This is a genomic window from Streptomyces polyrhachis, assembly GCF_042663125.1.
Lineage (GTDB): Bacteria > Actinomycetota > Actinomycetes > Streptomycetales > Streptomycetaceae > Streptomyces > Streptomyces polyrhachii.
Genome location: NZ_JBHSZO010000004.1, coordinates 75,454 through 186,602 on the forward strand (window position 1 = coordinate 75,454; position 111,149 = coordinate 186,602).

Genomic DNA, 111,149 nt, shown 5'->3' on the forward strand with positions numbered 1-111,149 from the left:
GCGGCTGTACTCGTAGCCGCCGCGCAGTCCGCCCACGCCGTCCTGCTTGTAGGTGGAGACCTGGTAGATCGGGGGGACGACGGCGCCGGTCAGCGGATCCGGCTCCTGGCCGGCGTGGATGGCGATCGTTTCGAAGTGCGGCTCGGTGCTCTGCTCGTTCATGGGGACTGAGGGTAGTCGCCGGGCGGTGGGGGCGGTCTGCTTTGCTGGGGGTGACGCCCGTGTCAAGAAAGACCCGTATCCGACCAGCCGGGACAAGCCGTGGAAATCATCGTCACCCTCATCCTCCTCGCCCTGGCAGCCGTGCTGTGCGTGCGGCTGGTGCGCCACTCGCGTGCCCGCGCGGGGCAGGGCGTCCTCGGCAGCGGGCGGGTGGTGGACCCCGCCGTGGAGCTGGGCTTCGCACCGGCCGCCGAGCTGGACGTACGGCTGCCCGGCGCGGACCCGGAGCTGGCCGAGGTGCTGGAGAGCGTCATGGGCTCCGGGGACTGGACGCCGGCGGCGCGGCTGCTGGCGTTCACCGGCGACGAGTGGGAGCTGCGCTGGCAGCGGGTGCAGACGCTGGCCGGCGCGGCGGCGTACCAGCTCGCGCAGCAGCCCGGCGAGGGCGGGGCGTGGCTGCGGCGCTGGCGGGCGGAGGCGCCCAAGGACGCCGGGGGCGCGGAGGTGATGGCCGAGTTCCTGGTCCGGCGGGCGTGGGCGGCCGGCTCGGCGGCCGACGACTACCGGATCATCCTGGAGGAGGCCCGCACGGTCGCCGAGGAGGCCCGGCTGCTCACCCCCGGCAGCCCCGTCCCGGGCATCATCGAGCTGGCCGTCGCGCGCGGACTGGCCTACCGGCGGCCGGACTTCGAGCAGCTGTGGGCACGCACCGAGGCGCTGGCCCCCGACCACCTGGGCGCCCACCTCGCCGCGCTCAGCTACGCCGGCGCCAAGTGGCACGGCACGCGCGAGGACGCCTACGACTTCGCCGAGCGGGCCGCGGCCTCCGCGCCGGAGGGCAGCCTGCTGCCCGCGCTGCCGCTCTTCGCGGTCTACGACCACCTGCCCGAGGCGAACATGGTCGAGGGTCTCTACCGCAGCGCGGTCGTCACCCAGGCCGTCGCGGGCGCGCTCTACGCGGTGGCGCACGCGCACCCCGGCCACCCGATGCTGCCGCACGTGCGGCACCTGCTGGTGTGGTTCCTGGTCCGGGCCGAGCGCTACGAGGAGGCGCTGGAGCAACTGGCGCACGTCGACGGCCACGTGGGCGCGGTCCCGTGGTCGTACAGCGAGAACCCGGCCGCGGAGTACGCCGTCTACCGGGCGCTGGCGATCGCGGGGGCGGGGGGCGGGCGCAAGGTCCAGGGCGCCTGATCCGCGGCGCCTGATCCGCGGCGCCTGATCCACTGGGGCTGGCAGCACGCCTGACCTGCCCGTAGGCTCCCCCCGTTCTTCGATGAATCCGGGGGGATTCCCATGGGTACAGGACGTGCGCTGCGGACGCTGGCGCTGCTTGCCGGCATCTATCTGATCGGGGTCGTGCTGCTCGCCGCCGTCGGCCTCGCCGACTGGCTCGTCATCCTCGCGCTGCCCGCGCTGGGCGTCGACGGGGTCAAACTGCTCCTCGCCTCCCTGGTGCTGGTCGCGGCCGTGCTCGGCGGGGCGGCGCAGCTGCGGGTCGCTCGCGGGTCCGACGGGCGCGGGGTGCCGGTGACGCCCGAGCAGCAGCCCGAGCTGTGGCAGGCGGTGCGGGCGACGGCGCAGCTGGCGGGCAGCCGCGCGCCGGACGTGATCGTCCTCACCGGCGGGGTGGAGGCCGTCGTCTCCGAGGACTGCCGGCTGCTGGGGCTGCTGCCCGCCACCCGGCGGCTGCGGCTGGGGCTGCCGCTGCTCCTGGGGCTGGACCGGGCGCGGCTCGGCGCCGTACTGGCGGCGGAGTTCGCCCGCTACGGGGCCGGGCCGGCGCAGGCCGCCGTGCGGGGGCGGGACGGCATGGTCCGTATCGCCGCGGCTCTGGAGGAGAACGCCGCGGCGGCCGACAGCAGTTGGAGCCGGGTGCTGCGCACCCACGCCGGGCCCTACCGCCGCTACGCCCGTTTCTGCCTGCGCGCCACCTTCGCCGCCGTACGCGGCCAGGAGGTCGCCGCCGATCTGGCGGCGGTGCGGATCGCGGGCCGGGACACCACCGCCGCCGCCCTGCGAGAGGTCGCCGCCCTGCGCGCGGCCCACGCCCACTACCACGCCGCCTACGCCCTGCGCGCCGCGTCCGTACGGCTGCTGCCGCCGCCCGGTGAGATCCTCGGCGGGCTGCGGCGCTTCCTCGCGGAGGAGGGCAGGCAGGCCGAACTCGCGCTCCTGCGGCAGCAGCCGGCCTGGGAGGAGGTCCGCTCGCCGGACGGGCGCGCCACCTCGGCCGAGCGGGTGTGGCTGGTGGAGTCGCTGGCGGACGACGGCCGCGGGCTGCCCGCCGCCGAGCCGGCCGCGGGGCTGCTGCGTTGCGTCGATCGGCTGCTGCCCTCCGTCGAACGGGCGGTGCTGGAGGACCGGTTGACGCGGCTGGCGCGCGTCAGCTGGGAGGAGCTGGCGGCGGCCGTGATGGAGGAGGAGGCCAAGAGCGGCACGTACGCGCTGCGGAGCGCGGTCGCGGACATCACCGGCCGGCCGACCACGATGGGCGCGGTACTCGACGCCCTTGACGGCGGTGCGCTGGCGGCGCGCTTCTCCCGGGAGGAGTTGCACAGGTCCCTGCTGCTGTACGTGGCCGGCGCGCTGGTCGCGGCGGGAAGGGCCTCGTGGGAGCTGTCGTGGGCGTACTCGGACGCCCAGGCGCCGTGGGTGCGGCTGCCGGCGGGCTGGGATTCCCTGCCGGCGGCGCTGGAGGCGGCGACGTTGCCGGAGGGGGGGACGGGGGCGTTGCGGGGGCTGCTGGTGGGGGCGGTACGGGACACGGCGGACGCGGCGGACGCGGTGGGGGCCGAGGCGGGCGGTGTCTGAGGCCGGTGGCTGCGTCGCCGCCGTGGAATGGAGTGCGCGCGGCGTACGTTCGTACCGATGTCCGCCCTCTCGCCACGTATCGGAGCCACCGGCATGTTCACGAACCGTTCGAAGAGCCACCAGGTGACCGCCGCCGAGGCCCTCCCCGGCCGGCCCGACCCCGCGTTCGAGCTGCCGGAGCGCCACACGGTCCTCGGCAACGCGCTGGCGGGCCCGTATCCGGCGGGGCTGGAGGTCGCGGACTTCGGCATGGGGTGCTTCTGGGGCGCCGAGCGGGTGTTCTGGGAGGCGCCGGGGGTGTGGACGACGCTGGTGGGCTACCAGGGCGGGCACACGCCCAACCCGACGTACGACGAGGTCTGCTCGGGCCGCACGGGGCACACGGAGGCGGTGCGGGTGGTCTACGACCCGGCCGTGACCTCGTACGAGAAGCTGCTGAAGCTCTTCTGGGAGTCGCACGACCCCACCCAGGGCCACCGCCAGGGCAACGACGTGGGCACGCAGTACCGCTCGGCGGTCTACACGCACGGCGAGGCGCAGGCCGCCGCGGCGGCGGCCTCGCGCGAGGCGTACCAGCGGGTCCTGCACGAGGCGGGCCTCGGCGACATCACCACGGAGATCGCCCCGGCCCCCACGCACCCGTTCTGGCCGGCGGAGCCCTACCACCAGCAGTACCTCTCCCCGGCGAAGAACCCGAACGGCTACTGCGGAATCGGCGGCACGGGGGTGTCGTGCCCGGTGGGCATCGCGCCCGCGGGCGACTGATGCGCACGACCCCCTACCGGGTCCTCGGACCCGGCTGGGGGATCGCCATCGACCTCACCGCGGAGGCGGCCCTGACGCCCGCGCCTTCGCTCAACGGCGACAGGCTCGGCGCCAGGATCCGGCTGGACGTGACCCCGATCCGCGACCACCGACCCGCCGACCGCTCGGGGAGGTGTCTCACGCCTGCGGAACTGGGCTGGCTGCGCTACGGGTTGGAGCTGATGTCCACCGACATCGAAGCCACCCTCCCCCCGGACCACCACCTCCTCCTGACGGCCCACCGAGTCCTCTTCCCCGAAACGGACTTCCAACCCAAGGGCCTGGCGGGAGCGATGGCGAAGTGGTGCCAAGAGGAGTTCACCCTCACCCACGACCCCACCACACCCGTCATGTACGCCCCCGACGACCACGAATTCGTCTACGCCTGGGAACCACCCCACCCCGACCGCCGCCTGACAGCGACCCGCCTGACCCACCGGGAGCGCGCTCAACGCGGCGCGCCCGTACGCCTCTTGGGTTCCCCGTAACCGGTCCCACCAAAGACTGCGAGTCGCCCGCCGGCACACCACCGTTTCCGAGAGGGCGGCGGACGCGGGCGGCCTCCGGGGAAAACCGGTGGTCGTGAAGGCGGCGGTTCGCGCACGCTGGGGTGTATGGAGATTCCCCAACGCCAGATCCGGGCCGTCCACAGCGCGGACACCGTCACCGTCTATCAGGCGTACTCCCCCGCGATCGGGCTGGCCGCCGTCCGTGACGGGCGGTTCTCCGACGGGTGGAAGCGGGAGCGGATGACGTGGGTGAAGCCGTCGTTCCTGTGGATGATGTACCGCTGCGGCTGGGGGACCAAGGCCGGGCAGGAGACCGTGCTCGCCGTGGAGATCAGCCGGGGCGGCTTCGAGTGGGCGGTCCGCAACGCCTGCCTGTCGGGTTACGAACCCGGCGTCCACCCCGACCGCGCCACCTGGCAGCGGCAGTTGAAGCGCTCCCCCACCCGCGTCCAGTGGGACCCCGAGCGCGACCTGCACCTGCGTCCGCTCCCCCACCGCTCCCTGCAGCTCGGCCTCTCCGGCGAGGCGGTACGCCGTTACGCCGACGAGTGGACGGTGTCCATCCGCGACGTGACGCCGCTCGCCCACGAGATCCACGCCCTGGTCAAAGCCGGGGAGTTGGACGCCGCGAGCCGCCTACTGCCGCCCGAGCGCCCATACCCGATGCCGGAGGACGGGCAGTCCCCGTAACGGTGGGCCCACGGGCCGCCCTCTTTCTCATCCCCCTCTTACCCGCACCTCACGGAGTCATCAAGATCCGTTCCTAGCGTCATGCCCATGTTCTTCACCTACCTACGGCGCGAGCTGCGCCGTCGCCGGAAAGCCGCCGCCGTCATCGCCTCCGGGCTGGCGCTCGGGATCGGGCTGGTCATCGTCGTGTCCTCCGTGTCCGCCGGGATGCGCGAGGCCCAGGACCAGGTGCTGCACTCCCTCTACGGGGTCGGCACCGACATCACCGTCACCAAGGAGCAGGCCGAGGAGGGCGGCGGCGGACCCCGGCGGTTCACCATCGGGGGCGGAAAGGACGGGGGTACGACGACCCGTACCGACGACAATCTGATGCCCGTCGGCGGCTTCGACAAGCTCGACGCCGACGTGGTGGACGCCATCCGCGGCCAGGACGGCGTCGCCACCGCCGTGGGGGCGCTCGCGCTCAACGACGTGACGTTCAAGGGCGAGTTCAAGCCCGGCGAGATCCAGGGAGTGCCCCAGGGCAAGCCCGGCGAGAAGCCGCAGGGGCGGCAGTTCGTCCAGGGCGGCGGCGCGGACGTGGACGTGGACTCCTTCACCGTGACGGGCGTCGACACCGGCGAGCAGAGCGTCGGCCCCCTCTCCTCCTCCAAGGTCACCGCCGGTACGGGCTTCACAGCCGGCGACACGGACGCCCTCAAGGCAATCGTCGACAGCGCCTACGCCAAGGACAAGGGCCTGAAGGTCGGCGAGACGCTCACCATCAAGGGCAAGAAGTTCGAGGTCACCGGCATCGCCACCGCCGACACCGGCGCCGCCACCTCCCAGGTCTACATCCCCCTCAAGCGCGCCCAGACCCTCGCCGACGTCGACATGAAGGACAAGGTCTCCACCGTCTACGTCAAGGCCGACAGCTCCGAGCAGATCGGCGCCGTGAAGAAGGCCATCGACGCCAGCATCGACGGCGCCACCGTCACCTCCTCCGCCGACCTCGCCGAGCAGGTCTCCGGCAACCTCTCCACCGCCTCCAACCTGGCCGACAACATCGGCCGCTGGCTCTCCGTCGCCGTACTGGCCGCCGCCTTCCTCGTCGCCGGCCTGCTGACGATGTCCGCGGTCTCACGCCGGGTACGCGAGTTCGGCACGCTCAAGGCCGTCGGCTGGCGCAGTGGCCGGGTCGTACGCCAGGTGATGGGCGAGGCGCTGGTCAACGGCCTGATCGGCGGCGCGCTGGGCATCGCACTGGGAGTCGGCGGCGCGTACCTGGTCACGGCACTGGCGCCAAAACTCACCGCAGGCGTGGCAGCGACCGAACGCGGCCCCGGCGGCCCCGCCGCCCGCGCACTGGAGTCAGCGGGCGACCAGATCGAGATCGCCCTACGCGCCCCCGTCACCCTGAACGTCATCGTCCTGGCGGTAGCCCTGGCAGCCGCCGGCGGCCTCATCGCAGGCTGCTTCGGCGGCTGGCGCGCAGCCCGCCTACGCCCAGCAGACGCACTGCGACGCATCGCGTAAGGAACCCAGAGCAAGAACGCCCCCCAAGCGCAACAGGAAGCCGCCCTACCCATGTGAGGGGCCCGGAGCGACGACTCCGAAAAGACGCACCGCAACGCAGGCCCCCGACAGAGCAGCAAATCGACCGATGGCAAGTCAATCCCTATGGCTTTTCGGAGTTGTCGCGGAGAGGCCCCGCCCCAGCGACGCGAAGAAGCCCCGCCCCCACAACGCGAAGAACCCCGCCCACCCCAAGGAGCACCCCGCCATGTACACCCTGACCAGCGTCAGCAAACGCTACCGACGCGGCAAGCAGACCATCAACGCCCTGGACAGCATCGACCTCACCATCGACAGAGGCGACCAACTGGTCGTCCAAGGCCCCACCGGCGGCGGCAAGTCCACCCTGCTGCAACTCCTAGGCGGCCTGGACCGCCCCACCACGGGCTCGATCGTGCTGGACGGCACGGACCTGGCGAAACTCTCGGAGGCGAAGCTGACCAAGGTCCGCGCGACGACCGTAGGCTTCGTCTTCCAGTCCTGGAACCTCATCCCCACCCTCAACGCCCGCGAGAACGTGGAGACCGCGCTGGTCCCCCTGGGCGTACGACCGGGAGAGCGCCGCCGCCGCGCGGCGCAGGCGCTGGAGTCGGTGGGCCTGGGCGAGCGCCTGACGCACCTGCCCGGCGAACTGTCGGGCGGCCAGCAGCAGCGCGTCGCGATCGCGCGGGCGATCGTCAAGGAGCCGAAGGTGCTCCTGGCGGACGAGCCGACGGGCAACCTGGACGAGGACATGCGCGACGAGGTGATGTCCGTACTGGAGTCGCTGTGGCGCGAACGCGGCCTGACGTTCGTGATGGTGACGCACGACAGCGCGATCGCGCGCAGAGCGCCGCGACTGGCGGTGATCCGCAAGGGCCGCATCAAGGTGAGCGAGAACGCGGCGGCCTGAGCCACGCGCCGGCTCCGGGCGGCGGTACGCACCGGAGCCCGCGACCGGTCTCAGCCCAGCTTCGCGGCCTGGGCCGTGATCACCTCGGTCGGCTGGGGGTACGCCTCGCCACGGGTGACCGCCGCGATGTTGAACGACACGAAGGTCGCCAGTGTCGGGCCCTGGCGCAGGACGGTGAGCTTCGTGTCGGCTTCGGTGCCGTCCAGTTTCGTGCTCACCGTCCAGGAGAGGGCGTCCCCACCCGCGGCGGATTTCTCCTCGACGATCTTCGTGACCTGCTGCTTCTCGCCGCCGTCCGACATGGTGAAGCCGCCGGCACACGTGCCGCGCGCCTCGCGCAGGGTGGCGAGGGCCTTCTCGGCGGCGTCGGCGTCGTAGGACGAGAGCGACAGCATCGTCTTGGTGATGTCCATCGAGTCGAGCGTCGCGTCCTCGATCTCCTTCTCCGACATGTCCATCAGGTCCTCCGTCTTCGGCATGCCCTTCTTCGCCTTCGCGGACTCCCAGGTGGCGATCCGATGCACGCTCGCCGCCGGCTTGCCCATCGGCAGCGCGCCCAGCGCCCGGGCGACCGGCTCGCACCCGGGCTTGTCGACGGTGAGGGCGTCGCTGTCGGGGAGGTCGTCCTTGCCCGGCTTCTCGACCTTGTGGTCCTTCACGTCGCCGGCGGCCAGCACGCGCTTCTCCAGCTCGGCGGCGCTGAGCGCCTTCGCGGCCGGCTTGTCGGCCTTCGCCTCCGCGGCGCCTCCCTTCTCCTCGCCGCCGCAGGCGGTGGCCAGCAGGGCGAGGGAGACCGCGGAGGCGGTCAGGACGGTACGGCGGATGGCGGCGGATCGCATGGTGTGTCTCTCCCGGGTGTACGCCCGCGCGCGCTGACATGGCACGAGGGTCGCGGAATGCAGACCTCCGCAACGGTGGCGGGGTTGTACGGAACGATCCTTTCGTGATCTTGTCGTCACCTAAGGCCCCCGAGCCGACGGCAGGGTTTTTCGCTGATGGCAGAGCGCCGGGGCGGGGCGTGTCCCGGGCCTGGAACCTACGCTTGGGGGATGACGAGTCGAGCGCGTGAGCAGGGCCGTGTGGTGCCGATCCGGCCGGTGGGTTCCCCGGGCCCGGCGCGGGAGCCGCTGTGGCGGGACCTCGTGGGCGACGTGCTGCGGCGTGAACGCCTCGACCAGGGGCGGACGTTGAAGGACGTCGCGGACTGCGCGCGGATCTCGATGCCGTACCTCTCCGAGGTCGAGCGCGGCCGCAAGGAGGCGTCCTCCGAGGTGCTGGCCGCCGCCGCCCGCGCCCTCGGCCTGGGGCTCGGCGACGTACTGGCCCGCACCCAGGGCGAGTTGATCCGCCTCACGTCCGCCGCCTCGCAGCCCCGCACCCTCTCCCAGCGCCGCACGGGCGGCTCGGGCACGGTGTGCCTCGCGGCGTGAGGGGCCGCGTCTGTCCACAGGGCGGCCGATCCGGTCCTGACGGCAAGAACGGCGAGAACGGCGAGAACGGCGAGAACGGCGAGCTGACCATCCGGGTCCTCGCGGTCGGCGACCACCGGGACATCTACCGCTAGACCCCGCCCACCGGCGCCCGCCGTGTCAGGACCGTGTCCGCCAGGCCGTAGGCCACCGCCTCCTCCGCCGTGAAGACGCGGTCGCGGTCCATGTCCGTACGCAGGGTCGCCGCGTCGTGGCCGGTGTGGGCGGCGAGGACCTCCTCCACCTGGCTGCGCACCCGCATCAACTCCCGGGCCTGGAGGGCCAGATCGGAGACCGTGCCCTGGCTGCCGCCGCTCGCCGGCTGGCCCAGCAGGACGCGGGCGTGCGAGAGGACCGCGCGCCGGCCCTTGTCGCCGCCGGCCAGCAGGACCGCCGCCGTGGAGGCGGCCTGGCCGACGCACAGGGTGGCGATGGGGGCGCTGACGTAGGTCATGGTGTCGTAGATCGCCATCAGTGACGTGAACGAGCCGCCCGGGGAGTTGATGTAGAAGGAGATCTCCCGCTCCGGGTTCTCCGACTCCAGGTGCAGCAGCTGCGCGATGATCACGTTCGCCACGCCGTCGTCCAGCTCCGTACCGAGGAAGATGATCCGCTCGGAGAGCAGCCGGCTGTAGATGTCGTACGCGCGCTCGCCCTGCGCCGTGCGCTCCACGACCGTCGGGATCGTGTACTGGCCCATGCGGCTCACACCCCCATCCGGCGCCGCGGACCGGCCGGGCGCACCTCGTCGAAGGAGGTGGCCACGTGGTCCACCATCCCGTACTCCAGGGCCTGTTGGGCCGTGAACCACCGGTCGCGGTCGCTGTCGCGGGAGATCGTCCGCTCGCTCTGGCCGGTGTGCTCGGCGATGAGGCGCTCCATCGTCTTCTTGACGTGCGCCAGGTTCTCCGCCTGGATCTCGATGTCCGCCGCGCTGCCGCCGATGCCGCCGCTGGGCTGGTGCATCATGATCCGCGCGTGCGGCAGGGCGTAGCGCTTGCCGGCCGTGCCGACCGTGACCAGGAACTGCCCCATGCTGGCGGCGAAGCCCATGGCGAGGGTGGAGACGTCGTTGGGGATCATCCGCATCGTGTCGTAGATCGCCAGTCCGGCGGTCACCGAGCCGCCGGGGCTGTTGACGACCAGGGTGATGTCGGTGCGCGGGTCCTCGGCGGCCAGCAGCAGGAGCTGGGAGCAGACGCGGTTGGCGGAGACCTCGTCGACCTGGGTGCCGAGCAGGATCATGCGCTGCAGGAGCAGGCGCTCGGCGAGGTGGTCGTCGAGGCGGGTGGCGGGACTGTCGTCGTCCTGCGCTCTCGGGGTGCGGGTGGCGGGCATCGGGCCTCCAGACGGACCGGCGGGGGGCGGCCGGGACCGGCCGCCTGCTCCCACCTTCGGTCCGCCGGGCGGCCCGCGGAAGCGATCTCTGCCGGGGGCAGATTCGCCCACGGCAGAGCGCCCCGGCCCGGGCTACAGCGCGCTGCCCGCCGTCCAGGCCGCCCAGTCCATCGACCAGCCGTTGATCCCGTTGTCCGGGGAGATCGTCCGGTCCGGGGAGTTCTTCACCACGACCAGGTCTCCGATCAGCGAGTTCTCGTAGAACCAGGCGCCCGGCGTGGAGGCGTCGCCCGCGCCCTGCACGTCCCGCAGGCCCACGCAGCCATGGCTGGTGTTGACGTTGCCGAAGACGTCCTTGCCGCCCCAGTAGTTGCCGTGGATGAAGGTGCCCGAGGTGGACAGGCGCATGGCGTGCGGCACGTCGGCGATGTCGTAGTCGCTCTCGCCCTTGTCGTCGACGAAGCCGACGGTCGAGCCGTCCATGCGGGTCTCCTTGAACTTCTCGGAGATCGTCATGGTCCCGTTGTACGTGGGGTTCTCCGCCGAACCGGCGGATATCGGCACGGTCTTGACGACCACCCCGTCCCGTACGACCGTCATCGTCCTCGCCGCGACGTCCACGGTCGAGACCTGCGTGCGGCCCACGGTGTAGCTCACCCAGCGGTCCTGCACGCCCACCACGCCGGGCGAGGCCTCGACGCCGTCGAGGTCCAGGTGGAAGGTGACGCGGGTGCCGGGCGCGAAGTACGTCTGCGGGCGCAGGTCCAGCCGCCGGTCGCCGAACCAGTGCCCGACCAGGCGCTGCCCGCTGCTCGCGCTCGCGGTGATCCTCGACTCGACGAGCGCCTTGTTGACGACCGGCTTGTCGAAGGTGATCGAGGGGTACATGCCGCCGCCGACCGTGGCGCCCTCGATGTCGGACTGGAAGTGGCCGATGAAGCTGCCGGCCGCCGAGACGGTGGAGAAGTCGGAGTGCGAGGTGGATATCCGGCCCCGGCCGTCCTTCGCCTTCGCGACGAGGCTGTAGTCGGTGCCGCGCCGCAGCGCGCTGTCGGGCGCCCAGCTGCGGCCGTCGGCGGCGACCGTGCCGGGCACCTCGGTGCCGGCGGCGTCCTTCAGCACGACCCCGGTGAGGGTGCCCTTGGCGACGGTGACCTTCGTGCCCCGGTTGATGCCCACGTTGCGGGCGCCGTCCTCGGGCGTGACGGTGATGACGGAGTCCGGCGCGCTCTCGGGCTCGGCGGGCTTCCCCGCTTTCCCGCCCTCCTCGCTCTTCCCGCCGGCGAGCTGCTGGTGCGCGGAGCCGGCCGCCTCGTCGGTGCCGCCGCAGGCGCTCAGGAGCAGGGCGCTCCCGGCGGCCAGCGCCACGGCGGCGAGGAGGGACCTGCGGGGGGTGCGGTGCGTGCGGGGGGTGTTCAACTCGGTCTCCGAACTTTCCAGGGGCAGCTAAGTGTACGTACGTCCCATTAGCCGCCTTACGTTCCTGGATGTGCTCAACTATGCATTACCTCACTGCGAGTTGAGATGTTTTGACCGCTATAGACCGAATTCTCCACCCGGTACGCTCAGTCCCTCGGACCCGGCAGACAGGAGGGAAGCGCCGATGTTCCACCGCGTCATCGTCATCGGGGGAAGCGTCGCGGGGCTGCTGGCCGCCCGCGCGCTGCGCGACCACGCGGAGCACGTGACCGTACTGGAGCGCGACCGCTATCCGGGCGGACCGGACGCCCGGCGCGGAGTGCCCCAGGGCCGGCACGTCCACATCTTCGTCACCGGCGGGCAGCGCGCGCTGGAGACCCTGCTGCCCGGCAGCGCGGAGGCGCTGGCCGCCGCCGGAGCCGTACGCCTGGAGCTGCCGCGCGACCTCCTCAGCTGCGCCCGCAACGGCTGGGAGCGCCGCTACCCCGACGACCGCCACCACCTCCTCAGCTGCACGAGGCCCCTGCTGGAACAGGTGGTCCGCCGGCAGGTGCTCGCCGCCTGCCCCGCCCTGGAGGTGCGCGAGGACTGCGCCGCCACCGGCCTGATCGGCGACGGCACCGCGGTCACCGGCGTGCGCACCGCGGCGGGCGACCTCACCGCCGACCTGGTCGTGGACGCCTCGGGCCGCGGCTCGCGCTCCCCGCAGTGGCTGGCCGAGCTGGGCCTGGCAGTCCCGCGCGAGGAGCGGATCGACGCCGGCCTGGCCTACGCCACCCGCCTCTTCCGGCTGCCCGCCGGCACCGCCCCCGACCACGGCGTGTACGTCCAGCACACCCCCGCCTCCCCGCGCGGCGGCGCCTTGCTGCCCGTGGAGGGCGGCCACCACCTGGTGACGCTGATCGGCGTCGGCGGCGACCGGCCCACCACCGACGCCGCGGACTTCCTCCCCTTCGCCCGCTCCCTGCGCGACCCCTACCTCGCCCGCCTTCTCGCAGACGCCGAACCGCTGACCCCGGTCCACGGCTCCCGCAGCACCGTCAACATCCGCCGCCGCTACGAGGAGACCCCCGCCCCCGGCTTCCTCGCCGCCGGGGACGCGCTGTGCGCGTACAACCCGGTCTACGGGCACGGCGTCTCCATCGCGGCCCTGGGCGCGGCGGCCCTGCGCCAAGCCCTGGACGCGGGCGCGCCCTCCGGCGCGCGGCTGCAGGGCGCCCTCGCCGGCACCGCCGACCGGGCCTGGCTGCTCGCCTCCGGCGCCGACCTGCCCTACGACCCCCAGGCCCCCGCCCCGGGCCGGCGCGAGCGCCTCGGCTCCTGGTACGCGCAGCGCTTCCTCGACCGCGCCGCCCACGACCCGGCCCTGGGCGCCGCCTACCGCGACGTGTTCTGCCTCACCGCCCCGCTGGAGCGGCTGGCCGCCCCGAGGCTGGCCCTGCGCACCCTGCTGCTCCCGCGCCGGGCCGGCGGCGAGGCACCCCCGCTGGAGGTGGGGACCCCCGGCTGAGCGCCCCGTCAGCGCAGTGCGCTGCCCGCCGTCCAGGTCGCCCAGTCCGTGTTCCAGCCGTTGAGGCCGTTGTCCGCGGCGATCGTCTTGACGGTGGCGCCGCCCTTGACGACCACCACGTCGCCGACGAGGGAGTTGTCGTAGAACCAGGCACCGTCCGCCTGCGCGTCCGCACCGCCCTTGGTGTCGAAGAGGCCGACGCAGCCGTGGCTGGTGTTGAGGCTGCCGAAGGTGCTCCTGGGGCGCCAGTAGTTGCCGTGGATGAAGGTGCCGGAGTCCGACAGGCGCATGGCGTGCGGGACGTCGGGGATGTCGTAGTCGGCGGTGCCCTTCTTGTCGACCAGGCCGACGGTGGAGCCGTCCATGTGCATCGAGGTGTGCTTCTCGGTGATCGTCATGGCGCCGTTGTACGTGGGGTGCTCGGCGGAGCCGGCGGAGATCGGGATCGTCCGCACCACCCGGCCGTCGCGTACGACGGTCATCGTCTTGGCCTCGGTGTCCACGGTGGAGACCTGGGTACGGGCCACGGTGTAGCTGACGACACGGTCGGCGGTGCCGTGGACGCCCGGCGCGGACTCGACACCGCGCAGGTCCATGCGGACGGTGACCGTGGTGCCGGGCGCGAAGTAGGTACGGGGGCGCAGGTCCAGGCGGCGGTCGCCGAACCAGTGGCCCACGACCTGCTGCCCGTCGCTCGCGGTGACCTTGACCGCGGCCTCGACGGCGGCCTTGTTCCGTACCGGCTTGTCGAAGCTGACCGAGGGGTACATGCCGCCGCCGACCGTCGCGCCGGCGAGGTTGCCCTGCAGGTCGGCCAGGAGGACGTGCGCGGCGACGGTCGTGAAGGCGGCGGACTCGGTGACCACCGCGCCGTTCGCGGCGCGGGCGGTCGCGGACAGGCGGTAGGCCGTGCCGGGCTTCAGCACCTTCTTGGGCGTCCACCGCGCGCCGTTGGCCGATATCTCGCCGGGGACCTCGCTGCCGTCGGCGGCGGTGAGGGTCACCTCGGTCAGGGCGGCGTCCTTGGCGGTGGCCTGGAGGGCGCCGGAGGTGCGGACGTCGCGGGCGCCGTCGCGGGGGGAGAGGGTGATTCGGGGGGTGGCGGCGGGCTTGGCGGGGGCGGGCTTCTCCGCCGCGCCGCCGGCCGCGGGCTGCTGGGCCGTCGCGGTGGGCTGGGGCGCGGTGGGCTGGGGCGCGTCGGCCGCCAGGGCCGCCGTACCGCCGCACAGGCAGAGGATCAGAGCGCCTCCGGCGGCGGCGGTGCTCATCGCCAGGAGGTGCTTGCGTCGGTTTGCGTGGGCGGTCACGGCGTCTCCGTCTTCGTTATCGGCCAGTTACTTAACTGTACGTACGTCCGAATACGAGAAAAGACCTATCTTCTGCCCGATTCTGTGCGCTTTGCCACCTTGTGACCCGGAGCACGTCCGGACCTGCGAAGGGTCGGCCGCCGGGGGCAACTCCCCGGTGGCCGACCCTTGCTCGGACAATCAGGCGCTCAGGCGCTCAAGTGCTCAAGTGCTCAGGCCAGCGGCCCCGTCACCGACTCCGCCGCCGCCACCAGCGCGCCGGTCCGTACGAACGCGTCCGCCGCCGCCAGGTCCGGCGCCAGGAAGCGGTCCCCGCCCGGACCCTCGACGCCCGCCTCGCGCACCGCCGCGATGACGGCCGCGGACGCCGGGGCGGGGACCAGGCCGCTGCGCAGCTCCAGGGCACGCGTGGCCGCGTACAGCTCGATGGCGATGACGCGCGTGAGGTTGTCCACGGCGGTGCGCAGCTTGCGCGCGGCCGACCAGCCCATCGAGACGTGGTCCTCCTGCATCGCGGAGGAGGGGATGGAGTCCGCCGAGGCCGGGACCGCCAGGCGCTTGAGGTCGGAGACCAGCGCCGCCTGCGTGTACTGGGCGATCATCAGCCCGGAGTCCACGCCGGGGTCGGCGGCCAGGAAGGCGGGCAGGCCGTGGCTGCGGTTCTTGTCCAGCAGCCGGTCGGTGCGGCGCTCGGAGATGGAGGCCAGGTCGGCCGCCGCGATGGCCAGGAAGTCCAGCACGTAGGCGACGGGGGCCCCGTGGAAGTTGCCGTTGGACTCCACCCGGCCGTCGCGCAGCACGATCGGGTTGTCGACGGCCGCCGCCAGCTCGCGCTCCGCGACCGTACGGGCGTGGGCCGCCGTGTCGCGGCCGGCGCCGGCGACCTGGGGGGCGCAGCGCACGGAGTAGGCGTCCTGGACCCGGGGGGCGTCATCCTGGTGGTGGCCGGTCAGGCCCGAGCCCTCCAGGACCTTCAGCATGTTCGCGGCGGAGGCCGCCTGGCCCGGGTGCGGACGCACGGCCTGAAGCTCGGGGGCCAGCACCTTGGCGCTGCCCAGCAGGGCCTCCAGCGTCAGCGCGGCGGTGATGTCGGCGGAGGTCTGCAGCCGGGCGAGGTCCGCGAGGGCCATGACCAGCATGCCGAGCATGCCGTCGGTGCCGTTGAGCAGCGCCAGTCCCTCCTTCTCGCGCAGCTCCACCGGCTTGATCCCGGCGGCGGCGAGCAGCTCGCCGGCCGGGCGCACGGTCCCGTCGGGGCCCTCCGCCTCGCCCTCGCCCATCAGCGTCAGCGCGCAGTGGGAGAGCGGGGCGAGGTCGCCGGAGCAGCCCAGGGAGCCGTACTCGTGGACGACGGGCACGATGCCGGCATTGAGGACGTCCGCCATGGTCTGCGCGACCTCCGGGCGTACGCCCGTGTGGCCCGAGGCGACCGTCTTCAGCCGCAGGAACTGCAGCGCCCGCACCACCTCGCGCTCCACCCGCGGCCCCATGCCGGCCGCGTGGCTGCGGACGATGTTGCGCTGCAGCTGGGCGCGCAGCTCAGGGCCGATGTGGCGGGTGGCGAGGGCGCCGAAGCCGGTGGAGACGCCGTAGACCGGCTCGGGGCGCGCGGCGAGGTCGTCGACGATCTTCCGCCCGGCGGCCAGCGCCTCGACGGCCTGCTCGGACAGCTCCACCCGGGCGTTGCCCCGGGCGACGGCGATGACGTCGTCGGCGCTCGCGCCGGTGGTGCCGAGGACGACGGTGGGAAGGGTCTGCATATCCATATTCAGAGACTGTAGAGACTGAATCGATAAGTGTCACCAGTGGGTGGCGCCGGTTACCTCTCCAGGCTACCGGGGGCGGTGTGACGCCGGTCACCCCCTCCGTTCGCCGGCGCTCACACGCCCGGCGCCCACCCTCCCCGACGTGCGCGGAAGCGCCGGCGCTCCCCGGTCGGCCTCGGCGGCGCGGCGCCCTCCTCGTCCACCAGCCGCACCACCGCCTCGTCGCGCCCCGCCACCACCGGCCGGCCCGCCAGCGCCGCCTTCGCCCGGTACTGCGCCGCGTCCGCCAGCCGGAAGAGCCGCAGCGCGGTCCGTACGGGCCCGATCGGATCCCCCGTCGAGGCGATCCCGCAGCTCACGCCCCGGCCCAGGTCCCACTCCCCGGCGCGTACGCACAGCTCCTCGGCCGCCTTGACGAACTCGTCCGCCGCCGGGCCCACCGCCAGCAGGCAGAACTCGTCGCCGCCCAGGCGCGCGGCCAGGGCGCCGGGGAGGCCGGCGCCGTAGAGGGAGAGCAGGTTGCCGAAACGTTCCAGCAGGTGGTCTCCGCTGGCGTGCCCGAGGGAGTCGTTGACCTGTTTGAGGCCGTTGAGGTCGCAGACCGCGAGGCTGACGACCGTGCCCCTGGCCCGGTGCTCGTGCAGCGCCTCCTCCAGGCGCAGGTCCACCGCGCGGCGGTTGGCCAGCCCGGTGAGCGGGTCGGTGAACGCCAGGCGGCGGGCCTCCTCCAGGCGCTCGTTCTGCGCCACCCCCGCCGCGATCACCGAGGCCAGCGCGGTGGCGTACGCCGTCTCCGCGCGGTCGAAGACCGGGGCGCCGGGCGGCCTGGCCACGTACAGCTGCCCCCAGGCCCGCTCGTGCACGACGATCGGCGCGACCACGCAGCAGCCGCGGCGCCTGCGCCGCAGCGCGGCGCCCCGTGCCAGGGGGTCGGCGGCCACCGCCACCCAGGCGGGGTGCTCCGGATGCGGGTCGGAGCCCAGGAACTCGGCGATCTGGGGGAAGTCGTGCACCGGGTACGACTCGTCGCCCGGGTACTCCTCCTCCCCCGGCGCCAGCTCCCCCGTGTTCACCAGCACCCGCAGCCGCCCGCGCTCGCGCTCCCACACCGACACCGCGGCGAAACCGCCGTCCAGCGCGAGCCGCGCACCCTCGGCCGCGGCGCGCACGGTGTCCTGCGGGCCGTTCGCGGCGGCCATCGACTGGGCCATCTCGGCCATGCGGCGAAGCCGCGCTTCCGGTTGCACGGGGTCCAGCGTAGGGAGGACGGGGCTTTCCGCGCCTGAGCGATGCTCTCGATCCGGCCAGCTGGCGGTAGATGCTGTCCGGCGCGACAGCGCTTCTTGTACGGATCCCGCTCTGGTCATCCGGGGGGCCGCGGGTTACGTTAGCGGTCGTTAACTTTATGGTGTGGAGGCACTCTGATGAGCGATGAGATCCGCTACGGCGACCACGTGGCCGTCCTCCGGCACGAGGACGGGCACGTCGCCGAGCTGCGGCTCGACCGGCCGGGCGCGATGAACGCCGTCTCCACGGAGATGGCCCGCTCCCTGCGCGCCGCCACCGACGCCCTCGCGGCCGACTCCGGTGTGCGCGTCGTGGTGCTGACCTCCAGCGCCGAGCGGGCGTTCTGCGTCGGCGCGGACCTCAAGGAGCGCAACTCCTTCAGCGATGACGACCTGCGCCGCCAGCGGCCCCAGACGCGCGCCGCGTACACCGGCGTGCTGGAGCTGCCGATGCCGGTGGTCGCCGCGGTGCACGGCTTCGCGTTGGGCGGGGGGTTCGAGATCGCGCTCTCCTGCGATCTGATCGTGGCCGACGCCACCGCCGTGGTCGGCCTTCCTGAGGTCACCGTCGGCGTCATCCCCGGTGGGGGTGGTACGCAGCTGCTGCCTCGGCGGGTGGGGGCTGCTCGCGCCGCGGAGCTGGTCTTTACCGGGCGGCGGGTTGAGGCCGCGGAGGCGCTGGCGCTGGGGCTCGTCGACGAGGTGGTGCCCGCGGGGCAGGATCGGGAGGCCGCGCTTGCGTTGGGGCGGCGGATCGCCGCCAACTCGCCGGTGGGGGTGCGGGCTGCGAAGCGGGCTATGCGGGTGGGGTTCGGGCTTGAGCTCTCTGCGGGGCTGGAGGTGGAGGACGCGGCTTGGCGGACTGTGGCCTTTTCCGGGGATCGGGCTGAGGGGGTTGCTGCGTTCAACGAGAAGCGGGCGGCTCGGTGGCCGGGGGTGTGAGGGTTCGCGTTCGCTTGGGGGCGGGGCTTCTTCGCGTCGCTGGGGCGGGGCCTCTCCGCGACAACTCCGAAAAGCCATAGGGATTTACTTGCCATCGGTCGATTTGCTGCTCTGTCGGGGGCCTGCGTTGCGGTGCGTCTTTTCGGAGTCGTCGCTCCGGGCCCCTCACACGGGCTGCCGGGTGCGGGTGCGCTTCGGAGACTCCTCTCCTTACGCCCTTACGCCCTTACGCCCTTACGCCCTTACGGCTGTTGGTCCGTTGGGCGGCGGGAGAGCATCCAGGGGGTGACTGTGCCCAGGCCCCTTACCGAGCGTTGCCACATGGGTTGGAGGCCGAAGCGGTACGTGGGGGGTTCTCGGCCCTCGTCGTGGGCGGTTTTTGCCGCTACCGAGGCCTCTGCTTCCGAGGTGGGGGCGTCGCCCTCGCGGATCAGCTCCTCGGCGAAGTCGCCGTCCACCAGTACGGCGTCCTTGGGGGCTATCGAGGTGAGACGGGAGGCCAGGTTCACCGTGGTGCCGAAGACGTCGCCCATGCGGGTGGTGACCGCGCCGAAGGCGATGCCCACGCGCAGCTCGGGCATCGTGGGGTCGTTGGCCAGGGTCTCGATGAGGCGCAGGCCGATCTCGGCCGCTGTGCCGGCGTCCTCGGCGGCGAAGAGGATCTCGTCGCCGAGGGTCTTGATCAGGCGGCCCCCGTTGGCGGCGACCAGGTCGGCGCAGGTGGTCTCGAACGCCTCGACCAGCTCGCCCAGCTCCTCTTCCTCCAGCCGCCGGGTCAGGCGGGTGAAGCCCACGAGGTCCGCGAAGCCGACCGCCCAGCGCCGGTCGACCATGTCCTTGTCCTCGGAGGCGCTGATCACCCGGCCGGTGGCGGCGGCGAGCTGGCGGCGCCAGACGTAGACGATGAACTCCTCCAGCTCCGGCAGCAGCAGCTCCACCAGCGGATACGTCATGTCCATCCGGGTCATGCCCGGCTCCTGGGGCTCGGTCAGGCCCTCCAGGAAGGAGTCGATCTGCCAGTCGGCGAGGCGGGCGGTGGTCTGGCCGGTGGAACGGGCGACCTGCACGGCCATCGACTCGCTCAGCAGCCCTGCCTCGACGAGGCCGGAAAGGCGGCGCAGGGCGAGCACGTCGCCCTCGGTGAGCGCCTTGGCCTGGCCGATGTCGGGGAAGCCCATCGCGCGCCAGAAACGGGAGGCCAGCTCCATCGGGACGCCGGCGGCGCGGGCGGCCTGGAAGGGGGTGTAGCGGCGCTCGGAGCCGAGGATCAGCTTCTCCAGCCGCTCGGCGTCCGCAGGGATGTCCGTCGGGGCTTCCCCGGTGACGGCGTCCGCGCCGGAGACGTGGTCGTCGACGCTCACCGCCTCACCCCTGTCCGTTCGCCGTGCACAGCCCTTCCGTCCCTCGGTCCCACCGCCCACACGGGTCGGCGGACCCCACGATACGGGAAGTGTGGGACACCTCACGTCGGGGCGGGAGGTCGGCCTCACGGGGGACTTCGCGGAGGACTTCGCGGGGATGATGATCACTGTCAGTGGTCGCCGGCAGCTTTCCCCACCTCCAGCCCACCCGGCGCTTGAGACGCAAACCCGCACACCCCGGGGGCCCCACCCCCACACCCAGCCCGTCCGGCGTTTGAGGACTCCGGACGAAGTCCGGAGCGCGTCAGCCGGCGCGGCTGGACCTGCTGCTCGCCGGGGAGCCACCCGCCGCGCGCCGCGCTAGCGCAGGTGGACGATGTCGCCCGCGCCCACCGGCTGCTGGACCCCGCTCGCGGTAGCGAGCACGAGGCGGCCGTCGCCGTCCACCGCCACCGCCTCGCCCAACAGCGCCGCGCCGCCGGGGAGTTCGGCGCGCACCTCGCGGCCGAGCGTCGCGCAGCCCGCCGCGTACGCCTCCAGCAGTCCGCTCGCCGCCGCGTCGCCGTCCGCCGCGCGCCAGTCTCCGTACCACTGCTCCAGCGAACGCAGCACGGCCCGCAGGACGGGGTCGCGGTCGGTGACGGGGGCGCCGGCGAGCGCGAGGGAGCCCGCGGTGGGGACGGGCAGCTCGTCCGCGCGCAGGGTGACGTTGATGCCCATGCCGAGGACGACCGCCGGACCGTCCCCGGGCCCTTCGGACGGGGAGGGCCGCGTCGCCGCCCGTTCGGCGAGGATGCCGCCGGTCTTGCGCTCCTCGCCGTCGACCGTGACGAGGAGGTCGTTGGGCCACTTCAGCGCGGTGTCGACCCCGGCGCTGCGGGCGAGCGCGCTCGCGGCGGCAACGCCCGCGAGCAGCGGCAGCCACCCCCAGCGCTCCACGGGCACGCGGTCGCCGGGCCGCAGCAGCACCGAGAAGAACAGCCCCGACCGCGCGGGCGCCGTCCAGCTCCGCTCCAGCCGCCCCCGCCCGGCCCGCTGCTCCTCGGCGACGAGCACAGTCCCCTCCGGCGCCCCCTCGAGAGCACGGAGCACGAGGTCGGAGTTGGTGGACCCGGTCCGCGCCACGACATCGAGGGAGGTCCACAGCCCCCCCGGCCGCACAAGCGCCTTACGCAGCGCACCGGCGTTGAGCGGCGGACGGTCGAGATCGGACCAGGGGCTGGCAGTCATGGGGTCCAGCGTAGGCCGGTGGACGGCTGCAAGGGCGAGCGGAAGTCCCCTGCGCGCGAGCATGCCCTCCAGTGCGGCACGGCCTTGCTGCCACTTCATGCGCTGCTCCCCCTTTCGAAGGTGCCGAGTGGGACCGTGGGCCGACTGCGGACAGAGGCGAGGAACGGGTCCGCACCCGGCTCGCGCCAGCGGTCGGACGGCACCCGATGGATGTTGACCTCCCGGCCCAGCAGGCGCTCGGCCTTGCGCGCGGCCTCGTACAGTTCGTCGGCGTCGACATCTCCCACGACGAGGACATCCACATCGTTGGGCACTCCGCCTCGCTCTCCCGAGTAACGGGCTGCCCAGGAGCCGTAGATGTGGGCTTCCTCCACACCGGTCAGTGGCAGCAGCAGATCACCGAGCACTGCGATGGGGCCGTAGGTGAGGGCGAACAGCTCGGTCAGCGGGCCGGCCAGCCGACCGGCGGTGTTGGCGCGTAGGAGACGGAGGTTTCCGTGGCGGCGCGCAGTGATCAGATCCGCCTCGGCCAGTCGGTCCGCCTCGCGGCTGGCGGTAGCGCCCGAGACGCTGAAGCGCGCGGCCAACTCAGCGAGCGACGCTTCCTCCTGCGGGTGCAGGTACAGCCAGGCCAGCAACTCCCCCTGGAAGGGAGTACGGAGGAGCGGCAGCAGCGCCGGTGGGGGTCCTCTGTACGTCACCGGCCCGGTGTGGTCAGCGATCTCTCGGTGAGGGATAGCCCGCGGACGGTCTCGCAGAGTTCCGCGAAACGGGGGCCCGACTGGCGTAGGGGGGTGAGGGGCCAGTAGGGGCGGCCTTCGATGAAGGGGACCACCAGGGGGTCGCCCTCGGCGTCCTGGTCGAGCCAGCCGTGTAGTTCCGCGGTGCCGGTGGGGGCGGGGAGGTTGGCGGGGACCCGGATTCTGGTGAGGAGGCCGGGGTCCGGTTCGCGGCTGCGGGTGGTGCCGGTGGGGGCGAGGGGGAGGACGGCGATCGGCTCGTCTTCGAGGGTGCCGTGAGGGTGGTAGAGGACCAGGTACGCCTCAGGCTGCGGGCCGGTGCGACTGTGCAGGAGTACGTAGCGGAACGAGCGGCCGACGGGGGCCTGTGAGGCGCGCGAGAACAGCCGTACGGCGACGACGCCGGCGGGGACGTGGAACAGGAGAAGACGGAGAGCGGTGAAGCCGTTGAGTGCGGCGATGATCGCGAGTACCAGCCTCGATTCCCCACTCGCGAAGAAAACGACGGCTCCCATGACGGCGATGGCTCCGCTGACTGCGGTGTTCAGAACGGACGACACCCTCAGCAGCGGTCCTATCCGCCACCAGGGGGCCGTACGGGCCGCGCCCTTCGCGGAGGGCGGACGGCGGATCGCCCCCTGGCGTTCGGCGGCGGCGGCCAGGACGGCGTAGCTCCGGGAGGCGGAACCGCGGAAGGCGTACCGGACACTCGCACGGGAGAGCAGTTCCTCGTGGCGCGCCTGCTCCCGACGGCGCCGGGCGCGGATGCGGCGGACCGTGCCACCGACCACCGCGACGGCCACCAGGCCGAGGCCCGTCATCCCGACCACGTCGTAGACGGTGTGGGCGGGAGTGCCCTCGCCCTCGCTGTTGTAGAGGTCGCCCTTCCAGGGGCCGTCCGCGACCATCCGGCCCACGCCGAAGCCCTCGACCGAGGGGTTGACGTCGCAGGCGAAGTCAGTGGTGCGGCGGACGTACTCACCCGGCGCGGTCCAGCTGCCCCGGCAGTGGCCGTGGCCGTCGTCCGAGGTGATCGCCACACCGATCATGGGATCGTGGTCGGCGGCCTCCCAGGCCACGATGCTCAGGCCCATGAGGACGACCCCCACCAGCGCTACCCACCGGAACACCCAGCGGGGGCGCGGGGCCTTGGCAGCCGGCGCCGACTGATCGGCGGGCGGCGGCAGTACGGGGGCCCGCTCTTCTTCCCCCGGGACGGCGTCCCGTATGTCCTCAGTCACTGCATCCCCCGTCCCGGGACAGGCCGCGGACCCTCTCGCGGAGGCCGGCGAAGTGCGGGCTGTGTGACTGGCGCAGGGGGGTGCGGGGCCAGCAGGGGCGGTTCTCGATGAAGGGGACCACGAAGGGATCGCCCTCGTGGTCGTGGTCCAGCCAGCCGCGCAGTTCCACGGTGCCGGTGGGGGCGGAGGTGCCGGCGATGTTGAGGGGCAGGATCGCAACGGGTTCGTCGTCGGGGGCGCCGTGGAGGTCGTACAGGACCAGGTACGTCCCGGGGCCGTGCAGGAGGACATAGCGGTACGCCGGACCGGCGGGGGCCTGCGCGGCGCGGGAGAACCGCCGCGCGGCGGCGACTTCGCCGGGGAAGCGGATCAGGGCAGCCCCAAAGGGGCCGAGACCGAAACACATACCCATGAATACTGATCTCACATCAAAGCCGAACCCTGCGAAAGACGCGATCGCGCTGATGAGCCCCCCGAGGGCAGCGCCGACAACGGCCAGCAGGATGCCTACGGTAACCGCCTGCCACAGCATGGGGGTGCGCCACCAGGGGGCTGTACGGAGCGCCCTCCCCGGCGAGGCGGGAGGACTGGCCGCACTCCGGCTTTCGGCCGCGGCCGCCAGGGCGGCGTAGTCAAGCGGCGTACGGGCGCGGAGGGTGTCCGGGAAGGAGGGGAGCGAGCGGAGTTCCTCGCGGCGGTCCACCCCCGCGGGCCCCGGGCACCCGGTCAGGCCCGCCTGCTCGGCCACCCGCAGCACCTGTCGACGCTGGCCGCGCATCCGGCTGGGACCCGCCCACACGAAGGGAGCACCACCGGGGGCCGCCACCACCCCGCCCGGCCGGCGGGGGTGCGGGCGCCACCACACAGTTCCCCCGGCGGCGATCTCGGCTATCCGCTCGGCGTTCCAGCGCAGGGCGTACATGCTCAGCACCCGAAGCATGCCGTCGTACGGATCGCGCAGTACCAGCAGGCCGGCGCAACTCCCCGCGTTCGGCACCGCGGCGCAGGCCAGCCAGGGGCCGGCGTGCAGGGCGTGCTCGACGCGTCCGCCTATCACCCGCGCGGCGATCCCGAAGGGAACGAGAAGCAGCAGCGCAACGAGGAAGAGGACCCCGGCGGCCACCGCCAGTGGATTCGACCCCGTCGCGCCCGCCACCACCCCCAGGGCCAGGCCGACGCCCATCGTCGCGCCTATCGCGCTCCACCATCTGCCCACCGCCCGGCGCGAGCGCGCCAGTGCCTGCGGGACGCCCTCCACCCGGATGGCGACCCCGTGCGGGCCGCCCACCACGACGGCATCGCGTATGTCCTCGCCCACCCCATCCCCCATCCCCCATCCCCCATCCCCCATCCCCCATCCCCCATCCCCCGATAATCACAGTATTGGGGGGAGGCGGGAGAGGTGTACAGGCATCGACCGGAGGCGGTGCGGCGGGAATTCGACGCTCCGGAGAGGGGCGCCCCCCGGAGCGGAGAGGGCTTCGATGTGTCCAACGCCGCATGCCGCAGGCCGTTACTCGCAGCTACCCTACGTATGAGTAGCCCGCCCCACAGACGAGCGCACAGGAGCTGCATCCCATGTCAGAGCCGCAGGGCCGTAACGAGGTTGCCGTCGACATCCACACGACGGCCGGCAAGCTCGCCGATCTTCAGCGGCGGATCGACGAGGCGACGCACGCCGGGTCCGCGCGGGCCGTGGAGAAGCAGCACGCCAAGGGCAAGCTCACCGCGCGCGAGCGGGTGGAACTGCTCATGGACGAGGGCTCGTTCGTGGAGTTCGACGAGTTCGCCCGGCACCGCTCCACCGACTTCGGCATGGCGGCCAACCGCCCGTACGGCGACGGCGTCGTGACCGGCTACGGCACCGTCGACGGGCGGCCCGTCGCGGTCTTCTCCCAGGACTTCACCGTCCTGGGCGGCTCGCTGGGCGAGGTCTTCGGGCAGAAGATCATGAAGGTGATGGACTTCGCCCTCAAGACGGGCTGCCCGGTCGTGGGCATCAACGACTCCGGCGGCGCCCGCATCCAGGAGGGCGTGATGGCCCTGGGGATGTACGGCGAGATCTTCCGCCGCAACGTGCACGCCTCCGGGGTGATCCCGCAGATCTCCCTGGTCGTGGGCCCCTGCGCGGGCGGCGCGGTCTACTCCCCCGCGATCACCGACTTCACCGTGATGGTCGACCAGACCTCGCACATGTTCATCACCGGTCCCGAGGTCATCAAGAGCGTCACCGGCGAGGACGTGGGCTTCGAGGAGCTGGGCGGCGCGCGTACGCACAACGCCGTCTCCGGCGTGGCACACCACATGGCCGGGGACGAGAAGGACGCCGTCGAGTACGTCAAGGCACTGCTGTCCTACCTGCCGTCCAACAACCTCACCGAGGCGCCCGCCTACCCCGAGGAGGCGGACCTCGACGTCACCGACGGCGACCGGGAGCTGGACACCCTCGTCCCGGACTCCGCCAACCAGCCCTACGACATGCACACCGTGATCGAACACGTGCTGGACGAGGGCGAGTTCCTGGAGACGCAGGCGCTCTTCGCGCCCAACATCCTCACCGGCTTCGGCCGCGTCGAGGGGCACCCGGTGGGCATCGTCGCCAACCAGCCGATGCAGTTCGCCGGCTGCCTGGACATCAACGCGAGCGAGAAGGCGGCGCGCTTCGTGCGCACCTGCGACGCCTTCAACGTGCCGGTGCTGACCTTCGTCGACGTCCCGGGCTTCCTGCCCGGCACCGACCAGGAGTACGACGGCATCATCCGCCGGGGCGCCAAGCTCATCTACGCCTACGCGGAGGCCACCGTCCCGCTGATCACGGTGATCACGCGCAAGGCGTTCGGCGGCGCGTACGACGTGATGGGCTCCAAGCACCTGGGCGCCGACCTCAACCTCGCCTGGCCCACCGCCCAGATCGCGGTGATGGGCGCGCAGGGCGCGGTGAACATCCTGCACCGCCGCACGCTGGCCGCGATCGAGGACCCGGCCGCGCAGGAGGCCAAGCGCCTGGAGCTGCTCGCGGACTACGAGGACACCCTGCTCAACCCGTACACGGCGGCCGAGCGCGGCTACGTGGACGCGGTGGTCATGCCCTCCGAGACGCGCCGCCAGATCGTCCGGGGGCTGCGGGCGCTGCGCAACAAGCGCGAGTCGCTGCCGCCGAAGAAGCACGGCAACATCCCGCTGTAGGCGGGGAGTCGGGGGCAGGCGGTCGGTCGGTCGGGCCGTCCGGGAGCAGAGGGAGGCGCAGGCATGAGCAGCGAGACGTTCCGGGTGGTACGGGGCAATCCCACGCCCGAGGAGCTGGCCGCCGCACTGGCGGTGGTCCGGCTGCGGGCGGCCGCGGGCGACGGCGGCGGCGGGTCCGACGCGCGTGGTACGGACGAGTGGGCGGGGCCCCGGCGGCTGCTCAAGCGGCGGCTGCCGCAGCCGGGGCCGTCGTCGTGGCGGACGTCGTACTGGCCGGCGTGAGCTGAGCCGGTGTGAGCTGAGCCCGCGCGAGCCGAGCCCGCGCGCGCCGAGCCCGTCCCAACCGGCCCGAAGCAGACGGCTGTTGGATCACATCCCGTAAAAACCCGCACGCACGTTCCCCCGGTCGTGGATCATTCTCTGGGCCGCGCCACTCCCCCGGCGCCCGGCCGCCACCGACCGGAGGAGCGATCGTGAACGCCGTGGACCTGGGTCGACTCCAGTTCGCCGTGACGGCACTCCTGCACTTCTCGTTCGTCGTGCTCACCCTGGGCCTCGCGCCCGTACTGGCCTGGCTCACCACCCGCGCCGCCTGGGCGCGCGACGCGGACAGGCGGGCCGTCCTGGAGCGGATGGCGCGCTTCTGGGGACAGGTCTACGTCGTCAACTACGCGCTGGGCATCGTCAGCGGACTGGTGATGGAGTTCCAGTTCGGCCTGAGCTGGACCGGCCTGTCCCGCCTCACCGGCGACGTCTTCGGCCGGACGCTGGCACTGGAGACGATCCTCGCCTTCTTCCTGGAGTCCACCTTCCTCGGCGTGTGGATCCTCGGCCGCGGGCGGCTGCCCCGCTGGGCGCACGTGGGATCGTTCTACGCCGTCACGCTGACCGCGTACGCCTCCGCGTTCTGGATCATGGTCACCAACGGCTTCCTCCAGCACCCCGTCGGCTACGCCCGCCGCCCCGACGGCACCATGCGCCTCACCGACCTCACCGCGCTCCTGGGCAACGAGGGCGCGCTGCCCGCCCTGATCCACCTCGCGACGGCGGCCCTCGCGGTGGCGGGCTTCCTGATGGCGGGCGCGAGCGCCTGGCAGTTCCTGCACGGTACGAGGGACCCGGAGGTCTTCCGCCGCTCCCTGCGCACCGGCGTGGTGGTGGGCCTGGCCGGGATCTGGCTGACGGTCGGCGACGGCTTCGCCCAACTGCGGTTCGTGGAGAGCCAGTCGGGCAAGAGCGCGGCGATCCACGGGGACACGGCCGCCCTCGCCCGCATCCAGGCCGACCTGGCGGAGCGCCTGGGCCCCGGCGAGCACGCACCGCCGGCCTGGCTGGCCCACGCCTACAACGGCATGCAGTCCATCGGCTACCTGTGCTGGCTGATCGCGGTGGTCGCCGCCTGCTTCTTCTTCCGCCGCCGGATCGAGCGCAGCCGCGTGCTGCTGCGGATCCTGCTGTTCGCGGTCCCGCTGCCGTACGTGGCGGTGCTCTGCGGCTGGCTGATCCGCGAGCTGGGCCGCCAGCCGTGGGCGGTGTACGGCCAACTCACCGTCACCGACGCCCTGTCGGACGTCTCGGCCGGCTCGATGCTCTTCTCGCTGCTGCTCTTCGCCGGGGCGCTGGGGGCGCTCGCGGTGACCGACTGGCTGCTGATCGCGCGGCTCGTCCGGCGCGGAACGGACCGGATGCTCCTCTGGACGACGGAGGACGAGGAAGCGGCGCGCGTCGCCCCCAAGGACCCTGTGAAAGAAGGGACTTCGCACTCGTGGACGTCATCTGGCTGACCGTGCTGGGCTTCCTGCTCGCCGGCTGGTTCGTGCTCGACGGATACACCCTGGGCGTCGGCATGCTGCTGCGGCGGCTCGGCCCCGAGGCCGGGGAGCGCCGGCTGCTGCTGGCGGGGGTGGGTCCGTACTTCCTCGCCGGCGAGGTGTGGCTGGTGGTCTTCGCGGGCGTACTCCTGGCCGCCTTCCCGGAGTTGGAGAAGGAGCTGTTCACCTCGCTGCGGCCGGTGGTCGTGGTGCTGGTGGTGTGCTGGGTGCTGCGCAGCTCCGCGCTGTGGCTGCGCCTGCGCCGCGACGGCGCCGGGTGGCAGCGCGGCTGGGAGCGGACCCTGGCCGGGGCGAGCGCGGGTCTGGCGGCGTGCTGGGGGCTGCTGCTGGGCAACGTGGCCCAGGGGCTGCCCGGCCGGGGCGCGTTCGCCGCGCTCACCCCGCTGCCGCTCGCCTGCGCGCTGACGCTGCCCGTACTGCTGGCCGTGCACGGGGCGACGGTCGGCGCGGCCCGTACGACGGGCGCCCTGAGCCTGCGCGCGGGCGCACTGGCCGGCCGCCTCGCCCTCCCGGCGGCGGGGCTGCTGGGGTGCACCGTGCTCACGGGTGCGCTCACGGCCGTACTCCGGGAGGACGCCGTGTCCGCGCCCCTGCCGGCGCTGGTGTGCGCGCTGGCCGCGGTGGCGGCGCTGGCCTGGGCCCGCACCCCCCTCGCCGGCACCGCGCACACCGCCGCGCTGCCCGCGACGGCGCTGGCGGCGGCGGCTCCGGCGCTGACGGTAGGCATCGCCGCCCACGACTCCCTGACCGCGCTGGCGGCCCCCCGCGACGCCCTGGACTCCCTCGCCCCCGCGCTGCTCCCGGCGCTGGCGCTGGTCGTGGCGGTCCAGGCCGGGGTGCTGTGGCTCTTCCGGGGGCGGGCGGACGGGCGCTCGACGGTGTTCTTCTGAGGCGGGCGGGCAGAGGGGGCCGGCAGGGGTGCGGCCAGAGGGCGCGCCGTCCCCGTTCGGGCTAATTGAGTACGGATACTCAGGCCCCGCCCCCGTCCCACCCCGCACCATCGGACGCATGCTGTGGTCCGACCCCTCCGACGAGCCCTCCCAGGAGCTGCGCGACGCGCAGGCGATGCTGCGCCGCGCTGGCCTGGTGCTCGCCTTCGCGGCGATCGTCGTCGCGCTCGTCGCGGTGCTCGGCCTGCTCTGAGGGATCGGGCGCCGCGGCCTCCCCCGAGACGCCCGAATGACACGACCCCGCAAGCGCGAGCACCCCCGCACCGCCTACGCTCAGGCCCCATGACCGCCCGGAAACTCATCCTCGCCTCCGCCTCCCCCGCCCGCCTGGAGCTGCTGAAGCAGGCCGGCTTCGATCCGCACGTCCTCGTCAGCGGCGTCGACGAGGACGCCGTCACCGCCGCCGACCCCGGCGAGCTGGCCCGCGTCCTCGCGGAGGCCAAGGCCGCAGCCGTCGCCGGGCGGCCGGAGGCCGAGGGCGCGCTCGTCATCGGCTGCGACTCCGTACTGGAGCTGGACGGCGAGGCGCTGGGCAAGCCCGCCGACGCCGAGGAGGCCGTCGCCCGCTGGAAGGCGATGCGCGGGCGCTCCGGGGTGCTGCAGACCGGGCACTGCCTGATCGACACCGCGAGCGGGCAGCGCATCTCCGCGACCGCCTCCACCACGGTGCACTTCGGCGAGCCGAGCGACGCCGAGATCGCGGCCTACGTGGCCACCGGCGAACCCCTCCACGTGGCGGGCGCGTTCACCCTCGACGGCCGCGCGGCGCCGTTCGTCGACGGCATCGCGGGCGACCACGGCAACGTCATCGGCCTCTCGCTGCCCCTCTTCCGCCGCCTGCTGGGCGAGCTGGGCCTGTCGGTCACCGAGCTGTGGGTCTGAGGGGCCGCCTGGTCCGTTACGAAACGGCCGGCACCGCCGGCGGCGCGTCCCGTACGTCGTCCGCCGGCGCCGGCCCGTAGGCCAGGACCGTGAAGACGACCAGCCCGCCCACGACGGCGAGCAGCGCGAAGGCGCCCCAGCCCACCAGGGCGGCGACCACGACGGCGAGCAGCGCGTGCACCACCGCCACCGAGACGAGCAGCAGGCGTACGAACCGCCCCGCCGCCGCCTCCCGCAGCGCCAGCCGCAGCGCGAACACCCCGGCCACGCACAGCAGTCCGCCCGTCAGCAGGCCGCCGCCGCGCACCACGCCCGACATCAGCCCGGTCTCCAGCCCGTCCAGCGACATGTTCTGCCGGTCGAGGAAGTCGGCCATCACCCACTGCACCCCGGCGATCCCGACGCCCTCCAGCATCAGCGCCACCCCGGTCACCACAGCCATGACCCGTCTGAGCGTCACCCCGGCACCTCCCTCTCCCCGTTCCCTTACCGTCCCCCGCACCGCCCGGAACGCTACTGAGCGGTACCGCTCCCGGCAAGGCGCGGGGCACGCGAAGTCAACGGGCAAAGATTCGCCGCCCGGTTAGTAGGGGTTCCACAAAGCAACCCCGCCGAGGGGGCCCTCACAGTGGCGAGACCTTGACCACACCCGTACCGCGCACACAGTGGCCGCTCCCGGGCGTACCTTGGGAACTTGAGGTCGTGCGGCCGTGCCCGCACCCCGACTCACCCTCCGTGTGGGCAAGCTCACGCCCCGGTCCGCCTCGGCGCGGTGTGTCCTCACTACCTAAAATCACGGGTGTTCCTAGGAGGGAGCCAACGTGCGCAAGGTGCTCATCGCCAACCGAGGCGAAATCGCTGTCCGGGTCGCCCGCGCCTGCCGGGACGCCGGGATCGCGAGTGTGGCCGTCTACGCCGAGCCGGACCGGGACGCGCTGCATGTCCGCGCCGCCGACGAGGCGTTCGCACTGGGCGGTGACACCCCGGCCACCAGCTATCTGGACATGGCCAAGGTCCTGAAGGCGGCAGCCGACTCGGGTGCGGACGCCGTCCACCCCGGTTACGGCTTCCTGTCGGAGAACGCCGACTTCGCGCAGGCGGTCATCGACGCGGGCCTGACCTGGATCGGCCCGCCCCCGCAGGCCATCCGCGACCTCGGCGACAAGGTCGCCGCCCGGCACATCGCCCAGCGCGCCGGCGCCCCGCTGGTCGCCGGCACCCCGGACCCGGTCTCCGGGGCCGAGGAGGTGGTGGCGTTCGCCCGCGAGAACGGCCTGCCCATCGCCATCAAGGCGGCCTTCGGCGGCGGCGGTCGGGGGCTGAAAGTGGCCCGTACGCTCGACGAGGTGCCGGAGCTGTACGAGTCGGCGGTCCGCGAGGCGGTCGCCGCCTTCGGCCGCGGCGAGTGCTTCGTCGAGCGCTACCTCGACAAGCCGCGCCACGTCGAGACGCAGTGCCTGGCCGACTCCCACGGCAACGTGGTCGTCGTCTCCACCCGCGACTGCTCGCTGCAGCGCCGCCACCAGAAGCTCGTCGAGGAGGCGCCCGCGCCGTTCCTCACGCCCGAGCAGAACGCCGAGCTGTACGCGGCGTCCAAGGCCATCCTGAAGGAGGCCGGCTACGTCGGCGCCGGCACGGTGGAGTTCCTGGTCGGCACGGACGGCACGATCTCCTTCCTGGAGGTCAACACCCGCCTGCAGGTGGAGCACCCGGTCACCGAGGAGGTCACCGGCATCGACCTCGTGCGCGAGATGTTCCGCATCGCGGACGGCGAGGAGCTGGGCTACGGGGACCCGGCGGTGCGCGGCCACTCCTTCGAGTTCCGTATCAACGGCGAGGACCCGGGCCGCGGCTTCCTCCCGGCGCCCGGCACGGTCACCCGGTTCGCCCCGCCGTCCGGCCCGGGCGTACGCCTGGACGCCGGCGTGGAGTCGGGCTCGGTCATCGGTCCGGCCTGGGACTCCCTGCTCGCCAAACTGATCGTCACCGGCGCCACCCGCGAGCAGGCGCTGCAGCGCGCCGCCCGCGCGCTGGCGGAGTTCGAGGTGGAGGGCATGGCCACGGCCGTCCCCTTCCACCGCGCGGTGGTGGCTGATCCGGCGTTCGCCCCCGAGGTGGCAGGCGACCCCTTCACGGTGCACACCCGGTGGATCGAGACGGAGTTCGACAACACGATCGCCCCCTTCGCCGGCGCCGGGACGGACGCCGAGGAGGAGTCCGGCCGCGAGACGGTGGTCGTGGAGGTCGGCGGCAAGCGCCTGGAGGTCTCCCTCCCGGCCGGTCTGGGCATGCAGATGGCCCGCACCGCCGCGGCGGGCGGCGCGCGCCCCAAGCGCAAGGCGGTCAAGAAGGCCGGCGCCGCGGCCTCCGGCGACACCCTGGCCTCCCCGATGCAGGGCACGGTCGTGAAGGTCGCGGTCGAGGAGGGCCAGCAGGTCAGCGAGGGCGACCTCATCATCGTCCTGGAGGCGATGAAGATGGAGCAGCCCCTCAACGCCCACCGCTCCGGCACCGTCAAGGGCCTGGGCGTCGAGGTGGGCGCGGCCCTGACCTCGGGCGCGGCGATCTGCGAGATCAAGGACTGACGGCCGTACGGCAGACGAGCCCCCCGGTGCACTCGGCACCGGGGGGCTCGTCGTGTGCACAACTGTCGTACGACTACGCCACCGACCGCGAAACCCTTGCTCCACCGGCCGGTTGTACGGTACGGACCCCCGCGGCCCCCGCGCTCACCGCCGCCGGGGCGCCAGGTCCGCCACCGCCGCCGCCCGCAACTGCGGGGCCGCACCCGCCCCGTTGGGGCGGACCCGGCGCTGGCCCGGCAGCGCGACCTCGCCGCGCGCCATCCGCGCCGGGCGCGCCTGCTCACCGGGGAGCTGGGCCGAGCCCGCGACGGAGATCTGCACCCCCTGGTCGGCGAGCGCCTGCAACTCCGTGGCGGCACGCTCCTCCCCGGGGGGCGGCTCGTCCGTCACCAGGCGCGTGATCACGTCCGTGGGCACGGTCTGGAACATGGTGTCCGTCCCCAGCTTGGTGTGGTCGGCCAGGACCACCACCTCGGCCGCCGCCTGCACCAGCGCCCGGTCCACGCTCGCGGAGAGCATGTTGGACGTGGACAGCCCGCGCTCGGCCGTGAGGCCGCTGCCGGAGAGGAAGGCGCGCGAGACCCGCAGCCCCTGCAGGGACTGCTCGGCGCCGCTGCCCACCAGCGCGTAGTTCGAGCCACGCAGCGTGCCGCCGGTCATCACGACCTCGACACGGTTGGCGTGGGCCAACGCCTGCGCCACGAGCAGGGAGTTGGTGACCACGGTGAGGCCCGGCACCCGGGCGAGACGACGCGCCAGCTCCTGCGTCGTCGTCCCGGCGCCGACCACGACGGCCTCGCCCTCGGAGACGAATCCGGCCGCGATGTCGGCGATCGCCGTCTTCTCCGCGGTCGCTAGATGGGATTTCTGCGGGAAGCCGGACTCGCGGGTGAACCCACCCGGCAGCACCGCACCGCCATGCCGGCGGTCGAGGAGTCCTTCGGCCTCCAGGGCCCGTACGTCGCGACGCACGGTGACTTCGGAGGTCTGGACGACACGGGCTAGCTCCCGGAGGGATACCGCCCCGTTGGCGCGCACCATTTCCAGGATCAACTGACGACGTTCTGCAGCGAACACAAAACTGACGGTAACGCGATCGACCGACTTGTTTCAGCTCTTTGCGCCGATTAGCGAAAGCTGTCCATACCGCTTGACCGATGATGGTATACGCGCCGCAAGACCGCCCGGAAACCCGTGCGCAGTCGGCTCGGAGCTACGACTGCAGCTTGCGTCCGTGCAGTTGGCGGGCCACTTCGGCGATCGAACCCGACAGCGAGGGATAGACCGTGAAGGCGTTCGCGATCTGCTCCACGGTCAGATTGTTGTCCACCGCGATCGAGATGGGATGGATGAGTTCACTCGCACGGGGAGCGACGACCACCCCGCCCACCACGATTCCCGTCCCCGGCCGGCAGAAGAGCTTCACGAAACCGTCGCGGATGCCCTGCATCTTGGCGCGCGGGTTGCGCAGCAGCGGCAGCTTCATGCCCACCGCCTCGATCCGGCCCGCGTCGATGTCGGCCTGCTGGTAGCCGACGGTGGCGATCTCGGGGTCGGTGAAGACGTTGCCGGAGACGGCCTTGAGGTCCAGCGGGGTGACCGAGTCGCCCAGGAAGTGGTACATCGCGATCCGGCCCTGCATCGCGGCGACGGAGGCGAGCGCGAAGACGCCCGTGACGTCACCGGCGGCGTAGATGCCGGGGGCGGACGTACGCGAGACGCGGTCGGTGACGATGTGGCCGGAATCGGTCAGCCCGACACCGGCCTCGGCCAGGCCCATGCCGTCGCTGTTGGGGATGGCGCCGACGGCCATCAGGCAGTGCGTACCGGAGATGGTCCGCCCGTCGGCCAGGGTGACCTCCACCCGGTCGCCCACCCGCTTGGCGGAGGCGGCGCGCGAGCGGGCCATGACGTTCATGCCGCGGCGGCGGAAGACGTCCTCCAGCACGGCGGCGGCGTCGGGGTCCTCGCCGGGCAGCACGCGCTCGCGGCTGGAGACGAGGGTGACCTTGGAGCCGAGCGCCTGGTACGCGCCGGCGAACTCGGCGCCCGTGACGCCGGAGCCGACCACGATCAGCTCCTCGGGCAGCTCCTCCAGGTCGTAGACGTGCTTCCAGTTCAGGATGCGCTCGCCGTCGGGCAGCGCGTCGGGCAGCTCGCGCGGGGTGCCGCCGGTGGCGACGAGCACGGCGTCGGCGACCAGCTCGCGCACGGTGCCGTCCGCGGCGGTGACCGTGACCTGGCGCGAGCCGTCCGGGTTCTGGGTGGGGCCGACGCGGCCGCGGCCGCGCAGCACCTTGCCGCCGGCGCGGGTCACGGCGGCGGTGATGTCGTGCGACTGGGCCAGCGCGAGGCGCTTGACACGCCGGTTGACCTTGCCGAGGTCGACGCCGACGACCCGCGCGGACTGCTCCAGCGGCGGGGTGTCGTCGGCGACGAGGATGCCCAGCTCCTCGTGCGAGGAGTCGAAGTTCGTCATGACCTCGGCCGTGGCGATGAGCGTCTTGGACGGCACGCAGTCGGTCAGCACCGACGCGCCGCCCAGGCCGTCGCAGTCGACGACCGTCACCTCCGCGCCGAGTTGGGCCGCCACCAGGGCAGCTTCGTATCCGCCGGGTCCGCCACCGATGATCACGATCCGAGTCACGTACCCCATTGTCCCGTACGCACCCCGCCGCCTCCGCCCGGGGGGCGCCGTACGGGGGCGGGCGGCGGCGCGGCGGCGGACGCGGGGAGTCACCGTCCGTACGCCCTTCGCACCACCCGAGCCGCCAACCCACTTCTACGCGCGTAGGATCAGCGCCGTGAACGCATCAGTTTCCTCTGACCCCAAGGGCGCGGCCAAGGCCGCAGCCGAAGAGCTGCGCCGGATCACCGGCGCCGAGACCCACGACGTCGCGCTCGTCATGGGCTCCGGCTGGGTGCCGGCGGCGGAGGCGCTCGGCGTGCCCGAAGCCGAGTTCCCGGTGACCGACCTGCCCGGTTTCCCGGCGCCGTCGGTCGAGGGCCACGCGGGCACGGTCCGCAGCTACCTCGTCGGGGACAAGCGGGTGCTGGTCTTCCTGGGCCGCAGCCACTACTACGAGTCGCGCGACGTGGCCGCCGTCTCCCACGGCGTGCGCACCGCCGTCGCGGCGGGCTGCGGCACCATCGTGCTGACCAACGGCTGCGGCGGCCTGCGCGAGGGCATGCGCCCCGGCCAGCCGGTGCTGATCAGCGACCACATCAACCTGACGGCGACCTCCCCGATCGTCGGCGCGAACTTCGTGGACCTCACCGGCCTCTACTCCCCGCGCCTGCGCGAGCTGTGCAAGGAGGTGGACCCCACCCTGGAGGAGGGCGTCTACGTCCAGCTCCCCGGCCCGCACTACGAGACCCCGGCGGAGATCGAGATGATCCGCCGCCTCGGCGGCGACCTGGTCGGCATGTCCACCACGCTGGAGGCCATCGCCGCCCGCGAGGCCGGCGCGGACGTCCTGGGCATCTCCCTGGTGACGAACCTCGCCGCCGGCATGACGGGCGAACCCCTCAACCACGAGGAGGTCCTCCAGGCCGGCAAGGACTCCGCCGCGCAGATGGGCGCCCTCCTCGCCGACGTACTGCCCCGCCTCTAAGCGAAGCCCCCACCCCCACCCCGGCCGGCCCCCGGAAAGGACCACCCCCGTGGCAGAGCACGCAGACCTGAACTCCGAGGCGGCGGCCTGGCTCGCCGAGGACCCGGACCCCGAGACGCGCGCCGAGCTGGCCGCGCTGATCGAGGCCGGTGACGCGGAGGCGCTGGCGGACCGTTTCGCCGGGACGCTGCAGTTCGGCACGGCGGGACTGCGCGGCGAACTGGGCGCGGGCCCGATGCGGATGAACCGCGCGGTGGTCATCCGAGCGGCGGCGGGCCTGGCCGCGTACCTGAAGAAGCAGGGCGTGCCCCACAACACCCCAGACGCCGGACTGGTGGTCATCGGCTACGACGCCCGCCACAAGAGCGACGAGTTCGCCCGCGACACCGCCGCCGTGATGACCGGCGCCGGCCTGCGCGCCGCGCTGCTCCCCGGCCCGCTGCCCACCCCGGTGCTGGCCTTCGCGATCCGCCACCTGGGCGCGGTCGCGGGCGTCGAGGTCACCGCGAGCCACAACCCGCCGCGCGACAACGGCTACAAGGTCTACCTGGGCGACGGCTCGCAGATCGTGCCCCCCGCCGACGCGGAGATCGCGGCGGAGATCGAAGCGGTGGGCCCCCTCGCCACCGTCCCCCGCCCCCGGTCCGGTTGGGAGACCCTGGGCCAGGAGGCCCTGGAGGCGTACCTCGACCGGGCGGCCTCCGTCGTCGCCCCCGGCAGCCCCCGCGACCTGCGCGTGGTCCACACCGCCCTGCACGGCGTGGGCGCCGAGACCCTGCGCGAGGCGTTCGTACGGGCCGGCTTCGACGCCCCGATCCCGGTGGCCGAACAGGCCCTCCCCGACCCGGAGTTCCCCACCGTCGCCTTCCCCAACCCGGAAGAACCCGGCGCGATGGACCTGGCCTTCGCCACCGCCCGCGCCCACACCCCCGACCTGATCATCGCCAACGACCCCGACGCCGACCGCTGCGCCGTCGCGATCCCCGACGCCCAGGCCCCCGCCGGCTGGCGCATGCTGCGCGGCGACGAGGTGGGCGCCCTCCTGGCCACCCACCTGGTCAACAAGGGCGCCCGGGGCACCCTGGCCGCCTCGATCGTCTCCTCCTCCCTCCTCGGCAGAATCGCCGAAGAAGCAGGACTGCCCTACGAGGAGACCCTGACCGGCTTCAAGTGGCTCTCCCGCGTGGACAACCTCCGCTTCGGCTACGAGGAGGCCCTCGGCTACTGCGTGGACCCCGACGGCGTACGCGACAAGGACGGCATCACCGCGGCCCTGGAAATCGCGGAACTGGCAGCAGAGCTGAAGTCGGAGAACCGCACCCTCCAGGACCTCCTGGACGACCTGGCCCTCCGCCACGGCCTGCACGCAACCGACCAGCTCTCGGTCCGCGTGGAAGACCTCTCCCTGATCGCCACCGCGATGGACCGCCTCCGCACCCACCCCCCCACCGAACTGGCGGGCCTCCAGGTAACCACCGCAGAAGACCTGGCCAAGGGCACAGACCTCCTCCCCCCCACAGACGGCCTGCGCTACCACCTGTCAGGCGACGACACCCGAGGCATCGAAAAAGCCCGAGTGATCGTCCGCCCCAGCGGCACAGAACCCAAACTGAAGTGCTACCTGGAAACAGTGATCCCGGTCCCCACCCCCACCGACCTCCCCGCAGCCCACACCCGAGCAGCAGAAACCCTGGCAGCAATCAAAAAAGACCTGGCCCAGTCAGCGGGAATCTAAAGAAACCCACCCAAGCACAACGGAAACGGCCCGACCCCAGCGAGGGGCCCGGCTCGAGAACGCCCCCAAGCGCAACAGGAAGCCGGCCGCCGGTGTGAGGGGCCCGGAACGACGACTCCGAAAAGACCCTCCGCAACGCAGGCCCCCGACAGAGCAGCAAATCGACCGATGGCCAGTACATCCCTATGGCTTTTCGGAGTTGTCGTGGAGAGGCCCCGCCCCCACGACGAAGCAGCCCCCCGTAGAGAGGCGCAGCCTCACCGCCCCCCGAACCCCGCAGCCAACGGCATCCGCAACCCCAACGGCGGCGGCGCAGCCAACGCATCGGTCACAGGCCGACTGAAGTCCCGCTCGAAAAGACACCCCACCACGAAGTCAGCGGCCAACGCGGTGACTTCCCCCCGATGCTGAGCAAGCGCATGCCCATCGGAGTGCACCTCAAAGCGGCACACATCCCGATTCCCCTTCTTCACCCGCTCGGCAAGCCGATACGACACCTCAGGCCCGACATACGCGTCATCGGTCCCATGAACGATCAGCACCCGCCGCCCACCCAACTGCTTGACCGGCTCCTCGCCCACCGCGCCCGCAGGCAGCCACGGCGCCAGCGCCACCGCGCACACCACAGCCGAATGCCCCGCGGCCCGCAACGCAGCCCGCCCACCCATATCGACCCCGACGAGCGCCACCGGCACATCCCCGTGCCGACGCACGACCTCGTCCACGGCCCACAGCGCGTCCTGGACGGGATCGGCGTCCTCCCCGTTCCACCCGCGCATGCGGTACCGCACCACGTGCGCGGCGAGCCCGTCCTCCCCGCCCGCCCGCACCAGCCCCCGGGCCAGCGGCAGCAGCGCCGCACCGGCCCGCCACGTGGAGCGCCGTACACCCAGTGCCTCACCGGCGGGCAGCAGCAGGACAACCCCCTGCGGCGCACCCCCCGGCCCCAGGGGCCGGCCAAGCGCCGCCTTGCGGGAGCGGCCCGCGACCTCGGAACGCGTCAGCATGGCGCCACCCTGGCAGATGCCGCCACCTTGCGGTACCCGTCGGAGGGAACCTCCCTCCCGCCCTCGCACGCCCGTACCGGCGTACACCTGGACCATGCTCCCGAACCGCCCGCCGAACCCCCATCTCTACGCGCGTAGCCCTGCTGGCGCTATGGTGCGGGGATGAAGAGCGAGACCCTGGGGGTACCCACCCCCGAGCAGATCAAGCGCGCCCCCAAGGTGCTGCTGCACGACCACCTCGACGGCGGGCTGCGGCCCAGGACGATCGTGGAGCTGGCCGCCGAGGGCGGCTACACGCAACTGCCCGAGACCGACCCGGAGAAGCTCGGGACCTGGTTCCGGGAGGCCGCCGACTCCGGCTCGCTGGAGCGGTACCTGGAGACGTTCGCGCACACCTGCGCGGTGATGCAGACCCGCGAGGCGCTGGTGCGGGTGGCCGCCGAGTGCGCGCAGGACCTGGCCGCCGACGGGGTGGTGTACGCCGAGGTGCGCTACGCGCCCGAGCAGCACCTGGAGGGCGGCCTGACCCTGGAGGAGGTCGTCGAGGCGGTCAACGAGGGCTTCCGCGAGGGCGAGCGCCGCGCGAAGGAGCAGGGCCACCGCATCCGCGTCGGCGCGCTGCTCACCGCGATGCGCCACGCCGCCCGCGCGCTGGAGATCGCCGAGCTGGCCAACCGCTACCGGGGCGAGGGGGTCGTCGGCTTCGACATCGCCGGCGCGGAGGCGGGGCACCCGCCGACCCGGCACCTGGACGCCTTCGAGTACCTCAAGCGCGAGAACAACCACTTCACGATCCACGCCGGCGAGGCCTTCGGGCTGCCGTCGATCTGGCAGGCGCTGCAGTGGTGCGGCGCGGACCGGCTCGGGCACGGGGTGCGGATCATCGACGACATCGAGGTCGCGGAGGACGGCAGCGTCACCCTCGGCCCGCTGGCGGCGTACGTGCGCGACAAGCGGATCCCGCTGGAGATGTGCCCCTCGTCCAACCTGCAGACCGGGGCGGCGAGTTCGTACGACGAGCACCCGATCGGGCTGCTGCGCAAGCTGCATTTCCGCACCACGGTGAACACCGACAACCGGCTGATGAGCGGGACGAGCATGAGTCGGGAGTTCGAGCACCTGGCGGAGGCGTTCGGCTACACGCTGGACGATATGCAGTGGTTCACCGTCAACGCGATGAAGTCCGCGTTCATTCCTTTCGATGAACGACTCGCCATGATCAACGAGGTCATCAAGCCCGGTTACGCGGAGCTGAAGTCGGAATGGCTTTTCCGCTAGGGGCCGTTGACCTGCACCGCAGTGGAATCTGATCACTGATCCTATGAACACGCGATGGGGCCGTACGGGTAGAACTCCCGGCGGCCTCGGGGTGTTTGGGGCGGCGCGGCGTTTTGCAATTGACCGCGCCCCGTGCTGCTAGCTTCGGAAAAGTCCGAGGCGGAAACGGGGACTTCCGGCCCGCCTCGGCGAGACGCGCTGTTCCAGGCGACTTCCAGCCGACGAGGACGAGGATCGAATTTCCATGAAGACCCGCAGGATTCTGGGTGCCACGCTGCTCGGTGCGGCCTTCGCCGCCGTGTCGGCGGGCGCCGCCAACGCCGCGGACACCCCGGTCGCACTGCCGAAGATCGATGTCACCGGTCTCGGTACGACCATCAGCCTCCCCGACGCGCTGCTGAGCGAGACCGACGGCCTCACCGACGTCGCCGGCCTCGACGAGGGCACGCTGACCGAGGTCACCGAGCACCCCGTCCACACGGTCGCCGACCTGGGCGACGCGACGCTTGAGGACGTCGCCTACGCCGACCCGTCCATGACGGTCGACGGCCTCTACGAGAACCTGGGCGGCCTCACCCGCTGACGCACGACCGCGAGGGCCGCGCCCCCCGTCCGGGGGGCGCGGCCCTCGCGCGTGCGCGGTCACCGGGGCGGCGTCGCACCGCCCCCGCCCATGCCGCCGTCCTTGCCGCCGTCCTTGCCGAGCTGCTCCTTGACCTTGGCCTGCGCGGTGTCGACGTGCTTGCGGTACTTGCCGTGGGTCTTGCGGTCGACCAGGTCCCCGGCCTTGTCGACGGCCTGCGAGACGTGCTTCTCGTGGCCCTTCAACTTCTGCTTGAGCTTGTCGATCATGGACATGGTGGCTCCTTAGCTTCCTGCCCCCTCCAGCATCCCGACTCCACGCCGGAACTGCATCCGCATCCCCCGGACCTGCGGTTTCCCACAGCTCCCGCCCATGAGCCTGCCCACACCCGCGCCCGCTATCCCCGCTGGGGGGATCACGTACGGGTGGCCGTGCGCGCCGCCCTACGACCGCGTCGCGGTCGCGCACCCCTCGTCCGAGGCCGCGCCGCCCCCTCTGATCGAGGTGCTGCGGTCGTACGGGTCGACCTCGGGACCGTCGCTCCTGGCCGCCTGCTCCGTGCCGAACGGAGGGGTGAGGTAGCCGGTGGGTGCGCCACAGCCGCCGTTGGTCATGTCGACCTTGTACGAGACGAGGGAGAAGGTCCCCGGCTCGGTGATCACCTTCGAGGGGTCGTCCCAGTTCAGCACCACCTCGCGCCGCACGATCGTCCGGACGACCTCGTCGCCGCCCGCCGCCGGCGCGACGGGGTACACGTACGTGACGTCGCCGGCCACCTGGAGCGCGCCGCGCTCGCCCTCCCGGTACGTGAGCCGGCCCCGGGTCTTGACCACGTCCCCGACGAGGCGCGTGTGGGAGGGGTCGAACCGGCTGAAGAGCAGCAGCGGGTCGTCCTGCGCGCTCGGCGCGCGGAACGCCGCCCGGAGGTAGGACTGGACGTCCTTCTGGTGCGGGCTGATCAGCGCGGTCGCCTTTCCGGGACGTCCGCCCCGCAGCACCTCGGGATCCAGGCTGGCGGCAGCGAGGAAGTCCCGGGTCCGCCCCAGCGCCCGTGCCACCTGCGCCCGGTCCATCCAGCCGGTCGCCCTGGCCTCCGGCACTGTGATCCCGGCCGCGCCGTCCGACCAGCGGGCGGCGGGCGAGCCCCTGAACGGGTCGTCGGGCGTGGGCCGTTGATCGCTCTCCGCAGGGGGCGCCTGGCTCGGGCGCTCCGACTCCGCGGCGAGGGGCGTGCCGGCCGGGCCGCCGTCGAACCAGCCGACCACCCGCCCCGGGTCCAGCGCCACGGCCAGCAGCGCCACCGAGGCCAGCAGCCCGACCGCGTACCAGCCCCTCTTCCGGCCGGGCCGGGCCGGCGGGTGCGGGCGCCGCACCTGCGCGCCCGCGGGCTCCTCCCGCAGCCGCTGCCTCTCGCTCCTGACCCACGCGGACGGCTCCCTGGGAGCGTCCGCCGTACCGGCTGCCGCATCCCGCAGAAAGCGCTCCCATTCCTCGTCAGGCACGGACGAACCGCCCTGACCCCCACCCGTCTTCACACCGGACTCCCTGCCTAGCGAACCGCTCCCGTCCCCGCTCCGGGGCGCGTCGCATGATGGCACGGCGTCCCGCGGCGCCCACCGCCCGGCCCGGGACGGAAACCCGGTGGCGCTCCCGGGCCCGCAGCCGCGATCATGCGGTTCATGAGTGAGCAACCCGAGCGGTGGACCCAGGCGAGCGTCTACCCCGATATGTGGACCGATCCGGGCGATGATCCGCGTGAGAGCGAAGGGGCGCCGCCCGAAGGGGAGTTGGCGACGCTGCAGGACTATCTGGCGAACTACCGGATGACCCTGCTGATGAAGTGCGAGGGGCTCACGCCGGAGCAGTTGGCGATGCGGTCGGTGCCGCCGTCGACCATGTCGCTGCTCGGGCTGGTCCGGCATCTCGCCGAGGTGGAGCGGGACTGGATCGGCTGGCTCGGCCACGAGCCGCTGCCGAAGCTCTACGGCGTGCGCGACGGGGACTTCGACGGGGCCGTCGCCGACCAGGCCGTGGTCGACGCCTCCTACGCCGACCTGAAGCGCGAGCAGGCCGCGATGGACGCCGCGCTGGCCGGGTTCCAGGACCTGGGCGAGCGGGTCGGCAAGGACCGGATCTCGATCCGGGAGCTGCTCGTGCACCGCGTCGAGGAGTACGCCCGCCACTGCGGCCACGCGGACCTGCTGCGCGAGTGCGTGGACGGCCGGGTGGGGCAGTAGAGCGGGGCGGAGTCCCGTCCCAACTCCTGGGGCGGTCCTACGCGTTCAGGGTCAGCCGGAGCGCCCCCCGGACGTGCTTCCGGCGTGTGCCGCCCGCGCGGGTCCGGCGCCGCAGCGCCGCCCGTACCGCCGGGACCACCGCGAGGTGTGCCACCGCGACGCCCGCCGTGTTGAGCAGCAGCGCGTCCACGTCCCCGACCTGGCCGGGGATCGTGGTGCGCAGCAGCTCCACCGCGAGCGAGAGCATCGCGGCGGCGAAGACCGTACGGGCCAGGGAGCCGGCCGTGGAGACGTACAGCCGGCCGGCGAGCAGCGGCAGCAGCACGCCCAGCGGGGCCAGGAGCAGCAGCCCGCCGCCGAGGCCGGCGACCGCCTCCCAGCCGCCCGCCGCGAGGTCGGTGCGGATGGTGTGCAGGGGTCGCAGGTTCGTGCCGTGCACCCACGGCGGGGAGGCGGGGCGCAGCGTGAACCACCAGACAAGGGCCAGCTGGCCCGCGAGGAGCACGGCCGCCGCCGCACGGATCGCTACCGGTGCCCGCCACGCGGGCGCTTGACGCTGCACACCGTCGAAGACGCCGCGGAAAGCCGCCGCGGTTCCGCTTCCGGCGGGCGCGGCTGCCGTACGGGGAGACGAGGCCGCCGGAGGGGCCGGTCGCCCTACCCCTCCACTCCCACCGCCGACTTCGCCGCCGCGATCCGCTCCAGCGCCTCGCGCTTGTCGCAGGCGTACGCGCCCAGGTCGGTCTGGCGGGCGACGACCGCCGGCTCGGCGCGCATCAGGCGCCAGCCGCGGCGGACCAGGACGTGCGGGGCCTTGCGCCCCTCGCGCAGGTCGCGCAGGAGGCGGCGGCGGAAAGTGCGCACCGCGCCCCGGTGCAGGCAGATCGCGTCCGCCAGCAGGCCGCGCGTCGCGCAGGCGGCCGCGATCTCCGCGGCGAAGATGCCCTCCGCGACGAAGATCCGCGCCGCCCCGAGGTCGAGGACCTCGCGGCCGGTGACCGCGCTCAGCCCGAGGTCGTACACCGGGGTGTCGGTGCGGCCGGTGCGGCACAGCTCCTCGATCGCCGTGACGGCCGCCGCGGCGTTCCACGACGAGGGGGCGTCCCAGTCGACGCCCAGGTCGCCGGGGAGGCGGGGCAGCGTGGGGTCGCCGGCCTCCTTGTAGAAGTCGTCCAGGCGCAGCGCGGGAAGTCCCGCCTCGGCGGCGAGGTGGGACTTCCCGGAACCGGAGGGACCGGTGAGGAGGATGACGCGGCGGTGCGGGTCGGGCATCAGTACGCCGAGCCCCCGACGCCCAGCGAGCCCGTGGGGTGCCAGACCGTCTTGGTCTCCAGGAAGGCGGCCAGCCGGGTCAGGCCCGGGTCGGCCGCCCAGTCGTCCCGGCCGGGGCGCAGCACGCGCTTGAGGTTGTCCGCCGAGGCGACCTCCAGCTCCACCGCCAGCTCCGGCGGAGCGCCGGTGAGGTCGATGGCGTTGACGTCCTGGTGCGCGGCCAGCGTCGGGGCGAGCTCGGCGGTGCGGCCGGCGAGGATGTTGACCGTGCCGCCGGGGACGTCGGAGGTGGCCAGCACCTCGCCCAGGGAGAGCGCCGGCAGGGGGTGCTTCTCGGAGGCGACGACGACGGCCGTGTTGCCGGTGGCGATCACGGGGGCGAGGACCGAGACCAGGCCCAGCAGCGAGGAGCGCTGCGGGGCCAGGACGGCGACGACGCCGGTGGGCTCGGGGGTGGAGAGGTTGAAGAACGGGCCGGCGACCGGGTTCGTACCACCCATGACCTGCGTGAACTTGTCCGTCCACCCGGCGTACCAGACCCAGCGGTCGATTGCCGCGTCCACCTGGGCGGCGGCCTTGGCCTTCGACAGCCCCTCGGCCTCGGCGACCTCGGCGGTGTACTGCTCGCGGCGGCCCTCCAGCATCTCCGCGACGCGGTAGAGGATCTGGCCCCGGTTGTACGCGGTCGCGCCCGACCAGGCGCCGAACGCCTTGCGGGCGGCGACGACCGCGTCGCGGGCGTCCTTGCGCGAGGACTGCGGGGCGTTCGCCAGCCAGCGGTCCTTCGCGTCAGACACCTCGTACACCCGTCCGCTCTCGGAGCGGGGGAACGTACCCCCGACGAAGTTCTTGTAGGTCTTCAGGACGGGCAGCCGCCCGTTGTCCGATGCGCTCATCACTCACTCGCCTTCGACTTCGACGGGGCGGACGGGGCGGGCCGCTCGGTGGGCGCCGCGGGGGCGAGGTACGCCTCCAGGCCCTGCCGGCCGCCCTCGCGGCCGAATCCCGACTCCTTGTAGCCGCCGAACGGCGAGGTCGGGTCGAACTTGTTGAAGGTGTTGGCCCAGATCACCCCGGCCCGCAGGCCGTCGGCGACCGCCAGGATGCGCGAGCCCTTCTCCGTCCAGATGCCGGCGGAGAGCCCGTACTGGCTGTTGTTGGCCTTGGCGACCGCCTCCGCGGGGGTGCGGAAGGTCAGCACGGACAGCACCGGGCCGAAGATCTCCTCGCGGGCGATGCGGTGCGCCTGGGTGACGTCGGTGAAGAGCGTCGGCGCGAACCAGAAGCCGTCCTGGGGGATCTCGCACGGCGCGGTCCAGCGCTGCGCGCCCTCCGCTTCGCCCGATTCGGCCAGCTCGGTGATACGGGCCAGCTGCTCGGCGGAGTTGATCGCGCCGATGTCGGTGTTCTTGTCGAGCGGGTCGCCCAGGCGCAGGGTGGACAGCCGGCGCTTGAGGGAGTCGAGCAGCTCGTCGCGGATCGACTCCTGGACCAGGAGGCGCGAGCCGGCGCAGCAGACCTGGCCCTGGTTGAAGAAGATGCCGTTGACGATGCCCTCGACGGCCTGGTCGATGGGGGCGTCGTCGAAGACGATGTTGGCGCCCTTGCCGCCCAGCTCCAGGGTGAGCTTCTTGTCCGTACCGGCGACGGCGCGGACGATCGCCTTGCCGACGGCCGTGGAGCCGGTGAAGGCGACCTTGTCGACGCCCTCGTGCTCGACCAGCGCGGCGCCCGTGGCGCCGTCACCGGTGAGGATGTTGACGACGCCGCGCGGCAGTCCGGCCTGGCGGCAGATGTCGGCGAAGAACAGCGCGCTCAGCGGGGTGGTCTCGGCGGGCTTGAGGACCACGGTGTTGCCGGCGGCCAGCGCGGGGGCGATCTTCCAGGCCAGCATCAGCAGCGGGAAGTTCCACGGGATGACCTGGCCGGCCACGCCCAGCGGGCGCGGGCCCGGGCCCAGGCCCGCGTGGTCGAGCTTGTCGGCCCAGCCCGCGTAGTAGAAGAAGTGCGCGGCGACCAGGGGGAGGTCGGCGTCGCGGGTCTCGCGGATGGGCTTGCCGTTGTCGAGGGTCTCCAGGACGGCCAGCTCGCGCGAGCGCTCCTGGATGATGCGGGCGATGCGGAAGAGGTACTTCCCGCGCTCGGCGCCGGGGAGCGCGGCCCAGGCGGGGAACGCCTTGCGGGCGGCCTTCACCGCGCGGTCCACGTCCGCCTGGCCGGCCTGGGCGACCTCGGCCAGGACCTCCTCGGTCGAGGGGGAGATCGTCTTGAAGACCTTGCCGTCGGCCGCCTCGGTGAACTCGCCGTCGACGAAGAGCCCGTAGGAGGGGGCGATGTCCACGACGGACCGCGACTCGGGCGCGGGGGCGTACTCGAACGCCCGGGATGTGCTGCTTGCCATCTCGATCAGTCCACCGTCACGTAGTCGGGTCCGGAGTAACGGCCGGTGCTCAGCTTCTGGCGCTGCATGAGCAGGTCGTTGAGCAGGGAGGAGGCGCCGAAGCGGAACCACTCGTTGCTGAGCCAGTCCTCGCCGACGGTCTCGTTGACCAGCACCAGGAACTTGATCGCGTCCTTGGTGGTACGGATCCCGCCGGCCGGCTTCACCCCGACCTGCGTGCCGGTCAGCTCCCGGAAGTCGCGGACGGCCTCCAGCATGAGGAGGGTGTTGGCGGGGGTGGCGTTGACGGCGACCTTGCCGGTGGAGGTCTTGATGAAGTCCGCCCCGGCCAGCATCCCGAGCCAGGAGGCCCGGCGGATGTTGTCGTACGTGCTCAGCTCGCCGGTCTCGAAGATCACCTTCAGCCGGGCCTCGCCACTGGCCTCCTTGACCGCCCTGATCTCCTCGAAGACGTCGAGGTAGCGGCCGGTGAGGAAGGCGCCCCGGTCGATGACCATGTCGATCTCGTCGGCGCCGGCGGCGACCGCGTCGCGGGTGTCCGCGAGCTTCACCGGCAGCGCGGCGCGGCCGGCGGGGAACGCGGTGGCGACGGAGGCGACCTTCACACCGGAGCCCTTGACGGCCTCGGCGGCGACGCCGGCCATGTCGGGGTAGACGCAGATGGCGGCGACCTGGGGGGTGCTGCGGTCCAGGGGGTCGGGGTTGCGGCCCTTGGCGCACAGGGAGCGCACCTTGCCGGCGGTGTCGGCGCCCTCCAGCGTGGTCAGGTCGATCATGGAGATCGCCAGGTCGATGGCGTACTCCTTGGCCGTGGTCTTGATGGACCGGGTGCCCAGGGACGCCGCGCGCGCCTCAAGGCCGACGGGGTCCACACCGGGAAGCCCGTGCAGGAAGCGGCGGAACGCGGCGTCGGAGGAGGTGACCTCCGTGGCGAGGCGCTCGGCGGTCGTGTTGGTGGACATGCTCACCAGGGCAGCATATCTACACGCGTAGCGGCGCGTCAGCCGGTGGATCCGGTGGCGGGGGTGGTAGGGCGCGGTCGGCGGGCAGGCGGAACGCCGTAAGCGGAATGAGTGCCACCGGATCGATGCCGTACCGCGATCTGCGCACAGCGGACTCTGGGGCACAATCGAGCGCATGAGTTCGAGCAGCCCCACCCCTTCCTCCGAGTCCGCAGGCCCCGCCGAGAACGGGCCCCAGTACGCCGACCGGGTCTACCGCTCGGTATCCGGCATCGCCGGCGGCGTGCTCCTGATCGCCGCCTCCCTCGCCCTGGGCGTCGACGGTCTGGTGCGGGGCTCCGCGTACACGCGGGTCGTGGTGGGCTTCGGGCTGCTGTGGTGGCTGCCGCTGCTGTTCGCCTACACGGTCCGTCCGGCCGTCTTCGCCAGTGCGGACCGGCTGCGCGTGCGCAACCCGCTGCGGACGCTCACCGTGCCGTGGCGCACGGTCGCCGCGCTGCGGCCGGCGCTGACCAACGAGCTGTACGTGGACGACCGCAAGTACCAGCTCTGGGCCATCCCGGTGTCGCTGCGCGGGCGCAAGCGCGCGGCGCGCAGGGAGCTGCGGGGCGCCGGGCGGGCGGCGCGCGGGGGCGACCCCGGCACGGAGCCGATGCTGCACGTCGACGAGAAGGACGTCCGCTCGATGGGCGACCGCTCGATGGCCGAGCTGCAGGAGCTGCTCACCGCCGCCGCGGACCGGCCGGGCGCGCAGGGCGCGATGACGGTGCGCTGGGCGTGGGAGCTGATCGCGCCGATCGCGGTGGGCGCGGTGGCGCTCCTCGTCACGGTGCTCGTGGGCTGAGCGGCCGCGTTCGTACGGGCACGCGTTCGTACGGCACGCGTTCGTACAAGCAGAGGGCAGAGGGCAGAAAGGAGCGGGGCCGGTCCAGCCGACCGGCCCCGCTCCCGTATCCCCCCGCGCTGCCCCGCACCCGCCTCTTCCTCAACCCTTACGGACGTTCCCCCCGTCCGTAAGGGCGCGGTGCCGGGCAGTCCCCCCGACTCAGGCCACCAGCTCGCCGAAGCACTCGTGCTCGTCGCGGCCGAAGCTCAGCGACTCGTCCTCGCGCAGCCGGCGCAGGGTGCGCCAGATGCTGCTCTTGACCGTGCCGACGCTGATGTTCAGCACCTCGGCGATCTCCGGGTCGGTACGGCCCTCGTAGTAGCGCAGCACCAGCATCGTGCGCTGCAGCTCGGGCAGCCGGGCGAGCGCCTGCCAGAGCACCGCGCGCAGCTCCGTGCCGCGCATGGCGTCGGTGTCGGCGGCCGTCTCGGGCAGCTCCTCCGTCGGGTACTCGGCAAGCTTGCGGCGGCGCCAGGCGCTGATGTGCAGGTTGGTCATGGTGCGGCGCAGGTAGCCGCCGAGCGCGGCCTTGTCGCTGATGCGGTCCCAGGCGCGGTACGTGGAGAAGAGCGCCGTCTGCAGCAGGTCCTCCGCCTCGAAGCGGTCGCCGGTGAGGTGGTAGGCGGTGGCGTACAGGGAGGCGCGCCGCTCGGCCACGTAGGCGGTGAACTCCGCCTCGGCCGCCGACTCCCCCTGCGTCTCCCCGTACGCCGTTCCCCCGCTACCCCCGTCGCCCGGTGAACCCCCCGTGTCCCCAAGGGCGTTGCCCCGCAGGCCGGCGGCCGACTCGATGGCCGCCAGGTACGGCGCCCGCCGCCCGGCGGGGCGTGCGCAGCCCCGCGCCGGTCCCGACCCCTGGTGCAGCTCCAGTCCCCGCCCGTTGGTGTGCAGACGGGTACGAACGCTCGTAGTGCCTTCGCTGCTGTCGTGCAGTGCGTTCATGTATCTGCCCCCCGGATGGTGTGGAGCCGGCCCCGATCTGACTCCACCGAGCCTGCCAACCGACTTTCATCACGCGGTCCGGCGACTGTCACAGCTGTGCAACAGGGGTCGGTGGCGGGGTCCGGCGACCGGCGGTTCACCGAAGGAGGCCGGACGCGGGCCCCGCGTCGCGGGGTCGACCTCGCCCCGGACGGTCGAAGGTTGGCGTGGCATAAGCCAGAATGGCGCGCGTGGCTTCTCTCTTGCTCATCGAGGACGACGACGCGATCCGTACGGCGCTGGAGTTGTCGCTGTCACGCCAGGGGCACCGGGTGACCGCGGCGGCCTCCGGCGAGGACGGCCTCAAGCTGCTCAAGGAGCAGCGGCCCGACCTGATCGTGCTGGACGTGATGCTGCCGGGCATCGACGGCTTCGAGGTGTGCCGGCGCATCCGGCGGACCGACCAGCTGCCGATCATCCTGCTCACCGCCCGCAGCGACGACATCGACATCGTGGTCGGCCTGGAGTCCGGGGCCGACGACTACGTGGTCAAGCCGGTGCAGGGCCGGGTGCTGGACGCCCGGATCCGCGCGGTGCTGCGGCGCGGCGAGCGCGAGACGACCGACTCGGCGACCTTCGGCTCGCTGGTCATCGACCGCTCGGCGATGACCGTCACCAAGAACGGCGAGGACCTCCAACTCACGCCGACAGAGCTGCGGTTGCTGCTGGAGCTGAGCCGCCGGCCCGGTCAGGCGCTCTCCCGCCAGCAGCTCCTGCGCCTGGTCTGGGAGCACGACTACCTCGGCGACTCGCGCCTGGTCGACGCCTGCGTGCAGCGGCTGCGCGCCAAGGTGGAGGACGTGCCCTCCACGCCGACCCTGATCAAGACCGTGCGCGGAGTGGGCTACCGGCTGGACTCGCCCTCGTGAGAAAGCCCGCCGGACTGCTGCGGTGGATAAGCCTGCGGCTGCGGTTGGTGATCGTCTTCGCGCTGGTGGCGCTGGTCTCGGCGGTCTCGGTGGCCGGGATCGCGTACTGGCTGAACCGGGACTCCGTGCTCAAGCGGGCCCAGGACTCCTCGCTGAAGAGCTTCCGCGAGGGCCTCAAGCAGCACACCGACTCGCTGCCGCTGGACGCCGGCTGCGCGGAGCTGCGCCGGGCGGCGCGCGACATCGCCGACACCGAGCAGGACTACGAGGTACTGATCGTCTCCGGCGGTCGGCCGGACTGCACGGCCTCCTCCAGCGACTCCTTCACGGCGGGCGGGCTGCCGGCCGGCCTGGTCGGCGCGGTGCGCGAACCGCGTACCGACAGCGGCTCCCCCTACCACCTGTACTGGCAGCGGGTGGACCGCGACGACAGCCCCTACCTGGTCGGCGGTGCGCGGGTGGCGGGCAGCGACTGGACGGGCTACATGCTCAAGTCCCTCGACCCCGAGCGCGACGACCTCAACTCCCTGGGCTGGTCGCTGGCCATCGCCACCGCGCTGTCGCTGATCGGCTCCGCGCTGCTGGCGCAGGCCGCCGCGACCACCGTGCTGCGGCCCGTGCAGCGGCTGGGCGACGCGGCCCGCGCGCTGGGCGAGGGGCGGCTCGACACCCGGCTGCGGGTCACCGGTACGGATGAACTGGCCGCCCTGTCACGGACGTTCAACCAGACCGCCGAGCGACTGCAGGATCAGGTCGAGAAGTTGAGCGAGCGCGACAAGGCCAGCCGGCGCTTCGTCGCCGACATGTCGCACGAGCTGCGCACCCCGCTGACGGCGATCACGGCCGTGACGGAGGTGCTGGAGGAGGAGCAGGACTCCCTGGACCCGATGATCGCCCCGGCGGTGCGCCTGGTGGTGAGCGAGACGCGGCGGCTGAACAACCTGGTGGAGAACCTGATGGAGGTCACCCGCTTCGACGCGGGCACGGCCCGGCTGGTGGCCGACGAGGTGGACGTCGCGGACCAGATCACGGCCTGTGTGGACGTACGGGCCTGGCTGGACGCGGTGGAGCTGGACATCCCGCGCGGGCTGACCGCGCGGCTGGACCCGCGCCGGCTCGACGTGATCATGGCCAACCTGATCGGCAACGCCCTCAAGCACGGCGGCTCCCCGGTGCGGGTGACGGCGCGGGCGGAGGACGCCGGGGGGGCGGGGGGCTCCGAGGGGGGCGAGGGCGGCGAACTGGTGGTCCGGGTGGCCGACAACGGCCCCGGCATCCCCGAGGACGTCCTGCCGCACGTCTTCGACCGCTTCTACAAGGCGGACGCCTCCCGGGCGCGCTCCGAGGGCAGCGGACTGGGCCTGTCGATCGCGGCGGAGAACGCTCGCATCCACGGCGGCACGATCAGCGCGGCCAACAACCCGGGCGGCGGCGCGGTGTTCACGCTGCGGCTGCCCCGGTTCGCGCCGGTGCCGGACGAGCCCGCCCCAGGCTCTCCGGGCAGGGGCTACCCCGCGGGCGAGGGGCGATGAGGACGCGCCAGGCGGCGGTGGCCGCCCGCCGGTTCCTCGTCCCCGCCCTGCTGGGCGGCGTGCTGGCCGCCCTGCTCGCCGGCTGCGGGATCCGCCCCACCTCCGTGCCCGTGGACGCCGGCTCCGCGCCGAGCCGGGCGCGCTGCGGGGTCAAGCCGCCGCCGGTGCCGAGGGAGGACGCGCGGCTGCGGGACGTGTTCCTGGTCTGCGGCCCGAAGCTCGCACTGGTCCGGCGCAAACTGGAGCAGACCGCCCCGGGCGCAGGTGAACAGCGCACGGCGCACGAGGAGTTGCTCCACTACCTCACCACCGAGCTGACCCCCTCGGAGCGGGCCGACGGCTACACCACGCAGGTCGAGCGGATCGCCGTACTCCCCCCGCACCGGGGCGACCCGGCGCGGGCAGTGCGCTTCGACCACGACCCCGAGCAGCTGTCCAAGGAGGGCCTGGCCCAACTGGTGTGCACGTTCGCCGCGTTGAGCGACGACCGGAAGGCACTGCTGGGCACAGCCGGCCGACTGCGCACGTACACCTGCACGTCCGAGGTCCGAGACCTCGACCAACCCTGACGCACGCACGGCAACCCCGACGAACCCCCGCCCGCGGCCGCCCGCGTCCACTGACGTTGCCGTCGGCGTTGCCGTCAAAGGTGCAGACCACCACGAAGCAGCAGGGCGGTCCGGCAACTCCTGGGCCGACGGTGGCTGCGGACCTTACACTGAGCGCATGACCGTACGCGAGGAAGCACACCGGCTGCTCGACGCGGTGCCGGAGGACCGACTGCCCGACGCCATAGAGCTGCTGCGGCAGTGGGCGGAAGTGGAACGCGGCGAGCGTCCCCGCCGCCGGTTCCGCACGACCGGCGTCTTCGACGGCGAACCCGACCTCGCTGTCCGCTCCAAGGAGATCGTCCGCGACGCCTGGGCCAGTGAGGAGCCCCGGAGCGCGTGATCGTCATCGACACGGGCCCCGTGGTGGCGGCCGCCAACCGCAAGGACGACTACCACCTGCAGTGCGTCGACCTGCTCCAGAACTTCCCCGGCCCGCTCCTGCTGCCCGCCCCACTGCTGACCGAGATCGGTTACATGCTCGCCAGTCGTGCCGGGGCCAAGGCGGAGGCCGATTTCCTGCGCGACGTCGCGGACGGCGTCTACGAACTGGTGCCCGTGACCTCCTCCGAGGTCAGCCGGGCCGCCGACCTGGTCGAGCAGTACGCGAGCCTGCCCCTGGGCACTGCCGACGCCTTCGTCGTCGCGGTCGCCGAGAAGTACCGCGCGGTCAACATCGCCACCTTGGACCGCCGCCACTTCGGCGTGGTGCGCCCGAGTCACCTCCCGGCATTCACTCTGCTGCCGTAGCCGGGCCGCCGCGCTGACGTGCCCGGTGCTTCCCCCTGTGGCGTGGCCCGGCGGCCCGTTCGCCGGGGGGCAGGGCGTCCTCGGGCGTCGGGGCCGTGCCTGCCACAACGGGCGGCGGCTCCTCCTGCGCGGCGAGGACGGCGCCCGCGGCGAGTGGCGACTGCTGACCGCCTGCCACAACCTCCGCAAGATCTTCCGGCACACTGGAGCCAAACGCGGTGTACCCCTCACCCCGCCAGCAGCCTCCCCTTCCGGCCCAGGAGGAACGTCTTGAACGCCGCCACCGGGGCCGTGTCCGTCTGGCCCGCCGGCCAGACCAGGCCCAGTTCGCGTTCCGCGCGCGGTTCGCTGACCGCCAGTTCCACCACCCCGGGGCGGGCCACCGCGGGTGGGGGCAGCAGCGCCACGCCGAGGCCGGCGGCGACCAGGCCGCGCAGGGTCTCCGGCTCCTCGCCCTCGAAGGCCACCCGGGGCGTGAAGCCGGCCTGCTCGCACAGGGCGTCGGTGATCCGCCGCAGTCCGTAGCCCGGCTCCAGGGTGACGAAGGGCTCCTGGGCCGCCTCGCCGAGCCGCACCCGGCGCCGGCCGGCCAGCCGGTGGTCGTCGGGGACGACCAGGCGCAGCCGTTGGACGTCCAGGCGGTGCGACACCAGGTCGGGCGCCTGCGGCAGCGGTGAGGTCAGGCAGAGGTCCAGCTCTCCCGCGCGCAGCCGCTCCACCATCAACTCGCCGTAGGACTGGAAGAGTTGGAAGCGCACCCGGGGGTGGCTGCCCCGGAACTCCCGCAGCAGTTCGGGGACGGTCTCCGGCCCCATGGTGTGCAGGAAGCCGAAGGCGACCTTGCCCGCAGCGGGGTCGGCGTCGGCCCGTACCGCCTCGGCCCCGCGCCCGATGTCGCCCAGCGCCCCCTCCACCGCGCCCAGGAAGTCGCGGCCGGCCTTGGTGAGGGTGAGCGAGCGGCCGTGGCGGGCGAAGAGCGCGACGCCGAGGTCCGCCTCCAGCCGGGCGATGGCACGGCTGAGCGTCGGCTGCGGGACGCCCAGCTCCTGGGCGGCGCGCGTCACGTGCTCGTGCCGGGCGACGGCCGCGAACTGGGCGAGGCGGGGGGCGAGGAGCGCGGCCCAGGCGTCCGGATCCTCGGGGGCGGCGGGCTGCGGGGCCGGACGCACGGCAGAACGGGCGGCAGAGCGGGCGGCGGAACGCGGAACAGAGCGCGGAGCAGACCGCGTAACAGAACTGTCCCGGACGTGTCCGGACGATGACAGTGATCCCGCTGACCTCTTCTTATGCGCCACAGCATGAATACTCCCACTTCCATGCATTGGACGCATTATTTTGCCTTGCGTACCTTCGGGGACATGCCTGCCGATCCGATCACCGCCCCCGCTCCCCCTCCCGCCAAGCTCGCCCCGGGCGGTCCCGGCTACCGCAGGATGACCCTCGCGCTCTTCGCGGCGGGCGTCGCCACCTTCGCGCTCCTGTTCTCCACCCAGGCGCTGCTGCCCGCCCTGACCACCGGCCTCGACGTCTCGGCGGGCGCGGCCAGTTGGACCGTCTCGGCGCCCACGCTCGCCCTCGCGCTGGCGGTGCTGCCGCTGAGCCTGGTCTCGGAGCGGATCGGGCGGCGCGCCACCCTCTCGTACGCGCTGACGGCGGCGGTCGCGCTGGCGCTGCTGCTGCCGCTCGCCCCCGACCTGCCCTCGCTGATCGCGCTGCGCGCCCTGCAGGGCGTCGCCATCGCCGGCATCCCCGCCTCCGCCATCGCGTTCATCTCCGAGGAGGTCGAGGCCCGCGCGGTGATCGGGGCGATCGGCCTGTTCGTGGCGGGCAACAGCATCGGCGGCATGAGCGGGCGCATCCTCACCGGCTGGAGCGCGCAGTTGTGGGGCTGGCGGGCCTCGCTGCTCGCGGTGGCGCTGCTCGCGGTGCTGTGCGCGGCGCTCTACCGGGCGCTCATCCCCCGCGCCCGGCACTTCCGCGCGGGCCCGGTGGCGGCGCGCGAGCTGGCGGCGACGGTGCGCGGGCACCTGGCGGACGGGCTGCTGTGCCGGCTGTACGCGATCGGGGCGCTGTTCATGGCCGTCTTCGGCGCGGTCTACACGGTGCTCGGCCTGCGGCTGGCGGGCGAGCCCTTCGGCCTCTCGCAGGGCCTCATCGGCTCGATCTTCGTGGTCTACCTGGTCGGCACCCTCTCCTCGGCCGCCGCCGGCCGCCTCGTCGACCGCCTGGGCCGGCGCGGCACGCTCTACGCCGCCGCGCTGACCACCGCCGCCGGCCTGCTGCTCTCGCTCTCCGGTTCGCTGTACGCGGTGCTGGCCGGGCTGGTCCTGCTGACGGCGGGCTTCTTCGCCGGCCACGCGGTTGCCTCCGCCTCCGTCAGCCGCACCGCGACGACGGGGCGCGCGCAGGCCACGGCGCTCTACCAGGTCGCCTACTACGCGGGCGGCAGCGCGGGCGCGACGCTGGGCGCGGTGGCGTACCACGCGGGGGGCTGGGCGGCGGTGGTGGCCTTCGGGCTGGCGGCGCTGGTGGCGATCGCGGGGATCACGCTGTACGCGACGCGCAAGGCGCGGGCGGCGGCGCTGGCACTGGCGGCGTGAGGGCTCGGGGGACGGGCGCCGGCTCCCGTACGACCGTCAAGTTGACCGTCCCGTACGGGAGTTGAGGCGCTCAGCGCGTGGTCTCGCCGCGACCCGGATTCGGGGTGGGCTTGGCGGTCGGCGGCTCCCCGCTCGGGTCGGCCTGCGCGCAGTACGCCCCCACTCCGCGCCCGTGGGCGCGGGCCGCTCCGGTGAGGCGCTCCTGCTCGGCCGGCGTCAGCGCGCGCCCGCGGGCACGGGCCTGCTGCCAGCGCGTACACAGATCCCGCCGCTCCTTCGCGGCGCCGTCGCGCCGGTGGCCGCCGGAGGCGCCGCGCCCGTCCACCTGAGGCGGAGCCGGGCTGCGCCCCGTCACCCGCGAGCCCTGGGAGTCGGCGGCCTCGGGGGTACGGGCCTCCTCGGCCGGGGTGCGCGGCGAGGCGGCCGGCTGCGGTCCGCCCCCGCCCAGGAAGCCGGGGACCGCGACGCCGCCGGAGGCCACCGCCACACCCCCGGCGGTGAGCAGCGCGGCGAGGGTGGCGAGGGCGCCGGCGAGGACCCGGCGGCGGCCCCGGACCCGTACGGGAGGAGCGGCGGGCGCCGGCGCGGGCACCGCCCGGTACACCTCGCGGAACGCCTCCATCGCGGCCATCCGGTCGGACTCGGCCCGTACCGGATCGACCGGCAGCGGCTCACGCGCGCCGTCCAGGAACGCGCCCAGGCGCCGTACGTCCGCGCTCGCGCCGGGCACCTCGCGCCCGTCCAGCAGCCGCTCGACGGTCTCGCCGTCCAGCCCGCCCCACTCCTCGCCTGCGCGCACAGCACCTCAATCACAAGTCAGCTCCAACACCCCACCGTACGCCGCCGTACCCGTGCTTCGCATAGGTGGCAGGGCTTGGTGGGAGCCCATCGTGGCACCACCGACGTGCCTGCGGAAGAGTCCCGCCGACACATCCGTACATCTGGGTCCGTACACGCGAAACCGCCCCCGAAGCCCGCGAAAAGCGGACCTCGGGGGCGGCTCGGCGGGCGTGGGCGCCGGCTCAGGGTCAGGGTCAGGCGACGCGTCCCAGGATGAGCGGCACCGGCTCGACGAGCGTGCCCGCCGGGGCGACCTCCACCGCGTCCGCCAGCGCCGCCAGGGCGTAGGGGAACTTCTCCGGGGTGTCGGTGTGCAGCGTCATCAGGGGCTGGCCGGCCACCACGGTGTCGCCGGGCTTGGCGTGCAGTTCGATGCCCGCGCCCTCCTGCACCGGGTCCTCCTTGCGGGCGCGGCCCGCGCCCAGCCGCCAGGCCGCGACGCCCACCGCGTACGCGTCCAGCCGCGCCAGGACACCGGAGGCCGGGGCGGTGACGACCTCGCGCTCGCGGGCGACGGGCAGCTCCGCGTCCGGGTCGCCGCCCTGCGCGGCGATCATCCGCCGCCAGACGTCCATCGCCGAGCCGTCGGCCAGCGCCTTCGCCGGGTCGGCGTCGCGCAGTCCGGCGGCGTCGAGCATCTCGCGGGCCAGGGCCAGCGTCAGCTCCACCACGTCGGCGGGGCCGCCGCCGGCGAGGACCTCGACGGACTCGCGGACCTCCAGCGCGTTGCCGGCGGTCAGGCCCAGCGGGGTGGACATGTCGGTGAGCAGGGCGACGGTGCGCACGCCGTGGTCCGTACCGAGGCCGACCATGGTGGCGGCCAGTTCGCGGGCGTCCTCGATGTTCTTCATGAACGCGCCCGAGCCGACCTTGACGTCCAGGACCAGCGAGCCGGTCCCCTCCGCGATCTTCTTGGACATGATGGAGGAGGCGATCAGCGGGATCGCCTCGACCGTGGCGGTGACGTCGCGCAGCGCGTAGAGCTTCTTGTCGGCGGGGGCGAGGCCGTCGCCGGCGGCGCAGATCACGGCGCCGGTGTCGGCCAGCACCTGGAGCATCTCCTCGTTGGAGAGCAGCGCCCGCCAGCCGGGGATGGACTCCAGCTTGTCCAGCGTGCCGCCGGTGTGGCCAAGGCCGCGGCCGGAGAGCTGCGGGACGGCGGCGCCGCAGGCGGCGACCAGCGGGGCGAGCGGCAGGGTGATCTTGTCGCCGACGCCGCCGGTGGAGTGCTTGTCGGCGGTGGGGCGCGGCAGCGAGGAGAAGTCCATCCGCTCGCCGGAGGCGATCATCGCCGCCGTCCAGCGGGCGATCTCCTCGCGCTCCATGCCGTTGAGCAGGATCGCCATGGCGAGCGCGGACATCTGCTCGTCGGCGACCTCGCCGCGGGTGTAGGCGTCGATGACCCAGTCGATCTGCCGGTCGCTGAGGCGCCCGCCGTCACGCTTGGTACGGATCACTGAGATGGCGTCCATGCTGGGAGCGCCCCTTTCTGAAACTCACGGAACAAAAGCCGGCCGCGGGCAATTTCGTACGAAACTACCCGCGGCCGGCGTGAGACGCCCGGCAGGACGGCTCAGCGGTCGAGGTCCTCCCGACCAAAGGCGTCCGGCAGAAGCTCGGACATGGGACGTACGCCCTTCGCCGTGTCCACCAGCAGCTCGGGGCCGCCGTGCTCCCAGAGCAGCTGGCGGCAGCGCCCGCACGGCATGATCAGCCGGCCCTCGCCGTCGCAGCAGGTGAACGCGGTGAGCCGGCCGCCGCCGGTGGCGAACAGCTCGGAGACCAGTCCGCACTCGGCGCACAGGGCGACGCCGTAGGCGGCGTTCTCCACGTTGCAGCCGCTGACCGTGCGGCCGTCGTCGACCAGGGCCGCGGCGCCGACCGGGTAGCCCGAGTAGGGGGCGTAGGCCCGGGACATCGCGCCCCGGGCCAGTTCCCGCAGTCCGGTCCAGTCGACCGCCGCCGGGGCGGGCGCCGGTTCGGCGGCCATCAGATGTCCCCCTTGCGGTAGGCCATGCCCGCCGCCTTCGGCATCCGCAGCCGCTTGGAGAAGAGGGCCAGGACCACCAGCGTCGTCACGTACGGCGCCATGGCCACGAACTGGCTGGGCACCACGTCGGTGGACAGGTAGTACCACAGCAGCAGTCCGGCGATGACGGCGGTGATCGCCGCCGAGGTCACCTTGCGCTTGTAGAGCTGCCAGAGCACCGAGCCCGCGAGCAGGATGACGATGAGCAGCAGCAGCGCGTGGACGTTCTCGCCGCCGGAGCGGACGTTGAGGCTGTCGGTGAAGCCGAAGAGCAGCGCGCCGAGCGCGGTGCCGCCGGGCATCCAGTTGCCGAAGATCATCGCCGCGAGGCCGATGTAGCCGCGGCCGCCGGTCTGGCCCTCCTGGTAGAGCCCCGACGCGTCGGCGAGGAAGTAGCCGCCGAAGCCGGCCAGGGCGCCGGAGACGAGCACCGCGAGGTACTTGTAGCGGTAGACGTCGACGCCGAGGGAGTCGGCCGCCTTCGGGCTCTCGCCGCAGGAGCGCACCCGCAGTCCGAAGGACGTGCGCCACAGCACGAACCAGGTCAGCGGCACCATCGCGATGGCCAGGATCGTCAGGTACGAGATGTTGGTGACCGCGCCGCCGAGCAGGCCGGCGAGGTCGGAGACGAAGAACCAGTGCTTGCCGTTGAGATCCTTCAGCCAGTCGGAGAGCCCGGGGATCGTGAAGGTCCCGATGCGCTCCAGCGGCGGCGACTGCTTGGCGCTGCCGCCCTCCTCGGCGAAGGTCAGCTCCGAGAGGTACTGGGTGAAGCCGAACGCCAGGATGTTGACCGCGACACCGGCGATGATCTGGTTGACGCCGAAGGTGACGGCGGCGACGGCCAGCACCAGGGCGCCGATCATGCCGCCGAGGATGCCGAAGACCAGACCGGTCCACGGGCCCCACTGGAAGGAGGCCCAGGCCCCGAACCAGGTGCCCAGGATCATCATGCCCTCAAGGCCGATGTTGACCACGCCGGAGCGCTCGGCCCACAGGCCGCCGAGGCCCGCCAGGCCGATCGGCGCGGCCAGCCGCAGCGTGGCGGAGGCCAGGCCGGTGGAGGTGATGTCCTCGGCGCCGGTGATCAGGCGCACGATCGAGACCAGGCACAGGGCGCCGGCGATGATCAGCAGTACCCAGGGCCAGGTCAGCTTGAAGCGCGCTGCGGGCTTGGTGGGCGGCTTGGCAGCCGCGTCGGTCACGGTCGCCATCACGCGGACACCTCCTTGCGGTTCTTGGCGGCCTGGGCGGCCAGCTCGCGTCCGACACGGCTCTGCTGGCGCTTGAGGCCGTAGCGGCGGACCAGCTCGTAGGAGATCACCACGGACAGGACGATGAGGCCCTTCATGATGTCCGCGATCTCGGGCGGGTACGGCGGGGTGGCGTAGCTCAGCTGACTCGCGGACTTCTCGATGAAGGCCATCAGCAGCGCGGCGAAGGCGATGCCGACCGGGCTGTTGCGGCCGAGCAGCGCGATGGTGATGCCGGTGAAACCGACGCCGGTCGGGAAGGACTGGCTGTAGGTGTGGGTCTGGCCGAGCAGGACGGGCATGCCCGCCAGGCCCGCGACGGCGCCGGAGGCGAGCATCGCGGTGAGGACCATCCGCTTGGAGTCCACACCGCTGGCCGCGGCGGCCGACTCCGAGGCGCCGGAGGCGCGCAGGTCGAAGCCGAAGCGGGTGCGGGTGAGGACGTACCAGTAGACGACGCCGACGCCCGCGGCGACGAAGATGAAGCCGTAGATGTCGCCGGCCAGGTCGCTGACGTGGATGCCGGGGAACCAGCCGGACTTGGAGATCTCACCGGTGGTGAGGTCGTTGGAGCCCTCGGCCTGGTAGCCGAACTGGTCCTTCAGCGTCAGCCAGGCGATCAGGCTGGTCGCGATGTAGTTCAGCATGATCGTCGAGACGACCTCGTTGACGCCGCGGGTCACCTTCAGCACGCCGGCGATGCCGGCCCAGAAGGAGCCCACCAGCATCGCCGTGACGACGATCAGCACGATGTGCAGGAAGCCGGGCGGCGAGAAGTGCGCGCCGACCACCGCGGAGAGCATCGCGGCCAGGCGGTACTGGCCGTCGACGCCGATGTTGAAGAGGTTCATCCGGAAGCCGATGGCCACCGCCAGCGCCGCGAGGTAGTACACCCCGGTCTGGTTGATGATCAGGACCTGGACGTCCTGCTCCCCAATCGCCCCGAACATCAACTCGAACGGCTCGAAGGGGTTGTAGCCGGAGACGATCAGCACCAGTGCGGTGAGCAGGAAGGCGACGACCAGCGCCAGCACGGGGCCGGCGACACCGAGGAGGACCTTCTCCCGGTCGATCTTGAGGTTCTTCATCGCTGGCCCTCCTCCTCGCCGGCGCCCTGGGCGCCGTCGGTTGCTTCGAGGTGGCCACTCGCGGCGCCGGTCATGGCGGAGCCCAGCTCCTCCGGGGTGATGGTGGCGGGATCGGCGTCGGCGACCAGCCGGCCGCTGTAGATCACGCGCAGGGTGTCGGACAGGCCGATCAGCTCGTCGAGGTCGGCGGAGATCAGCAGGACGGCCATGCCCTCGCGGCGGGCCTCGCGGATCTGGTCCCAGATCTGCGCCTGGGCGCCGACGTCCACACCCCGGGTGGGGTGCGCGGCGATCAGCAGCTTGGGGTGGTGGCTCATCTCGCGGCCGACGATCAGCTTCTGCTGGTTGCCGCCGGAGAGGGTGCCGATGTTGACGTCGATACCGGGGGTGCGTACGTCGTACTCCTCGACGATGCGCTCGGTGTCGGCGCGGGCGCCGGAGATGTCCAGGCGGAAGCCCTTGGAGTTGGGCTTCTCGGTGACGTGGCCCAGGATGCGGTTCTCCCACAGCGGGGAGTCCAGCAGCAGGCCGTGGCGGTGGCGGTCCTCGGGGATGTAGCCCAGGCCCGCCTCGCGGCGCTTGCGCACCGGCCAGGAGGAGATGTCCTTGCCGTCCAGCGCGACGGTGCCGGCGTCGGGGGCGCGCATGCCGATGATCGCGTCGATCAGCTCGGTCTGGCCGTTGCCCTCCACACCCGCGATGCCCAGGACCTCGCCCTTGTGGATGGTGAAGGAGATGTCGTTCAGCAGCAGTCGGCCCAGGGGCACGTTCTCCCGGGACGCGCTGGCGGGCTGGCCCTCGCCGGCGTACGCCTCGGAGAGCACGACGGCGGCGTTGTCGCCCTTCTCGGCCAGGGTCAGCCCCTCGACCTGGAGCATCGGCACGTCGGTGACGGTCGACTCGCGGGTCTCGGGGGTGGGCAGCTCGCTGCCGACCATCAGCTCGGCGAGCTGCTTGCGGGTGACGTCGCCGGGCTTGACGGAGGCGACCGTCGTGCCGCGGCGGATGACGGTGATGTCGTCGGCCACGGAGAGCACCTCGCCCAGCTTGTGCGAGATGAAGATGACGGTCAGGCCCTCGGACTTCAGCTCGCGCAGGTTGTCGAACAGCGCGTCGACCTCCTGCGGGACGAGCACGGCGGTCGGCTCGTCCAGGATGAGGGTGCGGGCGCCGCGGTAGAGGACCTTGAGGATCTCCACCCGCTGGCGCTCGGCCACGCCGAGGTCCTCGACCATGGCGTCCGGCCGCACCCCGAGCCCGTAGGCGTCGGAGATCTCCTTGATCCTGGCGCGGGCCGCGGCGCCGATGCCGTGCAGCTTCTCGGCGCCGAGGGTGACGTTCTCCAGGACGGTGAGGTTGTCGGCGAGCATGAAGTGCTGGTGCACCATGCCGATACCGCGGGCGATCGCGTCCGCGGGGCCGCCGAGCACCGTCTGCTCGCCGTCGATGGCGATCGTGCCCTCCTCCGGCTTGTGCATGCCGTAGAGGGTCTTCATGAGTGTGGACTTGCCCGCACCGTTCTCACCGACGATCGCGTGGACGGTTCCCTTGTCGACCGTGAGGTCGATGTCGTGGTTGGCGACGACGCCGGGGAAGCGTTTCGTGATGCCCGTCAGTTGTACGGCAGGGGGAGGGCTGGACGCGTTGATGGCGCACTCTCCGGGGACGGTCGGGAGGATTCGGGGTGGGCTGCGGCTAGGGGTGGGTTCGGCACGGATGTGACGAACGTTAGTCGCAAACGCCAGATGCTACGCGCGTAGCGTACGTGAGAGGAAAGCAGGGGGCTGATATGCCCCCGCCAGGACGCAGCGGGGCCCCCGAATGGATCCGGGGGCCCCGCTGCGATCCCTGATGACTCTTTACGGCTCGGTCTTGACCGTGACGGTGCCGGCGATGATCGCCTTCTTGGCGGCCTCGACCGCGGCGACGACGTCCGTCATCTCCTTGTAGGCCGGGTTGGTGTCGGTCAGGCCGACACCGTTCTCCTTGAGGCCGTAGCGCTGCTCGCCGCTCTGCGGCTTGCCCTCCTGGACCGACTTGATCAGGTTGTAGACCGCGCCGGTGGCATCCTTGGTGGCGGAGGCCAGGATCTTGTCCTTGAACTTCGCCAGCGTGGGGGCCTCGTACTGGTCGGAGTCGACACCGATCGCCCACTTGCCGGCGGTGGCGGCGGCCTCGATGGCGCCGTTGCCCGCGCCGCCCGCGGCGTGGTAGATGACGTCGGCCTTCTTGTCGAGCTGGCCCAGGGCCGCTTCCTTGCCGAGGTCGGGCTTGGCGAAGCCCGAGAAGTCCGGCGGCTGGGTCAGGTACTTGACCTGGACGTTGACGGACTTGTCGGTGTCCTTGACGCCCTGGACGAAGCCGGCCTCGAACTTCTTGATCAGCGGCACCTCGACGCCACCGATGAAGCCGACCTCCTTGGTCTTGGTGGTCTTCGCGGCGGCGACGCCGGCGAGGTAGGAGGCCTGCTCCTCGTTGAAGAGGAGGTTGGCGATGTTGGGGCCGGCGGCCGGGTCGTCGACGATGCCGAAGGTGGTCTTCGGGAACTTCTTCGAGACCTCGGTGACGGCCTTCGAGTAGACGAAGCCGACGCCGATGACCGGGTTGTAGCCCTTCTTGGCCAGGTTCGTCAGGCGCGCGATCTTGTCCGCGTCGCTCTCGCCCTCGGTGGGCTCCTGCTCGATGCCCTCGAACTTGAACTCGGCCTTGGCCTTGTCCAGGCCGGCGGCGGCGGCGTCGTTGAAGGACAGGTCGCCCCGGCCGCCGATGTCGTAGGCCAGTGCGGCGCCCTTGGCGGCGGGCTTGTCGCCCGAACCGCCGTCGTCGCTGCTGTCGTTACCGCAGGCGGTGGCGGTGAGTGCGAGTGCGGCGGACGCGAGGCTCGCGACCGCTATCTGGGTCAGCCGACGCAAGAGAGGCTCTCCTCGAGGGTGAAGGACGGCGGCGTCTCGCGGATCCCCTCGCCGGACTACCGCGAGCAGGCCCCCCAAAACGCTGATTGCGCCGCATCGTAACGCGCGTAGATGCCAGACAAGAGAGCCTAGAGCGCCCGTTATCGGATCGTCGTTAAAACCGTCCGGCGCACGTAACACAGCGCGGGGCCCGCCGGACGGACCGGCGGACCCCGCGCTGCGTTGCGACCGTGGGGCGACTGCGGAGCAGCCTCCTCCAACTACCCTGTCACGGCGTGGTGTTGACCTTGATCTGGCCGTCGACGATCTTCTTCGTGGCCTCGTTCACCGCGTCCTGCACGTCCTTCATGTCCCGGAAGGCCGGGTTGGACTGCGAGAGGGAGACGCCCTTCTCGCCCTCGTGGCCCTTGAGGGTGTAGGTGACCACACCGGTCTCGGGCTTGCCGGCGTCCACCGACTCGATGAGGTTGTACACGGCGCCCGAGACGTTCTTCTCCACCGAGGTGAGGATCTGGGCCTTGAACGCCTTCAGCCCCGCCTGCTCGTACTGGTCGGAGTCGACGCCGATGGCCCACTTGCCGGCCTCCGCCGTCGCCTCGATCGCGCCGCGGCCCGCGCCGCCGGCCGCCTGGTAGATCACGTCGGCGCCGGCGTCCAGCTGGCCCTGCGCGGCCTCCTTGCCCAGGTCGGGCTTCTCGAAGCCGGAGAAGTCCGGCGGCTGGGTCAGGTACTTGACCTGGACCTTGACCGAGGAGTCGGTGTCCTTCACGCCCTGCGCGTAGCCGGCCTCGAACTTCTTGATCAGCGGCGTCTCGACGCCGCCGATGAAGCCGACCGTCTTGGACTTGCTGGTCTTCGCCGCGACCACGCCGGCCAGGTACGAGCCCTCCTGCTCGGCGAAGACGATGTTGGTGATGTTCTTGCCCTGGACGGAGGAGTCGTCGATCAGGCCGAAGGTCGTCTTGGGGAACTTGGGCGCGACGTCCTTGACGGCGTTGGCGTAGACGAAGCCGACCGCGATGACCGGGTTGTAGCCCTTCTTGGCCAGGTCGGTCAGCCGCTGGATCTTGTCGGCGTCCGACTCCCCGGCCGAGGGCTCAAGCTCCTGGCCCTTCCAGCCGTACTGCTTCTTGGCCTTGTCGTAGCCGGCCGCGGCGGCGTCGTTGAAGGACTGGTCACCACGCCCGCCGACGTCGTAGGCGAGGGCGGCGCCGTTCTTCTTGGCATCGCTCTCCGCGCTGCCGCCGCTGGGGCTGGAGCTGGATCCGGAGCCACCGCTGCTGCTGTCGTCGTCACCGCAGGCGGTGGCGGCGAAGGTGAGGGACGCGGCGGTCAGGGCCGCCACGGCGAGTTGGGGTACGCGACGCAAGACGCTTTCCTCTCTCGTACGAAAGCGCCTCTTCGGAGTGGACGGCGCTGACACATCGGCAGCCTAACGCCGCAAATGTCCGCTTCGCCCGCCGAGTGCGTCCGTCCGGATTCCCGCCCGGAAAGCCCTACGGCCGCCGCGCGGCGTCCAGTAGGGCTGCCGCCGTGAACAGCTCCACACCCACCGCGATCGCCGCCTCGTCCACGTCGAAGTCGCCGACGTGGAGGTCGCCGACCGTGCCCCGGTCGCCCGGGGGGCGCACGCCCAGGCGGGCCATCGCGCCGGGGACGTGCTCCAGGTACCAGGAGAAGTCCTCGCCGCCCAGGGACTGCTCGGTGTCCTCCACCGAGCCGGCGCCGCAGCGCAGCTCCATGGCCTCCTCCAGCAGCCGTGTCGCCGACTCCTCGTTGACGACGGGGGGGACGCCCTGCACGTAGGAGATGGTCGGCTTCGCACCGTGCAGCGCCGCGATCTCCTCGATCGCCGCGTGCACCAGGTCCGGCGCGCGGCGCCAGGTGGCGAGGTCCAGCGTGCGGCACGTACCGGACAGCTCGGCGTGCTGGGGGATGACGTTGCAGGCGTGGCCCGTCTCCAGCCGGCCCCAGGTGACGGCCAGTCCGGCGCGGGTGTCCACGCGGCGGGCGAGGACGGCGGGCACGTCCAGGGCGACCCGGGCGGCGGCCGTGACCAGGTCCGTCGTCAGGTGGGGGCGCGCGGTGTGGCCGCCGGCGCCGTCGAGGCTGACCTCCAGGCGGTCGCAGGCGGAGGTGATCGCCCCGGTGCGCAGCCCGATGCGGCCGGCCGTCACCCGGGGGTCGCAGTGCACGGCGAGGATGCGGCCCACGCCGTCCAGCACGCCGTGCTCGATGGCGTCGGTGGCGCCGCCGGGCAGCACCTCCTCGGCGGGCTGGAAGATCAGCCGTACGGGCTGGGGGAGCTGGCCCAGGCGCGCCAGCTCGGCCAGCACCAGGCCGGCGCCCAGGACCACGGCGGTGTGCACGTCGTGGCCGCAGGCGTGGGCGCGGTCGGGCACCGTGGAGGCGTAGGGGGCCGTCTTGGTGTCCGGGATGGGGAGGGCGTCGATGTCGGCGCGCAGGGCCAGGAAGGGCCGGGCGCCGCCGGGCGAGGCGCCCCAGCCGTCCATGCCGATGTCGCAGACCAGCCCCGTGCCCGGCGGCAGGACGCGGGGCTTGAGGCCCGCCTGCTCCAGCCGGTGGCGCAGGACGGCCGTGGTACGGAACTCCTGGTTGCCCAGCTCCGGGTGCATGTGCAGGTCGCGGCGGACGGCGATCAGCTCGGCGCGCAGCTCGGGGGGCAGCGTGCCGGGGACTGCCGTGCTGGGGACTGCCGTGCCGGGGGCCCCGCCGGCGGGCGGCTGCGCGGTGGGCTCGGTGACCGGCTCCGGGGGGAGGGGGAGCGACGTCAGTTGGTTCACCTTCACGAGCGTAGAGCGCCCGGGGGGTCCACTGACGCTCGATCAGCAAAAATTCAGCCCGATGGGGGTTCGCCCTTCAGGCCCCTGGGTACACTGCCGCCCCGCTTCGTACATACATGTCATACCGCGGCCGGTGGAATCACCAGCCGCACTCCTCCGGCCCCTTTCTCCCGCTGTGCCGCTCCCGCGACCGAGGCGAGGAAGCCCTGCGCCCGGGGCGAGGCGTGGGCGGTGAGCCACGCCGGGTCGATGCCGACCACCGCGACCTGCACGCCGGTTCCCGCGAGGGCGAGCGGCAGGGTGTGCACCACGGTGGACGGGAAGCTCACGATCGTATGCCCGATGGGACCGCGCCGGGCCACCAACTCCAGGGGCAGGTCCGGCCGTACGATCTCCAGTCCCGTCGCCCGCGTGAGGGCCTGCAGCTTCTCCACGCTCTCGCGGCGGTGGGCGAAGTAGCGGGTGGCGCCGTGCGTACGGGCCAGCGCGCCCACGGCCTGGAGGTAGCGCTCGTAGTCCACCACGCCCGTCTCCACCAGGGACGTTCCCACCAGGTCGGTGCTGCGGGTGAGGCGCGGCGGCCCGAACCGGGCCCGGGTCCAGGCGAACTCGCAGCGGCTGGTGTGCACGCCGGCCGGGGGCTCGACGGGCATCGAGCTGAAGACCTCCACCCGGCGGCCGTCCTGAGCGCCGCGGCCGGCGCGGTCGGCGCGCGGGGTCAGCCGGCGGCGCGCGACGGCCGAGACGGGGGCGAAGGCGCCCCCCGTCAGGAGCGCGCGCGCCCCGCCGCGCCGGCCGGTGCGGTGCCAGCGCACGAAGCGCTCGCCGCGCGCCAGTTGGCCGACGAACTCCATGGTGGCGGTGCCGTCGTCGACGACGACGATCTCAGGCGCCGGGGTGAGCGCCAGCAGCAGCTGCATCCACCGGGAGAAGGGGTCGCCCACGATGACGCGGCGGGCGGCGCGCAGGGGGCCGCGCAGCCTGCGCAGTGTCGCCGCCGGTCCGGAGCGGCCGCCGCGCACCTCCTCCCAGCGCACCGTCAGCCCCTCGTCCGCGGCCAGCTGCGCCATCCGGCGCAGCTGGCCGCGCGACATGGGGTCGCGGGGCGGGAGGACGACCACCGTGCAGGGGGTGACCGTCCCGCCCGAGTACGTCCACTCCAGGACGTTGAGCAGCTGCACCGGGCTCTCGACCAGTGCGATCGTCTCCGCCGCCGTCACTCCCGCAGCGCCCTGGGGAGCGGTCATACGGCGGCCGGCTCCTTCTCGGCGGTCTCCGTCAGCCCGGCCTCGGCCACGACACCGCTGACGCGGCGCAGCTTCTTCATCGGGCCCAGCTCGGACTCGTAGACCTTCTTGACGCCGTCGCCGAGGCTGGCCTCGATGGTGCGGATGTCGCGCACCAGGCGCTGCAGGCCCTGCGGCTCGACGGAGGCGGCCTGGTCCGAGCCCCACATGGCGCGGTCCAGGGTGATGTGGCGCTCGACGAAGACGGCGCCCAGCGCGACGGCCGCGAGGGTGGTCTGCAGGCCCGTCTCGTGGCCGGAGTAGCCGATCGGCACGTTGGGGAACTCGGCGCGCAGGGTGTCGATGACGCGCAGGTTCAGCTCCTCCGCCTTGGCCGGGTAGGTCGAGGTGGCGTGGCAGAGCACGATGTTCTCGCTGCCCAGGACCTCGACCGCGTGGCGGATCTGGCGCGGGGTGGACATGCCGGTGGAGAGGATGACGCTGCGGCCGGTGGCGCGCAGGGAGCGCAGCAGCTCGTCGTCGGTGAGGGAGGCGGAGGCCACCTTGTGCGCGGGGAGGTCGAACTTCTCCAGGAAGGCGACGGCCTCGGTGTCCCACGGGGAGGCGAACCAGGCGATGCCGCGCTCCTTGCAGTGCTCGTCGATGGCGCGGTACTCGTCCTCGCCGAACTCCACGCGGTGGCGGTAGTCGATGTACGTCATCCGGCCCCAGGGGGTGTCGCGCTCGATGTCCCACTGGTCGCGCGGGGTGCAGATCTCCGGGGTGCGCTTCTGGAACTTCACCGCGTCGCAGCCGGCCTCGGCGGCGGCGTCGATCAGCCTGATCGCGTTGTCCAGGTCGCCGTTGTGGTTGATGCCGATCTCGCCGGTGACGTAGACGGGGCGGCCGGCGCCGACCTCGCGCGCGCCGAAGGTGCGGACGGGGCCGGTAACGGGGGTGGTGCTCATGACGGTGATTCCTTAGCTGTGAGAGGGGGGACTGCGGGGTCAGGGGGTCGTGGGGGCCCCGAGAGCGGGGCCGAGGAGCCAGGAGGCGATCTCCCTGATCGCCCCCTGGCCGCCGGGGACGGTGGTGACGGCGCGGGCGGCGCGGCGTACCACCTCGTGGGCGTCGGCGACCGCGACCGGCCAGCCGGCCAGGGAGAAGCAGGGCAGGTCGTTGACGTCGTTGCCGACGTAGAGCACGCGCTCGGGGTCGAGCCCCTGCTCGGCGCACCACTCCTTGAGCGCGTCGCCCTTGCGCGAGATCCCGTGCAGGACGGGGATGCGCAGCTTGCGGGCGCGGGCGGCGACCACCGGGTTGGCCTCGGTGGAGAGGATGAGGAGCTTCAGCCCCTGGTCGCGCAGGGCGGCGATGCCCAGGCCGTCGCCGCGGTGGACGGACACGTACTCGCGTCCGTCCGCGTCGATCAGCACCCGGTCGTCCGTCTGGGTGCCGTCGAAGTCGAGGACCACGGCGTCGATGTCGGCGCGGGTGGGAAGCACGGGGTGCGGGTCCGTACCGGCGGTGTCCAGCAGCGGGGCCAGCGCGCGGGCGCGGGCCAGGTCGTGCGGGTCGTCGATCTCCAGCACGCGGGCCGGGTCGGTGGGCACGGGGGCCGTACGGCCGAAGAAGCGGTGGCGGTGCTCGCGGAAGCCGCCGGCGCGCATCGCGTAGGCGGCGCCGGTCTCCAGCAGGTCCTGGGGGCGGTCCTGGCGGCGGGGGCGGTGGGACCTGTCGTGGTTGACGCCGTAGCCGCCGGCCTCCGACGCGCTCCCGGCGCCGTCGCGCCACAGGAAGCCGTGGAAGGGGGCGACCGTGAGGGCCGAGTCGGCGCCCTCCTCCAGCACCGCGGCGGCCACCGCGTCGATGTCGCCGGCGGTGAGGAAGGGGCTGGTGCACTGGGCGAAGACCAGCGCCGCCGCGGTGCGGCCGGTGCGCTCCTCGAAGGCGTCCAGCGCGTGCAGCACCGCCGCCTCGCTGCTCGCGGTGTCCCCCGCGATCTCCGCCGGGCGCTCCACGACCCCGGCGCCCTCGGCGCGGGCGGCCCGCGCGATCCCCGGGTCGTCGGTGGAGACGACCACGTCGGTGACCAGCCGCGCCGCGCGGCAGGCGCGCACCGCGCGGGCGACCAGGGAGGCGCCGCCGACCTCGGCGAGGTTCTTGCCGGGCACCCCCTTGGAGCCGCCGCGGGCGGGGATGACGGCCAGCACGGTGGGTGCTTCGGTGGGTGCTTCGGTGCTCTCTTCGGCGCTCTCGTCGGTGAGAGGCATGGGTGCTCCTTCGATGGCGGCGGGCTGCTGCGGGTGCGGCGCGGACGGCGTGCTCACAGCGCCCCCATCCGGCGGATCAGCGGGGCGATTCGCTGGACGCCCGAGCGGTACGCGCCGCGGGCCGCGGTGCGCAGCAGCGTGCGGGCGGCGCCGCGTACGCCGCTCGGGGCTGCGGTGCGCGCGGTGGGCAGCGGGCTGCCGTCGGGCGCGAAGCCGTAGCGCTCCAGCAGCGGCGGCAGGAAGCCGGGCGCGGTGTGCGCGCTCAGGTACGGGGCGAGGGCCGGGCGCGGGGCGCCCAGCAGCCGCGCGAGGCGGGCACGGGCGGCGGTGAACTCGCCGTCCGCGGCGCCGTGTTCGGCGACCCAGGCCGGGTCGGCCGTGGGGACGAGCCCGGCGTCGAGCTGGTCCCAGGAGGCGTAGCAGCCCGAGCCGAGGAAGTAGTGGTTGCCGAGCGGCTCGCGGATGCCCAGGTCGGTCAGCACCGCCGTCGCGACGCCCCGGTGCAGGGACTCCAGCGCGGCGGTGGAGCTGACCGTCACCAGCAGGTCGGTGCGCTCCAGCAGCGCGCCCATGTGCCCGTACACCAGGCGGCAGTTGGCCGGCAGTCCGCCGGGCAGCCGCTTGGCGAGGCGCTGGTACGGCAGTTCCTCGACGTGCGTGGTGTGCTCCCCCGGGCGGCTGCGCAGCTTCACCAGCACCTCGCGGTCCGGGTGCAGCCGGGCGTGCTGGGCGGCGCGGCGCAGCAGGTAGGCGCGCTCGGCGCGGGTGTCGGGGACGGAGGGCTGGACGGCGAAGACGACGGTGTACGGGTGCGCGTCCCCTCCGGCCGGGATGGGGGCCGCGTCCGCCAGGAAGGGCAGCGCGGCCTCGACCACGCCGCCGGGCTCGGCGCCCGCGCCTTCGTAGACGGCGCGGAAACGGGCCGCGTCGTGGCGGGAGTTGGCCAGCACCAGGTCGGCGCCGTGGCGCAGCAGCAGGCCGTCGGGGAGCTTTTCGTACACGACGCCGACGTAGCCGGTGGCGACCAGGGGGCGCGGCGCGTCCGGGACGGTGCGGGCGGCGTGGGCGAGTCCGTGCAGCAGGGCCTGGACCGCGCGGCCGACGCAGGCGAGGACGACGAGGTCGTAGCCCCGGGCGCGCTCGGCGAACTCCGGCGCGGTGACCTCGCCGAGCGGCTCCCCCGGCGCCCCGCTCTCCGCGAGCTGGCGCGGGGTCGGGGTCGCCCGGCCGCGCAGCAGGTAGCCGTCGACTGCGGCCGCGGGGGCGAGGCGGTGCGCGGTGAGCACACCCCATTTCCAGCGGGTGTCCGAATCGGCGATTACCGCTACTCGCACGGCGCGAGCGGGTGGGGGGGAGTTGTCGAGCACACGGCTGACGCTAGGCAGGCATTCCGCTTGATGGCCCAACTCAAGTCGTACAGCTGGTTAACAACACGTCGCCGGACGGGGAGTCGGGGCATGCGCACCGGCTGTTAACCGAGGCGCGGTTCGGCGTTCACCGAACGGCCGCCGCCCGGTTCTGAGGGGTGCGCACAAGCGCTCTATCGTGCTGGTGTGGCAGCCACCGCAAGCAGTGACAGCGCCCTCGGGGCCCCGCTCCGGGCCCCTTTTCCCCGCACGCGGATCTTCTCCGCCACGTCGCCTTTCTCGGTGGCGTTGTTCGCTGCGGCGATCGATTCTGGTTGTTATACGGACGCGACGCGGCGAATTCTGGCCATCGGCAATACGGCCGAAACTCCGGAGACCTCGGCCCGTATCGAGGACATGCCCGGATTCGCGGAGTTGAGCGCGAGATTCGACCGGATCGTGTCCTTCGACGCGGCCGTCGCACCGCTGCATCCCGCCGAGTGGCGGGTGCGCGCTTTCGACGCGCCGGTCTGGGAACGGCAGTGGCGCGCCTGGTGGGAGCTGGGTACGCAGCCGGTGGGCCTGGTGCTGGACGGCCTCGGCGCGGGCCAGTCCGCAGCGCTGGCGGAGGTCTTCGCCGACGCGCAGCTGGAGGTGTGCGCGGGCGGCGCGGAGGTGTACGGGCCGACGCCGGAGAGCCTGCCGCGGCAGGTCGCGCTGCGGGTGCGGCGGCTGCTGCACCTGGAGCTGCTGGCCGGCACGGCGCCCCGGGCGCTGAGCGAGCTGGGCGTGCCCGCGCTGGCGCTGCCGGCGGAGGCGGTGCGCGCGGTCGTACGGACCGCGGAGCCCGCCCCCGGTCCCACGCGCTACGCCCGCGAGTCGGTGCTGCTCGTGGCGCCCACCGAGCCGGAGCTGTGCCAACTGCTGCTCCACGCACGCGAGTCGGGCTACGGGCCCGCGGTGGCGGTGAGCTGCGCACCCGGCGGCCGGCTGCGGGCGCTGGAGCGCACGGCGCGCGAGCAGAGCGCGCCGCTGACGGTGATAGAGCCCGCGCAGCTCACCGAGTCGCTCTACGAGACGCTCGGCCCCGCCGCCCTGGCCACCGCCGACGCCTCGCTGCTGCTGCGGGCCCGGGCGCTGTACGGGGTGACGCCGCTGCCGCACCCCGCCGCCCCGCACACCCCGCAGACGGCGCTGGCCGCGGCCTCCTTCGCCGCCGCCCCTGACCTGGCGGCGCTGGCGGACGCGCTGGCGTACACCCACCGCCCGCGCGCCTACGCGGCGCTGCGCGCGCAGGCCGCGGCCTATCTGCGCACGGCGCCCCGCACCCCGTACATCCCGCGCCGCCGCCTGATCGCCCTGGGCCTCCCGGGCGGCGCCCCCGCCCCCCTGCGCCCGCTGCTGCGCACCGACCTGCTCCCCCGCGCGGCCCGCTGGACCCTGCGCAGCCACACCCTGCGCCGCACGGCCAAGCGCCTGCTGGCCCGCAGCGGGGCGGCCCGGCGGGTGGCGGGGCGGGTCAAGGGGCTGTAGGGCGCGCGCGGTTGCCCCCTTCCGGCACAGCCGCACCCCGCCGCGCACCGTGTCGGCGCGGCGGGGTGCGGCTTCGTACCGGCTCGTGCGGCCCGTGCGGCCCGTGCGGCCCGGATCAGAACGCGTCCGTCGGGACGTACGTCCCCCACACCTCGCGCAGGGCGTTGGAGACCTCGCCCACCGTGGCGCGGGCGCGCAGGGCCTCCTTCATCGGGTACAGCACGTTGTCCGTGCCCTCCGCCGCCTTCTTCAGCTCCGCCAGCGCCGCGTCCACCGCCGCGTTGTCGCGCTCGGCGCGCAGCCTCGCCAGCCGCTCCGCCTGCTGGGCCTCGATCGCCGGGTCGACGCGCAGCGGCTCGTACGGGTCCTCGGTGTCCATCTGGAAGCGGTTGACACCGACCACGACCCGCTCGCCGGCGTCCGTCTCCTGCGCGATGCGGTAGGCGCTGCGCTCGATCTCGCCCTTCTGGAAGCCGCGTTCGATGCCCGCGACCGCGCCGCCCATCTCCTCGACCTTCGCCATCAGCTCCAGCGCGGCGGCCTCGACGTCGTCGGTGAGGGACTCCACCACGTACGAGCCGGCGAAGGGGTCGACCGTCGCCGTCACGTCCGTCTCGTAGGCGAGGACCTGCTGGGTGCGCAGCGCCAGGCGCGCGGACTTGTCCGTCGGCAGCGCGATGGCCTCGTCGAAGGAGTTGGTGTGCAGCGACTGGGTGCCGCCGAGGACCGCCGCGAGGCCCTGGACGGCGACGCGCACCAGGTTCACCTCGGGCTGCTGGGCGGTGAGTTGGACGCCGGCGGTCTGCGTGTGGAAGCGCAGCATCAGCGACTTGGGGTTCTTCGCGCCGAACTCCTCCTTCATCACCCGCGCCCAGATCCGGCGCGCGGCACGGAACTTGGCGACCTCCTCCAGGATGGTCGTGCGCGAGACGAAGAAGAAGGACAGCCGGGGCGCGAAGTCGTCCACGTCCATGCCGGCCGCCACCGCGGTGCGTACGTACTCGATGCCGTCGGCCAGCGTGAAGGCGATCTCCTGCGCGGGCGAGGCGCCGGCCTCGGCCATGTGGTAGCCGGAGATGGAGATCGTGTTCCACTTGGGGATCTCGGCCTTGCAGTACTTGAAGATGTCCGCGATCAGCCGCAGCGAGGGCTTGGGCGGGAAGATGTACGTGCCGCGGGCGATGTACTCCTTCAGCACGTCGTTCTGGATCGTGCCGGTCAGCTGGTCCGCCGGTACGCCCTGCTCCTCGCCGACGAGCTGGTACATCAGCAGCAGCAGCGCGGCGGGGGCGTTGATCGTCATCGACGTGGACACCTTGTCCAGCGGGATGCCGCCGAAGAGGATCCGCATGTCGTCGACGGAGTCGATCGCCACGCCGACCTTGCCGACCTCGCCGCTCGCGATGTGCGCGTCGGAGTCGTGGCCCATCTGCGTGGGCAGGTCGAAGGCGACGGACAGGCCCATGGTGCCGTTGGCGATGAGCTGCTTGTAGCGGGCGTTGGACTCCACCGCCGTGCCGAAGCCGGCGTACTGGCGCATGGTCCACGGCCGGCCCGTGTACATCGAGGGGTAGACGCCCCGGGTGAAGGGGTACGAGCCCGGCTCGCCCAGTTTCTCCGCCGCGTCCCAGCCGGACTCGGCGAGATCCCCGGGGGTGTACACCGGCTCGATGGGAAGACCCGACTCCGATTGCCGCGCCATAGCTCTGCTGCCTCCCGCTCGTCCTTGCGATGCCACCACGGACTGTAGTCACGGCCGTTCGGCCCGTGGAGTGCTCCACGCTGGGACCTTGCTCACAGCGTGCCGCGCGGGGCCGGATTGGCGCCCGCTGCGGACGGGAAGATGCCAGGCAGTGCCGTGGATTCGTGCAACCGGGGGGCGGTATGAAGCGTCAGACGAGTGTGGAGAGACACACCCTGGGGAAGACCGTCGCCGCGCTGGCGACGGCACTCATATCGCTGGGAGCGGCCACCGGCTGCTCCGACCAGGCGGGGGCAGCGGCCAAGGCCGCCCCCTCGCCCGTACGGACCACGGCCGCCGCCTCCGCGCCGCCGACGTCCGCCTCCCCGTCCGCCTCGCCGAGCGCTTCCGCCTCGCCCAGCACCTCGGCCCCACCCAGCGCCACCCCGTCCGCGAAGCCCTCGAAGAAGCCGCCGGCGAAGCCCCCGAAGATCCTGCTGCGGCCGGGCGACAAGGGCGGCGAGGTGCGCGAACTCCAGGCCAGGCTGCGGCAGATCTCCTGGTTCAACGCGGCGGTCACCGGCAGCTACGGCTCGCTCACCACCAGCGCCGTCAGCGGCTTCCAGGGCAAGCGGGGACTGCCCAGGACCGGCACGGTGGACGAGGTGACCTGGCGGCGGCTGCTGGGGATGACCCGCGAGCCCACCCGGGCCGAGCTGTACGCCAAGGCGCCGAGCACGACGCGGGCCGGCCTGGAGGCCCCCGACCCGCGCTGCATGACCGGCCGGGTGATGTGCATCTCCAAGCGCAGCAACTCCCTGCGCTGGATCGTCGACGGCCAGGTCCGGCTGACGACGGACGTGCGCTTCGGCTCGTACGCGACGCCGACCCGCGAGGGGCAGTTCTCGGTCTTCCAGAAGAACCGCTACTTCACCTCGACGCTGTACGGCTCCGAGATGCCGTACGCGATGTTCTTCAGCGGCGGCCAGGCGGTCCACTACTCCTCGGACTTCGCCGCCCGCGGCTACAACGGCGCCTCGCACGGCTGCGTCAACGTCCGCAGCGTCAACGCCATCGCCTCGCTCTTCGCGGCGGTGCGGCTGGGCGACAAGGTGGTCGTCTACCGCTGAGGGCAAGACGGGCGCCGGCCCCGGACACGAAGGCGGCGCGGGCGGAGTAGGGGGAACGCACTCCGCCCGCGCCTTCAGTCGCGGAGCCGTAGGTACGGGGGGAACCCGGCTCCGCTGGTGGGCCGATGACCAGTCGGCACATTCCTTACAGCGCCGGGGGCCCGAAAAACGTCACACTGCCCGGACGGCATCGCGCACGCCGATCGGAGTCCCCGCGTCCGCGCCCGCTCACTCCGCGCCCGGCCGCCAGCGCTCCGCGATCCGGATGGCGGTGTACCCGCCCCATATCGTCATGATGCCTGCGCACAGGAGCGCGCCCACGGTGATCGGCGCCAGGGCTCCGGGGCTTGTCACCGCGATGCTCAGGATCGGCGCCGCGAGCCACCAGGAGACCAACACGCCGCCGAGGGCGGCGAGTACGGCGGGGAACAGCAGGGACCACAGGGCCGCCGTGCGGAAGACGCGACGGTTGGCCGTGAGCACCGCGACCGGCGCGAGTTCACGGCCGAACCGCAGGAACTCACCCATCGCCGCCGCCGTCGCGGCCACCGCGACCACCGCGACCCCGACCATCGACAGCAGGCGCAGCCAGGTGGTCGCGGTCACGAGCGGGCCGGTGCCCGCAACCTCGTTCAAAAGCCTGACGGACGGTGTCATTCCGAGTTCATGACGGGCGATCTGCCTGATCGCCGGTACCGACAGGTCACCTCCGCCCTCCCGGACCACGATCAGCCTGCGCTCCCTCTTCTTCGCCGGCTGTTCCGACGGAGTGCGGCGGGCGATCACCCGGTCCTGCCCTCCTGGGGCCACCCCGACCATGCGGAGCACCTCGTGCAGCCGTTGGTCGCCGGTCCTCGCCGGCAGCGCGGCGCCCTCCGCCGTACAGGAGAGGCCGAGCTCCCCCAACCCCGCACAGGAGCCGGTGAGTTCGAGGGAGCCGTCGCTACTGGGCCTGCGCAACTCCAGCGCGTGCACCCCCGCGGGCAGCGCCGCTTCGAACCCGTTCATCCGAGCAGCCGTGGCGGTGGCCGCCACCCGCAGCACCGTACTGCCGACCCGCTGCTGTGCGGCGACCTCCTGTGCTCCGGAATCGGTGATGTAGCCCGCCCAGACCTGGGCCTGCGCGGCCAGCCCGATCGCGATGACCATGGCGGCGACCAGCCGGGTCACGGCACGGGGGGCGGCGCCCATCCGCCGCCCCGCGAGCAGGGCTCCCGGCTGCCCGGTCCGCCATCCGATCCGTGCCAGCACGGGCCCCAGTCGGCCCACCACGGCCCCGATCACTCCCGGCAGCGTCGCAAGTGTCACTACGGCACCGAGCGCGTAGCACGGCACGATCCACACGGTCGGCACCAGATCCACCACCCATACGCAGAACAGCAGCGCGAGGGGGAAGACCCACAGGCTCACGGACTGAGTCCAGCCGCGCCGGACGCGCGCCTCCAGGACCCGGGGCCCGCGGGTACCCGGCTGGAGCAGCACCACGAGCGCGAGCACGGCAAACGCCGCAGCGGCGAGACCGCCGGCAAGTACGGGAATCGCAGCGCGTGCGTCCTGTGCCGAGAGGATGAAATCCACCAGGGGAAGGGCCGTGTCCGCGGCGAGGGTGCCCGCCACTCCCGACGCCCCGATCAGCACACCCAGGGCGACCGGCACCGCGGCCTCGCCGAGGGTGAAGCAGCCGCGCGCGAGGCGCCCCGCCCCCAGACCGCTGAGCAGCACGGTCCGCCGGTCCCGTGCGGCAGCACCCAACCGGGCCGCCAGGATGACAAAGGTCCCCGCCGGAAACAGCACCATGCCGGCGTACACCGCGAGGAAACTGCGGGATCCGGAGTGGTAGACGTGCTCCCCGAAGGCCCCGCCACTACCGAACTCACCGAAGCCGCTGATCTCGGACATGCGCGACTTGTCCAGGAACTCCGCGCGGGGACGGGCGTAGACGAGGACCTCCGAGGGGGCCTCCAGCCCCTCCGCACCGATGACCCCGGCGAACTCGCCGTACTGGGACCGGACCACGCCCGCCTCGCCCGACTCCAGGACGGCGGGCGACACGAACGCCTCCCCGGGCCGGGGCCACCTCGGCAATCCCGGCGGGAGGGGGGCGTCCGCCGTCAGGGGCTCCAGGTAGATGACGTCGTACGGCATGATCCCGTCAGCGGCGATATCCATCTTGATCAACGCGCGTGCCGGTTCCTGCGGATGACCGGCGACCATCCGTGGGGACCTCGCCTCGCCCCGCTGGGCCCTGCCGTCGAACGAGGCGTCCGCCAGCACCAGTCCGCCGACCGCCAGCGACAGCAGCGCGGTCGCCAGCGTGAGGGACCAGAAGCGCACCCGGCCGGACTCCGCCTGCCAGGAGGACCTCCGCCCGATACGCAGCAGCTGCCGCAACAGACCGCTGTCGCGCGTCACTTGCGCCCCTCCACGAGTTCAGAGGCCAGCAGCCTTCCACCATCGAGGACGACTCTGCGGTCCGCACGGGCGGCCACCTCCTCGTCATGCGTGACGAGAAGCAGCGCGCAGTTCCTGCGCAGTGGCAGTTCGAAGAGCAGTTCCGCCACGGACACGCGGTTCTCCGCATCGAGGGAGCCGGTGGGCTCGTCCGCGAGCAGCAGCGTCGGCTCGTGGATCAGAGCCCTGGCGACGGCCGTGCGCTGACGTTCACCGCCGGACAGGGTGGCAGTACGCGCGGAGCCGCCTGGCACGCCGAGTTCCTCCAGCAACCGCGCCGCTCGGGAGTACGCCTCCGCACGACGCATGCCTCCCAGGAGGGCGGCGAGGGCGACGTTCTCCAAGGGGGAGAGTTCGGGAAGGAGTTCTCCGAACTGGAAGACCATGCCGATGTGTTGGCGCCGGTAGCGGGCGAGCCGCCTGGTCGACATTCCACCCAGGGCGGCACCGGCGATCCGAACCGTGCCGGAGTCCGGCTTGACCAGCCCCAGGGCACACATGAGCAGCGTGGTCTTACCACTGCCACTCGCTCCGGTCACCGCGACGGACTCTCCCACCCCAAGCCGCAGCTCCACCCCTTCGAAGAGGGTCCTGTCCGGCACGCGGCAGGTGAGCGCTTCCAGTTCAAGCGCCGCAGGGTCAACTGTCTCGTCCACGCAGAACTCTCCTCGATCTTCGTTTCGTCGGGCACCCTTCCGACCGGATAAGGAGCCGCCCTAAGGTGACAGGCGGTGGGGAGGCGACCGATTCAGGCGGTCGCCTCCCCACCGTGCACACGCATGTCACACACCGCGGTCGGCAGTCGATGCCGACGGGCAGTGGTTACTCGTCGGTCGACTCGAAACCGCTGCAGTAGTCGGGAGCGAGGTCGCGCTCCTCGCAGGTCTGCGCCCGGAAGATGTACGAGTACTGGCCGCTCTCGACGGTCCCGGGGTTTCCGTCAGCCGCTAGGTCCCGGGAGTTCACGATGGTCTTCGTGGCCTCCGTCCACCCCCCGGAGTCGTGCCACGTCTGACTCCACTCGGCCGCGAACGCCGGCGATGATCCGGCGAACACCGCTGCGGAGAGCAGCCCCACGGCTACCCTCCGTATGACTCTGGTGTTCATCGCGTGCTCTCCATTCTTTCGCTGCTTCCCGGTTGCGCCTCGCTCTGCGCGAGGCCCGGCACATGCCCCTGCCCCGCGGAATCCGGTGGATGCTCCGCCAAGTACGTGGTGGAGAGCTCAAATTCAAGCCAGTATTCGCCGAACCCCCCACCCCCCTGCGGGGGATCTAGCGAACCACTCCCCCCGCTTGGAGGGATGGCGGGCGATTGCGACCTCAAATGTCCCCACCCGCCCCCCGTTCACCTCTCCTTCACGAGGGCGTGTGAAGCCCACGCCCTGGACAACTGTGCGATCCCGTGGATACGTTCACTCTCGATAGTGATCTAGGAACTACGGGTGATCACTACGGGGAGCGGGGGAACGAGTGCTGCGGATCTGCGTCCTGGATGAGCAACCTCTGATACGTGACGGCGTGCGCGGGGTGCTGGCGGCATGCGAAGGCACGATGGTTGTAGGGGAAGGGCGCCCGGCGGAAGCAGCGGGTCTGGTGCTTGCCACCTGCCCGGATGTCGTGGTCACCGGCCACGCACAGGAGGAGAGCGGCCTGCGACTGCTCGGCCGTGTGACAGATCGCGAAGGCGGTACGTCCAAAGTCCTCGTCCTCCTCGACGAGTTGACACCCTCTGCCGCGTTGCGCCTTCTGACCGCCGGCGCCGCCGGCGTACTCCGGCGCGACACCGCCGCCCGCCACCTTCCCTGGGCGGTAACCGCCGTCGCCGCCGGAAGCGTGGCACTGGCCCCGGAAATCACGCCCGCGCTCGCCGCCAAGCAACTGCGGCCTTGGCGGGCGTCACGCGAGCAGGCGGCCGCCCGCGTCCGGATAGCCGCGCTGAGCTGCCGCGAGCGCGAGGTCCTCGGTCTGCTCGCCGACGGCCTGTCCAACGCGGATGTCGCCGAAGAGCTCACGCTCAGCGACCACACGGTCAAGGACCACATCCGCGCCATCTACGGAAAGCTCGGCGTGGACAACCGCGTCCAGGCCGCCCAGGTCTCCTGGCAGGCCGGCACCCGCGATCCGGCGCCCCACCACGCTGTCCCGGCCGCTCTCAGCCGTACGTGACGGAGCGCGTGAAGCGTCACGCCTGAGGGGCGTCGTAAGGGTCCGTCAAGGTCAGCGGCCTGTCGGCCGTCTCCAGGACGGTGGCGGGGAAGGCGGGGCCCGGGAGGTAGTGGCGGCCCTTTGTGCGGCCGACCGGTTTCAGCAGGTCGGCCTCGGTGAGCGCCTGGAGGTCGCGCTGCGCCTGCTTGTCGGACAGGGCGCCCACCTCGCCGGGTACGCGGTGGTCGTCGGAGTCCGACGCAGGCACCGCGTACAGCATGTCGCAATCATCGCGACATTCGGTCGCGGGGGCATCTCCGTCACGTCCGTACGACGAAAGCCCCGCCCCCGTAGCGTGTACGGAAAGGGCGGGACTTTCGTGGGAGGCGGCCGTGGGGGCGGGCGCAGGTCAGATGCGGCGCGTGATCAGCGCTCGCTTGACCTCCTGGATCGCCTTGGTGACCTCGATGCCGCGCGGGCAGGCGTCCGTGCAGTTGAACGTCGTGCGGCAGCGCCACACGCCGTCGCGGTCGTTGAGGATCTCCAGCCGCTGCTCGCCGGCCTCGTCGCGCGAGTCGAAGATGAAGCGGTGCGCGTTGACGATCGCCGCCGGGCCGAAGTACTGGCCGTCGTTCCAGAACACCGGGCACGAGGACGTGCACGCGGCGCACAGGATGCACTTGGTGGTGTCGTCGAAGCGCTCGCGGTCCTCGGCGGACTGCAGGCGCTCGCGCGTGGGCTCGTTGCCCTTGGTGACCAGGAACGGCATGACGTCCCGGTACGCCTGGAAGAACGGCTCCATGTCGACCACGAGGTCCTTCAGCTGCGTCAGGCCCTTGATGGGCTCGACCGTGATGGGCTTGTCGGGGTTGACGTCCTTGATGAGCGTCTTGCAGGCGAGGCGGTTCTTGCCGTTGATGCGCATCGCGTCGGAGCCGCAGATGCCGTGGGCGCAGGAGCGGCGGTAGGTCAGCGAGCCGTCCAGATCCCACTTGATCTTGTTGAGGGCGTCGAGGACACGCTCCTTGGGGTCCAGCTCCAGCTGGAAGTCCTCCCAGTACGCGTCCGCCGACACCTCCGGCTTGAAGCGCCGGATGCGCAGGGTGACGGTGATGTAGGGGGAGGCCGCCGAAGCCGCCTCGACCTTCTCCAGAACGGGAGTGCTCATCAGTACTTACGCTCCATCGGCTGGTAGCGGGTCACGACGACCGGCTTGTAGTCGAGTGCGACGATCTCGCTGCCCTCCGGGGTCTTCTCCCGGTACGCCATGGTGTGGCGCATGAAGTTGACGTCGTCGCGGTTGGGGTAGTCCTCGCGGTAGTGGCCGCCGCGGGACTCCTTGCGGGCCAGCGCGGAGACGGCCATGACCTCGGCCAGCTCCAGCAGGTTGCCCAGCTCGAAGGTCTCCAGCAGGTCGGTGTTGAACCGCTTGCCCTTGTCCTGGATCGAGACGTTCTCGAAGCGCTCGCGCAGCTCGGCGATCTTCTCGACGGCCGTCTTGATGGTCTGCTCGGTACGGAAGACCATCACGTTGGCGTCCATCGTCTCCTGCAGCTCGCGGCGGATGTCCGCGGGCCGCTCGGTGCCGGTGGAGTTGCGCAGCTGCTCGATCTTGTCGACGACGAACTGCTCGGGGTTGTCCGGGAGTTCGACGAAGTCGGCCTTCGCGGCGTACTCCGCGGCGGCGATGCCCGCGCGGCGGCCGAAGACGTTGATGTCGAGGAGCGAGTTGGTGCCCAGCCGGTTGGCGCCGTGCACGGAGACGCAGGCGACCTCGCCGGCCGCGTACAGGCCGGGGACGACGGTGGTGTTGTCGGCCAGCACCTCCGCGTCGACGTTGGTCGGGATGCCGCCCATCGCGTAGTGCGCGGTGGGCTGGATCGGGATCGGGTCGACGTAGGGCTCGATGCCCAGGTACGTACGCGCGAACTCGGTGATGTCGGGCAGCTTGGCGTCCAGCTGCTCCGGCGGCAGGTGCGTGAGGTCGAGGTAGACGTGGTCGCCCTCGGGTCCGCAGCCGCGGCCCTCGCGGATCTCCGTGTAGATGGAGCGCGAGACGACGTCACGCGAGGCGAGGTCCTTCATGACCGGCGCGTACTTCTCCATGAAGCGCTCGCCGTCCTTGTTGCGCAGGATGCCGCCCTCACCGCGGGCGCCCTCCGTCAGCAGGATGCCCATGCGCCAGATGCCGGTCGGGTGGAACTGGAAGAACTCCATGTCCTCCAGCGGGATGCCCCGGCGGAAGCACGCCGCCTGGCCGTCGCCGGTCAGGGTGTGCGCGTTGGAGGAGACCTTGAAGAACTTGCCCGTGCCGCCGGAGGCGTAGATCACGGACTTCGCCTGGAAGATGTGGATCTCGCCGGTGGCCAGCTCGTACGCGACGACGCCGGCGGAGTGCTTGACCCCGTCGACCTCGGTGATGAGCTGGTCCAGGACGTAGAACTCGTTGAAGAACTCCACGCCCTCCTTGACGCAGTTCTGGAACAGCGTCTGGAGGATCATGTGGCCGGTGCGGTCCGCCGCGTAGCAGGAGCGGCGCACGGGCGCCTCGCCGTGGTTGCGCGAGTGGCCGCCGAAGCGGCGCTGGTCGATGGTGCCGTCCGGGGTGCGGTTGAACGGCAGGCCCATCTTCTCCAGGTCCAGGACGGAGTCGATGGCCTCCTTCGCCAGGATCTCGGCGGCGTCCTGGTCGACCAGGTAGTCACCGCCCTTGACCGTGTCGAAGGTGTGCCACTCCCAGTTGTCCTCCTCGACGTTCGCCAGGGCGGCGGCCATGCCGCCCTGGGCGGCGCCGGTGTGGGAGCGGGTCGGGTAGAGCTTGGTGAGCACGGCGGTGCGGCAGCGCTTGGTCGACTCGATGGCGGCGCGCATACCGGCGCCGCCGGCGCCGACGATGACGGTGTCGTACTTGTGGATCTTCATGTTGGCTACCTCAGCCTCAGCCGATGTTCGGGTCGAAGGTGAAGATCACCAGCGTGCCCAGCAGGACGGTGAAGACGGTGGCCGCGTACAGCAGCATCTTCAGCCAGAAGCGCGTGCCGTCCTTCTCCGCGTAGTCGTTGATGACGGTGCGCATGCCGTTGGCGCCGTGCAGCATGGCCAGCCAGAGCATGAGCAGGTCCCAGGCCTGCCAGAACGGCGAGGCCCAGCGGCCCGCCACGAAGGCGAAGCTGACCTTGCTCACGCCGCCGTCCAGCACCAGCTGGATCAGCAGGTGGCCCAGGACCAGGACGACCAGCACGATGCCGGAGAGGCGCATGAACAGCCATGCGTACATCTCGAAGTTGCCGCGGGTCGCCTTGGGCGTCCGGGCGGTGCGCTTGCGCGGGGCGTCGAGGGAGATCGCGTACGCGTCCTCGGCGGCCTCCACGGAGGAGCCTGTCAGCTCGATTCCAGAAGTGGACATGTGCGGCTCAGCCCTTCCCGAACAGCTCGCGGGCGGCGTGCCCGAGGACGGGGTAGAGGGCCCCGGCCATCAGTACGACCCAGATGCCCACCACGGTCCACAGCATCTGCTTCTGCAGACGCGGGCCCTTCGACCAGAAGTCGACGGCGATGATGCGCAGGCCGTTGAGCGCGTGGAAGAGCACGGCGGCGACGAGCCCGTACTCCAGCAGCGCCACGATCGGCGTCTTGTAGGTGGCCACGACGTCGTCGTACGCCTCGGGGGAGACGCGGACGAGTGCGGTGTCGAGGACATGCACGAACAGGAAGAAGAAGATGAGGACGCCGGTGACTCGATGAGCCACCCAGGACCACATACCTTCCCGGCCGCGGTACAGCGTTCCAGCCGGCACGGAACAACCCTCCGGAGCGTTTCTTGGGGGTGGACGCCGGCCTGATCAGTCACGGTCTGTCGGTGCTCACCCGGCCGGGTACGGTCCACCGGCCGTGGCCATCGTAGCGACGCGCCGTCCCGTCCCCCGCCCGGGGGGCTCCAGTGTGATCGATCAGGCAGGGACGTCACTCGTATGTCCGGTAATTCACCCTTGTCGGACACGTATGCCCATCGGCCGCCCGCGCGCCAGTCTGGCGAGTCTGCCTCGGGCTAGTTTGCGCAGTTCCTCCGCCGTGACGGCGTGTTCCTGCTCGGGGGTGTGCGAGAGGCGGGTGCGGATGCCGGCGAGGAGCTGGTCGAGGTGCTCGGCGGGCTCGTAGGCGTCCAGGCACAGGACGAAGACGTGGCCGAATCGGCTCTCGTACGCCGCGTGGGCCGCCCGCAGCGCCGTGTGCGCGGCCAGGCTCGGGAGGGCCGGGGGGCGGGCGGCCGGCTCGTGGGCCAGCGCCTCTCCCAGGTCGGCGGGGGTGAGGTCGTAGGCCGCCTCGTCCGCCGCGGCGAGGAGGGCCGGCAGGTCCGGGTACGGCCGGTGGGCCGCGAGCCGGCGGGCCCAGCGGTGGCTGCCGTGGCAGGCGGTGAGGGCGGCCTCGGCGTCCGCGGGCGGGGCGGTGTTGAGTGCGGCGAGGCCGGTCAGGGCTCCGCTCCTTCGCGGTGAGGTGGGGTCGGGCGGGTGTCGGGAGGTGTGCCTGTGACCGGTGGGGAAAGGTGATCGAACGGCGATCCGCCACGGTAGTGCAGGAACCGAACTACTCGCCCACTCCTCCGCCGTTTTCACTCGGATGAGGGGGTTTGAAGGCTCGACTGAACCGCCGGTCAACGGGGTTGGGATCCGGCGCCCCGCGGGAAGGGGCGGAGAAGAAGCGGAACGCCTAGCGTCATTTATCGGGTGGACGGGACAGGAGGTCCCCGACGCCCCACGGCCGTGGAGGTGGCGATGGAGGCGGGACCGGAGCCGGAGATACCCGGGACGGGCGGGACGGACGGTCCGGGCAGCCCTGACAGCGCCGACAGGACCGACAGGGCCGACAGGACCGACAGCACCGACAGCACCGACAGCACCGGCAGGGTGCCGCACCCCGCCTGGGCCCGGCGGCTGCCGCGCGGCCGCCGGACGCGCTGGCCGCTGGCCGCCGGTCTCGCCGGGGTGCTGCTCGCGACCGGGGCCCTCGCGCTCGCCGGCGGTCGGACACCGCAGCCGCCGCAGACGCGGGCCGCGCCCTCCGGCGGCGCCGTCGCCCGGATGGCCGCGGGGCCCGCCGTCGAGGCCAGCGCGCCGCGCACGATCCCGGCCGTCCGCTCGTACGAGAAGGGCGCCGGCCGGGGCTGGTCCCCGCTGCCCGGCACCCGCGTGGTCGCCCCGAAGGACGGTCCGCTTGCGGACGAGGGGCGGCGGCTCGCCCGTGAGCTGGACGTACCCCTCGCGCACACGGCGGCGCGCGACGGCGACGTGGCGCTGGCGCTGGACGCGGACGTCCCCGGCGGGCGGGAGGCGTACCGGATCGCGGTCTCGGCGGGCGGCGGCGCCCGGATCACCGGCGCCTCCGACGCGGGCGTCTTCTACGGCACGCGCACCCTGCTGCAGGCCCGGCGCTCGGGCGGCGGGCTGCCGCCGGGCGTCATCGAGGACCGACCCGACCGGGCCCAGCGCGGCTTCGCGCTCGACCTCGCGCGCAAGTTCTTCCCGCGCGAGTGGATCGAGGCACGGATGTACGAGCTGGCGGCGCTGAAGTACAACCAGCTCGGGCTGCACCTCTCCGACGACCAGGCGTTCCGGATCGAGAGCACCACCCATCCCGAGATCGTCTCCGACCCGCACCTGACCAAGGCCGACGTACGCGCCCTGGTCGCGCTCGGCCGCGAGCTGCACATCGAGGTGATCCCGGAGATCGACTCCCCCGGCCACCTCGGCGCGGTCATCGCCGCGCACCCCTCGCTGGGGCTGCGCGACGGCGCGGGCAGGCCCGTACGGGGCGCCGTGAACGTGATCGACCCGGCGGCCGGCCGGCTGCTGGACGAGCTGCTGGCGGAGTACGCGCCGCTCTTCCCCGCCCGTAACTGGAACCTCGGCGGCGACGAGTACGCCCCGCTGATGTCCGCCGACCCCGAGGCCCGCTTCCCGCAGCTGGCGGCGGCGGCCCGCGAGCGCTACGGGGAGCGCGGGCGCATCCAGGACCTGGCGACGGCGTGGCTCAACGACCGGGCGGCGGTGCTGGAGGAGCGCGGCAAGCGCATCCAGCAGTGGAACGACGGGATCTATCCCGGCGGGGTGGTGCGCACGCCCGGGGACCGGCAGGTGGAGTACTGGACGGGCAAGGAGTACGGGGCGCGCCCGCCGCAGGACTACCTGGCGGAGGGGCGGAACCTGGTCAACCTCAACGACGAGTTCCTCTACTACGTCCTGGGCGAGCCCAACGACTTCGCCTACCCCACCGGGCAGCGGATCTACGAGCAGTGGACCCCGGCCGTCCTGCGCGGCACGACCCCGGTCCCGGCGTCGGTGGCCGGCCCGGACCGGATCCTGGGCGCGCGGCTGGCGGTCTGGTGCGATCTGGCGGGGGCGCAGTCCACCGCGCAGGTCGCGGCGGGGGTGCGGCTGCCGCTGGCGGCGCTGGCGCAGAAGGTGTGGGACCCCCGGCGGCCGGTGCTGACGTGGGCGGAGTTCCGGGCGCTGGCGGGGGTGGTGGCGCCGGCGCGGTGAGCGGGGTGGGGTGAGAACGGGGCCGGCCCCCGCCCTCCGTCGGTGACGGGGAGCGGGGGCCGGGTGCGCCGTTCGTACGGGGTGCTACGGCGCCAGGACCGAGCCGATGCGCAGGCCCGGGGAGGCGCCCAGGGCGGTGGTGCCGTAGTAGGCGCCGCCCGTGTTGCTGATGCCCGTCGAGCCGGCGTCCAGCTGCAGGATCGTGCCGTTGCCGGTGTCCTCGCCGTCCACGCCGATCGCGAGGTCCGCGCGGCCGTAGCCGGAGAGGTCCGCCAGGACCGCCGTGGAGCCGAGGCGGTCGCCGCTCTCCGCGCCGCCCGCGATGCCGGAGCTGTCCTGGGTCCAGGTCCAGCCGGTCGGGGTCAGTCCGGTGGACGCGCCCTTGAGGAGCCAGGCCATCCCGGCGTCCGTCTTCGCGCTCAGGTCCTCGCGCGGGGCGCCGACCAGGACGTCGCCGTAGCCGTCGCCGTTGACGTCGTTCACCGAGACCGACTGGCCGAAGGCGTCGCCGCTCTCCGAGCCGCCCGCGACGCCGGTGCTGTCCTGGTGGAGGACCTTCTTCACGGTGGTGGAGGTCCAGCCGCCGGTGGCGCCCTGCAGCGTGGTGATCTGACCGCCGGTGTTGCCGGCCGACTCGCTGCCGTAGGGCTGGCCGACGACCAGGTCATCGATCAGGTCGCCGTTGACGTCGCCCGCGGCGAGCGAGCGCCCGCCCGGGGTGGCCAGCACGGCGCCCTTGACCAGGCCGGTCGCCGAGCCCTTGAAGCTGAGCAGGCGGCCCTTGAGGCCCTGGTCGCGGTAGCTCAGCATGACGTCGGCGTAGCCGTCGCGGTTGAAGTCGCCGCTGGTGGCGGCGGGGAAGGAGACCGCGCCGGTGGCGGTGGTGAGGGTGCCGCCGGCGGTCCTGCCGCTCGCGCTGTCGCGGGTCCACCAGCTGCCGGAGTTGCCGGTGCCGGCGGAGAAGAGGTCCGCCTTGCCGTCGCCGTTGAAGTCGCCGGTGGTCAGGGCGCTGCCGAGCTTGGCACCGGTCTTCGTACCGCCCACGGCACCACCGGTGTTCAGCGCGGGGCCGTAGAGGAAGGTCACGTAGCCGGCGTCGGTGTACGCGCCGAGGTCCTCCCCGGGCGAGCCGACCGCGAGGTCGGCCACGCCGTCACCGTTGAGGTCGCCGACGGCGGTGGTGGAGCCGAAGCCGTCCCCGGCCTCACCGCCGCCGGGCACGCCGGCGGAGTCCTGGGTGAGGGTCATGCGGGCGGCGGAGACGGGGCCGTCGTCGCCACCGGGGACGATCTTGACGGCGCCCTTGGCGGAGGCGTCCTTGGGGAGGCCGACGAAGAGGTCGCCGATGCCGTCGGCGGCGGCGGTGCCGCCGGCACTGCGCAGGTCGGTGGTCTTCAGGGCGTGCGAGATGCCGGGGGATGCGGCGGCGGCGCGGATCTTCGGCAGCCGGTCGTAGAGCTTCTGGCCGGGGCACTCGGTCGCGTAGCCGTCGCGGTGGCCCGCGATCCGGTAGAAGGTGTCCTTCACGCCCGTGGGCTCCGCCGGGTCGCCGGCCATCTGCGCCAGGGTGACCTGGCTGGTGGGGCTGACGCCGTACATGCCGAGCTTCCAGGCGGCGATCCGGGCGATGGACTCCTGCGCGGCGCGCGTGGGCGCCTGGGTGGAGTACGTGCCCAGCAGCGCGATGCCGGTGGAGTACGAGTTGTAGCCGTACGTGTGCGCGCCCTTGACCGGCAGGTCCATGCCGCCGCTCATGCCCTCGAATATCTGGCCGCACTTGTCGACGACGAAGTTGTAGCCGATGTCCTTCCACTCGTTCTGCTGCGTGTGGAAGATGAAGACGCCGCGGACCATCTGCGAGGACTGGGCGCAGGTGTAGTTCGTGCCCTCGGCCGTGTGGTGGACGAAGGCGACGTCGATCTTGTCGAGGTACTCGCGCGGGTCCGCCGCGACCCGCTCGGCCACCAGCGCCTCGTCGGCGGCGGTCGCCCAGGTGGAGCGCGGCTTGATCGGCGGCTTGGCGACGGTCGAGGGACGCGGGGCCGGCGGGGTGGGCTGGACCGGAGGCGGCTCCTCGCCGCCAGTGGTGGACGTGCCGGTGGTGGTCTCGCCCGTGGTGGTCGACGTACCCGTGGTCGTCTCACCCGTGGTGGTGGACGTGCCGGTGGTGGTCCCGCCCGTGGTGGTCGACGTACCCGTGGTCGTCCCGCCCGTGGTGGTCGACGTACCCGTGGTCGTGTCCTGGACGGAGAACGACGCCGTGTCGAAGTCGTCCGAGCCCGGCTCGGCTGCCTTGGCCTCCGCGGCGGTCACTCCCGGGTCGACCAGGACCAGTTCCAGCCCCTGGGGCAGCGGGTGCTCGGTGGCGTCCGCGGCGACCACCCGGGCCTCGGCCGCGTCGGAGGGGCCGACCCAGCGGGTGCCGGAGCCGCCGCGCATCTCCGGGGTGACCTCGTCCGGCATGTCGGCCTCGGCGCTCACCGGCTGCCAGCCCGTCCACTCACCGGTCTCCAGCGAGCGGGTGCGGATCTGGATCGTGCCGTCCAGCTCCTGCCCCGCCTTGTCCCAGCTGAGCCCGACCAGCGAGAACTGCTTGGTCTCGGTGCGGCCGAGCTGCTTCTTCGCCGCCGTACCCGCCAGGCCGAGCGAACGCAGACCGGACTTGCGGGCCTCGACGGGATCGGGCCGGGGCGCGTCCTCCGGGCTCGCCACCGCGATGGTCACCGCTCCCGCGCCGCCCAGCACGACCGCTCCCAGCGTCAGCCACGCTCTTCGCTTCAGAGTCAGCGGCCGGTACGCGTGCGCTTTTCGCTTGAACAACGCAGATCCCTCTCAGCTCATCTGTCACATGCGACGCCGCATTGGACCACCGGTGAGGTCAATTGGTTGCCCCGAGCGGCGAGTCACCCGGAAAATGACGGTCGGGGCCGCTACCCCCCACAGGAGCAACCCCGACCGCCGCTCAATGACCGAACGGCGTGTTCAAGCCGCCCGGTACACCGTTCAGCGCCACGGCGGCCCGAATCGTCACATCCGCTTACTGTGGCGCGCGTCACACCCCCCGGCGGCCGCCCGACCCCTCCCCTGGACGCGGACCGCTCCCGCCACGTAGCGTGCCGAGAGTCTGTTTTCGATTACCGGAAACGAACATCGACAGCGACCATTCAGAAGCGAGCACCAACACCCGCCCCGACGGAGCGGGTTGCCACACGCTGGACCGGCCCAACGAGGTGCCGGACGCCCGGGGGTTTGGGAACTGACCGCAGTGCACAACGACGACGCGGCGCTCACCGCTGCCGTGCGTGCGGCGCAGAACGGGGACGAGGCCGCCTTCCGCGCCGTCTACCGGGCTGTCAACCCCCGGCTGCTCGGGTACGTACGCACCCTGGTCGGCGAGGGCGACGCCGAGGACGTCACCTCCGAGACCTGGCTGCAGATCACCCGCGACCTCGCCGGCTTCAAGGGCGACGCCGACCACTTCCGCGGCTGGAGCGCCCGGATCGCCCGCAACCGCGCCCTGGACCACATCCGCGCCCGCTCCCGCCGCCCCGCCGTGGGCGGTGACGAGAGCGAACTGGACGCCCACGCCGCCGAGTCGGACACCGCCGGCGAGGCGCTGGCGGCCGAGCGCACCCGCCACACCCTCGCGCTGATCGCCCGGCTGCCGCGCGGCCAGGCGGAGGTGGTGACCCTGCGCGTGGTGATGGGGCTGGACGTGAAGCGCACCGCGGAGCTGCTCGGCAAGCGTCCCGGGGCGATACGGACCTCGGCGCAGCGCGGGCTGAAGCAGCTGGCCGAGTGGCTCGAAGGTGACGTCGGCGTGACGGAAACGGCCGCGCGGACGCTTAAGGGAATGTGATGGCCGACAAGCCGCTGGGGTGGCTGGACGAGGAGGCCGCGGAGCGACTGCTGCGCGGTGAGCCGGTCCTGCCCGCGCCCGGTACGGTCCGCGAGCGCGCCGAGGTGGCGCGGCTGGCCGCGTTCCTCGGCGAACTCTCCGGCGCCGGGCGCGAGTTCGCGCCGGGCTCGCGCCGGCCGGGGCAGGACGCGGCGCTCGCCGCCTTCCGCGCCACCCACGCCTCCCCCCGCGACTCCCGCCGCGGCACGGCCGGGATCGAGCACCGGGCCCGGCGCCGCGCCCAGCCCGGCCGGCTGCCGCGCCTCACCGGCCGGATCCGGCCACTGCGGGCGGCCGTCGCCATGGCGCTGCTGGCCTGTACGGCGGGCGGCGTCGCGGTGGCCTCCACCTCCGGGGTGCTCACCCCCTCCCCCGACGACAGGCCGCAGCCCTCGGCGAGCGCGCCCGCGCCCCCCGGCACGTCCGGCTCCCCGGACAGGGCGCCCGCGCCGGGCGCCTCCGCGTCGGCGGACGGCGCCGGGGAGCAGACCGGCGGCAAGGACCGTACGGACGACCCGGACGGCTCCCCCAGGAGCGGCGGCCCGGCCGACGCGACGCCGACCGCCGCGCAGCTGAACGCCGACTGCCGCGCCTACCTGGCCGCCCAGGAGTCGGGCGGCAGACCCGACCGCGAGACGATGGGCCGCCTGACCAAGGCGGCCGGCGGCGCCTCGAAGGTGCCGGCCTACTGCGACCGCCGGATCGGCGCGACCGCTCCGGACGAGGACGCCGGCAAGCAGCCACCGAGCGACGGCACGTCCGGCACGGGCGACTCCGGTACCTCCGACTCCGGTACGTCCGACTCCGGCGGCTCCGACGGCCCGGACGGCTCCGAGCAGCCCCCGGCGCAGGACGCGGAGAGCGGCGCGGCCACCGGCGAGGACGCCGTGTCGCAGCCCGTGGCCGGCGGCGCGCAGCCGCCGTCCGCACCGGCCGGCAACTGACGACCGACCCCTTCCCCCCGCCCCGGGACCTCCGGTCCGGCGTGGCGCTCCCCTCCCCGCGGCGTTGACGACGCCCTTGTGACGCACGGCACAACCTTCCCCCGATCCATCCAGTTGAACACGTTCAAGGATGGCGCTACCTTCCTCTCGTCAAGTTCTTTGAACACGTTCAAGAAGGGCAACGCGCCATGGATCCCACCGTTTTCACCTACGTGCTGTACCTGGTGGTCAGCATCGGGCTCACCGTCTGGGTCGCCCGCACGCTCAGCCGCAACGGCCGCGTCTTCCTGGCCGACGTGCTGCGCGGCAACGAGCCGCTCGCGGACGCCGTCAACCAGCTGCTCGTCGTCGGCTTCTACCTCGTCAACCTCGGCTTCGTCGCCCTCTTCCTCAAGACCGGCGCGACGATCGACGACCAGCAGCAGGTCGTCGAGACGCTCGCCGGCAAGCTCGGCATCGTGCTGCTGGCCCTGGGCGCCATGCACCTTGCCAACGTCTACGTCCTCAACCGCTACCGCCGCCGCAGCCTGCTGGAGCGCGAGCAGCGGCCGCCGGTGGAGCCGGGCCGCTGGACCGGCGTCGGCACGGCGCAGGCCTGACGGCGATGCGACTCACCCAGACCGCAGCGGACCGGGAGCTGCACAGGGGACAGCTCCCGATCTGCCGCCTGACGGTGCTGTACGACGCGGGGTGCTCGCTGTGCGCCTTCCTCCGGGGCTGGCTGGTCCGCCAGCGCCAGCTCGTACCGCTGGACCTGGTGCCCTGCGGGTCCGAGGAAGCGCGGCGGCGCTTCCCCGAGCTGGACCACGGGGCCACCCGGGAGGAGATCACGGTCGTCGGCGACTCGGGGCAGGTCTACACCGGCCCGGGCGCCTGGATCGTGGTGCTCTGGGCGCTGGCCGGCCACCGCGCCACCGCGCACCGGCTGCTCTCCGGACCCGGGGCGGCCGCCGCCCGCGCGGCGGTGCTGGCGGCGGCCAGGTACCGGCAGGCGGTGGGGCTCGGCGGGGGCGCGTACCCCCTGCGGGAGGGCTGGCGCTACGACCCGGACGACGGCTGGACGCGGGACTGCACCGGGGGCGGCTGCCCCGCGCCGCCCGGATAGTCTGTGCGTCTATGAAGGCGGAAGCCCACTCCAGCCCGGCCCAGGAGCCGGCCCCCGACGCGACGACGGCGGGGGCCGCTCGGCCTGCCCCCGCCGCCCCCGCCGACGCCCCCGCGAAGAGCAAGGGCGAGGAGACCCGGGCGCTGATCCTGGAGACCGCGATGCGGCTCTTCCGGGAGCGGGGGTACGAGAAGACCACGATGCGCGCCATCGCCGCCGAGGCGGGCGTCTCGGTGGGCAACGCCTACTACTACTTCGACTCCAAGGCCGCGCTGATCACCGGTTTCTACGACCGGATGTCGCACGAGCACGCCGCCGACGCCCGCCGCGGGATGGCAGGGGTGACGGACTTCTCCGAGCGGCTGGAGCTGGCGGTGATGTCGTGGGTGGACTGCGCGGCGCCGTACCACGGCTTCGCGGCGCAGTTCTTCGCCACCGCCGCCGATCCGGAGAGCCCGCTGAGCCCGTTCTCCGACGAGTCGCACCCGGCCCGCGCGGAGGCGGTGCAGATCTTCCGCGAGGTGCTGGACGGCTCGCAGCTCGGGCCCAAGGTCGACGAGGAACTGCGCGGGCTGCTGCCCGACCTGCTCTGGCTGCACCTGATGGGCGTGGTCCTGTACTGGGTCTTCGACCGCACCGAGGACACCGAGCGCACCCGCGCCTTCGTCCGCCGCACGGCCCCGGTGGTCGCCAAGGTCGTCCGCCTCTCGCGCTACCGCGCCTTCCGGCCGCTGGTGCGCGACGCGGTGGGGCTGATGGAGGAGTTCGTGATCCCGAAGGTCCGGGCGGGCGCGGCCAAGTAGCCCGGTGGGTACGGGCGTTCAGTCCGCCCGGCTTTCAGCCTCCACCATCACCCGCCGCAGCAGCGCCGCGAGTTGGGCCCGCTCCGGTGCGCTGAGGGCGCCGAGCAGCCGCTCCTCCTCCCGGCCCAGGCGCGCGAGCGCCGCGCGCCACGCCTCCTCCCCCGCGCCGGTCACCTCCACGTCGATCCGGCGGCGGTCGGCGGCGGAGGGCGTACGGCGGACGAGGCCGCGGCGCTCCAGGGCGTCCAGGCGGCCGGTGACGGAGGCGGGCGCGAGGCGCAGGGCGGCGGCCAGCTCGGAGGGGGTGGCGCGCATCGCGCGGCCGGCGAGGGCGTGGAGTGTCTCGAACTCGGGGCGCTCCAGGCCGGTTTCGGCCAGCGAGCGCTCCTTGGCGTGGCGCAGGTGCCGGGTGAGGAGCATGGCGCGGGTGACGGCGCCCTCGATGTCGGGGTCCAGGTCGGGGAGGACCGGGAGCCAGCGGTCGAGGTGCTCGTCGGTGCTGTCGCGGCGGCCGTCGTGCACAGGGGGCACGGGGGGAGGGGACATGGGGGAAGGGTAGCAATTCGGCGGCTGATATTTCGTTGACGAACTATTCGACGGCGAAGTATCTTGCCCGGCATGCCCTCCCCCGGCTCCTCTCCCGCGACCGCAGCCTCCACCCTCGACGCCCCTCCCCGACACCCCCTGCGCGCCCGCCCCTTCCAGCTCCTCTTCGCCGGGCGCTCCCTCGCCCTGCTGGGCGACGCGGTCGTGCCCGTCGCCCTCGCCCTGGCCGTGCTGGACGGCATCGGGGGCGCCGGCGCGATCGCGCTGCTCCTGGGCTGCGCGATGGTGCCGCGGCTGCTGCTGCTCCCGCTCGGCGGGGTCGTCGGCGACCGCATCGACGCGCGGACGGTCGCCGTGGCCACCGCGCTGGTACGGGCCGCGGCGCAGCTCTTCGTGGGCGTCCGACTCCTCGCCGGGTCACCGGCGTTGTGGCAGCTCGCCGTCGCGGAGGCGGTGGGCGGGGTGGCCATGGCCTTCGCGCACCCCGCGCTCTCCCCGCTGGTGACCGGCGCGGTGCCGGAGGGACCGGGCCGCCAGCGCGCCAACGCCGCCCTCTCCGCCGCCGCCAGCGCCGCCCGCCTGGCGGGCCCCGCGCTGGCGGGGGTGCTGCTGCTCGCCGGGCCGGGGTGGGCGTTCCTGGCGGTGGGCGCGGGATACGTACTCAGCGCCGCCCTGCTCGCGCCGGTGCGGGTCGCCCATCTGCCCGCTCCCCGGCGCTCGTTGGGCGCCGACCTGCGGGAGGGCTGGAGCGAGGTGCGCTCGCGCGACTGGTACTGGACGAGTCTGGTCGCGCACTCCGTCTGGAACGGCGCGGCGGCCGTCATGGCCACCCTCGGCCCTGTGCTCGCCCTGTCCGAACTCGGCGGCGAGGGCGCCTGGATCGCCCTGTCCACCGCCGCCGGGGTCGGGCTGCTGCTCGGCTCGCTGGCGGCCGACCGGGTGCGCCCGCGCAACCCCGTACTGACCGGGAACCTGGCGCTGGCGAGCTACGCGCTGCCCCTCGCGCTGCTCGCGCTCTCGGCGCCGCTGTGGCTGCTGATCGGCGCGTACGGGCTGGCGCTGGCGGGGCTCGGGCTGCTGAACCCCCTGTGGGAGACGGCCGTCCAGCAGCACATCCCCGGTCCCGTACTGGCGCGGGTGGTCTCCTACGATTCGCTGCTCTCGCTCGCCGCGATGCCGGTCGGCTACGTACTGGCCCCGCTGGCAGCCGCAGCCTGGGGTCCGCAGGTGCCGCTGCTGGCGGCGGCGGGGCTGGTCGCGGCGGCCTGCGCGGGGACGGCGGCGGCGCCGGGGGTACGGGCCTTCGGGCGGCCGGCGCGCTGACCCGGCGGCGGTCCGGGCGCCCCGCTCACCCCGCCGCCCGGCCCACCCGCGCCGCCAGCTCCCGCAGGTACGCCGTCAGCTCCGCCGGCTCGTGCACCTCGAACTCGCAGCCCAGCACGGCCAGCCGCATCGCCGCCCACTCCAGCGCGTCCACCTCGGTGCGCAGCCGGCAGGTGCGCTCGTCCACCTCCTCCAACTGGCCCGCCCCGTCGCCCAGTCGGGGGGCCAGCTCGCGGTAGGAGGCGTGCAGGGTCGCGTCCAGGCGGTAGGGCGCGCGGTCGCGGGTCATCCGGGCCCGTACGTACTCCGCCGGATCGGCCGCCGGGAGCTCGCGCGCGGGGACGCGCACGCCCGTGAGGAAGGGGTCGCTGACCCGGTCCACCCGGAACACCCGCCAGTCCGCGCGCCCCTCGTCGTACGCCACCAGATACCAGCGGCGCCCGGCCGAGACCAGCCCGTGCGGCTCGACCAGGCGCTTGGTCGCCGCCCCGTCCGCCGCCCGGTAGCCGAAGCGCAGCTTCTCGCGCCCGGCCGAGGCGGTGGCCAGCGTGGTGAGCACGGCGGGGTCGATCCGGGGGCCCTGCCAGCGGTTGAGCGTGGTCGCCGAGCCCAGCGAGCGCACCCGGCGGCGCAGCCGCGAGGGCAGCACCTGCTCCAGCTTGGCCAGCGCCCGCACCGACGCCTCCTCCACGCCCTCGACCTCGTTGCCCGCCGAGCTGCGCAGGCCGACCGCGATGGCCACCGCCTCCTCGTCGTCCAGCAGCAGCGGCGGCATCGCGGCCCCCGCGACCAGCCGGTAGCCGCCGACCGCGCCCATCGTGGCCTCGACCGGATAGCCCAGGTCCCGCAGCCGCTCCACATCGCGGCGCACCGTACGCGTCGTCACCCCGAGCCGCCCGGCCAGCTCACTGCCGGGCCACTCGCGGGGGGTCTGCAGCAGGGAGAGGAGTTGCAGCAGCCGCTTGGGGGTCTGTGTCGTCATGTCGTCCATTCTGCCCGTCAACTAGGACCGAAACAGTCCTAGTTGACCTCTACCGTGGAACACATGACCTCCAAAGACACCGTGGCCACGGAGCCCGCCCAGGACGCGCCGGCGGATACGCCCGCCGACCGACGCCGCTGGATCGCCCTTGCCGTCCTGATGACCGCCTGCTTCATGGACCTGGTCGACGCGACGATCGTCAACATCGCGCTGCCCTCGCTCCAGCGCGACCTCGACACCTCCTTCAGCACCCTGCAGTGGGTGACCGCCGGCTACGCCCTCGCCTTCGCCGTCGGCCTGATCACCGGCGGGCGGCTGGGCGACATCTACGGCCGGCGGAAGATCTTCCTGCTCGGCATCGGCGGCTTCACCGTCGCCTCGCTGCTCTGCGGGATCGCCGCCGACCCGGCGATGCTGGTCGGCTCGCGGCTGCTGCAGGGCGCGATGGCGGCGCTGATGGTGCCGCAGGTGCTCAGCATCATCCACGTCACCTTCCCGGCGCACGAGCGCGGCAAGGTCTTCGGGATGTTCGGCGCGGTCGTCGGGCTGGGCGCGGTCTGCGGCCCGCTGCTGGGCGCGCTGCTCACCCAGTGGGACCTCGCGGGGCTGGGCTGGCGGCCGATCTTCCTGATCAACCTCCCCGTCGGGATCGCCGGGCTGGTCCTGGGGCGCCGCTTCATCGAGGAGTCCCGCGCCCCGCAGGCGCTGCGCCTGGACCTGGTGGGCATGGCGCTGGTCAGCGCCGGCCTGCTCGCGCTGCTGCTGCCGCTGACCACCGGCCGCGAGCACGACTGGCCGCTGTGGGGCTTCGTCCTGATGGCGTCGAGCGCGCCGATCCTGGCGGCCTTCCTGGCGTACGAGCGGGCCAAGAGCCGGCGGGACGGCTCCCCGCTGGTCGAGTTGAGCCTCTTCCGGGTCCGGAGCTTCGCCGCCGGCATCGGGGTGCAGATCGCCTTCTCCACCACGCTGGGTGTCTTCTTCCTGATCTGGACCCTCTACATGCAGTTCGGGCTCGGCTGGTCGGCGCTGCACGCGGGGCTGACCGGGGTGCCGTTCTCGATCGCCTGCTCTGCGGCGGCGGGGATGTCGGTGGGCAAGCTGGTGCCGCTGCTGGGCGCGCGGCGCACGCTGCAGACGGGCGCGCTGACGATGGCGGCGGGCGCGGTGGTCTACCTGCTGGTCGCCGAGCGGTACGGCATGGGGATCGCCTCCTGGCAGATGGCGCTGCCGCTGGTGCTGATGGGCGCGGGCATGGGCATGGTCTTCTCGGCACTGACCGACGCGGTGCTCTCCGAGGTCCCCCAGCAGCACGCGGGCTCGGCCTCGGGCCTGATCAACACCACCAACCAGATGGGCTTCGCGCTGGGTCTGGCGTTCACGTCGGTGGCGTACTTCTCGGTCGTCGACGAGCGGCTGCCCGCGGAGGGCTCCCGCGCCTTCGTCACGGCCTTCGGGCACGCGATGTGGTGGGTGGCGGCGGTCCTGGGCGTGGTCTTCGCGCTGATGTACGCGCTGCCGAAGCGCGCGGCACAGCACGCGGAGGCGGGGGTGGCGGACGCTCCGGAGCCGGGCGCCGAGGCGCTGCTCCCCGAGCCGGCCCCGGAGCCGGTCAGGGTCTGAGGTCCGCGGTCGTACGGCAGCGGCGGGCGGCACCCCGGGAGTCGGGGTGCCGCCCGCCGCTCTGTGCGGTGAACGGGGCGGGCGGTGCGCCTAGTTGGCGCCGGCCCGGTCCTTCGCCGCCACGTCCGCGCCCTTGAGGCCGAAGATGTCGACCGCGTGGTAGTAGGTCCACGCGGTCGAGTCGCAGGCGACCCTGGAGGCCCCGGAGTAGTTGCTGCAGACGCGCTTGAGGTCCGCGTAGAAGGCGGAGTCGATACGGGACTTGTTGGCGCTGAAGGTGCCGGCTGCCTTGTAGTTGCGGTAGCCGAAGTCGTGGCGGGCGCAGGCCAGTTTGAAGGGGAAGCCCCACGGGTTGTCGGGAGAGGTGCTGCAGTAGTCCGTCGACCAGTCGAAGCCGTACGCGGCCCACGCGCCCTGGTTGAGCCGGGCACTGTTCCAGGCGTTGTAGCTGGTGGAGCTGGTCTGCGTCCAGGAGCTGAGTACGGAGGACTTGTCGGCGGGGTAGGCCGAGGCGGTGGACGCGGACGCGAGGACCGCGGACATCGCCAGCACGGTGGCGGCGAGGGGGGCGACATGACGACGGCGCAAGATGACCTCCGGGATGTGGGGTCCAGGACGCCCCGCGGGGTTTGCGGGGCGGCCCCAGCTTGGCCCAGAACGCGCCAGCTGAACAGTCCATGTCAAAGAAAAGACCGCAGGAATTCGACTGCGGGAAACCCCGAATGCCGCCAAAATCGGCGAAGTTGACACACTGGTCGGCGTAAACTTGCCATCGGGCTAAGATTGCCCCCATGCCCGAAGACCTCGCCGCTCCCCCGTCCCCCCTTCCCCAGCCCGGACTCCGCGAGACGAAGAAGCAGGAGACCCGGCAGCTCATCTCCGACCACGCCACCCGGCTCTTCATCGCCCAGGGCTTCGAGCGGACCACCATCGCCGAGATCGCCCACGCCGCGCGGGTCGCCAAGAAGACGGTGACCAACTACTTCCCGCGCAAGGAGGACCTCGCCCTGGACCGCCAAGGCGCCTTCACCGCCTCCCTGGCCGCCGCCGTACGCGACCGCGCCGCCGGGGAGTCCGCGCTGGCCGCGCTGCGGCGCGCCTTCGCCGAGGCCGCCACCGCCGCCGAGCCGGTCGCCGGCTTCTCCCCGCCCGCCTTCTCCCGGATGGTCGCCGGCAGCCCCACGCTCAGCAGCCGGGTCCGCGACCTGCACGACCTGCGCGAGGCCGCGCTCGCGCAGGAGCTCGCCCGGGCCACCGGCGCCGACGAGGGCGACCTCGCCCCGCGTACCGCCGCCGCGCTGCTCGGCGCCGTGCACCGCGTCCTCTTCCAGTACGTCCAGCAGCTCACCCTCGCCGGGCGCGGCCGGGCGGAGATCACCGCCGCCGCGCTGGCCGAGGCGGACGCGGCCTTCACCATGCTGGAGCCCTCGCTCGGCGGCTACGCGGTGGCGTGAGTCAGCCGGACCGTACGAGGACCACGTACTCGTCGCGCTGGTAGGCCACCCGCCACCGGTGTCCCGGATGCAGCCGGCTGCCGTAGCCGGCCGGGTCCGGGCCGGTGTAGAGCGTGCGCACGGCGATCGCGTCCGGGACCACGCCCTGGGTGCCGCCCAGCCAGTACACGGTGCGCCCGCCCGTGAGGTGCGCCAGGAAGGGCACGTCCGCCTCGACGGAGGCGCCGCGCGGGATGGCCTCGAGCGCCCCCTCGGCGGCGCGGACGCGGGCGTCGGAGGTGTAGGTGGCCTCGCGCAACAGGTCGCGCAGGGGCAGGTGTTGGGACAGCGCGAGGGAGACCGCGACCATCACCGGCACCGCCGTGCGCGCGTACGAGGCGAGCCACGGCCGGGGCGAGCTGCGCGCCCGGCGCACGCCGTCGGCGGCGGCGAGGAAGACGATCGGCATCAGGGTGGCGCTGTAGTGCCAGCCCATGCCCCAGTGGTAGGGCTCGTGGGAGAGCAGCCGCCAGCCCAGGGTGGGCAGGACGAGCACCGCCAGCGGCGAGCGCAGGGCGAAGAAGCCGGTGATCGCGACGAGGAAGAAGAGCATCTCGATCTTCTCGCCGTTGACGAACACGTCCAGCACGGTCGCCACCGGACCCGGCTGCTCGGCCTCGCCGGTGACCGAGACCTTGGACCAGTAGTCGTAGCGGCCCAGGGAGTTGGCCGCCGGTATCAGCACCCACACCGTGAGCACGAAGGCCGTGAGCCCGGTGGCGGCGAGGGCGGCGCCCAGGCGGCGGCGCCCGTACCAGAACAGCAGCGCGCCGACCGCCGCGACCGTGACGCCCAGGTCCTCCTTGACCAGCAGCAGCGGCAGCGACCACAGCGCCGCCGCCCGCCAGCGCTCGCGCAGCAGCGAGCGGCAGACCAGGGCGAGCAGCGGCACCGCGAAGGCGATCTCGTGGAAGTCCGCCTTCACCGCCTCCTGCAGGCCCCAGGACAGCCCGTACGCCACCGCGATGCCCAACCCGGCCCTGCGGCCCAGGAGTCCGGCGGCGGTACGGCCGACGACGACCGCCGAGGCGGCGAAGAGCGCGGCCTGCGCGGCCAGCAGCGCCAGCGGGGAGGGCCACAGCCAGTACAGCGGTACGAGCAGCGCGATCAGCGGGCTGAAGTGGTCGCCCAGGATCATGAACCCGGGCCCCTTGATGTCCACCACCGGGGCGCGCAGGCCGGCGTAGGCGCGTACCTCCTGCTCGAAGATCGCCAGGTCCCAGGAGGGGGAGGCGAAGTGCGACCACCGCAGCGCGGGCAGCAGCGTGTAGGCGGTGAGGAGCGCGGCGGCCAGCCAGAGGTACGGCGCCCACGGCACGCGCGGCGCGCCGCCCGCCGCCTCGGGCGCGGTGCGCTCCTGCGTGACGGTCTCCACCGCGCTGCCTCCCCGTTCCCCTGCCCGCTCCATGCCCCTCGCCGCGCCCCTCCGCCGTGCCCCTCGCCGTGCCTACGCCTGGCGCGAGGCCAGCTCCACCACGGTGATGTCCGACTCCGCGCCCACCCGCACCGGCGGGCCCCAGGCGCCGGCGCCGCGCGTCACGTACAGCTGAGTGTCCCCGTAGCGCTCCAGCCCCGCCACCGTCGGATTGGCCAGCTCGGCGAGGTAGTTGCCGGGCCACAGCTGGCCGCCGTGGGTGTGGCCGGAGAGCTGGAGGTCGACGCCGTGCCGGACGGCGTCGTGGATGACGACCGGCTGGTGGGCCAGGAGGACCGAGGCGCGGGAGGTGTCGCGGCCGCCGAGCGCCCTGGCGAAGTCGGGGCCGTCGCCCTCCTCCTCGCCGGCGATGTCGTTGACGCCCGCGAGGTCGAAACCGGCAAGCTCCACGCGGGAGTTGGGCAGCGGGTGGATGCCCAGTTCGCGGATGTGCTCGACCCAGGGGGCGGCGCCGGAGAAGTACTCGTGGTTACCGGTGACGAAGTACGCCCCGTCGCGGGAGCGGAAGCCGCGCAGGGGGGCGGCGGCGGGGGCGAGGTTCTCGACCGTGCCGTCCACGAGGTCGCCGACGATGGCGATCAGGTCGGGATTGGTGCGGTTGACGGTCGCCACGATCCGCGCCGCGTGCCGCCCGCCCAGGACCGGCGAGAGGTGGATGTCGCTGACCACGGCGATGCGGTAGCCGTGCGCGGCGCGCGGCAGCTTCGCCAGCGGCACGGTCACGCGCTTGACCTTCGGCGCCCGGCCCAGCACGCCGTACGCCCCGTAGCCGACGGTGCCGGCCGCGACGGCGCCCGCGCCGACGGCGACGGTACGGGCGACGAAGAGCCGGCGGGAGAGGTCGGCGCCGGGGGCCTCCTCGTGGGGCCCGGCGGCCGGCGGCTCCGGCGCTTCCGCCTCCTGCGCTGGTACCGGTCCGCCCCCGGCGGCGACCTTCTGCGCCAGCGCCGCGACGGCGGCCTCCCGGTCCGGCTCGCTCCGCGCCACGGCCGCCGTACGCGAGGCGGCCACCTGCGCCCGGCGCTCCAGCGCCTTGCGCAGCAGGGGCCGCAGCGGCTCGCCGGCGAACAGGGCGAGGCTCAGGTAGAGCACCATGGCCAGCCAGAACAGCCCCGGCCAGGCGAGCACCCGCTGCAGCGTGAAGTCGGCGCCCCCGCGCTCGGCGCCGAGCGCGGCGAAGGTGATCAGCGGCAGCGCGACGATCACCAGCGTGAGCACGCGCCGGGCGCGGCTGCCGGCCCGGGTGGTGTCGCGGACGAGGCGGCGCCAGAGGTACCAGTGCGTCAGTGAGATGAGCGAGACGGCGACGGCGAGGAAGACGGCGATGCGCATCAGCGCTGCTCCTCGGCGGGGTGCGAGCCGGCGGCCTGCGCGGGGGCGGTGGCCTGCGCGGGGGCGGTGTGGTCAGCGGCGGCGGATGCAGGGGCCGCGCCCCGCTCCTGCGCCCGCGCGGCCCGTACCCCCCGCCACCCGACGCCCCCCACCGCCGTGCCCAGCGCGAAGGACGTCACGGCGAGCAGCAGGTGCACCCAGAAGTACGCGGTCGGCTCCCCGTCGTCGAAGGCGAGCCCGCTGCCGTCCTTGATCAGATTCTTGACAAAAGTGATCCAAATGAACCACGACCACACACCGAACGCCGTAAGGAACCAGGACACACGGCGGCTGAGCTTCATCGATCGTCCTCCGGGACGGGGCGGGGTCGCACTGCCGCCCCCTTCCACCGGGCGGCAGCCATGCTGCGTCGTCCAGCATGCATCAGCCGGGCCGGAAGCCGGACCGCGGGGTCTCCGGCGGGGACACGGCACCGAGGCCGCCCGGACGGGAGCCGAAACCGGGGCGAAATCCCACCACGGTGAGGTGGGAGGGGCGGTCGGGGGTTCTTCGCGCCGAATGGCCCCCCGTGGCCTCCCCTCCGCGGACGGGGGCAGGTAGGTTCGCAGCGTGCCGTCCTTTTATCTGACTAACAGCGTGGCCAGGGCCACCGTCACCGCCTGTCTGCTGCTCGGGCCCCTCGCCGGCGTGGCCGCCGCGCAGGACGGGGGCAAGACACCGATGCCGCCGGACACCATGTCCAACGTCGGCGGTGACCGCCTCGCCCAGCCGGGGACCCAGGCCGATATCGCCGTCGGGGCGCCGCAGTTGCCCAAGAAGCTCACCGCCCGCTCGTGGGTGGTGGCGGACGCGGAGAGCGGCCAGGTGCTCGCGGCGCACAACGCGCACTGGAAGCTCGCGCCGGCGTCCACGCTGAAGATGCTCTTCGCCGACACCCTGCTGCCGAGGTTCCCCGCCACCGAGCAGCACAAGGTGCTCCCCGCCGAGTTGCAGGGCATCGGCGCGGGCAGCAGCGCGGTGGGCATCAAGGAGAACGAGACCTACACGGTCAAGGACCTCTGGCTCGGTGTCTTCCTGCGCTCCGGCAACGACGCGGTGCACGTACTGACGGCCATGAACGGCGGCAAGGACGCCACCGTCGCGGCGATGAACGCCAAGGCCGCCGAGCTGGGCGCGGCCGACACGCACGTGGTCGAGCCCGACGGCTACGACGCCAAGGGGCAGACCTCCAGCGCGTACGACCTGACGCTCTTCGGGCGGGCCGGCATGCAGAACCCGGACTTCCGCACCTACGCCGCGACCGCCACCGCGCAGTTCCCCGGCGGGCGGGGCAAGGGCGGCAAGCGCGAGAGCTTCGAGATCCAGAACACCAACCGGCTGCTCACCGGCGACTACGACGTCGACGTCTACAAGGGCATCGCCGGGATCAAGAACGGCAACACCACCGAGGCCGGCGCCACCTTCACCGGCGTCGCCGAGCGCGACGGCCGGGTGCTGCTGGTCACCGTGATGCACCCGGCGGAGAGCGCCGGGCACAACGCCGTCTACCGGGAGGCCGCGAAGCTGCTGGACTGGGGCTTCACGGCCGGTGACCAGGTCACGCCCGTCGGGCAGTTGGTGCCGCCGAAGAGCGCGCTCAGCGACACCGAGGACGCCAAGGCGGGCGCGCAGTCCCCGTCCTCGGCTCCCGAGACGCGCGAGAAGCGCGCCCACGCGCAGGCCGCCGCCCGCGAGGAGCAGGGCGGCGCCGGTACGGCGCTGCTGATCACCGCCGGGTCACTGCTGCTGGTCGCGCTGGTCGTCCTCGGTGTGCGGCGGCTGCGGCCGCTGCCCGGCGGCGGCGCCCGCACCGGCGGCGGGCTCGGGGTCCTGCGCGCCGCCTTGCGCCGGGGTCGCCGGGGTCGCCGTCCAGGCGGCGCAGCACAGCAGGAGGCGGGACATGAAGCCGATCCACAGCAGCAGGGCGATGGGGACGCCGAAGGCGCCGTAGACGCTCTGGGTGGCGACGCCGGCCAGGTACCCGCTGAGCAGAAGCTTTAGCAGTTCGAAGCCGACCGACCCGGCGAGCGCCGCGACCACCACGTCGCGGCGCCGCGGGTGGACGCCGGGCAGCCGCGTCAGCGCGTAGACCATCAGCAGGAAGCCGGCGCCGACCGCGATGAGGAAGCCCACGCCGCCCAGCAGCCAGGACGCCGGGCCGTCGTCCCCCAGGCCCAGCGCGCGGGCGCTGCGGTGCGCCGCGGTCGCCGCGACGACGGACAGGCCCAGCGAGACCGCCATCGCGCCGCCCAGGCCCAGCAGCACGGCGAGGTCCTTGAGTTTGGCGACCACCACGTTGTCGTCGGAGTCCTCGGGGCCGTCCCACAGCACGCGCAGGCACGCGCGCAGGGAGGCGACCCAGCCCATCCCGGTGTAGAGCAGCAGGACGAGGGAGATGGCGCCGACGGCGGCGGCGTTGCGGAAGAGGCTGTCGAGGTCGAGCTTGTCGGCGAAGCCCGGCAGCTGGTCGGCGACCCACTTCTCCAGCCGCGCCCGCCCGCTCTCGCTGAGCAGCGCGGCGGCGATCGCCGCGGCGCCGGTGATCAGCGGGAAGAGCGAGAGGAAGCTGGCGAGGGTGATGGTGGCGGAGAGCCGCTCCCAGTGGCAGCGCTGGAGGTGCTCGTAGACGTGCCAGAGCCGGGTGCGCATGAGGCGCGCGACGACGGGGCCGATGACCGGTTGCCTGGTGAGCCACTCCATGGGCAGCCAATCTACGGGCTGGGGCGTCCTGTTGTACGGGCCGACGCAGCGTGGGAGCCGCCCTCGGCGAAGGTGAACGCGCGCCGCAGCCGCCAGACGCCGTCCCCGGCGCCCTGCTCGTAGAGCGCGAAGCCGCCGGCCGTCCACGCCGCCTCGAAGTCCGCCAGCTCCGCCGCCGCCCGGTCCATCGCCGCCTCGTCGATGCCGTGCGCCACCGTCACGTGCGGGTGGTAGGGGAACTGCAGCTCGCGGGCGAGCGGACCGGCGGTGCCACCGGTCCCGTCAGCCCTGCCAGCCCCGTCGCCCCCGTCCCCGCCCCGTACGAGCCGCTGCAGCCGCGCGCACTCCTCGGCCCCCTCCACGACCCGGACGAAGACGACCGGGGTGAGCGGGCGGAAGCTGTCCGTGCCGCGCAGCCGCATCGCGAAGGGCGCCGTGCGGGCGGCGACGGCGGCGAGGTGCGCGTCGACCGCCGGGCGCTCCCCGGGCCGCACCTCGGTCGGCGGCAGGAGCGTGACGTGGGTGGGAATGCCTAGGGCCGCGGTGTCCCCGAAGTCCGTGCGGCGCTGCTGGAGCAGGCTGCCGTACGGCTCCGGGACCGCGATCGACACGCCGAGCGTCACCGTCCCCACGTCGTCTCCCTCTCACGGACCCAGCGGCCGGAACGTCAGTGCAGCGTCAGTGCTTGGCGGGCAGGAAGCCCACCTTGTCGTACGCCTGGGCGAGCGTCTCCGCCGCGACCGCGCGGGCCTTCTCGGCCCCCTTGGCGAGGATGGCGTCCAGGGTCTCGGTGTCGTCGAGGAAGTCCTGCGTGCGGGCGCGGAAGGGGGCGGCCCACTCGCTCACGACCTCGGCGAGATCCGTCTTGAGCGCACCGTAGCCCTTGCCCTCGTACCCCTGCTCCAGTTCTCCGATCTTCGTGCCGGTGAGGGTGGAGAGGATGCTCAGCAGGTTGCTGACGCCGGGCTTGTGCTCGGGGTCGAAGCGGATCACCGTCTCGGTGTCGGTGACCGCGCTCCTGATCTTCTTCGCGGAGACCTTGGGGTCGTCCAGGAGGTTGACCAGGCCCTTCGGGGAGGACGCCGACTTGCTCATCTTGATCGACGGGTCCTGCAGGTCGTAGATCTTGCCCGTCTCCTTGAGGATGTACGGCGCGGGCACCGTGAAGGTCTCCCCGAAGCGGGTGTTGAAGCGCTCGGCGATGTCGCGGGTCAGCTCGACGTGCTGGCGCTGGTCCTCGCCGACGGGGACCTGGTCGGCCTGGTAGAGCAGGATGTCGGCGATCTGGAGGATCGGGTACGTGAAGAGGCCCACCGAGGTGCCGGCGGTGCCCTGCTTGGCGGACTTGTCCTTGAACTGCGTCATCCGCGAGGCTTCGCCGAAGCCGGTGAGGCAGTTCATCACCCAGCCGAGCTGCGCGTGCTCGGGGACGTGGCTCTGCACGAAGAGCGTGCAGCGCTCCGGGTCCAGCCCGGCGGCGAGCAGCTGCGCGACGGCGAGGCGGGTCGCGGCCCGCAGCTCCTTCGGGTCCTGCGGCACGGTGATCGCGTGCAGGTCGACCACCATGTAGAAGGCGTCGTGGCTGTCCTGCAGCGCGACCCACTGGCGCACGGCGCCGAGGTAGTTGCCGAGATGGAAGGAGCCCGAGGTGGGCTGGATCCCGGAGAGTACGCGCGGTCGGTCACTGTTCGCTGCAGCCATGCACACAGTGTCGCAGGTACGGAACCGGGGGCGGACGTCCGGTGTAGGTAGGGGGTAGGGCGGGGGTAAGGCGGGGCGGGACGGGAAAAAGGGGGCGCGGGATCAGCGCGGGTGAGGCGGGGATCGTCGAGCGCGTACGGGCCGGGGAGACCGAGGCGTACGGCGAGCTGGTGCGCGCGCACGCCGCCTCGGCGCACCGCGTCGCGCTGGCGCTGGGCGCGGGGGCGGAGGCGGAGGACGTGGTGCAGGGCGCCTTCCTCAAGGCGTACCGGGCGCTGGGGGGCTTTCGCGATGGGGCGGAGTTCCGGCCGTGGCTGCTGCGGATCGTCGCCAACGAGACGCGCAACACGGTGCGTGCCGCGCGGCGGCGGCGCGGGCTGGACGCGCGGGTGGCGGTGCTGGCGGGCGGCCCCGGGGAGCCGGACCCCGCCGCCGTGCTGGTGGGCGCCGAGCGGCGGCGGGAGCTGCTGGCGGCGCTGCGCGGGCTGCGGGCGCCGCAGCGCGACGTGGTGGTCCACCGCTATCTGCTGGGGCTGGACGAGGCGGAGACCGCGGCGGCGCTGGGGATCCCGCGCGGGACGGTGAAGTCGCGGCTCAGCCGGGGGCTGCGGGAGCTGGAGCGGATGCTGGGCGAGGCCCCGGAGGGCGGTGGGGCGGATGAGTGAGCGGCTCGCGCGCGAGCTGGCGGAGCTGGCTGAGCTGGGGCGGGCGTCGGCCGCCGCGCCGTACGACGTCGAGGCCGCGGCCTGCGCGGTGCTGGCGCGGCTGGGGGACGAGCCGGTCCCGGTGGCCGGGCGGCGGCTGCGGCTGCGGCGGTGGGTGCGGGCCCGGCGGCGGGTGCTGGCGGCGCTGCTCGCGGGGGCGCTGGTGGGGCTGGCGCTGACCGCGCCGGTACGGGCCGAGGTGGCCGGGTGGTTCGACCTGGGCGGCGTACGGGCGCGGGTGGAGCCCCGGGTGGCGGTGCCGGACGGTGCCGCGCCGCCGGGGTGCGGTGCGCTGCCGGTGGCGGAGGCGGGGCGGCGGGCGGGGCTCGTACCGCTGCTACCGGCGGGGGTGCGGGCCGGGGAGGTGACGGCGGGGGTCGCGGGGCGGGTGCTGTCGCTGTGCTGGCGGGACGCGGCGGGGGCGCGGGTGCGGGTGGACCAGTTCCCCGCGACGCTGGATCCGGGTTTCTACAAGACCGCCGCGCAGCCCTGGGAGGGTGTCGAGGTGGGTGCGGGGTCCGGGGCCTGGTTCGCGCGGGCGCACCGGCTGGAGCTGCCGTTCGCCGACGGGAGCGCCGGGGTCGTACGGCCGGCGGGGCCGACGCTCGTGTGGAGCGCGGGCGGGGTGACGCTGCGGTTGGAGGGGGTGGCGGACCCCGGGGCGGCGGTGCGGATCGCCGGATCGCTCAAATCCGCTGGAACGGGCGGGAGTTGAGCGGTGTAGGGAGGGTGTGCGGGCCGGGTGGTCCGGCCTTCGCGGAAGGGGTTTACCCATGCGCAGACTCGCTCTCCTGTTCGGCGTGCTCGCCCTCTGGCTCGGCCTCGCTCCCCCGGCGGTGGCGGGCGGGCCGACGAGTGTGCTGCTGGTGAACCAGGCGACCATGCGGGCCGCCGGCATCCAGGAGGGGTCCGCCGACTACCGGGCCCTCGACGCGGCCCTGGGCGCCCTGGGCGGCGGCCAGACCCCCGAGGCGGTGGCGGGCGTGCCCAACGGGCCGGATATCACGCTCAGTTGGCTCTCCCACGAGACCCACGTCTGGCGGGTGGACCGCCTCTACCCGGACGCGAAGGGCGGGATGCTGGTCCACCGCCGGGAGCGCGCCGGCCTGGCGGGCGAGGGAGTCTGGTTCCGCGCCGCGCACGCGAAGGAGGCCGCCGCGCTCCTCGGCGCGCACGGCCTCCTGGACAAGGGCTTCCCGGCGGCGAGTTCGCTCCGTCCGGCCGTCGCGGAGTCGGCCGCACCCGCCCCGCCCGGCCGGGCGGCGTCCGCCTCCGCCGCCACGGGCTGGTGGTGGTCGCTCCCCGGCCTGGCGGCGGGCGCCGCCCTCGCCCGCGCGGCCTTCCTGCGCCGCGGCGGCCCGCGTACACCGCGCCGGGAACTGGTGGACGCGTGACACCGGGGTCCTCGCCGGGGGGGTCAGCCCAGCCCCGGTGCCGGGTATCCCGCCATCAGCTCCGCCACCTCCGCGCGGATCGACTTCAGCGTGACCTCGTCGCCCGTCCTCGACGCCGCGACCGCGCGCGCCATCCAGGTCGCCACCTGCGGCATGTGCTCGACCGTCAGGCCGCGCGAGGTCAGGGACGGGGTGCCGATGCGGATGCCCGAGGGGTCGAAGGGCGTGCGGGGGTCGTAGGGGACGGTGTTGTGGTTGACGACGATGCCCGCGCGGTCCAGGGCCTTCGCCGCGACCTTGCCGGGGACGTCCTGGGCGGTGAGGTCGATGAGGACGAGGTGGTTGTCCGTGCCGCCGGAGACCAGGTCGAAGCCGCGCTCCAGCAGCGCCGCCGCGAGGGCCTTCGCGTTGGCGACGATCTGCGCCGCGTAGTCGCGGAAGGACGGCCGCGCGGCCTCCGCCAGCGCCACCGCGATGGCGGCGGTGGTGTGGTTGTGCGGGCCGCCCTGCAGACCGGGGAAGACCGCCCTGTCGAGGGCCTTGCCGTGCTCCTCCCGTACGGCCAGCAGCATCGCGCCGCGCGGGCCGCGCAGGGTCTTGTGCGTGGTGGTGGAGATGACGTCCACGTGCGGTACGGGCGAGGGGTGCGCCCCGCCCGCGATCAGGCCGGCGATGTGCGCGATGTCCGCGACCAGCACCGCGCCGACCTCGCGGGCGATCTCCGCGAAGGCGGCGAAGTCGATGGTGCGGGGGACGGCGGTGCCGCCGCAGAAGATCAGCTTGGGGCGTTCGGCGCGGGCAAGGTCGCGGACCTCGTCGAAGTCGACGCGGCCGGTGTCTTTCCGCACCCCGTAGCGCACGCCCCGGAACCAGCGGCCGGTCGCCGAGACGCCCCAGCCGTGGGTGAGGTGGCCGCCCATGGGCAGGCCCATGCCCAGCACGGTGTCGCCGGGCTCGGCGAAGGCGAGGTAGGCGGCGAGGTTGGCCGGGGAGCCGGAGTAGGGCTGGACGTTGGCGTGCGCGGTGTGGAAGAGGGCCTTCGCGCGGTCGATCGCGAGGCGCTCGACGGGGTCGATGTTCTGCTGGCCCTCGTAGTAGCGCCGGCCCGGGTAGCCCTCGCTGTACTTGTTGGTGAGGACGGTGCCGGTGGCCTCCAGCACGGCGGCGGAGACGTAGTTCTCGCTGGGGATGAGGCGCAGGGTGTCGGCCTGCAACCGCTCCTCGGCGGCGATGAGTTGGGCGATCGCCGGGTCGGCGGCGGCGAGGGCGGGGTGGTCGAGCGGCATGGTGTGAACCTCCGGGTCGCATCAGGACGGGACCCGGGGTGCCCAGGCGGACGGCACCTCGCGTACACACTGCCGGGCCGCCGCTCCCCCGTGGTCGCTTCCACGCATCGCCAGTCGCGGCACCCACCGGCCACAGTAGCGCGGTACGGGGCGGGGCGCGCGGGCGTCTTGGGATGCGGGCGGGGCTCTTTCCGTACGACCGCCGCGCGACCCCGGCCCGGCTCCAGCCCGGCTCCCGTACGGCAAACACGTCCGGGGCGCTTAACGCGCACCCTCGCGGGGGCACGATAGGAAAGTGCCTCACGAGGGTGCCATCGAACCTCCTGACAGACCCGCGAAGGAGCAAGGCAGCATGACGCGTTCCCAGGACCTCATCAGCGAAGCCGAGGCGCATTCCGCGCACAACTACCACCCCCTCCCCGTCGTCGTCGCCTCCGCCGAGGGGGCGTGGATGACGGACGTCGAGGGGACGCGCTACCTCGACATGCTGGCCGGCTACTCGGCGCTCAACTTCGGCCACGGCAACCGGCGGTTGCTGGACGCCGCCCGGGCGCAGCTGGAGCGCGTCACGCTGACCTCGCGGGCCTTCCACCACGATCGCTTCGCCGCGTTCTGCACGGCGCTGGCCGCGTTGTGCGGCAAGGACATGGTGCTGCCGATGAACACCGGTGCGGAGGCGGTGGAGACCGCCGTGAAGACCGCCCGCAAGTGGGGCTACCGGGTCAAGGGCGTGCCCGGGGGGCGGGCGAACATCGTCGTCGCGGCGGACAACTTCCACGGCCGCACGACGACGATCGTCTCCTTCTCCACCG

The 111,149-nt window shown here is 72.9% G+C and carries 105 protein-coding genes, 2 pseudogenes and 1 riboswitch (2 of these 108 only partly in view); of the genes and pseudogenes, 47 read left to right on the forward strand and 60 right to left on the reverse strand.

What is annotated here, in order from left to right:
- Positions 1–162, reverse strand: the beginning of a protein-coding gene (locus ACFQLX_RS03740; RefSeq protein WP_386411857.1) for a cystathionine gamma-synthase. Its footprint begins 993 nt before the window's first position; the window shows 162 of its 1,155 coding nt (coding positions 1–162); the start codon lies at positions 160–162; its stop codon lies beyond the left edge, outside the window.
- 99 nt (positions 163–261) lie between these two features.
- Between ACFQLX_RS03740 and ACFQLX_RS03745 the strand changes: the two genes are divergently transcribed.
- The 7 genes from ACFQLX_RS03745 (at position 262) to ACFQLX_RS03775 (ending at position 7,425) form a co-directional block, all read left to right on the forward strand.
- Positions 262–1,356, forward strand: coding sequence for a hypothetical protein (locus ACFQLX_RS03745; protein WP_386411859.1), 1,095 nt, complete (start codon positions 262–264; stop codon positions 1,354–1,356).
- A gap of 102 nt (positions 1,357–1,458) precedes the next feature.
- Positions 1,459–2,976, forward strand: coding sequence for a peptidase (locus tag ACFQLX_RS03750; protein WP_386411861.1), 1,518 nt, complete (start codon positions 1,459–1,461; stop codon positions 2,974–2,976).
- A 93-nt stretch (positions 2,977–3,069) separates the two neighbouring features.
- Positions 3,070–3,741, forward strand: coding sequence for a peptide-methionine (S)-S-oxide reductase MsrA (gene msrA, locus ACFQLX_RS03755; RefSeq protein WP_386411862.1), 672 nt, complete (start codon positions 3,070–3,072; stop codon positions 3,739–3,741).
- Entirely contained in the window at positions 3,741–4,268 is a 528-nt protein-coding gene (locus ACFQLX_RS03760; RefSeq protein ID WP_386411864.1) for a hypothetical protein, read from the forward strand. Before msrA ends, ACFQLX_RS03760 begins: the two co-directional genes overlap by 1 nt.
- Positions 4,269–4,394: 126 nt before the next feature.
- Positions 4,395–4,979 carry a DUF4291 domain-containing protein gene (locus ACFQLX_RS03765; RefSeq protein ID WP_386411866.1) on the forward strand — a complete coding sequence of 195 codons (585 nt, stop codon included), beginning with the start codon at positions 4,395–4,397 and terminating at the stop codon, positions 4,977–4,979.
- 87 nt (positions 4,980–5,066) lie between these two features.
- Positions 5,067–6,494: an ABC transporter permease gene (locus ACFQLX_RS03770; RefSeq protein WP_386411868.1), complete on the forward strand. Its 1,428-nt coding sequence runs from the start codon at positions 5,067–5,069 to the stop codon at positions 6,492–6,494.
- Positions 6,495–6,741: 247 nt separating this feature from the next.
- Positions 6,742–7,425, forward strand: coding sequence for an ABC transporter ATP-binding protein (locus ACFQLX_RS03775; protein WP_386411870.1), 684 nt, complete (start codon positions 6,742–6,744; stop codon positions 7,423–7,425).
- Positions 7,426–7,475: 50 nt separating this feature from the next.
- On the opposite strand, the gene ACFQLX_RS03780 is transcribed toward ACFQLX_RS03775, so the two are convergent.
- Positions 7,476–8,264 carry a hypothetical protein gene (locus ACFQLX_RS03780; protein WP_386411872.1) on the reverse strand — a complete coding sequence of 263 codons (789 nt, stop codon included), beginning with the start codon at positions 8,262–8,264 and terminating at the stop codon, positions 7,476–7,478.
- Between the two features lie 210 nt (positions 8,265–8,474).
- Here ACFQLX_RS03780 and ACFQLX_RS03785 point away from each other — a divergent pair, with 210 nt between their 5' ends.
- Complete coding sequence (locus ACFQLX_RS03785; protein WP_386411874.1) at positions 8,475–8,855, forward strand: helix-turn-helix domain-containing protein; 381 nt, start codon at positions 8,475–8,477, stop codon at positions 8,853–8,855.
- Positions 8,852–8,989: a hypothetical protein gene (locus ACFQLX_RS03790; protein ID WP_386411876.1), complete on the forward strand. Its 138-nt coding sequence runs from the start codon at positions 8,852–8,854 to the stop codon at positions 8,987–8,989. The genes ACFQLX_RS03785 and ACFQLX_RS03790 overlap by 4 nt, the downstream gene beginning before the upstream one ends.
- Here the strand turns inward: ACFQLX_RS03790 and ACFQLX_RS03795 are convergent.
- The 3 genes from ACFQLX_RS03795 to ACFQLX_RS03805 form a co-directional block, all read right to left on the reverse strand.
- Positions 8,986–9,594, reverse strand: a complete 609-nt coding sequence (locus tag ACFQLX_RS03795) for a ClpP family protease (RefSeq protein WP_386411877.1) — start codon at positions 9,592–9,594, stop codon at positions 8,986–8,988. The two genes, ACFQLX_RS03790 and ACFQLX_RS03795, sit on opposite strands and share 4 nt — an antisense overlap.
- Positions 9,595–9,599: 5 nt before the next feature.
- Entirely contained in the window at positions 9,600–10,232 is a 633-nt protein-coding gene (locus ACFQLX_RS03800; RefSeq protein ID WP_386411879.1) for a ClpP family protease, read from the reverse strand.
- 132 nt (positions 10,233–10,364) lie between these two features.
- Positions 10,365–11,651, reverse strand: a complete 1,287-nt coding sequence (locus ACFQLX_RS03805) for a L,D-transpeptidase (protein WP_386411882.1) — start codon at positions 11,649–11,651, stop codon at positions 10,365–10,367.
- A 184-nt stretch (positions 11,652–11,835) separates the two neighbouring features.
- Here ACFQLX_RS03805 and ACFQLX_RS03810 point away from each other — a divergent pair, with 184 nt between their 5' ends.
- Positions 11,836–13,161, forward strand: coding sequence for an NAD(P)/FAD-dependent oxidoreductase (locus tag ACFQLX_RS03810; protein ID WP_386411884.1), 1,326 nt, complete (start codon positions 11,836–11,838; stop codon positions 13,159–13,161).
- An 8-nt stretch (positions 13,162–13,169) separates the two neighbouring features.
- On the opposite strand, the gene ACFQLX_RS03815 is transcribed toward ACFQLX_RS03810, so the two are convergent.
- From ACFQLX_RS03815 to ACFQLX_RS03825, 3 genes are all read right to left on the reverse strand, one after another.
- Positions 13,170–14,468 (reverse strand): L,D-transpeptidase, encoded by a 1,299-nt coding sequence (locus ACFQLX_RS03815; protein WP_386411886.1) that lies wholly within the window; start codon positions 14,466–14,468, stop codon positions 13,170–13,172.
- 212 nt (positions 14,469–14,680) lie between these two features.
- On the reverse strand, positions 14,681–16,234 hold the full coding sequence (hutH, locus tag ACFQLX_RS03820) for a histidine ammonia-lyase (protein WP_386411888.1): 1,554 nt from the start codon (positions 16,232–16,234) through the stop codon (positions 14,681–14,683).
- Positions 16,235–16,347: 113 nt separating this feature from the next.
- Positions 16,348–17,454 carry a diguanylate cyclase domain-containing protein gene (locus ACFQLX_RS03825; RefSeq protein WP_386411890.1) on the reverse strand — a complete coding sequence of 369 codons (1,107 nt, stop codon included), beginning with the start codon at positions 17,452–17,454 and terminating at the stop codon, positions 16,348–16,350.
- Between the two features lie 204 nt (positions 17,455–17,658).
- On the opposite strand from ACFQLX_RS03825, the gene ACFQLX_RS03830 reads away from it, so the two are divergent.
- Positions 17,659–18,462: an enoyl-CoA hydratase/isomerase family protein gene (locus ACFQLX_RS03830; protein ID WP_386411892.1), complete on the forward strand. Its 804-nt coding sequence runs from the start codon at positions 17,659–17,661 to the stop codon at positions 18,460–18,462.
- A 242-nt stretch (positions 18,463–18,704) separates the two neighbouring features.
- On the opposite strand, the gene ACFQLX_RS03835 is transcribed toward ACFQLX_RS03830, so the two are convergent.
- From ACFQLX_RS03835 to ACFQLX_RS03855, 5 genes are all read right to left on the reverse strand, one after another.
- Positions 18,705–19,823 carry an adenylate/guanylate cyclase domain-containing protein gene (locus tag ACFQLX_RS03835; protein ID WP_386411894.1) on the reverse strand — a complete coding sequence of 373 codons (1,119 nt, stop codon included), beginning with the start codon at positions 19,821–19,823 and terminating at the stop codon, positions 18,705–18,707.
- 360 nt (positions 19,824–20,183) lie between these two features.
- Positions 20,184–21,053: a biotin--[acetyl-CoA-carboxylase] ligase gene (locus ACFQLX_RS03840; RefSeq protein ID WP_386411896.1), complete on the reverse strand. Its 870-nt coding sequence runs from the start codon at positions 21,051–21,053 to the stop codon at positions 20,184–20,186.
- A gap of 95 nt (positions 21,054–21,148) precedes the next feature.
- Entirely contained in the window at positions 21,149–21,754 is a 606-nt protein-coding gene (locus tag ACFQLX_RS03845) for a MarR family transcriptional regulator (RefSeq protein ID WP_386411898.1), read from the reverse strand.
- Positions 21,751–23,034, reverse strand: coding sequence for a hypothetical protein (locus ACFQLX_RS03850; protein ID WP_386411900.1), 1,284 nt, complete (start codon positions 23,032–23,034; stop codon positions 21,751–21,753). Before ACFQLX_RS03850 ends, ACFQLX_RS03845 begins: the two co-directional genes overlap by 4 nt.
- Positions 23,027–24,352 (reverse strand): hypothetical protein, encoded by a 1,326-nt coding sequence (locus ACFQLX_RS03855; protein ID WP_386411902.1) that lies wholly within the window; start codon positions 24,350–24,352, stop codon positions 23,027–23,029. The genes ACFQLX_RS03850 and ACFQLX_RS03855 overlap by 8 nt, the downstream gene beginning before the upstream one ends.
- A gap of 260 nt (positions 24,353–24,612) precedes the next feature.
- Here ACFQLX_RS03855 and ACFQLX_RS03860 point away from each other — a divergent pair, with 260 nt between their 5' ends.
- The 6 genes from ACFQLX_RS03860 to ACFQLX_RS03885 all read left to right on the forward strand — a co-directional run bounded on the left by ACFQLX_RS03860 (position 24,613) and on the right by ACFQLX_RS03885 (position 29,884).
- Positions 24,613–26,220 carry an acyl-CoA carboxylase subunit beta gene (locus ACFQLX_RS03860; protein WP_386411904.1) on the forward strand — a complete coding sequence of 536 codons (1,608 nt, stop codon included), beginning with the start codon at positions 24,613–24,615 and terminating at the stop codon, positions 26,218–26,220.
- Positions 26,221–26,283: 63 nt separating this feature from the next.
- Positions 26,284–26,502 (forward strand): acyl-CoA carboxylase subunit epsilon, encoded by a 219-nt coding sequence (locus ACFQLX_RS03865; RefSeq protein WP_386411906.1) that lies wholly within the window; start codon positions 26,284–26,286, stop codon positions 26,500–26,502.
- Between the two features lie 191 nt (positions 26,503–26,693).
- Complete coding sequence (locus ACFQLX_RS03870; protein WP_386411908.1) at positions 26,694–28,004, forward strand: cytochrome ubiquinol oxidase subunit I; 1,311 nt, start codon at positions 26,694–26,696, stop codon at positions 28,002–28,004.
- Positions 27,986–28,942, forward strand: coding sequence for a cytochrome d ubiquinol oxidase subunit II (locus ACFQLX_RS03875; protein ID WP_386411910.1), 957 nt, complete (start codon positions 27,986–27,988; stop codon positions 28,940–28,942). Before ACFQLX_RS03870 ends, ACFQLX_RS03875 begins: the two co-directional genes overlap by 19 nt.
- Before the next feature lie 118 nt (positions 28,943–29,060).
- A complete protein-coding gene (gene mmpB, locus ACFQLX_RS03880) occupies positions 29,061–29,195 on the forward strand; it encodes a morphogenic membrane protein MmpB (RefSeq protein ID WP_386411912.1) in 135 nt (44 codons plus the stop codon).
- A gap of 89 nt (positions 29,196–29,284) precedes the next feature.
- Positions 29,285–29,884 carry a Maf family protein gene (locus ACFQLX_RS03885; protein WP_386411914.1) on the forward strand — a complete coding sequence of 200 codons (600 nt, stop codon included), beginning with the start codon at positions 29,285–29,287 and terminating at the stop codon, positions 29,882–29,884.
- Positions 29,885–29,900: 16 nt separating this feature from the next.
- Here the strand turns inward: ACFQLX_RS03885 and ACFQLX_RS03890 are convergent, their stop codons facing one another.
- Positions 29,901–30,326: a hypothetical protein gene (locus ACFQLX_RS03890; protein WP_386411916.1), complete on the reverse strand. Its 426-nt coding sequence runs from the start codon at positions 30,324–30,326 to the stop codon at positions 29,901–29,903.
- A 379-nt stretch (positions 30,327–30,705) separates the two neighbouring features.
- Here ACFQLX_RS03890 and ACFQLX_RS03895 point away from each other — a divergent pair, with 379 nt between their 5' ends.
- Positions 30,706–32,469 carry an acetyl/propionyl/methylcrotonyl-CoA carboxylase subunit alpha gene (locus ACFQLX_RS03895; protein WP_386411918.1) on the forward strand — a complete coding sequence of 588 codons (1,764 nt, stop codon included), beginning with the start codon at positions 30,706–30,708 and terminating at the stop codon, positions 32,467–32,469.
- Positions 32,470–32,613: 144 nt separating this feature from the next.
- On the opposite strand, the gene ACFQLX_RS03900 is transcribed toward ACFQLX_RS03895, so the two are convergent.
- Positions 32,614–33,510 carry a DeoR/GlpR family DNA-binding transcription regulator gene (locus ACFQLX_RS03900; RefSeq protein WP_386412113.1) on the reverse strand — a complete coding sequence of 299 codons (897 nt, stop codon included), beginning with the start codon at positions 33,508–33,510 and terminating at the stop codon, positions 32,614–32,616.
- Between the two features lie 172 nt (positions 33,511–33,682).
- Positions 33,683–35,125: an NAD(P)H-quinone dehydrogenase gene (locus ACFQLX_RS03905; protein ID WP_386411920.1), complete on the reverse strand. Its 1,443-nt coding sequence runs from the start codon at positions 35,123–35,125 to the stop codon at positions 33,683–33,685.
- A 148-nt stretch (positions 35,126–35,273) separates the two neighbouring features.
- Between ACFQLX_RS03905 and ACFQLX_RS03910 the strand changes: the two genes are divergently transcribed.
- Complete coding sequence (locus ACFQLX_RS03910; RefSeq protein WP_386411922.1) at positions 35,274–36,083, forward strand: purine-nucleoside phosphorylase; 810 nt, start codon at positions 35,274–35,276, stop codon at positions 36,081–36,083.
- Positions 36,084–36,132: 49 nt separating this feature from the next.
- Positions 36,133–37,818 (forward strand): phospho-sugar mutase, encoded by a 1,686-nt coding sequence (locus tag ACFQLX_RS03915; RefSeq protein ID WP_386411924.1) that lies wholly within the window; start codon positions 36,133–36,135, stop codon positions 37,816–37,818.
- A 257-nt stretch (positions 37,819–38,075) separates the two neighbouring features.
- Here the strand turns inward: ACFQLX_RS03915 and ACFQLX_RS03920 are convergent, their stop codons facing one another.
- The gene (locus ACFQLX_RS03920; RefSeq protein WP_386411926.1) at positions 38,076–38,825 is read right to left on the reverse strand and encodes a dienelactone hydrolase family protein; all 750 of its coding nucleotides are present in this window, start codon (positions 38,823–38,825) and stop codon (positions 38,076–38,078) included.
- 162 nt (positions 38,826–38,987) lie between these two features.
- Here ACFQLX_RS03920 and ACFQLX_RS03925 point away from each other — a divergent pair, with 162 nt between their 5' ends.
- Positions 38,988–40,103: an adenosine deaminase gene (locus tag ACFQLX_RS03925; RefSeq protein WP_386411927.1), complete on the forward strand. Its 1,116-nt coding sequence runs from the start codon at positions 38,988–38,990 to the stop codon at positions 40,101–40,103.
- Between the two features lie 244 nt (positions 40,104–40,347).
- On the forward strand, positions 40,348–40,686 hold the full coding sequence (locus ACFQLX_RS03930; RefSeq protein ID WP_386411929.1) for a hypothetical protein: 339 nt from the start codon (positions 40,348–40,350) through the stop codon (positions 40,684–40,686).
- A gap of 59 nt (positions 40,687–40,745) precedes the next feature.
- On the opposite strand, the gene ACFQLX_RS03935 is transcribed toward ACFQLX_RS03930, so the two are convergent.
- Together ACFQLX_RS03935 and ACFQLX_RS03940 are read right to left on the reverse strand one after the other, a co-directional pair.
- On the reverse strand, positions 40,746–40,961 hold the full coding sequence (locus tag ACFQLX_RS03935; protein ID WP_386411931.1) for an antitoxin: 216 nt from the start codon (positions 40,959–40,961) through the stop codon (positions 40,746–40,748).
- 168 nt (positions 40,962–41,129) lie between these two features.
- The gene (locus tag ACFQLX_RS03940) at positions 41,130–42,188 is read right to left on the reverse strand and encodes a hypothetical protein (RefSeq protein ID WP_386411933.1); all 1,059 of its coding nucleotides are present in this window, start codon (positions 42,186–42,188) and stop codon (positions 41,130–41,132) included.
- Positions 42,189–42,356: 168 nt separating this feature from the next.
- Here ACFQLX_RS03940 and ACFQLX_RS03945 point away from each other — a divergent pair, with 168 nt between their 5' ends.
- Positions 42,357–42,923 carry a DinB family protein gene (locus ACFQLX_RS03945; RefSeq protein ID WP_386411935.1) on the forward strand — a complete coding sequence of 189 codons (567 nt, stop codon included), beginning with the start codon at positions 42,357–42,359 and terminating at the stop codon, positions 42,921–42,923.
- Between the two features lie 37 nt (positions 42,924–42,960).
- On the opposite strand, the gene ACFQLX_RS03950 is transcribed toward ACFQLX_RS03945, so the two are convergent.
- The 5 genes from ACFQLX_RS03950 to deoC all read right to left on the reverse strand — a co-directional run bounded on the left by ACFQLX_RS03950 (position 42,961) and on the right by deoC (position 47,558).
- Positions 42,961–43,428 carry a VanZ family protein gene (locus ACFQLX_RS03950; protein ID WP_386411937.1) on the reverse strand — a complete coding sequence of 156 codons (468 nt, stop codon included), beginning with the start codon at positions 43,426–43,428 and terminating at the stop codon, positions 42,961–42,963.
- A 152-nt stretch (positions 43,429–43,580) separates the two neighbouring features.
- A complete protein-coding gene (locus ACFQLX_RS03955; RefSeq protein ID WP_386411939.1) occupies positions 43,581–44,195 on the reverse strand; it encodes a uridine kinase in 615 nt (204 codons plus the stop codon).
- Positions 44,195–45,091: an aldehyde dehydrogenase family protein gene (locus tag ACFQLX_RS03960; protein WP_386411941.1), complete on the reverse strand. Its 897-nt coding sequence runs from the start codon at positions 45,089–45,091 to the stop codon at positions 44,195–44,197. Before ACFQLX_RS03960 ends, ACFQLX_RS03955 begins: the two co-directional genes overlap by 1 nt.
- Positions 45,091–46,596, reverse strand: coding sequence for an aldehyde dehydrogenase family protein (locus tag ACFQLX_RS03965; RefSeq protein WP_386411943.1), 1,506 nt, complete (start codon positions 46,594–46,596; stop codon positions 45,091–45,093). The genes ACFQLX_RS03960 and ACFQLX_RS03965 overlap by 1 nt, the downstream gene beginning before the upstream one ends.
- Positions 46,597–46,601: 5 nt before the next feature.
- Positions 46,602–47,558, reverse strand: a complete 957-nt coding sequence (deoC, locus tag ACFQLX_RS03970; protein ID WP_386412115.1) for a deoxyribose-phosphate aldolase — start codon at positions 47,556–47,558, stop codon at positions 46,602–46,604.
- 175 nt (positions 47,559–47,733) lie between these two features.
- Between deoC and ACFQLX_RS03975 the strand changes: the two genes are divergently transcribed.
- A complete protein-coding gene (locus ACFQLX_RS03975) occupies positions 47,734–48,402 on the forward strand; it encodes a PH domain-containing protein (protein ID WP_386411945.1) in 669 nt (222 codons plus the stop codon).
- Between the two features lie 201 nt (positions 48,403–48,603).
- Here ACFQLX_RS03975 and ACFQLX_RS03980 read toward each other — a convergent pair whose 3' ends face one another.
- Positions 48,604–49,386 carry a SigE family RNA polymerase sigma factor gene (locus tag ACFQLX_RS03980; RefSeq protein WP_386411947.1) on the reverse strand — a complete coding sequence of 261 codons (783 nt, stop codon included), beginning with the start codon at positions 49,384–49,386 and terminating at the stop codon, positions 48,604–48,606.
- Positions 49,387–49,616: 230 nt separating this feature from the next.
- Between ACFQLX_RS03980 and afsQ1 the strand changes: the two genes are divergently transcribed.
- From afsQ1 to ACFQLX_RS04005, 5 genes are all read left to right on the forward strand, one after another.
- Entirely contained in the window at positions 49,617–50,294 is a 678-nt protein-coding gene (gene afsQ1, locus ACFQLX_RS03985; RefSeq protein WP_386411948.1) for a two-component system response regulator AfsQ1, read from the forward strand.
- A complete protein-coding gene (locus ACFQLX_RS03990; protein WP_386412117.1) occupies positions 50,192–51,826 on the forward strand; it encodes an ATP-binding protein in 1,635 nt (544 codons plus the stop codon). The genes afsQ1 and ACFQLX_RS03990 overlap by 103 nt, the downstream gene beginning before the upstream one ends.
- Complete coding sequence (locus ACFQLX_RS03995; protein ID WP_386411950.1) at positions 51,823–52,395, forward strand: hypothetical protein; 573 nt, start codon at positions 51,823–51,825, stop codon at positions 52,393–52,395. Before ACFQLX_RS03990 ends, ACFQLX_RS03995 begins: the two co-directional genes overlap by 4 nt.
- 157 nt (positions 52,396–52,552) lie before the next feature.
- Complete coding sequence (locus tag ACFQLX_RS04000) at positions 52,553–52,777, forward strand: hypothetical protein (RefSeq protein ID WP_019888794.1); 225 nt, start codon at positions 52,553–52,555, stop codon at positions 52,775–52,777.
- The gene (locus ACFQLX_RS04005; protein WP_386411952.1) at positions 52,774–53,184 is read left to right on the forward strand and encodes a type II toxin-antitoxin system VapC family toxin; all 411 of its coding nucleotides are present in this window, start codon (positions 52,774–52,776) and stop codon (positions 53,182–53,184) included. The genes ACFQLX_RS04000 and ACFQLX_RS04005 overlap by 4 nt, the downstream gene beginning before the upstream one ends.
- A gap of 227 nt (positions 53,185–53,411) precedes the next feature.
- On the opposite strand, the gene ACFQLX_RS04010 is transcribed toward ACFQLX_RS04005, so the two are convergent.
- The gene (locus tag ACFQLX_RS04010; protein WP_386411954.1) at positions 53,412–54,479 is read right to left on the reverse strand and encodes a LysR family transcriptional regulator; all 1,068 of its coding nucleotides are present in this window, start codon (positions 54,477–54,479) and stop codon (positions 53,412–53,414) included.
- Between the two features lie 63 nt (positions 54,480–54,542).
- Between ACFQLX_RS04010 and ACFQLX_RS04015 the strand changes: the two genes are divergently transcribed.
- Entirely contained in the window at positions 54,543–55,784 is a 1,242-nt protein-coding gene (locus ACFQLX_RS04015) for an MFS transporter (RefSeq protein ID WP_386411956.1), read from the forward strand.
- A 70-nt stretch (positions 55,785–55,854) separates the two neighbouring features.
- Here the strand turns inward: ACFQLX_RS04015 and ACFQLX_RS04020 are convergent, their stop codons facing one another.
- The 13 genes from ACFQLX_RS04020 to ACFQLX_RS04080 all read right to left on the reverse strand — a co-directional run bounded on the left by ACFQLX_RS04020 (position 55,855) and on the right by ACFQLX_RS04080 (position 71,543).
- On the reverse strand, positions 55,855–56,583 hold the full coding sequence (locus tag ACFQLX_RS04020) for a hypothetical protein (protein WP_386411958.1): 729 nt from the start codon (positions 56,581–56,583) through the stop codon (positions 55,855–55,857).
- Positions 56,584–56,818: 235 nt separating this feature from the next.
- Positions 56,819–58,096: a thymidine phosphorylase gene (locus tag ACFQLX_RS04025; RefSeq protein WP_386411960.1), complete on the reverse strand. Its 1,278-nt coding sequence runs from the start codon at positions 58,094–58,096 to the stop codon at positions 56,819–56,821.
- Between the two features lie 101 nt (positions 58,097–58,197).
- On the reverse strand, positions 58,198–58,614 hold the full coding sequence (locus ACFQLX_RS04030) for a cytidine deaminase (RefSeq protein WP_386411961.1): 417 nt from the start codon (positions 58,612–58,614) through the stop codon (positions 58,198–58,200).
- Complete coding sequence (locus ACFQLX_RS04035; RefSeq protein ID WP_386411963.1) at positions 58,614–59,867, reverse strand: ABC transporter permease; 1,254 nt, start codon at positions 59,865–59,867, stop codon at positions 58,614–58,616. Before ACFQLX_RS04035 ends, ACFQLX_RS04030 begins: the two co-directional genes overlap by 1 nt.
- On the reverse strand, positions 59,867–60,994 hold the full coding sequence (locus ACFQLX_RS04040; protein WP_386411965.1) for an ABC transporter permease: 1,128 nt from the start codon (positions 60,992–60,994) through the stop codon (positions 59,867–59,869). Before ACFQLX_RS04040 ends, ACFQLX_RS04035 begins: the two co-directional genes overlap by 1 nt.
- A complete protein-coding gene (locus ACFQLX_RS04045; RefSeq protein WP_386412119.1) occupies positions 60,991–62,673 on the reverse strand; it encodes an ABC transporter ATP-binding protein in 1,683 nt (560 codons plus the stop codon). Before ACFQLX_RS04045 ends, ACFQLX_RS04040 begins: the two co-directional genes overlap by 4 nt.
- 180 nt (positions 62,674–62,853) lie before the next feature.
- Complete coding sequence (locus ACFQLX_RS04050) at positions 62,854–63,906, reverse strand: BMP family lipoprotein (protein ID WP_386411967.1); 1,053 nt, start codon at positions 63,904–63,906, stop codon at positions 62,854–62,856.
- Between the two features lie 268 nt (positions 63,907–64,174).
- Positions 64,175–65,275, reverse strand: coding sequence for a BMP family lipoprotein (locus ACFQLX_RS04055; protein ID WP_386411969.1), 1,101 nt, complete (start codon positions 65,273–65,275; stop codon positions 64,175–64,177).
- Between the two features lie 127 nt (positions 65,276–65,402).
- Positions 65,403–66,593, reverse strand: a complete 1,191-nt coding sequence (locus ACFQLX_RS04060) for an amidohydrolase (protein ID WP_386412120.1) — start codon at positions 66,591–66,593, stop codon at positions 65,403–65,405.
- Positions 66,594–66,829: 236 nt separating this feature from the next.
- The gene (locus ACFQLX_RS04065) at positions 66,830–67,957 is read right to left on the reverse strand and encodes a hypothetical protein (RefSeq protein WP_386411971.1); all 1,128 of its coding nucleotides are present in this window, start codon (positions 67,955–67,957) and stop codon (positions 66,830–66,832) included.
- Positions 67,954–68,904, reverse strand: coding sequence for an N-acetylneuraminate synthase family protein (locus ACFQLX_RS04070; protein WP_386411972.1), 951 nt, complete (start codon positions 68,902–68,904; stop codon positions 67,954–67,956). The genes ACFQLX_RS04065 and ACFQLX_RS04070 overlap by 4 nt, the downstream gene beginning before the upstream one ends.
- A gap of 39 nt (positions 68,905–68,943) precedes the next feature.
- Complete coding sequence (locus ACFQLX_RS04075) at positions 68,944–70,209, reverse strand: cytidylyltransferase domain-containing protein (protein WP_386411974.1); 1,266 nt, start codon at positions 70,207–70,209, stop codon at positions 68,944–68,946.
- A gap of 53 nt (positions 70,210–70,262) precedes the next feature.
- The gene (locus tag ACFQLX_RS04080) at positions 70,263–71,543 is read right to left on the reverse strand and encodes a DUF6716 putative glycosyltransferase (protein ID WP_386411976.1); all 1,281 of its coding nucleotides are present in this window, start codon (positions 71,541–71,543) and stop codon (positions 70,263–70,265) included.
- 315 nt (positions 71,544–71,858) lie between these two features.
- Here ACFQLX_RS04080 and ACFQLX_RS04085 point away from each other — a divergent pair, with 315 nt between their 5' ends.
- Positions 71,859–73,088, forward strand: coding sequence for a hypothetical protein (locus ACFQLX_RS04085; protein ID WP_386411978.1), 1,230 nt, complete (start codon positions 71,859–71,861; stop codon positions 73,086–73,088).
- Between the two features lie 115 nt (positions 73,089–73,203).
- Here the strand turns inward: ACFQLX_RS04085 and ACFQLX_RS04090 are convergent, their stop codons facing one another.
- A complete protein-coding gene (locus ACFQLX_RS04090; RefSeq protein WP_386411980.1) occupies positions 73,204–74,790 on the reverse strand; it encodes an acyl-CoA mutase large subunit family protein in 1,587 nt (528 codons plus the stop codon).
- Between the two features lie 182 nt (positions 74,791–74,972).
- Between ACFQLX_RS04090 and ACFQLX_RS04095 the strand changes: the two genes are divergently transcribed.
- Positions 74,973–75,899 carry a L,D-transpeptidase family protein gene (locus tag ACFQLX_RS04095; RefSeq protein ID WP_386411982.1) on the forward strand — a complete coding sequence of 309 codons (927 nt, stop codon included), beginning with the start codon at positions 74,973–74,975 and terminating at the stop codon, positions 75,897–75,899.
- Between the two features lie 228 nt (positions 75,900–76,127).
- Here the strand turns inward: ACFQLX_RS04095 and ACFQLX_RS04100 are convergent, their stop codons facing one another.
- The 3 genes from ACFQLX_RS04100 to ACFQLX_RS04110 form a co-directional block, all read right to left on the reverse strand.
- Positions 76,128–78,311, reverse strand: a complete 2,184-nt coding sequence (locus ACFQLX_RS04100; RefSeq protein ID WP_386411984.1) for a hypothetical protein — start codon at positions 78,309–78,311, stop codon at positions 76,128–76,130.
- Positions 78,308–79,006: an ABC transporter ATP-binding protein gene (locus ACFQLX_RS04105; RefSeq protein WP_386411986.1), complete on the reverse strand. Its 699-nt coding sequence runs from the start codon at positions 79,004–79,006 to the stop codon at positions 78,308–78,310. Before ACFQLX_RS04105 ends, ACFQLX_RS04100 begins: the two co-directional genes overlap by 4 nt.
- A gap of 166 nt (positions 79,007–79,172) precedes the next feature.
- Positions 79,173–79,457, reverse strand: coding sequence for a hypothetical protein (locus ACFQLX_RS04110; RefSeq protein WP_386411988.1), 285 nt, complete (start codon positions 79,455–79,457; stop codon positions 79,173–79,175).
- Positions 79,458–80,019: 562 nt separating this feature from the next.
- On the opposite strand from ACFQLX_RS04110, the gene ACFQLX_RS04115 reads away from it, so the two are divergent.
- Positions 80,020–80,517, forward strand: coding sequence for a LuxR C-terminal-related transcriptional regulator (locus ACFQLX_RS04115; protein WP_386411990.1), 498 nt, complete (start codon positions 80,020–80,022; stop codon positions 80,515–80,517).
- A 16-nt stretch (positions 80,518–80,533) separates the two neighbouring features.
- Here the strand turns inward: ACFQLX_RS04115 and ACFQLX_RS04120 are convergent, their stop codons facing one another.
- The 6 genes from ACFQLX_RS04120 to ACFQLX_RS04145 all read right to left on the reverse strand — a co-directional run bounded on the left by ACFQLX_RS04120 (position 80,534) and on the right by ACFQLX_RS04145 (position 85,055).
- Entirely contained in the window at positions 80,534–80,776 is a 243-nt protein-coding gene (locus ACFQLX_RS04120) for a hypothetical protein (RefSeq protein WP_386411992.1), read from the reverse strand.
- 129 nt (positions 80,777–80,905) lie between these two features.
- Positions 80,906–81,664 (reverse strand): succinate dehydrogenase iron-sulfur subunit, encoded by a 759-nt coding sequence (locus ACFQLX_RS04125; RefSeq protein ID WP_386411994.1) that lies wholly within the window; start codon positions 81,662–81,664, stop codon positions 80,906–80,908.
- Positions 81,664–83,418 carry a succinate dehydrogenase flavoprotein subunit gene (sdhA, locus tag ACFQLX_RS04130; RefSeq protein WP_386411996.1) on the reverse strand — a complete coding sequence of 585 codons (1,755 nt, stop codon included), beginning with the start codon at positions 83,416–83,418 and terminating at the stop codon, positions 81,664–81,666. The genes ACFQLX_RS04125 and sdhA overlap by 1 nt, the downstream gene beginning before the upstream one ends.
- 16 nt (positions 83,419–83,434) lie before the next feature.
- Entirely contained in the window at positions 83,435–83,902 is a 468-nt protein-coding gene (locus tag ACFQLX_RS04135) for a succinate dehydrogenase hydrophobic membrane anchor subunit (protein WP_386411998.1), read from the reverse strand.
- 7 nt (positions 83,903–83,909) lie between these two features.
- Positions 83,910–84,293 carry a succinate dehydrogenase, cytochrome b556 subunit gene (sdhC, locus tag ACFQLX_RS04140; protein ID WP_386412000.1) on the reverse strand — a complete coding sequence of 128 codons (384 nt, stop codon included), beginning with the start codon at positions 84,291–84,293 and terminating at the stop codon, positions 83,910–83,912.
- 186 nt (positions 84,294–84,479) lie between these two features.
- Positions 84,480–85,055 carry a 2-oxo-4-hydroxy-4-carboxy-5-ureidoimidazoline decarboxylase gene (locus ACFQLX_RS04145; protein ID WP_386412122.1) on the reverse strand — a complete coding sequence of 192 codons (576 nt, stop codon included), beginning with the start codon at positions 85,053–85,055 and terminating at the stop codon, positions 84,480–84,482.
- A 213-nt stretch (positions 85,056–85,268) separates the two neighbouring features.
- On the opposite strand from ACFQLX_RS04145, the gene ACFQLX_RS04150 reads away from it, so the two are divergent.
- Entirely contained in the window at positions 85,269–87,032 is a 1,764-nt protein-coding gene (locus tag ACFQLX_RS04150; protein ID WP_386412001.1) for a beta-N-acetylhexosaminidase, read from the forward strand.
- An 84-nt stretch (positions 87,033–87,116) separates the two neighbouring features.
- Here the strand turns inward: ACFQLX_RS04150 and ACFQLX_RS04155 are convergent, their stop codons facing one another.
- Positions 87,117–89,852, reverse strand: a complete 2,736-nt coding sequence (locus ACFQLX_RS04155; protein WP_386412003.1) for an N-acetylmuramoyl-L-alanine amidase — start codon at positions 89,850–89,852, stop codon at positions 87,117–87,119.
- Between the two features lie 445 nt (positions 89,853–90,297).
- On the opposite strand from ACFQLX_RS04155, the gene ACFQLX_RS04160 reads away from it, so the two are divergent.
- From ACFQLX_RS04160 to ACFQLX_RS04180, 5 genes are all read left to right on the forward strand, one after another.
- Positions 90,298–90,891 carry an RNA polymerase sigma factor gene (locus ACFQLX_RS04160; protein ID WP_386412005.1) on the forward strand — a complete coding sequence of 198 codons (594 nt, stop codon included), beginning with the start codon at positions 90,298–90,300 and terminating at the stop codon, positions 90,889–90,891.
- The gene (locus ACFQLX_RS04165) at positions 90,891–91,874 is read left to right on the forward strand and encodes a hypothetical protein (protein ID WP_386412007.1); all 984 of its coding nucleotides are present in this window, start codon (positions 90,891–90,893) and stop codon (positions 91,872–91,874) included. Before ACFQLX_RS04160 ends, ACFQLX_RS04165 begins: the two co-directional genes overlap by 1 nt.
- 188 nt (positions 91,875–92,062) lie before the next feature.
- Positions 92,063–92,473 carry a hypothetical protein gene (locus tag ACFQLX_RS04170; protein ID WP_386412009.1) on the forward strand — a complete coding sequence of 137 codons (411 nt, stop codon included), beginning with the start codon at positions 92,063–92,065 and terminating at the stop codon, positions 92,471–92,473.
- 5 nt (positions 92,474–92,478) lie between these two features.
- Positions 92,479–92,979: a thiol-disulfide oxidoreductase DCC family protein gene (locus tag ACFQLX_RS04175; RefSeq protein WP_386412011.1), complete on the forward strand. Its 501-nt coding sequence runs from the start codon at positions 92,479–92,481 to the stop codon at positions 92,977–92,979.
- Positions 92,980–92,990: 11 nt separating this feature from the next.
- Positions 92,991–93,782 carry a TetR/AcrR family transcriptional regulator gene (locus ACFQLX_RS04180; RefSeq protein WP_386412013.1) on the forward strand — a complete coding sequence of 264 codons (792 nt, stop codon included), beginning with the start codon at positions 92,991–92,993 and terminating at the stop codon, positions 93,780–93,782.
- Between the two features lie 18 nt (positions 93,783–93,800).
- Here the strand turns inward: ACFQLX_RS04180 and ACFQLX_RS04185 are convergent, their stop codons facing one another.
- The gene (locus ACFQLX_RS04185; RefSeq protein ID WP_386412015.1) at positions 93,801–94,328 is read right to left on the reverse strand and encodes a MarR family winged helix-turn-helix transcriptional regulator; all 528 of its coding nucleotides are present in this window, start codon (positions 94,326–94,328) and stop codon (positions 93,801–93,803) included.
- Between the two features lie 72 nt (positions 94,329–94,400).
- Between ACFQLX_RS04185 and ACFQLX_RS04190 the strand changes: the two genes are divergently transcribed.
- Positions 94,401–95,651, forward strand: a complete 1,251-nt coding sequence (locus ACFQLX_RS04190) for an MFS transporter (protein ID WP_386412017.1) — start codon at positions 94,401–94,403, stop codon at positions 95,649–95,651.
- A gap of 25 nt (positions 95,652–95,676) precedes the next feature.
- On the opposite strand, the gene ACFQLX_RS04195 is transcribed toward ACFQLX_RS04190, so the two are convergent.
- A complete protein-coding gene (locus tag ACFQLX_RS04195; RefSeq protein WP_386412019.1) occupies positions 95,677–96,633 on the reverse strand; it encodes a helix-turn-helix transcriptional regulator in 957 nt (318 codons plus the stop codon).
- Positions 96,634–96,696: 63 nt separating this feature from the next.
- Between ACFQLX_RS04195 and ACFQLX_RS04200 the strand changes: the two genes are divergently transcribed.
- Positions 96,697–98,253, forward strand: coding sequence for an MFS transporter (locus ACFQLX_RS04200; RefSeq protein WP_386412021.1), 1,557 nt, complete (start codon positions 96,697–96,699; stop codon positions 98,251–98,253).
- Between the two features lie 90 nt (positions 98,254–98,343).
- On the opposite strand, the gene ACFQLX_RS04205 is transcribed toward ACFQLX_RS04200, so the two are convergent.
- The gene (locus ACFQLX_RS04205) at positions 98,344–98,841 is read right to left on the reverse strand and encodes a phospholipase (RefSeq protein WP_386412023.1); all 498 of its coding nucleotides are present in this window, start codon (positions 98,839–98,841) and stop codon (positions 98,344–98,346) included.
- 203 nt (positions 98,842–99,044) lie between these two features.
- Between ACFQLX_RS04205 and ACFQLX_RS04210 the strand changes: the two genes are divergently transcribed.
- A complete protein-coding gene (locus ACFQLX_RS04210; protein WP_386412025.1) occupies positions 99,045–99,707 on the forward strand; it encodes a TetR/AcrR family transcriptional regulator in 663 nt (220 codons plus the stop codon).
- A 1-nt stretch (position 99,708) separates the two neighbouring features.
- On the opposite strand, the gene ACFQLX_RS04215 is transcribed toward ACFQLX_RS04210, so the two are convergent.
- The 3 genes and pseudogenes from ACFQLX_RS04215 to ACFQLX_RS04225 all read right to left on the reverse strand — a co-directional run.
- Complete coding sequence (locus ACFQLX_RS04215) at positions 99,709–101,154, reverse strand: DUF2079 domain-containing protein (RefSeq protein ID WP_386412027.1); 1,446 nt, start codon at positions 101,152–101,154, stop codon at positions 99,709–99,711.
- Between the two features lie 39 nt (positions 101,155–101,193).
- Positions 101,194–102,513 (reverse strand): metallophosphoesterase, encoded by a 1,320-nt coding sequence (locus ACFQLX_RS04220; protein ID WP_386412029.1) that lies wholly within the window; start codon positions 102,511–102,513, stop codon positions 101,194–101,196.
- Positions 102,514–102,626: 113 nt separating this feature from the next.
- A pseudogene (locus tag ACFQLX_RS04225) lies at positions 102,627–102,854 on the reverse strand (SCO4848 family membrane protein); the annotation flags it as partial.
- A 295-nt stretch (positions 102,855–103,149) separates the two neighbouring features.
- Between ACFQLX_RS04225 and ACFQLX_RS04230 the strand changes: the two are divergent.
- Positions 103,150–104,553 (forward strand): D-alanyl-D-alanine carboxypeptidase family protein, encoded by a 1,404-nt coding sequence (locus tag ACFQLX_RS04230; RefSeq protein ID WP_386412031.1) that lies wholly within the window; start codon positions 103,150–103,152, stop codon positions 104,551–104,553.
- Here the strand turns inward: ACFQLX_RS04230 and ACFQLX_RS04235 are convergent.
- The 3 genes and pseudogenes from ACFQLX_RS04235 to trpS form a co-directional block, all read right to left on the reverse strand.
- A pseudogene (locus ACFQLX_RS04235) lies at positions 104,473–105,252 on the reverse strand (YihY/virulence factor BrkB family protein); the annotation flags it as partial. The gene ACFQLX_RS04230 and the pseudogene ACFQLX_RS04235 sit on opposite strands and share 81 nt — an antisense overlap.
- A gap of 11 nt (positions 105,253–105,263) precedes the next feature.
- On the reverse strand, positions 105,264–105,884 hold the full coding sequence (locus ACFQLX_RS04240) for a 2'-5' RNA ligase family protein (protein ID WP_386412033.1): 621 nt from the start codon (positions 105,882–105,884) through the stop codon (positions 105,264–105,266).
- 46 nt (positions 105,885–105,930) lie between these two features.
- On the reverse strand, positions 105,931–106,953 hold the full coding sequence (gene trpS, locus ACFQLX_RS04245) for a tryptophan--tRNA ligase (RefSeq protein WP_386412035.1): 1,023 nt from the start codon (positions 106,951–106,953) through the stop codon (positions 105,931–105,933).
- A 170-nt stretch (positions 106,954–107,123) separates the two neighbouring features.
- Between trpS and ACFQLX_RS04250 the strand changes: the two genes are divergently transcribed.
- The 3 genes from ACFQLX_RS04250 to ACFQLX_RS04260 are packed head-to-tail and all read left to right on the forward strand — an operon-like array spanning position 107,124 to position 109,051.
- Complete coding sequence (locus tag ACFQLX_RS04250; RefSeq protein ID WP_386412037.1) at positions 107,124–107,618, forward strand: RNA polymerase sigma factor; 495 nt, start codon at positions 107,124–107,126, stop codon at positions 107,616–107,618.
- Positions 107,611–108,372 (forward strand): hypothetical protein, encoded by a 762-nt coding sequence (locus tag ACFQLX_RS04255; protein ID WP_386412039.1) that lies wholly within the window; start codon positions 107,611–107,613, stop codon positions 108,370–108,372. Before ACFQLX_RS04250 ends, ACFQLX_RS04255 begins: the two co-directional genes overlap by 8 nt.
- Positions 108,373–108,430: 58 nt before the next feature.
- Positions 108,431–109,051: a hypothetical protein gene (locus ACFQLX_RS04260; RefSeq protein WP_386412041.1), complete on the forward strand. Its 621-nt coding sequence runs from the start codon at positions 108,431–108,433 to the stop codon at positions 109,049–109,051.
- A 23-nt stretch (positions 109,052–109,074) separates the two neighbouring features.
- Here ACFQLX_RS04260 and ACFQLX_RS04265 read toward each other — a convergent pair whose 3' ends face one another.
- Complete coding sequence (locus ACFQLX_RS04265) at positions 109,075–110,337, reverse strand: serine hydroxymethyltransferase (RefSeq protein WP_386412043.1); 1,263 nt, start codon at positions 110,335–110,337, stop codon at positions 109,075–109,077.
- Positions 110,338–110,370: 33 nt separating this feature from the next.
- Positions 110,371–110,465, reverse strand: a riboswitch (ZMP/ZTP riboswitch).
- A 224-nt stretch (positions 110,466–110,689) separates the two neighbouring features.
- Between ACFQLX_RS04265 and rocD the strand changes: the two genes are divergently transcribed.
- Positions 110,690–111,149 carry the 5' end (the start) of an ornithine--oxo-acid transaminase gene (gene rocD / locus ACFQLX_RS04270; RefSeq protein WP_386412045.1) on the forward strand. The gene runs 764 nt beyond the window's last position, so only the first 460 of its 1,224 coding nucleotides appear in the window; the start codon lies at positions 110,690–110,692; its stop codon lies beyond the right edge, outside the window.

Excerpts from the sequence above, each read along its gene's own strand:
- hutH (WP_386411888.1), bottom strand. The coding sequence starts at position 16,234 with ATGGATATGCAGACCCTTCCCACCGTCGTCCTCGGCACCACCGGCGCG.
- ACFQLX_RS03865 (WP_386411906.1), top strand. The coding sequence starts at position 26,284 with ATGAGCAGCGAGACGTTCCGGGTGGTACGGGGCAATCCCACGCCCGAG.
- ACFQLX_RS04190 (WP_386412017.1), top strand. The coding sequence starts at position 94,401 with ATGCCCTCCCCCGGCTCCTCTCCCGCGACCGCAGCCTCCACCCTCGAC.
- ACFQLX_RS03965 (WP_386411943.1), bottom strand. The coding sequence starts at position 46,596 with ATGGCAAGCAGCACATCCCGGGCGTTCGAGTACGCCCCCGCGCCCGAG.
- ACFQLX_RS03860 (WP_386411904.1), top strand. The coding sequence starts at position 24,613 with ATGTCAGAGCCGCAGGGCCGTAACGAGGTTGCCGTCGACATCCACACG.
- ACFQLX_RS03900 (WP_386412113.1), bottom strand. The coding sequence starts at position 33,510 with ATGGTGCGCGCCAACGGGGCGGTATCCCTCCGGGAGCTAGCCCGTGTC.
- ACFQLX_RS03995 (WP_386411950.1), top strand. The coding sequence starts at position 51,823 with ATGAGGACGCGCCAGGCGGCGGTGGCCGCCCGCCGGTTCCTCGTCCCC.
- ACFQLX_RS03775 (WP_386411870.1), top strand. The coding sequence starts at position 6,742 with ATGTACACCCTGACCAGCGTCAGCAAACGCTACCGACGCGGCAAGCAG.
- ACFQLX_RS04260 (WP_386412041.1), top strand. The coding sequence starts at position 108,431 with ATGCGCAGACTCGCTCTCCTGTTCGGCGTGCTCGCCCTCTGGCTCGGC.
- ACFQLX_RS04210 (WP_386412025.1), top strand. The coding sequence starts at position 99,045 with ATGCCCGAAGACCTCGCCGCTCCCCCGTCCCCCCTTCCCCAGCCCGGA.
- ACFQLX_RS03800 (WP_386411879.1), bottom strand. The coding sequence starts at position 10,232 with ATGCCCGCCACCCGCACCCCGAGAGCGCAGGACGACGACAGTCCCGCC.
- ACFQLX_RS03765 (WP_386411866.1), top strand. The coding sequence starts at position 4,395 with ATGGAGATTCCCCAACGCCAGATCCGGGCCGTCCACAGCGCGGACACC.
- ACFQLX_RS03760 (WP_386411864.1), top strand. The coding sequence starts at position 3,741 with ATGCGCACGACCCCCTACCGGGTCCTCGGACCCGGCTGGGGGATCGCC.
- ACFQLX_RS04220 (WP_386412029.1), bottom strand. The coding sequence starts at position 102,513 with ATGCGCATCGCCGTCTTCCTCGCCGTCGCCGTCTCGCTCATCTCACTG.
- trpS (WP_386412035.1), bottom strand. The coding sequence starts at position 106,953 with ATGGCTGCAGCGAACAGTGACCGACCGCGCGTACTCTCCGGGATCCAG.
- ACFQLX_RS03830 (WP_386411892.1), top strand. The coding sequence starts at position 17,659 with ATGAGCGATGAGATCCGCTACGGCGACCACGTGGCCGTCCTCCGGCAC.
- ACFQLX_RS04200 (WP_386412021.1), top strand. The coding sequence starts at position 96,697 with ATGACCTCCAAAGACACCGTGGCCACGGAGCCCGCCCAGGACGCGCCG.
- ACFQLX_RS04215 (WP_386412027.1), bottom strand. The coding sequence starts at position 101,154 with ATGGAGCGGGCAGGGGAACGGGGAGGCAGCGCGGTGGAGACCGTCACG.
- ACFQLX_RS04180 (WP_386412013.1), top strand. The coding sequence starts at position 92,991 with ATGAAGGCGGAAGCCCACTCCAGCCCGGCCCAGGAGCCGGCCCCCGAC.
- mmpB (WP_386411912.1), top strand. The coding sequence starts at position 29,061 with ATGCTGTGGTCCGACCCCTCCGACGAGCCCTCCCAGGAGCTGCGCGAC.
- ACFQLX_RS03810 (WP_386411884.1), top strand. The coding sequence starts at position 11,836 with ATGTTCCACCGCGTCATCGTCATCGGGGGAAGCGTCGCGGGGCTGCTG.
- deoC (WP_386412115.1), bottom strand. The coding sequence starts at position 47,558 with ATGTCCACCAACACGACCGCCGAGCGCCTCGCCACGGAGGTCACCTCC.
- ACFQLX_RS03980 (WP_386411947.1), bottom strand. The coding sequence starts at position 49,386 with ATGAACGCACTGCACGACAGCAGCGAAGGCACTACGAGCGTTCGTACC.
- ACFQLX_RS03925 (WP_386411927.1), top strand. The coding sequence starts at position 38,988 with ATGAAGAGCGAGACCCTGGGGGTACCCACCCCCGAGCAGATCAAGCGC.
- ACFQLX_RS04000 (WP_019888794.1), top strand. The coding sequence starts at position 52,553 with ATGACCGTACGCGAGGAAGCACACCGGCTGCTCGACGCGGTGCCGGAG.
- ACFQLX_RS03890 (WP_386411916.1), bottom strand. The coding sequence starts at position 30,326 with ATGGCTGTGGTGACCGGGGTGGCGCTGATGCTGGAGGGCGTCGGGATC.
- ACFQLX_RS04135 (WP_386411998.1), bottom strand. The coding sequence starts at position 83,902 with ATGTCCACTTCTGGAATCGAGCTGACAGGCTCCTCCGTGGAGGCCGCC.
- ACFQLX_RS04195 (WP_386412019.1), bottom strand. The coding sequence starts at position 96,633 with ATGACGACACAGACCCCCAAGCGGCTGCTGCAACTCCTCTCCCTGCTG.
- ACFQLX_RS03795 (WP_386411877.1), bottom strand. The coding sequence starts at position 9,594 with ATGGGCCAGTACACGATCCCGACGGTCGTGGAGCGCACGGCGCAGGGC.
- ACFQLX_RS04040 (WP_386411965.1), bottom strand. The coding sequence starts at position 60,994 with ATGAAGAACCTCAAGATCGACCGGGAGAAGGTCCTCCTCGGTGTCGCC.
- ACFQLX_RS03780 (WP_386411872.1), bottom strand. The coding sequence starts at position 8,264 with ATGCGATCCGCCGCCATCCGCCGTACCGTCCTGACCGCCTCCGCGGTC.
- ACFQLX_RS04175 (WP_386412011.1), top strand. The coding sequence starts at position 92,479 with ATGCGACTCACCCAGACCGCAGCGGACCGGGAGCTGCACAGGGGACAG.
- ACFQLX_RS04120 (WP_386411992.1), bottom strand. The coding sequence starts at position 80,776 with ATGCTGTACGCGGTGCCTGCGTCGGACTCCGACGACCACCGCGTACCC.
- ACFQLX_RS04265 (WP_386412043.1), bottom strand. The coding sequence starts at position 110,337 with ATGCCGCTCGACCACCCCGCCCTCGCCGCCGCCGACCCGGCGATCGCC.
- ACFQLX_RS03920 (WP_386411926.1), bottom strand. The coding sequence starts at position 38,825 with ATGCTGACGCGTTCCGAGGTCGCGGGCCGCTCCCGCAAGGCGGCGCTT.
- ACFQLX_RS03905 (WP_386411920.1), bottom strand. The coding sequence starts at position 35,125 with ATGGGGTACGTGACTCGGATCGTGATCATCGGTGGCGGACCCGGCGGA.
- ACFQLX_RS03750 (WP_386411861.1), top strand. The coding sequence starts at position 1,459 with ATGGGTACAGGACGTGCGCTGCGGACGCTGGCGCTGCTTGCCGGCATC.
- ACFQLX_RS03945 (WP_386411935.1), top strand. The coding sequence starts at position 42,357 with ATGCGGTTCATGAGTGAGCAACCCGAGCGGTGGACCCAGGCGAGCGTC.
- ACFQLX_RS03840 (WP_386411896.1), bottom strand. The coding sequence starts at position 21,053 with ATGACTGCCAGCCCCTGGTCCGATCTCGACCGTCCGCCGCTCAACGCC.
- ACFQLX_RS04150 (WP_386412001.1), top strand. The coding sequence starts at position 85,269 with ATGGAGGCGGGACCGGAGCCGGAGATACCCGGGACGGGCGGGACGGAC.
- ACFQLX_RS03885 (WP_386411914.1), top strand. The coding sequence starts at position 29,285 with ATGACCGCCCGGAAACTCATCCTCGCCTCCGCCTCCCCCGCCCGCCTG.
- ACFQLX_RS04035 (WP_386411963.1), bottom strand. The coding sequence starts at position 59,867 with ATGGCGACCGTGACCGACGCGGCTGCCAAGCCGCCCACCAAGCCCGCA.
- ACFQLX_RS04015 (WP_386411956.1), top strand. The coding sequence starts at position 54,543 with ATGCCTGCCGATCCGATCACCGCCCCCGCTCCCCCTCCCGCCAAGCTC.
- ACFQLX_RS04075 (WP_386411974.1), bottom strand. The coding sequence starts at position 70,209 with ATGCCTCTCACCGACGAGAGCGCCGAAGAGAGCACCGAAGCACCCACC.
- ACFQLX_RS03975 (WP_386411945.1), top strand. The coding sequence starts at position 47,734 with ATGAGTTCGAGCAGCCCCACCCCTTCCTCCGAGTCCGCAGGCCCCGCC.
- ACFQLX_RS04185 (WP_386412015.1), bottom strand. The coding sequence starts at position 94,328 with ATGTCCCCTCCCCCCGTGCCCCCTGTGCACGACGGCCGCCGCGACAGC.
- ACFQLX_RS04165 (WP_386412007.1), top strand. The coding sequence starts at position 90,891 with ATGGCCGACAAGCCGCTGGGGTGGCTGGACGAGGAGGCCGCGGAGCGA.
- sdhA (WP_386411996.1), bottom strand. The coding sequence starts at position 83,418 with ATGAAGATCCACAAGTACGACACCGTCATCGTCGGCGCCGGCGGCGCC.
- ACFQLX_RS03785 (WP_386411874.1), top strand. The coding sequence starts at position 8,475 with ATGACGAGTCGAGCGCGTGAGCAGGGCCGTGTGGTGCCGATCCGGCCG.
- ACFQLX_RS04110 (WP_386411988.1), bottom strand. The coding sequence starts at position 79,457 with ATGAACACCAGAGTCATACGGAGGGTAGCCGTGGGGCTGCTCTCCGCA.
- ACFQLX_RS03955 (WP_386411939.1), bottom strand. The coding sequence starts at position 44,195 with ATGCCCGACCCGCACCGCCGCGTCATCCTCCTCACCGGTCCCTCCGGT.
- ACFQLX_RS03935 (WP_386411931.1), bottom strand. The coding sequence starts at position 40,961 with ATGTCCATGATCGACAAGCTCAAGCAGAAGTTGAAGGGCCACGAGAAG.
- ACFQLX_RS04090 (WP_386411980.1), bottom strand. The coding sequence starts at position 74,790 with ATGGCGCGGCAATCGGAGTCGGGTCTTCCCATCGAGCCGGTGTACACC.
- ACFQLX_RS04095 (WP_386411982.1), top strand. The coding sequence starts at position 74,973 with ATGAAGCGTCAGACGAGTGTGGAGAGACACACCCTGGGGAAGACCGTC.
- ACFQLX_RS04030 (WP_386411961.1), bottom strand. The coding sequence starts at position 58,614 with ATGGCCGCCGAACCGGCGCCCGCCCCGGCGGCGGTCGACTGGACCGGA.
- ACFQLX_RS04255 (WP_386412039.1), top strand. The coding sequence starts at position 107,611 with ATGAGTGAGCGGCTCGCGCGCGAGCTGGCGGAGCTGGCTGAGCTGGGG.
- ACFQLX_RS04070 (WP_386411972.1), bottom strand. The coding sequence starts at position 68,904 with ATGAGCACCACCCCCGTTACCGGCCCCGTCCGCACCTTCGGCGCGCGC.
- ACFQLX_RS03825 (WP_386411890.1), bottom strand. The coding sequence starts at position 17,454 with ATGGCCGAGATGGCCCAGTCGATGGCCGCCGCGAACGGCCCGCAGGAC.
- ACFQLX_RS04170 (WP_386412009.1), top strand. The coding sequence starts at position 92,063 with ATGGATCCCACCGTTTTCACCTACGTGCTGTACCTGGTGGTCAGCATC.
- ACFQLX_RS04125 (WP_386411994.1), bottom strand. The coding sequence starts at position 81,664 with ATGAGCACTCCCGTTCTGGAGAAGGTCGAGGCGGCTTCGGCGGCCTCC.
- ACFQLX_RS03770 (WP_386411868.1), top strand. The coding sequence starts at position 5,067 with ATGTTCTTCACCTACCTACGGCGCGAGCTGCGCCGTCGCCGGAAAGCC.
- ACFQLX_RS04065 (WP_386411971.1), bottom strand. The coding sequence starts at position 67,957 with ATGACCGCTCCCCAGGGCGCTGCGGGAGTGACGGCGGCGGAGACGATC.
- ACFQLX_RS03930 (WP_386411929.1), top strand. The coding sequence starts at position 40,348 with ATGAAGACCCGCAGGATTCTGGGTGCCACGCTGCTCGGTGCGGCCTTC.
- msrA (WP_386411862.1), top strand. The coding sequence starts at position 3,070 with ATGTTCACGAACCGTTCGAAGAGCCACCAGGTGACCGCCGCCGAGGCC.
- ACFQLX_RS03960 (WP_386411941.1), bottom strand. The coding sequence starts at position 45,091 with ATGAGCGCATCGGACAACGGGCGGCTGCCCGTCCTGAAGACCTACAAG.
- ACFQLX_RS04025 (WP_386411960.1), bottom strand. The coding sequence starts at position 58,096 with ATGGACGCCATCTCAGTGATCCGTACCAAGCGTGACGGCGGGCGCCTC.